The sequence below is a fragment of the Streptomyces luteogriseus genome (assembly GCF_014205055.1).
GTDB lineage: Bacteria > Actinomycetota > Actinomycetes > Streptomycetales > Streptomycetaceae > Streptomyces > Streptomyces luteogriseus.
The window spans coordinates 8301166-8415687 of sequence record NZ_JACHMS010000001.1 but is presented as its reverse complement, the minus strand read 5'-3'; the positions used below and the strand labels follow the sequence as shown (position 1 = coordinate 8415687).

General features: G+C 71.2%; 101 protein-coding genes and 6 pseudogenes (2 of these 107 cut by a window edge). 60 read left to right on the top strand and 47 right to left on the bottom strand.

The genetic code is table 11. The features are described 5' to 3' along the window. The 4 genes from BJ965_RS37415 to BJ965_RS37400 all read right to left on the bottom strand — a co-directional run. Positions 1-21: the beginning of a carbohydrate ABC transporter permease gene (locus BJ965_RS37415; protein WP_184916045.1), read on the bottom strand. The gene continues 804 nt to the left of window position 1, outside the view; only the first 21 of its 825 coding nucleotides appear in the window; its start codon is at positions 19-21; its stop codon lies off the left edge, out of view. After that, positions 18-1001, bottom strand: a complete 984-nt coding sequence (locus BJ965_RS37410; RefSeq protein ID WP_184916042.1) for a carbohydrate ABC transporter permease — start codon at positions 999-1001, stop codon at positions 18-20. Before BJ965_RS37410 ends, BJ965_RS37415 begins: the two co-directional genes overlap by 4 nt. Before the next feature lie 10 nt (positions 1002-1011). Next, positions 1012-2253, bottom strand: a complete 1242-nt coding sequence (locus BJ965_RS37405) for a sugar ABC transporter substrate-binding protein (RefSeq protein WP_184916039.1) — start codon at positions 2251-2253, stop codon at positions 1012-1014. Between the two features lie 135 nt (positions 2254-2388). Next, positions 2389-3417, bottom strand: a complete 1029-nt coding sequence (locus BJ965_RS37400) for a LacI family DNA-binding transcriptional regulator (protein ID WP_184916037.1) — start codon at positions 3415-3417, stop codon at positions 2389-2391. Between the two features lie 487 nt (positions 3418-3904). On the opposite strand from BJ965_RS37400, the gene BJ965_RS37395 reads away from it, so the two are divergent. Continuing rightward, complete coding sequence (locus tag BJ965_RS37395; RefSeq protein WP_184916034.1) at positions 3905-7558, top strand: LamG-like jellyroll fold domain-containing protein; 3654 nt, start codon at positions 3905-3907, stop codon at positions 7556-7558. A gap of 96 nt (positions 7559-7654) precedes the next feature. Here BJ965_RS37395 and BJ965_RS37390 read toward each other — a convergent pair whose 3' ends face one another. The 3 genes from BJ965_RS37390 to BJ965_RS37380 all read right to left on the bottom strand — a co-directional run bounded on the left by BJ965_RS37390 (position 7655) and on the right by BJ965_RS37380 (position 10118). Then, positions 7655-8434 (bottom strand): Type 1 glutamine amidotransferase-like domain-containing protein, encoded by a 780-nt coding sequence (locus BJ965_RS37390; RefSeq protein WP_184916032.1) that lies wholly within the window; start codon positions 8432-8434, stop codon positions 7655-7657. A 58-nt stretch (positions 8435-8492) separates the two neighbouring features. Then, positions 8493-8927: a VOC family protein gene (locus BJ965_RS37385; RefSeq protein WP_184916030.1), complete on the bottom strand. Its 435-nt coding sequence runs from the start codon at positions 8925-8927 to the stop codon at positions 8493-8495. Positions 8928-9020: 93 nt separating this feature from the next. After that, positions 9021-10118, bottom strand: a complete 1098-nt coding sequence (locus tag BJ965_RS37380; protein WP_184916028.1) for a barstar family protein — start codon at positions 10116-10118, stop codon at positions 9021-9023. A 234-nt stretch (positions 10119-10352) separates the two neighbouring features. Between BJ965_RS37380 and BJ965_RS37375 the strand changes: the two genes are divergently transcribed. After that, complete coding sequence (locus BJ965_RS37375; protein ID WP_184916026.1) at positions 10353-10928, top strand: dihydrofolate reductase family protein; 576 nt, start codon at positions 10353-10355, stop codon at positions 10926-10928. A gap of 97 nt (positions 10929-11025) precedes the next feature. Next, entirely contained in the window at positions 11026-11217 is a 192-nt protein-coding gene (locus BJ965_RS37370) for a hypothetical protein (protein ID WP_184916024.1), read from the top strand. 25 nt (positions 11218-11242) lie between these two features. Here BJ965_RS37370 and BJ965_RS37365 read toward each other — a convergent pair whose 3' ends face one another. Both BJ965_RS37365 and BJ965_RS37360 read right to left on the bottom strand, forming a co-directional pair. Then, positions 11243-11536, bottom strand: a complete 294-nt coding sequence (locus BJ965_RS37365) for a hypothetical protein (RefSeq protein ID WP_184916022.1) — start codon at positions 11534-11536, stop codon at positions 11243-11245. A gap of 454 nt (positions 11537-11990) precedes the next feature. Then, positions 11991-12287 (bottom strand): hypothetical protein, encoded by a 297-nt coding sequence (locus BJ965_RS37360; RefSeq protein WP_184916020.1) that lies wholly within the window; start codon positions 12285-12287, stop codon positions 11991-11993. 167 nt (positions 12288-12454) lie between these two features. Between BJ965_RS37360 and BJ965_RS37355 the strand changes: the two are divergent. Next, positions 12455-13270 (top strand): annotated as a pseudogene (locus tag BJ965_RS37355) (helix-turn-helix transcriptional regulator); the annotation flags it as partial. Positions 13271-13309: 39 nt separating this feature from the next. Here the strand turns inward: BJ965_RS37355 and BJ965_RS37350 are convergent. Then, entirely contained in the window at positions 13310-13867 is a 558-nt protein-coding gene (locus tag BJ965_RS37350) for a CGNR zinc finger domain-containing protein (protein WP_184916010.1), read from the bottom strand. Between the two features lie 103 nt (positions 13868-13970). Between BJ965_RS37350 and BJ965_RS37345 the strand changes: the two genes are divergently transcribed. From BJ965_RS37345 to BJ965_RS37330, 4 genes and pseudogenes are all read left to right on the top strand, one after another. After that, positions 13971-15137, top strand: coding sequence for an epoxide hydrolase family protein (locus BJ965_RS37345; RefSeq protein ID WP_184916007.1), 1167 nt, complete (start codon positions 13971-13973; stop codon positions 15135-15137). Between the two features lie 143 nt (positions 15138-15280). Further along, positions 15281-16323: pseudogene (locus tag BJ965_RS37340) on the top strand (hypothetical protein); the annotation flags it as partial. Between the two features lie 293 nt (positions 16324-16616). After that, positions 16617-17093, top strand: a complete 477-nt coding sequence (locus BJ965_RS37335) for a DUF4232 domain-containing protein (protein WP_313667634.1) — start codon at positions 16617-16619, stop codon at positions 17091-17093. A gap of 245 nt (positions 17094-17338) precedes the next feature. Continuing rightward, a complete protein-coding gene (locus BJ965_RS37330) occupies positions 17339-17971 on the top strand; it encodes a class I SAM-dependent methyltransferase (protein WP_184916001.1) in 633 nt (210 codons plus the stop codon). 42 nt (positions 17972-18013) lie between these two features. Here the strand turns inward: BJ965_RS37330 and BJ965_RS37325 are convergent, their stop codons facing one another. Beyond that, the gene (locus BJ965_RS37325) at positions 18014-18631 is read right to left on the bottom strand and encodes a TetR/AcrR family transcriptional regulator (protein WP_184915998.1); all 618 of its coding nucleotides are present in this window, start codon (positions 18629-18631) and stop codon (positions 18014-18016) included. Between the two features lie 131 nt (positions 18632-18762). Between BJ965_RS37325 and BJ965_RS37320 the strand changes: the two genes are divergently transcribed. After that, positions 18763-20034 (top strand): alpha/beta hydrolase, encoded by a 1272-nt coding sequence (locus BJ965_RS37320; RefSeq protein WP_313667808.1) that lies wholly within the window; start codon positions 18763-18765, stop codon positions 20032-20034. Positions 20035-20064: 30 nt separating this feature from the next. Here the strand turns inward: BJ965_RS37320 and BJ965_RS37315 are convergent, their stop codons facing one another. Continuing rightward, entirely contained in the window at positions 20065-20703 is a 639-nt protein-coding gene (locus tag BJ965_RS37315; protein WP_184915992.1) for a TetR/AcrR family transcriptional regulator, read from the bottom strand. Between the two features lie 67 nt (positions 20704-20770). Here BJ965_RS37315 and BJ965_RS37310 point away from each other — a divergent pair, with 67 nt between their 5' ends. Further along, positions 20771-22396, top strand: a complete 1626-nt coding sequence (locus BJ965_RS37310) for an FAD-binding oxidoreductase (RefSeq protein WP_184915988.1) — start codon at positions 20771-20773, stop codon at positions 22394-22396. Positions 22397-22417: 21 nt separating this feature from the next. Here the strand turns inward: BJ965_RS37310 and BJ965_RS37305 are convergent. After that, positions 22418-23054: pseudogene (locus tag BJ965_RS37305) on the bottom strand (HAD family hydrolase). Positions 23055-23678: 624 nt separating this feature from the next. Here BJ965_RS37305 and BJ965_RS37295 point away from each other — a divergent pair. The 4 genes and pseudogenes from BJ965_RS37295 to BJ965_RS37280 all read left to right on the top strand — a co-directional run. After that, positions 23679-24488, top strand: coding sequence for a restriction endonuclease (locus tag BJ965_RS37295; RefSeq protein WP_184915985.1), 810 nt, complete (start codon positions 23679-23681; stop codon positions 24486-24488). A 69-nt stretch (positions 24489-24557) separates the two neighbouring features. Beyond that, positions 24558-25934, top strand: coding sequence for a Fic family protein (locus tag BJ965_RS37290; protein WP_184915982.1), 1377 nt, complete (start codon positions 24558-24560; stop codon positions 25932-25934). Between the two features lie 69 nt (positions 25935-26003). After that, entirely contained in the window at positions 26004-26429 is a 426-nt protein-coding gene (locus tag BJ965_RS37285; RefSeq protein ID WP_184915980.1) for a DUF6003 family protein, read from the top strand. A 264-nt stretch (positions 26430-26693) separates the two neighbouring features. Continuing rightward, a pseudogene (locus tag BJ965_RS37280) lies at positions 26694-26921 on the top strand (ABC transporter permease); the annotation flags it as partial. A gap of 34 nt (positions 26922-26955) precedes the next feature. Here BJ965_RS37280 and BJ965_RS37275 read toward each other — a convergent pair. The 3 genes from BJ965_RS37275 to BJ965_RS37265 form a co-directional block, all read right to left on the bottom strand. Further along, positions 26956-27627, bottom strand: a complete 672-nt coding sequence (locus BJ965_RS37275) for a hypothetical protein (RefSeq protein ID WP_184915978.1) — start codon at positions 27625-27627, stop codon at positions 26956-26958. A 270-nt stretch (positions 27628-27897) separates the two neighbouring features. After that, entirely contained in the window at positions 27898-29103 is a 1206-nt protein-coding gene (locus tag BJ965_RS37270) for a glycoside hydrolase family 64 protein (RefSeq protein ID WP_184915976.1), read from the bottom strand. A 94-nt stretch (positions 29104-29197) separates the two neighbouring features. Further along, positions 29198-29797, bottom strand: coding sequence for a DUF998 domain-containing protein (locus BJ965_RS37265; protein ID WP_184915973.1), 600 nt, complete (start codon positions 29795-29797; stop codon positions 29198-29200). A 138-nt stretch (positions 29798-29935) separates the two neighbouring features. Between BJ965_RS37265 and BJ965_RS37260 the strand changes: the two genes are divergently transcribed. The 5 genes from BJ965_RS37260 (at position 29936) to BJ965_RS37240 (ending at position 34414) form a co-directional block, all read left to right on the top strand. Beyond that, positions 29936-30934: an inorganic phosphate transporter gene (locus tag BJ965_RS37260; protein ID WP_184915971.1), complete on the top strand. Its 999-nt coding sequence runs from the start codon at positions 29936-29938 to the stop codon at positions 30932-30934. Between the two features lie 18 nt (positions 30935-30952). Then, positions 30953-31567: a hypothetical protein gene (locus BJ965_RS37255; RefSeq protein WP_184915968.1), complete on the top strand. Its 615-nt coding sequence runs from the start codon at positions 30953-30955 to the stop codon at positions 31565-31567. A gap of 27 nt (positions 31568-31594) precedes the next feature. Beyond that, positions 31595-32419, top strand: a complete 825-nt coding sequence (locus BJ965_RS37250; RefSeq protein WP_184915964.1) for a DUF817 domain-containing protein — start codon at positions 31595-31597, stop codon at positions 32417-32419. Positions 32420-32524: 105 nt separating this feature from the next. Then, positions 32525-33355: a PP2C family protein-serine/threonine phosphatase gene (locus tag BJ965_RS37245; RefSeq protein WP_184915960.1), complete on the top strand. Its 831-nt coding sequence runs from the start codon at positions 32525-32527 to the stop codon at positions 33353-33355. A gap of 51 nt (positions 33356-33406) precedes the next feature. Next, positions 33407-34414: an MASE1 domain-containing protein gene (locus tag BJ965_RS37240; RefSeq protein WP_184915959.1), complete on the top strand. Its 1008-nt coding sequence runs from the start codon at positions 33407-33409 to the stop codon at positions 34412-34414. Between the two features lie 80 nt (positions 34415-34494). On the opposite strand, the gene BJ965_RS37235 is transcribed toward BJ965_RS37240, so the two are convergent. The 3 genes from BJ965_RS37235 to BJ965_RS37225 all read right to left on the bottom strand — a co-directional run bounded on the left by BJ965_RS37235 (position 34495) and on the right by BJ965_RS37225 (position 37497). Next, positions 34495-35154: a YceI family protein gene (locus BJ965_RS37235; RefSeq protein WP_184915956.1), complete on the bottom strand. Its 660-nt coding sequence runs from the start codon at positions 35152-35154 to the stop codon at positions 34495-34497. A 190-nt stretch (positions 35155-35344) separates the two neighbouring features. After that, on the bottom strand, positions 35345-36235 hold the full coding sequence (locus BJ965_RS37230) for a transferase (protein ID WP_246546226.1): 891 nt from the start codon (positions 36233-36235) through the stop codon (positions 35345-35347). Further along, positions 36232-37497 (bottom strand): glycosyltransferase family 4 protein, encoded by a 1266-nt coding sequence (locus BJ965_RS37225; RefSeq protein WP_184915953.1) that lies wholly within the window; start codon positions 37495-37497, stop codon positions 36232-36234. The genes BJ965_RS37230 and BJ965_RS37225 overlap by 4 nt, the downstream gene beginning before the upstream one ends. 217 nt (positions 37498-37714) lie before the next feature. On the opposite strand from BJ965_RS37225, the gene BJ965_RS37220 reads away from it, so the two are divergent. Together BJ965_RS37220 and BJ965_RS37215 are read left to right on the top strand one after the other, a co-directional pair. Further along, complete coding sequence (locus tag BJ965_RS37220) at positions 37715-39433, top strand: VanW family protein (RefSeq protein ID WP_184915950.1); 1719 nt, start codon at positions 37715-37717, stop codon at positions 39431-39433. A 116-nt stretch (positions 39434-39549) separates the two neighbouring features. After that, the gene (locus BJ965_RS37215) at positions 39550-40941 is read left to right on the top strand and encodes a Tat pathway signal sequence domain protein (RefSeq protein ID WP_184915947.1); all 1392 of its coding nucleotides are present in this window, start codon (positions 39550-39552) and stop codon (positions 40939-40941) included. Positions 40942-40987: 46 nt separating this feature from the next. Here the strand turns inward: BJ965_RS37215 and BJ965_RS37210 are convergent, their stop codons facing one another. The 4 genes from BJ965_RS37210 to BJ965_RS37195 form a co-directional block, all read right to left on the bottom strand. After that, positions 40988-41773, bottom strand: a complete 786-nt coding sequence (locus BJ965_RS37210; RefSeq protein WP_184915944.1) for a carbonic anhydrase — start codon at positions 41771-41773, stop codon at positions 40988-40990. Positions 41774-41938: 165 nt separating this feature from the next. Then, positions 41939-44158: a catalase/peroxidase HPI gene (gene katG, locus BJ965_RS37205; protein ID WP_184915940.1), complete on the bottom strand. Its 2220-nt coding sequence runs from the start codon at positions 44156-44158 to the stop codon at positions 41939-41941. A 104-nt stretch (positions 44159-44262) separates the two neighbouring features. After that, positions 44263-44700, bottom strand: a complete 438-nt coding sequence (locus tag BJ965_RS37200) for a Fur family transcriptional regulator (protein ID WP_184915937.1) — start codon at positions 44698-44700, stop codon at positions 44263-44265. A gap of 177 nt (positions 44701-44877) precedes the next feature. Further along, positions 44878-45756, bottom strand: coding sequence for a hypothetical protein (locus BJ965_RS37195; protein ID WP_184915934.1), 879 nt, complete (start codon positions 45754-45756; stop codon positions 44878-44880). 159 nt (positions 45757-45915) lie between these two features. Between BJ965_RS37195 and BJ965_RS37190 the strand changes: the two genes are divergently transcribed. Next, a complete protein-coding gene (locus tag BJ965_RS37190; protein WP_184915931.1) occupies positions 45916-47361 on the top strand; it encodes a glyceraldehyde-3-phosphate dehydrogenase in 1446 nt (481 codons plus the stop codon). Between the two features lie 48 nt (positions 47362-47409). Here the strand turns inward: BJ965_RS37190 and BJ965_RS37185 are convergent, their stop codons facing one another. Continuing rightward, positions 47410-50586, bottom strand: coding sequence for an RICIN domain-containing protein (locus BJ965_RS37185; protein ID WP_184915927.1), 3177 nt, complete (start codon positions 50584-50586; stop codon positions 47410-47412). Between the two features lie 495 nt (positions 50587-51081). Next, positions 51082-51255 carry a CsbD family protein gene (locus BJ965_RS37180; protein WP_078615249.1) on the bottom strand — a complete coding sequence of 58 codons (174 nt, stop codon included), beginning with the start codon at positions 51253-51255 and terminating at the stop codon, positions 51082-51084. A gap of 145 nt (positions 51256-51400) precedes the next feature. On the opposite strand from BJ965_RS37180, the gene BJ965_RS37175 reads away from it, so the two are divergent. After that, complete coding sequence (locus BJ965_RS37175; protein ID WP_184915923.1) at positions 51401-52048, top strand: hypothetical protein; 648 nt, start codon at positions 51401-51403, stop codon at positions 52046-52048. A 10-nt stretch (positions 52049-52058) separates the two neighbouring features. On the opposite strand, the gene BJ965_RS37170 is transcribed toward BJ965_RS37175, so the two are convergent. Beyond that, complete coding sequence (locus BJ965_RS37170) at positions 52059-53744, bottom strand: hypothetical protein (protein ID WP_184915920.1); 1686 nt, start codon at positions 53742-53744, stop codon at positions 52059-52061. A 190-nt stretch (positions 53745-53934) separates the two neighbouring features. On the opposite strand from BJ965_RS37170, the gene BJ965_RS37165 reads away from it, so the two are divergent. After that, the gene (locus BJ965_RS37165; protein WP_184915917.1) at positions 53935-55314 is read left to right on the top strand and encodes a GH1 family beta-glucosidase; all 1380 of its coding nucleotides are present in this window, start codon (positions 53935-53937) and stop codon (positions 55312-55314) included. Between the two features lie 9 nt (positions 55315-55323). On the opposite strand, the gene BJ965_RS37160 is transcribed toward BJ965_RS37165, so the two are convergent. Both BJ965_RS37160 and BJ965_RS37155 read right to left on the bottom strand, forming a co-directional pair. Then, the gene (locus BJ965_RS37160; RefSeq protein WP_184915914.1) at positions 55324-55815 is read right to left on the bottom strand and encodes a hypothetical protein; all 492 of its coding nucleotides are present in this window, start codon (positions 55813-55815) and stop codon (positions 55324-55326) included. Next, positions 55812-58202 carry a molybdopterin oxidoreductase family protein gene (locus BJ965_RS37155; protein WP_184915911.1) on the bottom strand — a complete coding sequence of 797 codons (2391 nt, stop codon included), beginning with the start codon at positions 58200-58202 and terminating at the stop codon, positions 55812-55814. Before BJ965_RS37155 ends, BJ965_RS37160 begins: the two co-directional genes overlap by 4 nt. Before the next feature lie 232 nt (positions 58203-58434). Between BJ965_RS37155 and BJ965_RS37150 the strand changes: the two genes are divergently transcribed. Then, positions 58435-59262: an SAM-dependent methyltransferase gene (locus tag BJ965_RS37150; RefSeq protein ID WP_184915908.1), complete on the top strand. Its 828-nt coding sequence runs from the start codon at positions 58435-58437 to the stop codon at positions 59260-59262. Positions 59263-59316: 54 nt separating this feature from the next. Here BJ965_RS37150 and BJ965_RS37145 read toward each other — a convergent pair whose 3' ends face one another. After that, positions 59317-60231 carry a helix-turn-helix domain-containing protein gene (locus BJ965_RS37145; protein ID WP_184915905.1) on the bottom strand — a complete coding sequence of 305 codons (915 nt, stop codon included), beginning with the start codon at positions 60229-60231 and terminating at the stop codon, positions 59317-59319. Between the two features lie 153 nt (positions 60232-60384). Then, positions 60385-60615, bottom strand: a complete 231-nt coding sequence (locus BJ965_RS37140) for a DUF397 domain-containing protein (RefSeq protein WP_031108398.1) — start codon at positions 60613-60615, stop codon at positions 60385-60387. Positions 60616-60972: 357 nt separating this feature from the next. Between BJ965_RS37140 and BJ965_RS37135 the strand changes: the two genes are divergently transcribed. The 5 genes from BJ965_RS37135 (at position 60973) to BJ965_RS37115 (ending at position 67118) form a co-directional block, all read left to right on the top strand. Next, positions 60973-61428, top strand: coding sequence for an ATP-binding protein (locus tag BJ965_RS37135; RefSeq protein ID WP_313667625.1), 456 nt, complete (start codon positions 60973-60975; stop codon positions 61426-61428). A 28-nt stretch (positions 61429-61456) separates the two neighbouring features. After that, entirely contained in the window at positions 61457-62002 is a 546-nt protein-coding gene (locus BJ965_RS37130; RefSeq protein WP_184915902.1) for a hypothetical protein, read from the top strand. Positions 62003-62251: 249 nt separating this feature from the next. Next, positions 62252-64987, top strand: coding sequence for a SpoIIE family protein phosphatase/ATP-binding protein (locus BJ965_RS37125; protein ID WP_184915899.1), 2736 nt, complete (start codon positions 62252-62254; stop codon positions 64985-64987). Positions 64988-65115: 128 nt separating this feature from the next. Then, on the top strand, positions 65116-66480 hold the full coding sequence (locus BJ965_RS37120) for an FAD-dependent oxidoreductase (protein ID WP_030847259.1): 1365 nt from the start codon (positions 65116-65118) through the stop codon (positions 66478-66480). Between the two features lie 143 nt (positions 66481-66623). Then, positions 66624-67118, top strand: a complete 495-nt coding sequence (locus tag BJ965_RS37115; RefSeq protein WP_184915896.1) for a lamin tail domain-containing protein — start codon at positions 66624-66626, stop codon at positions 67116-67118. Positions 67119-67150: 32 nt separating this feature from the next. On the opposite strand, the gene BJ965_RS37110 is transcribed toward BJ965_RS37115, so the two are convergent. The 5 genes from BJ965_RS37110 to BJ965_RS37090 all read right to left on the bottom strand — a co-directional run bounded on the left by BJ965_RS37110 (position 67151) and on the right by BJ965_RS37090 (position 71038). Then, positions 67151-68671 carry an FAD-dependent monooxygenase gene (locus BJ965_RS37110; RefSeq protein WP_184915893.1) on the bottom strand — a complete coding sequence of 507 codons (1521 nt, stop codon included), beginning with the start codon at positions 68669-68671 and terminating at the stop codon, positions 67151-67153. A 108-nt stretch (positions 68672-68779) separates the two neighbouring features. Further along, complete coding sequence (locus tag BJ965_RS37105) at positions 68780-69154, bottom strand: roadblock/LC7 domain-containing protein (RefSeq protein WP_030847269.1); 375 nt, start codon at positions 69152-69154, stop codon at positions 68780-68782. 56 nt (positions 69155-69210) lie between these two features. Next, complete coding sequence (locus BJ965_RS37100) at positions 69211-69732, bottom strand: roadblock/LC7 domain-containing protein (RefSeq protein WP_030847272.1); 522 nt, start codon at positions 69730-69732, stop codon at positions 69211-69213. Between the two features lie 38 nt (positions 69733-69770). After that, positions 69771-70607, bottom strand: coding sequence for a hypothetical protein (locus tag BJ965_RS37095; protein WP_184915890.1), 837 nt, complete (start codon positions 70605-70607; stop codon positions 69771-69773). Next, on the bottom strand, positions 70604-71038 hold the full coding sequence (locus tag BJ965_RS37090) for a hypothetical protein (protein WP_030847277.1): 435 nt from the start codon (positions 71036-71038) through the stop codon (positions 70604-70606). Before BJ965_RS37090 ends, BJ965_RS37095 begins: the two co-directional genes overlap by 4 nt. 265 nt (positions 71039-71303) lie before the next feature. Between BJ965_RS37090 and BJ965_RS37085 the strand changes: the two genes are divergently transcribed. After that, positions 71304-71744, top strand: coding sequence for a VOC family protein (locus BJ965_RS37085; RefSeq protein ID WP_184915885.1), 441 nt, complete (start codon positions 71304-71306; stop codon positions 71742-71744). Between the two features lie 51 nt (positions 71745-71795). On the opposite strand, the gene BJ965_RS37080 is transcribed toward BJ965_RS37085, so the two are convergent. Beyond that, positions 71796-74210: a SpoIIE family protein phosphatase gene (locus BJ965_RS37080; protein ID WP_184915881.1), complete on the bottom strand. Its 2415-nt coding sequence runs from the start codon at positions 74208-74210 to the stop codon at positions 71796-71798. A 151-nt stretch (positions 74211-74361) separates the two neighbouring features. Here BJ965_RS37080 and BJ965_RS37075 point away from each other — a divergent pair, with 151 nt between their 5' ends. Both BJ965_RS37075 and BJ965_RS37070 read left to right on the top strand, forming a co-directional pair. Continuing rightward, positions 74362-75825: an aldehyde dehydrogenase family protein gene (locus BJ965_RS37075; RefSeq protein ID WP_184915877.1), complete on the top strand. Its 1464-nt coding sequence runs from the start codon at positions 74362-74364 to the stop codon at positions 75823-75825. Positions 75826-75852: 27 nt separating this feature from the next. Next, positions 75853-76069 (top strand): annotated as a pseudogene (locus tag BJ965_RS37070) (non-reducing end alpha-L-arabinofuranosidase family hydrolase); the annotation flags it as partial. A gap of 26 nt (positions 76070-76095) precedes the next feature. Here BJ965_RS37070 and BJ965_RS37065 read toward each other — a convergent pair. Together BJ965_RS37065 and sigJ are read right to left on the bottom strand one after the other, a co-directional pair. Further along, positions 76096-76485 carry a hypothetical protein gene (locus tag BJ965_RS37065; protein WP_184915874.1) on the bottom strand — a complete coding sequence of 130 codons (390 nt, stop codon included), beginning with the start codon at positions 76483-76485 and terminating at the stop codon, positions 76096-76098. Between the two features lie 132 nt (positions 76486-76617). Continuing rightward, a complete protein-coding gene (gene sigJ, locus BJ965_RS37060; protein ID WP_184915871.1) occupies positions 76618-77550 on the bottom strand; it encodes an RNA polymerase sigma factor SigJ in 933 nt (310 codons plus the stop codon). 101 nt (positions 77551-77651) lie between these two features. On the opposite strand from sigJ, the gene BJ965_RS37055 reads away from it, so the two are divergent. From BJ965_RS37055 to BJ965_RS37040, 4 genes are all read left to right on the top strand, one after another. Next, positions 77652-78020, top strand: a complete 369-nt coding sequence (locus BJ965_RS37055; protein WP_184915868.1) for a hypothetical protein — start codon at positions 77652-77654, stop codon at positions 78018-78020. 51 nt (positions 78021-78071) lie between these two features. Then, positions 78072-78620 carry a GNAT family N-acetyltransferase gene (locus BJ965_RS37050; protein ID WP_184915865.1) on the top strand — a complete coding sequence of 183 codons (549 nt, stop codon included), beginning with the start codon at positions 78072-78074 and terminating at the stop codon, positions 78618-78620. Between the two features lie 59 nt (positions 78621-78679). Continuing rightward, positions 78680-80632, top strand: a complete 1953-nt coding sequence (locus tag BJ965_RS37045; RefSeq protein ID WP_184915861.1) for an SMI1/KNR4 family protein — start codon at positions 78680-78682, stop codon at positions 80630-80632. Between the two features lie 132 nt (positions 80633-80764). After that, positions 80765-81400 (top strand): acetoacetate decarboxylase family protein, encoded by a 636-nt coding sequence (locus tag BJ965_RS37040; RefSeq protein ID WP_184915857.1) that lies wholly within the window; start codon positions 80765-80767, stop codon positions 81398-81400. Between the two features lie 42 nt (positions 81401-81442). Here the strand turns inward: BJ965_RS37040 and BJ965_RS37035 are convergent, their stop codons facing one another. After that, on the bottom strand, positions 81443-81634 hold the full coding sequence (locus BJ965_RS37035; protein ID WP_184915854.1) for a YbdD/YjiX family protein: 192 nt from the start codon (positions 81632-81634) through the stop codon (positions 81443-81445). Then, positions 81631-83757, bottom strand: coding sequence for a carbon starvation CstA family protein (locus BJ965_RS37030; protein WP_246546222.1), 2127 nt, complete (start codon positions 83755-83757; stop codon positions 81631-81633). Before BJ965_RS37030 ends, BJ965_RS37035 begins: the two co-directional genes overlap by 4 nt. Positions 83758-83983: 226 nt before the next feature. Between BJ965_RS37030 and BJ965_RS37025 the strand changes: the two genes are divergently transcribed. The 5 genes from BJ965_RS37025 to BJ965_RS37005 all read left to right on the top strand — a co-directional run bounded on the left by BJ965_RS37025 (position 83984) and on the right by BJ965_RS37005 (position 87768). Continuing rightward, on the top strand, positions 83984-85525 hold the full coding sequence (locus tag BJ965_RS37025) for a sodium:solute symporter family protein (protein WP_184915851.1): 1542 nt from the start codon (positions 83984-83986) through the stop codon (positions 85523-85525). A 14-nt stretch (positions 85526-85539) separates the two neighbouring features. Continuing rightward, positions 85540-86088, top strand: a complete 549-nt coding sequence (locus BJ965_RS37020; RefSeq protein ID WP_184917944.1) for a SigE family RNA polymerase sigma factor — start codon at positions 85540-85542, stop codon at positions 86086-86088. After that, positions 86085-86357, top strand: coding sequence for a hypothetical protein (locus tag BJ965_RS37015; protein WP_184915848.1), 273 nt, complete (start codon positions 86085-86087; stop codon positions 86355-86357). Before BJ965_RS37020 ends, BJ965_RS37015 begins: the two co-directional genes overlap by 4 nt. Before the next feature lie 700 nt (positions 86358-87057). Beyond that, a complete protein-coding gene (locus tag BJ965_RS37010) occupies positions 87058-87312 on the top strand; it encodes a hypothetical protein (protein WP_184915845.1) in 255 nt (84 codons plus the stop codon). A gap of 66 nt (positions 87313-87378) precedes the next feature. Further along, positions 87379-87768, top strand: a complete 390-nt coding sequence (locus BJ965_RS37005; RefSeq protein WP_184915842.1) for a hypothetical protein — start codon at positions 87379-87381, stop codon at positions 87766-87768. Positions 87769-87802: 34 nt separating this feature from the next. Here BJ965_RS37005 and BJ965_RS37000 read toward each other — a convergent pair whose 3' ends face one another. Continuing rightward, positions 87803-88747 (bottom strand): helix-turn-helix domain-containing protein, encoded by a 945-nt coding sequence (locus tag BJ965_RS37000; RefSeq protein ID WP_184915839.1) that lies wholly within the window; start codon positions 88745-88747, stop codon positions 87803-87805. A 101-nt stretch (positions 88748-88848) separates the two neighbouring features. On the opposite strand from BJ965_RS37000, the gene BJ965_RS36995 reads away from it, so the two are divergent. The 3 genes from BJ965_RS36995 (at position 88849) to BJ965_RS36985 (ending at position 94456) form a co-directional block, all read left to right on the top strand. Further along, positions 88849-89880 (top strand): saccharopine dehydrogenase family protein, encoded by a 1032-nt coding sequence (locus tag BJ965_RS36995; RefSeq protein ID WP_184915836.1) that lies wholly within the window; start codon positions 88849-88851, stop codon positions 89878-89880. A gap of 595 nt (positions 89881-90475) precedes the next feature. Further along, complete coding sequence (locus BJ965_RS36990; protein WP_184915832.1) at positions 90476-91564, top strand: ABC transporter substrate-binding protein; 1089 nt, start codon at positions 90476-90478, stop codon at positions 91562-91564. A gap of 54 nt (positions 91565-91618) precedes the next feature. Continuing rightward, positions 91619-94456, top strand: coding sequence for a SpoIIE family protein phosphatase (locus BJ965_RS36985; RefSeq protein WP_184915829.1), 2838 nt, complete (start codon positions 91619-91621; stop codon positions 94454-94456). Positions 94457-94465: 9 nt separating this feature from the next. On the opposite strand, the gene BJ965_RS36980 is transcribed toward BJ965_RS36985, so the two are convergent. From BJ965_RS36980 to BJ965_RS36970, 3 genes are all read right to left on the bottom strand, one after another. Then, on the bottom strand, positions 94466-94816 hold the full coding sequence (locus BJ965_RS36980) for a cupin domain-containing protein (RefSeq protein WP_184915826.1): 351 nt from the start codon (positions 94814-94816) through the stop codon (positions 94466-94468). 159 nt (positions 94817-94975) lie between these two features. Further along, on the bottom strand, positions 94976-95683 hold the full coding sequence (locus BJ965_RS36975; protein ID WP_184915823.1) for a GNAT family N-acetyltransferase: 708 nt from the start codon (positions 95681-95683) through the stop codon (positions 94976-94978). A 125-nt stretch (positions 95684-95808) separates the two neighbouring features. Then, entirely contained in the window at positions 95809-96675 is an 867-nt protein-coding gene (locus BJ965_RS36970; protein WP_184915820.1) for a carbohydrate esterase, read from the bottom strand. Between the two features lie 555 nt (positions 96676-97230). Between BJ965_RS36970 and BJ965_RS36965 the strand changes: the two genes are divergently transcribed. From BJ965_RS36965 to ppk2, 9 genes and pseudogenes are all read left to right on the top strand, one after another. Beyond that, positions 97231-99171 (top strand): rhamnogalacturonan lyase, encoded by a 1941-nt coding sequence (locus BJ965_RS36965; protein WP_246546212.1) that lies wholly within the window; start codon positions 97231-97233, stop codon positions 99169-99171. A gap of 145 nt (positions 99172-99316) precedes the next feature. Further along, positions 99317-99586, top strand: a pseudogene (locus tag BJ965_RS40240) (MMPL family transporter); the annotation flags it as partial. Between the two features lie 481 nt (positions 99587-100067). Then, on the top strand, positions 100068-100550 hold the full coding sequence (locus BJ965_RS39700; protein ID WP_246546209.1) for a hypothetical protein: 483 nt from the start codon (positions 100068-100070) through the stop codon (positions 100548-100550). A gap of 276 nt (positions 100551-100826) precedes the next feature. Further along, positions 100827-101771, top strand: coding sequence for an MIP/aquaporin family protein (locus BJ965_RS36955; RefSeq protein ID WP_184915814.1), 945 nt, complete (start codon positions 100827-100829; stop codon positions 101769-101771). 135 nt (positions 101772-101906) lie between these two features. After that, positions 101907-102305, top strand: coding sequence for a hypothetical protein (locus tag BJ965_RS36950; protein ID WP_184915811.1), 399 nt, complete (start codon positions 101907-101909; stop codon positions 102303-102305). A 652-nt stretch (positions 102306-102957) separates the two neighbouring features. Continuing rightward, positions 102958-104334, top strand: a complete 1377-nt coding sequence (locus tag BJ965_RS36945; protein WP_184915808.1) for a glycoside hydrolase family 43 protein — start codon at positions 102958-102960, stop codon at positions 104332-104334. Between the two features lie 169 nt (positions 104335-104503). Further along, positions 104504-104887 (top strand): hypothetical protein, encoded by a 384-nt coding sequence (locus BJ965_RS36940; RefSeq protein WP_030847361.1) that lies wholly within the window; start codon positions 104504-104506, stop codon positions 104885-104887. A gap of 59 nt (positions 104888-104946) precedes the next feature. Beyond that, positions 104947-105675, top strand: a complete 729-nt coding sequence (locus BJ965_RS36935) for an SDR family NAD(P)-dependent oxidoreductase (RefSeq protein WP_184917938.1) — start codon at positions 104947-104949, stop codon at positions 105673-105675. Between the two features lie 109 nt (positions 105676-105784). Further along, a complete protein-coding gene (gene ppk2 / locus BJ965_RS36930; RefSeq protein WP_184915805.1) occupies positions 105785-106741 on the top strand; it encodes a polyphosphate kinase 2 in 957 nt (318 codons plus the stop codon). Positions 106742-106788: 47 nt separating this feature from the next. Here ppk2 and BJ965_RS36925 read toward each other — a convergent pair whose 3' ends face one another. Both BJ965_RS36925 and BJ965_RS36920 read right to left on the bottom strand, forming a co-directional pair. Further along, complete coding sequence (locus BJ965_RS36925) at positions 106789-107154, bottom strand: hypothetical protein (RefSeq protein WP_184915802.1); 366 nt, start codon at positions 107152-107154, stop codon at positions 106789-106791. A gap of 42 nt (positions 107155-107196) precedes the next feature. Continuing rightward, positions 107197-107640, bottom strand: a complete 444-nt coding sequence (locus BJ965_RS36920; protein WP_184915799.1) for an ATP-binding protein — start codon at positions 107638-107640, stop codon at positions 107197-107199. Positions 107641-107882: 242 nt separating this feature from the next. On the opposite strand from BJ965_RS36920, the gene BJ965_RS36915 reads away from it, so the two are divergent. The 6 genes from BJ965_RS36915 to BJ965_RS36890 all read left to right on the top strand — a co-directional run bounded on the left by BJ965_RS36915 (position 107883) and on the right by BJ965_RS36890 (position 114127). Further along, positions 107883-108158, top strand: coding sequence for a hypothetical protein (locus BJ965_RS36915; protein WP_184915796.1), 276 nt, complete (start codon positions 107883-107885; stop codon positions 108156-108158). A gap of 92 nt (positions 108159-108250) precedes the next feature. Next, on the top strand, positions 108251-108568 hold the full coding sequence (locus tag BJ965_RS36910; protein WP_246546202.1) for a hypothetical protein: 318 nt from the start codon (positions 108251-108253) through the stop codon (positions 108566-108568). Positions 108569-109185: 617 nt separating this feature from the next. Next, complete coding sequence (locus tag BJ965_RS36905; protein ID WP_221513301.1) at positions 109186-110385, top strand: hypothetical protein; 1200 nt, start codon at positions 109186-109188, stop codon at positions 110383-110385. 90 nt (positions 110386-110475) lie between these two features. Further along, positions 110476-111006: a (2Fe-2S)-binding protein gene (locus tag BJ965_RS36900; RefSeq protein WP_184915794.1), complete on the top strand. Its 531-nt coding sequence runs from the start codon at positions 110476-110478 to the stop codon at positions 111004-111006. Next, the gene (locus tag BJ965_RS36895) at positions 111003-112007 is read left to right on the top strand and encodes an FAD binding domain-containing protein (protein ID WP_184915790.1); all 1005 of its coding nucleotides are present in this window, start codon (positions 111003-111005) and stop codon (positions 112005-112007) included. Before BJ965_RS36900 ends, BJ965_RS36895 begins: the two co-directional genes overlap by 4 nt. Next, positions 112004-114127, top strand: coding sequence for a xanthine dehydrogenase family protein molybdopterin-binding subunit (locus tag BJ965_RS36890; RefSeq protein WP_184915787.1), 2124 nt, complete (start codon positions 112004-112006; stop codon positions 114125-114127). The genes BJ965_RS36895 and BJ965_RS36890 overlap by 4 nt, the downstream gene beginning before the upstream one ends. A gap of 89 nt (positions 114128-114216) precedes the next feature. Here the strand turns inward: BJ965_RS36890 and BJ965_RS40025 are convergent, their stop codons facing one another. Beyond that, on the bottom strand, positions 114217-114522 hold the end of the coding sequence (locus tag BJ965_RS40025) for a hypothetical protein (RefSeq protein WP_184915784.1). The gene runs 1353 nt beyond the window's last position; only the last 306 of its 1659 coding nucleotides appear in the window; its start codon lies off the right edge, out of view — the gene reads right to left on this strand; it ends in the stop codon at positions 114217-114219.

Below are 114522 nucleotides of genomic sequence, written 5' to 3'. Positions count from 1 at the left end.
GCGGCCGGTGCGTCGGTTCATGACAGCGCCTGCTTTCGCTGGACCTTGACGTAGATCAGGCCGAACACCAGGGCGGCGACGACCAGCAGGTTGCCGACGGCCGCGCCGGGTCCGAAGGCGGGCAGGAGATTGCCGAAGCCGAGCTGGTAGGACCAGGTGGCGAAGGTGGTCGACGAGTCCGCCGGGCCGCCCTTGGTCATGATCCAGATGATGTCGAAGACCTTGAGCGTGTAAATCAGGCCGAGGAGGAGGGTGATCGCGGACACCGGGCGCAGCAGCGGGAACGTGATGCGCCAGAAGCGCTGCCAGGCACCCGCGCCGTCGAGGGCGGCGGCTTCGTGGAGGCTCGCGGGGATGGACTGCAGGCCGCTGTGGAGGACGACCAGGTTGAAGGGGACGCCGATCCAGATGTTGGCGATGATCACCGAGGTCAGCGACCAGGACGGTGAGGTCAGCCAGTTCACCGGGGCGATGCCGAGGGCGTGCAGGGCGGCGTTGACGATGCCGGAGTCGCTGTTGAGCATCCACGACCAGGTGGAAGCCGACACGATCAGCGGCAGCAGCCACGGCACGAGGAACAGCGCGCGCAGGGTCGCCGACAGCCGGAAGTGCTGGGTGAAGAAGACCGCGAGGGCGAGGCCGATGGCGTACTGGAAGACCAGGCAGACGGCGGTGAAGAGCGCGGTGTGGAGCAGGGCGGGCGCGAAGGTCGGGTCGTCGAAGACCGTCCGGTAGTTCTCGATGCCGGTGAAGGGCGCGTTGCCCTGGACGAAGGAGCGGACGGTGTAGTTGCGCAGGCTGAGATCGAGGTTGCGGTAGAGCGGATAGGCGTAGAAGAGGACCAGGTAGAGGGTCACCGGGGCGAGGAACGCCCAGGCCGCCCACTGCGGGGAGGTCGGACGGCGCCGGGCGCGCGCGGGGGCCGGGGGCGGGGCGGTGGTGGCCGCCCCGCTCCGGACGTGCGCGGAGAGGCCGTCCGGCGGATGGGTCGTCTGCTTCATCGGGCCCTCGTCACTTCACCGCGGCCTGCGCCGAAGTGAGGGCGTCCTCGGGCGACTTGGCCCCGCTGAGGGCGGACTGGACGGCCTTCCACAGCTGCTCGGAGATCTTCGGGTACGTGGTGCCCAAGTCGTCGCTGGTGCGCCCCTTGGCCGCCTTGACCGCCTCGACCCAGGGCTTCAGCTCGGCGTTCGCCGCGACCTGCTTCGTCTGGACCTCGCTGGTGGGGGCCACGTAGGACAGGGTGGTGTCGGTGTCGTACAGGTTCTGGGTGCTGGTCAGGCAGGTCGCGAGCTTCCGGGAGGTGGCGTAGCGGCCGGTGTCGCCCTGGGTGGGGATGGTGACGAACTCGCCGCCGGTGGGGGCGGCGGCGCTGCCTCCGCCGGCTCCCGGCACCGGCAGGACGCCGTACTCGAAGCCGGCCTTCTTCGCGTTGGCGAGCTGCCACGTTCCGTTCTCGGCGAAGGCGTAGTCACCGCCGGCGAACTCCTGCCAGCTGGTGGTCTGCGTGTTGTTGATGACGGAGTTGGGGGCGTAGCCCTGCTTCAGCCAGTCCTTCCACAGGGACAGGGCCGATACGGCCTGTGCGGAGTCCAGTTCGGTCAGCTTGGCTCCCGCGCCCCAGAACCACGGCAGGAACTGGAAGCTGCCCTCCTCCGTGCCGATCGCGGAGAAGGTGATGCCCTTCTTGCCCGCCGCCTTCACCTTCGCCAGCGCCGCCGTCAGCGACTTCCAGTCCTTGACCGAGGTGATGTCCACCCCGGCCTCCTTCAGGACCTTCTTGTTGTAGTAGAGGGCGAGGGTGTTGGCGCCGATCGGGGTGCCGTAGGTCTTGCCGTCCGACTGGCCTGCGGCGAGCAGGTTGGGGTCGACCTTCGAGGTGTCCAGCTTGTTGTCCTCGGTGCTGGTGAGCACGCCCGCCTCGGCCAGGGTCGACACCACGGGGTTGTCGACGACGAGGAGGTCGGCGGAGTTGTCCTGCTGGGCGGCCAGCAGTGCCTTGTTCGCCAGGTCGCTGGTGTCGTAGCCGGTCCTCTTGATCTTCACACCGGCCTTGGCGCCGCACGCGTCCAGCAGCTTCACCCAGTCCGAACCCTTGGCGAACTGGGGGTACGGGTCCCAGACGGTGTACGTGCCGCTGTCCGAGCCCTTCGCGTCGGTGCTGCCCGACCCGGAAGAACAGGCGGCACCGGTGACGGCGACGACGGTCGACAGGGCCACCGCGCCGAGCCGGCGCCTTGAGGAGCTGTGCATGGCGGGTCCTTCGGTCTTGGCACACGTGTGCCGTGGGAGGGGTGACGGGGGGGAAGCGGGCACTCCGGACCGGCGAGGGTGAGGGGGGCGGGTGCTCGGTGGGGAGGGAGAGGAGTGGAAGGGCGTGTTGTGCGGTCAGGCTTCGGGGAAGGAGGTGCCGGTCGCGGGTCCGGTGCTGGCCCGCAGCGAGATCGGCGGTACGAGCAGATGGTGCGGCCCCGGCGCGGCGGGGTGCTCGATCCGCTCGACGAGCAGGTCGACCGCGCGACGGCCCATTTCCTCGGCCGGTACGTCCGCCGCGGTGAGCTGCGGGGTGACCGTCTCCGCCCACCGGCTCGCGACGACTCCGGTGACGGAGAAGTCACGCGGTACGTGGCGGCCCGCCTGTGCGAGCCCCCGGTACAGGCCGCCCAGAGCGGCCTCGTTCAGGGTGACCAGGGCGGTGGTGGCGGGGTCGTCGTGCAGGATCCGCTCCAGGCACACCTGGCCGGACGCCGCGTCGTCCCCGCAGCAGTACGTCCGTACCGTGAGCCCCCGTTCGGCGGCGGCCTTGGTGAAGCCGTCCAGGCCTCGGTGGGCGGACTCGTACCCGGCGCGCAGCAGTTGTTCGGGCCGGTTGACGAAGGCGACCCGGCGGTGGCCGAGGTCGGCGAGATGGTGGACACAGGCCGCGGCGAGCGCGGTGTGGTCCAGGCTCACCCACCAGCCGTTCTCCGGACGGGCGGTGCGGCCGATGGCGACGGCGGGGAAATCCAGCTCGGCCAGGTGGTCGACCCGGTCGTCCTCCAACCTGATCTCCATCAGGATCGCCCCGTCGACCCTCCGCTCCCCCAGCAGCCGCTGGAACGACCGGTCGCTGTCGACACCGCTGGGCGACAGCAGCACGTCGTAGTCGTGCACCGCCGCCGCCTCCACCACGCTGCCGATGAAGTCCAGCTGCATCCCGGTGTAGTGGTTGCCCGCGGGCGGGAAGACGAGGCCGATCGTGCTGGTGCGCCCGTTGGCCAGGGCTCGCGCGCTGGCGTTGGGCCGGTACCCCAGCTCGTCGATGACCTGCTGGATCTTGCGACGGGTCTCCTCCGACACCGAACGCTTGCCGCTCAGCGCGTAGGACACGGTGCTCCGCGAGACACCGGCCCGCTGGGCGATCTCACCGATGTTCACGGCGGCTCCTTGCTCGAACCGGTTCGACACCTCGTGGGAGGGAGCGCTCGCCGGTCGTGAGGGTGAGGGGTGGACGGGGTCGCGAGGGCCGGCAGTCGAACCGGTTCGCGTGAAGCGAAGGTAGAAATTGCCCGGATGCCTGTCAACACTCTGGACCACACTTTCTCCATCCGCCCGAGGACGGGGAACTTCCTTCTGCCGGAGGGATTGCTGGGCCGGTGTCCCGGTGCTAGCTTCGCGAACCGGTTCGACGAAGTGATCCTTCCGGCAAACCCGGGCTGCTCCCGTACCCCCCAGGAGGCGAGCTGCCGCCGCCACCGTCCGCAGATGTGCCCGCGGCCCGGATCATCGAACCGATTCGACCGATCTCGACCTCCCCACGCACTCTCCTCGCCGGGACATCCCGCGTACGAGCGGCCGACCGGCTCCGGCCGGCCGGAGCCGCCCACTCCCGGAACCGCCCACTCAAGGATTGAGGACGCCATCCATGCCATCCGCTGACAGATCCGCCCGGCGACGGGCATCCGCCGCCGTGACGCTCGCGCTCGGCGCGGGCCTGCTGGCCGCCCCGGCCGCCCCCGCGCAGGCGGCGGAGGCGCCCCGGCCCGCCGCCCGTTACACCTTCGACCAGGACGACATGGCCTCCGGGAAGATCACCGACAGTTCCGGCAACGGCCTGACAGCGGACCTGGTCAACGGCTCCACCGCCCGTTCCGTCGAGGGCACCGGCGGAGGCAAGGCCCTCGCCCTGCCCGGCGGCGCGTCCGACTCCGGCGGCGCGTACGTCCGGCTGCCGCGTGCCGTGGTCGGCGACACGGCCGACCTGACGGTCTCCGCGCGCGTGAAGTGGAGCGGCGACAAGTCGCCCTGGCAGCGGATCTTCGACCTGGGCACGAACACCACGAAGTACCTCTTCAGCACGCCCTACAACGGCGGCGGGCTGTTCCAGACCTCCGTGACCACCGGCGGTGGGGGCGCCGAGGCCCAGGTCCGCGGTTACGCGCCGCTCCCCGCGGACGAGTGGCGGACCGTCACCGTCACCCTCGACACCTCCGCCGGCCGGCTCACCACCTACCTCGACGGCGTGGCGGTCTCCTCCGCCGAGACCGGCATCAAGGCCAAAGACCTGCTGGACGCCTCGGCCACCGCCGCCGGGTACATAGGCAGGTCCCTCTACCCGGACCCGCTGCTCAAGGGCGCGATCGACGACTTCACCGTGTGGCACGCCGCCCTGAGCCCCGAGCAGGTGGCCGGTACGGTCGGGTCCGTGCCTACCCTCCAGCAGCTCTCGAAGACCTCCTTCGAGGCACGCACCACGACCGGGACCGCCCCGCCGCTCCCCGCCGCAGTCCGCGCCTCCTTCTCCGACGGCTACGACCGAGACACGCCCGTCACGTGGGACGCCGTCCCCGCCGAGAAGTACGCGGCGCCGGGCACCTTCACGGTCGCCGGAACCGCGGCCGGACGCGCGGTGAAGGCCACCGTCACCGTGGTCCGCGAGGGACAGCTCACCGTCGACCTCGGCTCCAACACCGGCGCGTTCCACGGCGGCGCCTCCGGCACCCTCTACGGCGTGTACGGGCCGGACGTCCCGACCAACAACCTCATGGAGGGCATGGGCCTGCGCACGGTCTCCACCAAGGCGCAGGACGGCCCGCAGCACCCCGGTGCCGACGCCCTGGAGGTGGTCAAGCCGCTGGCCGACTCCACCGACGGTGACGTGTACATCTACATGACCGACATCTACCGCGGCTTCCCCTACCAGTGGCCGGGCGACACCCCCGCGGAGAAGCTCAAGGGTTACGAGGAGAAGATCGCCAAGCAGGTCGACCAGGTCCTCGCGCTGCCGAAGCAGTACCAGGACAACATCGTCTTCGTGCCGTTCAACGAGCCCGAGGGCAACATGTTCGGCACCGGCGAGTGGAGCTACGACAAGGTCAGCTGGCTCAACGACCCGGACGCCTACTTCGCCGCCTGGGACCAGGTCCACAAGCTCATCAAGGGCAAGATGCCGAACGCCCGCATCGCCGGACCCAACACCAGCGTCCTGTACGACCAGGTGAAGGGCTTCCTCACCCACGCCCTGGCCGCCGGCACCCTCCCGGACGTCATCACCTGGCACGAGCTGAGCCACCCGGAGGCGGTGCGCCAGAGCGTCGCCAAGTACCGGGCGTGGGAGAAAGACCTGTTCAAGGGCACGGACAGGGAAGGCACCCAACTCCCCGTCAACATCAACGAGTACGCGTTCAACTACCACACCTCGGTGCCCGGCCAGATGATCCAGTGGGTGTCCGCGATCGAGGAGTCCAAGGTCGACGCCGACATCGCGTACTGGAACATCGACGGCAACCTCTCCGACTCCGCCGTGCAGTCCAACCGCGGCAACGGCCAGTGGTGGCTGCTGCATTCGTACGCCTCGATGAGCGGGCACACGGTGAAGGTGACTCCGCCGTTCCCCGGCGAGAACTACACCATGCAGGGCGTCGCCACGCTCGACGAGAAGAAGAAGCAGTCCCGGCTGGTCTTCGGCGGCTCCTCCGGCAAGGGCCACATCACCTTCGCCGGAGTACCGGAGAAGGTCTTCGGCAAGCGTGTGCACGCCTGGGTGCGGGAGATCGAGTGGAGCGGGCAGGTCGGCGACTCGTCCGGCCCGAAGCTGCTCACCGAGACGTACCTGAAGGTCGCTGACGACGGCACCGTCACCCTCGACTTCGGCGACGGCGCCCTGCCGAAGCTGAAGGAGTCCTCGGCCTACGAGGTCGTCCTCAGTCCGGCCGGCGAGGCGAAGGGCACGCAGGCCCCGCCCGTGCGCTGGCAGTCCTCGTACGAGGCGGAGGACGCCGCGCACACCGGCTCCGGCTGGTCGAAGAACGGACCGGAGGGCTCGCCGCGTGACGTGTCGAAGTTCTACACCTCCGGCGGCTACGACGTCGGCGGCCTGCGCACCGGCTCGGACGTCACACTCGACTTCACCGTGGACGTGCCCGAGGACGGCACCTACGACCTGAGCCTCTTCGCCAACTCCCTCAACACCTTCGACAAGGTCGAGGAACAGGGCCCGACCAACGTCTTCCTGCGGGTCGACGGCAAGGCCGGCAGCGAGCAGGAACTGCACCTGCCGCTCGGCTACAAGTGGGTCGTCTGGGACCACACCGACACCAAGGTGAAGCTCAGCAAGGGCAAGCACACCCTGACGCTCGCCGCGACGAGCGCCGACGGCAAGCGCGCCACCAAGGGTGACGCCATCGTCGACCGCCTCGCCCTCTCCCTCCCCCGCGCCTCGGCGGACACGCAGGTCTACGAGGGTGAACTGGCCTGGCCGGCCGGCGGCGCACGTCCCGTCTACGACCTTCCCACGCCGGCGGCGACCGGCTCGGGCGCGGTCCGCCTCGCGAAGGGCCAGAGCGCCACGTTCTGGGTCTACTCGCCGGCCGACCGCGAGGCCACGCTCAAGGTCGACACCCTCGGCGGAACGGGCGCCCGGCTCTCCGTCAACGGACATGACGTCCTGCGCCTGGCCAAGGGCGGCGGCGGTGCGGCGGTCTCCCTCTCGGGTGGCGTCAACAAGGTTACTCTGACCGGGGGTTCGGTCACGACGCTCGTCGACCGCCTCACGGTCACCCCGACCGAGGGCGCGCTGCCGGCGCGCACCTACGAGGCCGGGGACGCCCGGCTCGCGGGCTCGGCCACGCTCACCCCGCTCTCCCTCGCCACCGGCGGCACGGCGATCACGGGCATCGGCGGCGCCCCCGGCAACGGCAACACCGCGACGTTCACCGTCACGGCCGACCGGGCCGGCCTGTACGCGCTGCGCATCCGCTACTCCAATCCGGAGCAGTCCGAGGCCACCCACTACAACCCCGACCCGCTCGCCCGCCACGCCGACATCAGCGTCAACGGCAACGCCGCGCGGCGCGTCGGCTTCCCGCACAGCTTCCACCGGAACAACTTCTGGGAGCTGACCGTCCCGGTACAGCTGAAGAAGGGGAAGAACACGGTCGGCTTCCGCTCCGAGGAACTGCCGAACTTCGACGGCACGACCTACGCCTCGGACACGTTCCCGGGCGTGCTGCTCCGCTCCCGTTACGCGCCGCTGATCGACCGGATCACCGTTGCGCCGTATGCGCGGGAGGTGCGCTGAGGCCACTCGTCCGCTGAGGCCACTCGCCCGCTGAGGTCGTCGCCTCATGGAGGGTTGTGAGGCGCACGGGTTCCGTGCAGCGGGGCGCCCGGTCCGTCAGGAGCGACGGACCGGGCGCCCGTCTGCGTCCTGCCCGGGCTTCGGCTCGCCCGCCGTTGAGCGAGGCGGGTACAGCTGCCTCAGGCGCAGCGCTCGCTCCACTGCTCCATGATCTTCATCTGCCTGAACCCGGTACAGGTGCGCTGCCGGCCTCCGGCTGACCGCTTCCTCGAGGCGTCCGTCCACGAAGAGAGCCCCCACACCGTCCTCGACCGCCCAGCCTGGGGGCAACATGCCCGTCGCCACCGATTCTCGGTACGACGCGCGGCGCCCTGGTTCGCTGTCGTAGTGCGGGCACACCGAACCCGGCAGGAGGCCCAGTCTGTCCCGCAGGAACGTCAGCGGGCCGAAGGAGTCCGTATGCGAGCCCTGGGCCCAGCAGTCGGCGCCGGCGCTGATTCCGCACAGCAGCGTCCCGCGGTCGTAGGCCTCGCGCAGCACCTGGTCGACGCCGTGTGCGCGCCAGACCGCGAGGAGGTTCGCGGTGTTGCCACCGCCGACGTAGACGACGTCCTGGTTCAGCAGAAACGTCCGCAGGGCCTCGTCGTCCAGCCGGCGCCGGAACAGCGGCAACACGGACGGCGCGCAGTCGCGCGACTCGAACGCGCTCAGGAACTGATCGACGTAGGCAGGTGGGTCGCCACCGGCTGTGGGAACGAAGCACACTGCGGGGTGGCTGTTTCTCGCACGGCTGAGCAGCCAGTCGTCCAGCAGTCCGTCCTCGTCCGTCGAGAAGCCTCCGTCGAGGAGAGCCACGCTACGAGCCGGACCGCTCATCACCCATGCCTCCGCAACCGCCCGGCGGGCCCTCGTTGTTCGAGATGGCCGCGTGTGCTCAGTCGAGACAGAACTCGTTGCCCTCGATGTCCTGCATCACGATGCACGACTCGTTTTCCTCGTCGGCGGGCAGCAGTCGCTCGCGTACCGCACCGAGGGCCACCAGTCGCGCGCATTCGGCCTCCAGCGTGGCCAGGCGCTCTTCACCCACGAGTCCGGTGCCGGCCCGCACATCGAGGTGCACCCGGTTCTTGGCGACCTTGCCTTCGGGAACCCGCTGGAAATACAGTCGCGGGCCCGCGCCCGTGGGATCTTGGGCTACGAACCATGAATCCCGCTCCTCGGGCGGCAGCGAGTGGTTGAAATCGTCCCAAGTGGCGAACCCCTCCGGTGGCGGCGGTACGACGTACCCCAGCACCTCGCACCAGAAGCGAGCGACTCGCTCGGGTTCTGCGCAGTCGAAGGTGACTTGGATCTGCTTGACCGATGGCATCGGCTCACCATAGCAAGCGATTCTGGAGCTCAACTCGGCTTTTTGATCAGCATGTTGATGCGAAGACGGCCCTGGTCTCGCCGGGAGCGCCTGTCACGCGAAGGTGACTCGCATATGGCCCTCGGCGAGGACTTCGAGCACCAGGGCGATCAGGTCGTACGGTTCGCCCTCGGGTGTCAGGACGTGGGACAGGTGCTCGCGCGCGGGCGCGATGTCCCGCCAGAGCATGGTCGCGGGGGCGGTGTACCCGAAGGTGCCGCGCAGACAGTCCGCCAGGGCGTCCACGCAGCCGCCGAAGTAGCCGCCCGGCCCGTTGACGGCTTCGCCGAGGGCCAGGAAGAGGCTCGGCTCGTCGGTGATGTGCCGGCCGTCCAGCTCGTACGCGCTTCCGGCGGGTCGGCCCTGGTGCCGCAGCCGGCAGCCCCGTTCGCGGACGAGATCGAGCCACGCCTCGCGCTGCCGGGTGTCCAGGCAGGCCCAGACGCCGGGGGTCTGCGGTGGTCCGGCGAGCCAGCGGTCCCAGATGGGGAGGGCGTGTCCCGGGAGGGGCTCGTCGAGCGCTGCGTCCAGTTCCAGGTCGATCAGGTCCGGCCCGTGGGCGGACGGGCGCCACGCCCTGATCTTCGGCCGCAGCAGCCGGTCGGCGAGCGGCCGGCCGTTGTCGTCGCGTATCCACAGGCGGGCCTCGTCCAGGTCCAGCGCGCGCCGGGTACCCGTCGCCAGTGCCCGCCGCAGCCGGCCGCTCGGTGAGAGGCCCCGCAGGACGAGGGAGGGAGCAGTCGTCTCGTGGGGCATGACACGCGTGAACTCCCGGCAGGAGCCCAGCCACCGGTACCGGTCGTGCAGACGGACCGGAGCCCGGTGTCCCTCCGGCGGGCCCATCCAGTCGTCCCTACCCGTGAGGACGAGAGCATCCGTCTGCCGCCGCCCCCCGATGCTTTCCGCGTCCTCCAGCAGCCAGGGGTCCAGCGTCCTGTCCTCCGGTACGAGCCACACCCGGTGTCCGACCCAGCCGCGCACCTCGGCGCCGTCCGGCACCCAGCCGAGGAGCTCGCAGATCGCGCGCCTGGGTTCATTGAAGAGTCCCTCCACCTCGGCGCAGACGCCCCAGACGCGCCCGTCCTCCGAGTCCGTCAGGGCGTACCGCCCCGGCTCGCGCTGCCCCCGGTCTCCACGCACGCGGTGAATCATGCCGGGATCATGGGGAGACGGCGAGGCATTTCACCGCGGGGGCGGGCCGCGCGGGTGCACCGTGTGCCCTCCGCCGTTCGGGCGATCGGGGGCGACGTGTGGTGTGCGCAGCGATGAGTTTCCCAAGCGGGCCGGGTCTATTGGTAGGGGGGTCGCCGCAGGCCGCCGCCGGAGAGGATCGCCGGTCTCGCCACTCGCCGTTCACACCGATCGACCCCGCGTGAGGAGCACGACATGACCGCCACCTACACCTTCGACGTCTTTTCCAGCCTCGACGGTTTCGGAGCCGTCGGCGGCGACTGGACCGGCTATTGGGGCAAGCAGGGGCCCGAGTTGCTCGACCACCGCCTCGCCCTTTACGAGGGGGAGCAGCGGATGGTCTTCGGGGCCAACACCTATCGGGCCTTCGCGCAGATGCTGGCCGCGAGCACGGAGGGGTCCGACGTGCGGGACCCCTGGGTGACGCGGATGAGGAGTCTGCCGACGACGGTGGTGTCGACGACGCTGGAAGGCCCCCTCGACTGGCCCGACGCGACCCTGGTGAGCGGTGACGCCATCGACGTCGTCAGCCGGCTCAAGGCGGAGTCGGAGGTGCCGTTGCGCTCACACGGCAGCCTGTCGCTGAACCGGGCGCTGATGGCCGCGGGCCTGGTCGACCGGTTGCAGGTGACGCTCTTCCCCGTCATCACCGGTCGGACGGGGCTGGACCCCGTCTTCCGGGATGCGGCCGACTTCGATCTGGAGCTGGTCGGGCATCGCACGCTCGACGGTCACATCCAGGAACTCGTCTACCGGCCGACCCTCCATTGACCGGGGCGCGGTTGAGGATGTCCGGCTCAGAGGGGGATGCTCGCCATGAGTGGACGACTCGCCTGATCCAGCCGGGTCCGCCCGGTAGCCTCACGCCATGGACGGACTGCCCGCGAGTGTGGACCACGACATCCTGGCGCACCGGAGCATCGCCGCGATCGCGACGATCCGCGAGATCCTGGGCTGCACGGTTCACCAGGCTGTCGATGTCTACGCGCAGCGGTACGAGGAACTCCGCCGCGACCGGCCGGACGACTTCCGGCCGGGCCCGGACGAACACGGCCGATGACGGCCCGCCGTCCGGGCTCCCACCATCAGGCGCTGGCGTGCCGCCGCCAGGCCGTCCTCCGGGGAGCGGCATGGTGCGCGGGCTCCTCCGCACGGTCGGCCTGTCGACGCCTCAGCCACAGGACCGTCATGCCCAGCAGAACGGCGAAGACCGCCAGGATCGCCACTGACACCCACATCGGCCGGCCCCCGGGGTCGTCCCATCCCGCCGATGCGGCCGAAGTCGCCCACAGGACGGCGCCCCCGGCGTAGAAGGTGCGCATCCGGCGCAGCTGACGCAGGGCTCGTACGGATTCAACGTGATCGGTTTCCGAAGCCATGCCGACGCAGGTACCCCGGAACGCGCTGTCTATCAGCGCTCGGCGATCCGCTCCTGTCGTCGGAGCCGGGTGCCGTGGCCGGGCACCGGCCGCGGGCCCTCCCACGGCTCCGCCCGCCCTGTCACGCCCGGCCGGACGGCGGACCGCGCGGACGGACGCCCGGAGTTGCGGCCGCCCCGTTCCGAGGGCCGGTCCAGACGGCCGAGGGGGTACTCTGCCCGGCTCTGCCAGTGCTCACCGTCCCACACGATGAGTTCGGCGGTGTCGACAACCGGAACGGCTCGCCGAAGGAGGCGAAGACGCCGCCCGGCTCGAGCAGCCGGCCATACGTGACCACCGGCCCTCAGGGTTGGTCCAGTGCAACGCTGCGGCCGCGTAGACCAGTGCTGTCGGGCCCGGCCGGAATCCGGCGGTCGACGTGCCGGGCGTTCGGACGGTCCCGCGTCTTCACCTCTCAGGGACTGTCCCCGCGGTAGTGGAAGCGGCACATCACCCCGGGGCCCGGCGTTCGGGGCTCGCCGGGGCAGGGATCGTACAGGGCGCGGCCGCCGGGGAACTGCCCCAGTTCGGTGGGCAGTGCGGCACCCGTACCGATCTCGTCCGGTGTCCAGCCTGTGACGTCCAGCAGCAACCCGTCCAGCGGCCCTCCGACGAGGTGGGCGTAGGTCTTCCCGGAGCGCGGGCCCGGGTCGGGGTCGTCGTGGTCGTGGCCGTAGACCCGGCCGCGCAGCAGTTGCTCGTCGCCGTTCATCCGTACAGCGTTGCAGCCACCACTGACAACGCGGGTCGGTCGAGAGCGGGGACAGTGGTCGGCGCGGGCGAGGGCGCCCTGGTGCCACCGCGTGCCGTCGTCCGAAATCGTGGGCATCGCGTGCGCCTGGGCCCATGACGAGGGCATGACCGACCGTGACGCCTTCCTTCGCGCTGTTGCCCGGCTTCCGGGCCGAACTCACGGGACTCGACCACGACGAGGCCCTCGCCTTGCTGACCGCCGGATCGGGGCGCGCCGAGCACGTGTTCGGCCTTGGCTCGGCACTCGCCTCGGCGATGCGCAAGGTGACCGACGCGCTGCCCGAAAGTCATCGCGCCACCGCGAACGACGCGGCCCGGCGTTTCCTCATCGAGCCGGAGACCGACCTGCTCTCACGCCGGCCGGTCCCGGAGGAAGTGGCCCGAGCGACGATGACCGAGATCCGGCGCGCGGTGCTCGCCGGACACCGACTACGCATCCGCTACGCGGCGACGGGGCGAGCGCCGCAGTGGCGCACGGCGGACCCGATCGGCCCGGTCACCGTGCGCGACCGGAGCTACTTGCTGGCCACGAGATCCGGCGCGGACCGCACGTACCGGATGTCGCGGGTCCTGGCCGCCGAGAAGCTTTCCGAACCGGCATGGCGACCGGACCAGGTCGATCTGGACCGGGTCTGGCGGGAACGCTGCGCGCAGTTCTTGTCCGGCGACCACATCGCCGTGCTGGTGCGGGTGGCCCCGCAGCGGCGGGAGGACCTGATGAGCAGCGCCGTCGCCGTCCGCGCCGCGGCACCCCACCCGGACGGCCGACTGCGACTGCGACTGCGACTGCGACTGCGACTGCAAGTGACGTACCAGGATCTGCGGCACGCCGAGTGGGCGTTGTGGCAACTCGGCACGGATGCGGAGGTCCTGGCCCCGGGGGCGTTGCGCACCGCCCTGCGCGACCGCGCCGCCGCGATGGCCTCACTCTACGGAGACGCTCTCCGAGCCCGTGGACCGTGCATGGCAGAAGCGGTGCCGTCAGGGGCGCTTGTTGGCGTTGAAGCGCGCCTTCTTCTGCCGATTTCCACACGTGTTCATGTCACACCATTTGCGAGTACGGCTCTGGCTGGTGTCGAAGAAGGCCGCTCGACAGGTTGGCGATGCGCACAAAGCCAATTTTCCGTCGCGTTCGCCCGCGATGATGCTGATCGCATCGGCGGCGATGACACCCAGGGCGTCCTCCACGCAGGAAGCCGAGCTGAGTCGCCATTGCCGATTTCCCTCGGGCGTGAGGATGGCCGCGGCCCGCCCCTGAGCACTGCGGTCGTTGATGACCCGCACAGCAGACGCAGGGAGATTTTCCTGGCCGGCGGCCGCCGTCAAGGCGGCGTGAATCGATTCCCTCAGTTCCCTGGCGAGTTCGAGCTGGGCAATGGTGCAGGACTCCACGGCGAGGCCGTTCACTGCCAGCCAGTCGGCGAGTCGCTGCGGCACGGGAATACGTTCCACCGCGTTTCCACGGCGCTCCGTCAGAGTCGCCGTGAAGCTGGTCGGCAGCACCTTGCCGAGACGGAAGTCAGGGAACTCATCACGCATGGAACCACCTTAGCCGGTTGCAGGCCGGCATCGGCCCATGCTAGAACCGCCTTAGCCGGTTCCCGGCAGGCCCGAGCCGGTTCCACGACGACCAGGAGGCCCCATGCCCGGCGACGTGCACGCCTTTGCAGCCCACGCGACTGACGCCGACCTCGACGATCTGCGCGCACGGCTGACCGCGGCGCGACTACCCGAGCCCGAGACGGTCCATCGTGCTGCGCCCGGCCCTCAGCGATGGGGTCAGGGCGTTCCACTTGCCGACCTCGTCGAGGTCGTGAACTACTGGCGCACCGGGTACAACTGGCGGTCGTTCGAGGACCGCCTCAACGAGATCGGCCAGTTCCGCACGACCATCGACGATCTGGGAATCCACTTCCTGCACCGCCGTTCCGCGCGCACGGATGCCACTCCTCTGATCTTGACGCACGGCTGGCCGGGCAGCATTGCCGAGTTCATCGATGTGGTGGACGAGCTGGCAGATCCGCAAGACGCGAACGCGCCGGCGTTCCACGTCGTGGCTCCCTCGCTGCCGGGCTTCGGTTACAGCGACAAGCCGGCCACCACCGGGTGGGGGACAGAAAAGATCGCGGCCGCATGGGTGGAACTCATGGGACGGCTCGGCTACAGCAAGTTCGCGGCCCACGGCGGCGACTGGGGAGGCAATATCACCACGGTTCTCGGCGGCAGGTTCCCGACGCACGTTCTCGGCATCCACACGACGTTCGCGGAAGGACCGCCCGGGCTGACAACGGATGGACTGACGGCGGTCGAGCGGACATGGGCCGAGGAGACCCGCGACTTCTGGCGCCACCGCGCGGCGTACGCGAAGCAGCAGGCGACCCGGCCACAGACCATCGGCTACTCGCTAGTCGACTCACCGGTCGGCCTTCTTGCCTGGATCCTCGACAAGTTCGCCGAGTGGTCAGACACGGAGGACAGCCCCTTCGAGAAGATCTCCAAGGACCGTGTTCTCGACGACGTCACCCTGTACTGGCTGACGCGGACCGGCGCGTCGTCGGCCCGCATCTACTACGAAAGCCACAACTCGCTCGATCCCGAGCTTCGGGTCGACGTCCCATCAGCCATCACCATGTATCCCCGCGACGTCGAGAAGTGTCCGCGCCCCTGGGCCCAGGAGCGGTACCGGCAGATCGTCCGGTGGGGGGCGCCCGAAACCGGGGGACATTTCCCGTCGCTGGAGGTTCCCGGGTACTTCGTCAAGGATCTGCAAGAAGGCCTCACGGCAGTGCTGGCCGCCGCCGGTCGGTGAATTCCTCCTGGCGCGACAGGGAGAGCGCCAGATGAGAGTGCCGCCGAGACCTTCCCGGACCAGACGCCTCAGGTCCGTGCTTCCCGCCGTCGCCTCCGCCGCCCTTGCCGTATCAGCACTTTCCGCGCCTGCCGCGGCTGCCCTATCGCCGCGGCGGCTACGGAACCAGGATGGCTGCGGCCGACACGGACAGCCTGCGCCGCCTCTTCGTCGAGAAGTTCCACAAGCCGAAGCGGACGTACATCCACGGCCAGTCGCCGCGAAGACCATCGAGATCTACGGCTCCGAGAAGCACGGCCCCTATGACGGCGCGCTGCTCACCAACGGCGTCCTCGGCGGCGGCTCCCGCGGCTACGACTATCGGGTGGACCTGCGCGTGGTCCATCAGTACTACTGCCGGAACCATCCCCGGCCGCCAGAGGCGCAGTATCCGTTGTGGGAGGGACTGCGCGCGGGGTCGACGATGACGACGACCGGCCTGCGCGCCCGGCTCCAGGAGTGCACCGGCTTCTCCTCGCTGCCCGAGGAGCGCACCGCCCTGCAGCAGCGCAACCTCGACGACATTCTCGCCGTCACCAAAATCCCGGAACGGACCCTTGAATCGCACCTCAGGTTCGCCACGTTCACGTTCCGCGACATCGTGCACAACCGGCTCGGCGGGCGGAACCCCTTCTCCGACAAGGGGGTCGTCTACTCCGGTTCCCATGACGACGCCGCCCTCAACGCGGGCGTCGAGCGCTTCTCCGCGGACCCCACAGCCATGCGGGACCTCTCCTACGACAGCGACATCACCGGGAGGGTCGCGGTCCCCGTCCTCACCCTCCACGCGATCGATGACCCGACGGCGTTCGTCGAGCACGAGGCCGCGTACCCGGCCGGCCTGCGCGGCGCCAAGCGCGACAAGCACCTCGTGCAGACCTTCACCGACGAGCACGAGCACAGCGGGCTGAGCACGTCCGAGTACGCCAACTCCATCTCGGCGCTGGACGCATGGGTCCGTAGCGGGAAGAAGCCCACCCCGGTCTCGATCGCGGCCTCCTGCCCCACGTTCGACGCCTCGTACGGCACGGGCTGCTTCTACAAGCCGGCTTTCACGCCCGCTCCGTACGCCACACGCGTGAACCCGCGCCCCGACGGTCTGAACTGGCCGGCCTTCTCCGCCCACCAGGAGAAGAAGTGGAGCCGGCAGCCCTCGGGGGCATCGCGCCCTGAGCCGGCGAACGGGCGCCGAGCCGACCCGTACACGCTCCGCATCCCGGCGCGGCGTTCCAGGCTGCCGGTGTCTGTGCTGGTCAGCGCCCGTTTCAGCGTTCCGGCGTCCCGAAGTGACCGCCTGGCGTGGCGAGTGGGACGGATCGCGGAACAGGCTGAGGTCGTCCAAGCAGCTCGCTGGACAGTCCACTTCGCACCTTGGAGATCTCGATGCGTTCGCGCTTTGCCGCCCCCTCCGCCCGTCTCGCCCTGGCCGCAGTCGCGGCGGTGGCCGTCACCGCCACCGCCGCCGGCACTGCCACGGCCACGGCCCCGGCCGACAGCCGAAGCAACACCGCGCGGGCCTGCGCAACCAAGGACCTGAGCTTCAAGGTCAGCCTGAAGACACAGGCGGGCGGCTACTACCTCGTCACGGCCAAGGCCAAGTCCGGCGTCACCTGCTACCTGGAGGGCGTCTACCCCTCCGCGTCCTTCGGCTCGTCCGCCGACACCGAGGTGGCGCCCGCCGAGCACGCGGTCAGCGAGAGGGTCACCCTGTCCGGCTCCACCGCCGCCTACGCCGGCGTCAACCCCAAGACCACGAACAACGATTTCGGCAAGGAGTTCGACTACCTCCACCTGTCCGTCGCGGGCGACGAGACCAACGCCGTCACTCTCGCCCTCCCCGAGACCGCCACGGTGGACCGGCCCGTCGCCACGAACTGGCACGCCGACCCCGCCGACGCCGTCCCCTTCGCGAACTGACGCCCCGCACCGGGCACTCGTACCGATCCCGATGACGGCGGCACCTCCGAGGGGTGGGGCGGCACCACGCCCGCTCCCCCGGTGACGAGCCGGCCGCCCAGCACGCCCCCGGCCGACGGACATCCCGTCGGCCGGGGCCGCAGCCGTTCCTCGACCGCGGAGGTCTGTTGCCGTAACCGCAACATTCCGTGCCGAGCCGGAGGGGGCCTGGCAAGACTGAGGGCACACCGACACATGGAGGCCTGATGAGCACCACCGATGCGGTCACCTTCTGGGACGACGTCTACGCGGGCCGCCCCGCAGCCGAGGGCCCCCGCCCCAACGCTCGCCTCACCGAGACGGTGACGGGCCTCGGCCTGCCGCCCGGCGAGGCTCTCGACCTCGGATGCGGCGAGGGCGGTGACGCGTTGTGGCTCGCCGGGCAGGGGTGGCGTGTCACGGCGGTGGACATCTCGGCCGTGGCGGTCGAGCGGCTCACCGCCCTCGCTCGGGCACACGCCCTGGGCGACCGCGTCCTCGCGGCGCGGCACGACCTGCAGGAGTCCTTCCCGTCCGGCGACTTCGACCTGGTCTGCGCCCACTACCTGCACACCCCCTTCGGGCTGGACCGGTCGACCGTCCTGCGATCGGCCGCTCATGCGCTGCGGCCCGGCGGACGGTTGCTGGTGGTCGACCACGGATCGACGGCGCCCTGGTCCTGGAACCAGGATCCCGGCCTTCGCCACCCGAGCCCGCGGGAGGTCGCCGACGGCATCGATCCGAACCCGGACACATGGACGGTCGAGCGGGCCGAGGCACCCCGCCGGAGCGCGACCGGCCCGGACGGAAGCACCGCCGAAGTCACCGACCACGTACTCCTGATCCGCCGCACCCCCTGACGGAACCGAGCATCGGGCACGGGCGCGTGAACATCCGCCGCCTCATGACGCGGCTTCGGCTCCGCGAAGGCCACTGAACACCGCGGGGGTCGTCCACCCGCGCAGGACGGCGTGCATCGTCGATCCGAACGCGGCCTCCGCGGTGGCCGCGTCGAGGGCCCCGGCCAGTTCCAGCGTCACGAGTCCGTGCATGGCCGCCCACATCGACAGGGCGATCGATGTCGCTTCACCGGCGAGGACGGACGCGGTCACGGCGCGGTCGATCGCCGTGAGGAGCGGGCGGATCGGGTCGTCGACTCCGACTTCCCCCGACGGGTCGAAGGACTGCACACCGCCGAACAGCACCGTGTACAGGTGGCTGTGACCTCGCCCCCAACGACGGTAGGCGACGGCCAGCGCGTAAAGATCGGCCAGCGGGTCCTCGGACGCCGGCACCGCCGACACGTCCTGGAACAGCCCGGCGACGGCTCTGTCCCGCACCGCGCCGATCAACCCGTCCTTGCCACCGAACAGGGAGTACACGGCCGTTGTCGACGTTTCGGCGGCTGCGGCCACGGCACGGACCGTCACCGACTCCCGCGGACGCGTCGCCAGCATCTCGGTCGCACACACCACGAGCCGCTCTTTGACGGCCTCGTCGTTCGTTCTCGGCCTACCCACGACCGACAGCCTACCTCCTCTGATAACGTCGTTTTGAAACAGCGTTATGAAACTGTCGGAGGTCTGCCGTGCCCACATCCGTCATACGTCTCGCCCGCGCCACCGGGCGCTTATCGTCGGCTTTGGCCGCCGTGGTGGCTCTGGTCGTCGCCTTCGTCGGGCTGCTCGCCCTCACCGACGGGGTGGGCTCAGGGCTTGCGGCATGGTCGACGACCGTCGCCGTCGGGGCCGCCCTCGCGATGTGGCGGGGGCGGCGCCGCTGTTGGCCGGCACGGCTCGTGCCGTTCGTGCCGGTGATCGTCGCGGCGGCACTGACGGCTACGGTCTGCGTCCCGACCGTGCCGACGGCCCGGCAGCGCCCCCCGGCCCTGCCGTTCGTGGAGACACAGCACTGGAGCCTGACGACAGGCAGCAGGGTCGCGGTGTACCACTACCCGCCCGCCGGCCGGGGCCCCCGGCATCCCGTCCCGTTCGTGTACCTCAACGGCGGGCCGGTCCGCGGCATCTCGGTGCTCGACCACCGGTTCCTGCGCCTCCTGGCACGCCGGGGCCACGACGTCTACGCCTACGAACCGGCCGGTGCCGGGCGAAGCGACCTGCTCCCCATGGACCAGTACACGATCTCCAGGTCGGTCCGTGACCTCGCCGCCTTCGTCGACCGCCTGGACCGGGGCAGGGCCGACGTCCTCGGCTTCTCCGCGGGCGGGGTCGTGCTCACCCGGGCCCTGGCCGATCCGGGCGTCGCCGCACGCCTGCACCGGGCTGTCATCGCCGATCCCGGCCCCATGGACGGCCCCACCGCGGACATGGCCGGGCCCAAGGGGCGGAAGTCCGCCCGGGGCCTCGCACCGGCCATGACCGGACCGCGGTCCACCCATGTCCCCCGGTACGCCGTGGCATTCGGCCTCATGCGACTCGGACTCCTCACCCCCGACACGGGGTTGCTCGGACAGGCCGAGGGCGACAACGCCTTCACCGCCGCCGATCTGGGCAGCGACACGGCCTCCGCCTACTGCGCGCGCGACGCACACCGAATCCCCGCCGAGGACACCGCACGCACCTTCTCCTTCAGCCCTGCCGCCAGCCTCCGCGTCCAACAGACGATCAGGGACTCGCCCTCCATCGCACGGCGGCTGGGGCAGTCCCGGATCCCCGCCATGCTGATGATCGCCGAGTGCTCCTCCCAGGTCCGCCGATGGGCGACCGAGATCCTCGCCCACGACCCCGCCGTTCAGCGGACGCAGTACATGCCGGGAGTGGGACACCACATGTGGAACGGCCTGGACGGCAACAACGAGCGTGCTGCCGCCGTCGTCACCGCGTTCCTCCAGGACAAGCCGGCACCCCTGCCGAACCGTCCGACCCGTGACGAGATCCCGGCCTTCCTTCGGGACCACACGTAGGCGCCCGCCTGCGGCGGTCCGGTCGACCGCTCAGGCGACCTCGTCGCCGACGGCGAGGATGGTGCGGCCGGCCGCGAAGAGCCGCGCGCAGCGTTGCGTCATGACTTCGGGCGACTGGTCGGGGTGGTCGACCCACCAGCGGACCAGTGCGGTGCACAGGCCGCGCCACGCGTAGGCGAGGGCGTCGGCGTCCAGCGGATCACCGGATCCGGTCGTCCGCAGGAGGTCGGCGGTGCCGGTCGCTGCGAGGTCGTCGACGGCGCGACGGTAGTACGCCGCGCGGCGGGCGGCGTCGCTGCCGGGCGGCAGCGTGGCGTCGTAGAGGACGAACCACGCCTCGCGCTGCCCGTCGAGCGCGGTGAACAGGGCGTGCAGTACACGCAGGGCGGTGGGTGGCGCGGCGGGGGCGGGTTCGGTCATGGCGGTGCGGATGGCGTGCAGGAGTCGGTCGCCCACGGGGTTCAGGCAGGCGAGGTAGAGGTCCTGTTTGCTGCCGAAGTAGTGGTGCAGCAAGGGCTTGGTGACGCCGACCCGGGCGGCGACGGCGGCCACGGTGGTGGCCTCGTAGCCGTGGCGGCCGAACTCCTCGGTGGCCGCCGCGAGGACCTGTCGTTCGCGGGTGGCCCTGGGGACTCCCTTGGTGCCGGCTTTCGAGGAGGGCGTTGTCATGGCACTCATATTACCCTACGGTAATTTTCCATAGGGTAAATTCATCGGACCTGCTGGGAGCACACGCATGCCCGCCTCACCCTCCGGTCACGGCACCTCCCGCACCCGCTCCTGGTGGGGCTGGGGCTACGCCGACTCCCACCCGGACGACGCCGAATGCGTCGCGATGGGCGCTCTGTTGCCGGGCACCCTGGCCCGCCCGTTGCCCATCCCCCGGGTCGCCGACCTGGCGATCGCCCGACCCGGAGTGACACCCCCGTCCTCGCTGGCGCATCTCGTCACCACCGATCCCGAGGCGCGCGCCGCCCACGCCATGGGCAAGGCCTACCGCGACATCATCCGGGCGCTGCGCGGCCGACCGGGCCGGGTCCCCGACCTGGTCGCCCGTCCGACCGACGACCGGGAGGTGGCCGACCTGCTGGACTGGGCCGGCGGGCAGGGTGTGGCCGTCATCCCCTTCGGCGGCGGCTCCTCGGTCGTCGGCGGTGTGGAATACCGCGGCGACACCCACCGTGCCGTGCTGTCGCTCGACCTGACGTCGATGGACCGGGTCCTGGAGATCGACACCGTCAGCCGCTCGGCCCGCGTCCAGGCCGGGGCGCTCGGTCCCGTGCTGGAGGAGCAGGTGCGTCCCCACGGCCTCACCCTGCGCCACTTCCCGCAGAGCTTCGAGTTCTCCACCCTCGGCGGCTGGCTGGCCACCCGGGCCGGAGGCCACTACGCCACCGGCCGCACCCACATCGACGACTTCGTACAGTCCCTGCGCGTGGTCACGCCCGCCGGATCGAGCACGTCCCTCCGGCTGCCCGCATCCGGTGCCGGGCCGTCGCCCGACCGCCTGTTCCTCGGCTCCGAGGGTGCGCTCGGGGTCATCACCGAGGCGTGGATGCGCTTGCAGGAACGTCCGCGGTACAAGGCATCGGCGTCGGTGGCGTTCGCCGACCTCCCCCGCGCGCTGGAGGCGGTGCGTGTCATCGCCCAGTCGGACCTCTCCCCCGCCAACTGCCGCCTGCTCGATCCCGGCGAGGCGCTGCTGTCCGGCGCCTCGCAGGACGGTTCCTCCGTCCTGGTGCTGGGTTTCGAGTCCGCCACCGGTCGCGTCGACGACCGCCTCGCGAACGCCCTGGAGCTGGCGCGGGCTCATGGCGGCCGGGGCGGAGCGCCGACGGCGAACGGGGGTGCAGACTCGGCAGACCACGACGCACCGGCCGACGCGGCGGTGAACGCCTGGCGTTCGGCCTTCCTGCGCATGCCGTATCTGCGCGACGGCTTGGCCCGTATGGGGGCCGTCGTCGACACCTTCGAGACCGCCGCCACCTGGGACAGGATCCCGGCCCTGATCGACGCCGTCCGCACCGAGGTCGGCTCCGCCGCCCTCAAGGCCACCGGACACCCCGCTACCGTCAACTGCCGTCTGACGCACGTCTATCCCGACGGCGCCGCGCCCTACTTCACGGTGGCCGCCGCCGGCCGCCCCGGCGAGGAGCTCGGCATCTGGGACGACATCAAGGCTGCCGCGAGCGACGTCCTGCACCGCCACCGCGCCACGATCACCCACCACCACGCCGTCGGCCGGGACCACCGCCCCGGCTACGACCTCCAGCGCCCCGAACCCTTCGCGCTGGCGCTGCGCGCCGCCAAAGACGCCCTGGACCCGCATCACATCCTCAACCCGGGCGTACTGATCGACTGACCGAACACCTGGGGGACCCGCTCAGACCGCGGCAGTCCCCTCAGGGTCGCTCACGCGGGCCAGGATGTGCGGGGCCGCCTCGCGCAGACTGGGGAAGTGGCGATGCACACCCTCCACCGGGTCAGGGGCGTTCACGCCCCACACCGTCATCCCGGCGCGCAGCCCCGACCGCACTCCGGAGGGTGCGTCCTCGATCACGAGGCAGTGTCCGGGCTCGGCGCCCAGCCGGGCGGCGGCCCGCAGATAGGGCATGGGAGAGGGCTTGCCCTCCTCCACAGCGGCCGCGTCCACGATCACGTCCGGTACCGGCAGGCCGGTCCAGGAAGCGGCCACGCACCCGGTGCTCGTAGTTCGACGTCACCAACGCCCAAGCGCCCCAGGGCAGATTGCGCAGCAGTTCCGAAGCGCCGTCGAAGGCCGTATAGACGCCGGACCGGACGTCCTCGTCCTCCAACTCGTGCAGTACGCCCAGGCATTCACGCGCATCACGCTCCGCGGCGACCTGAGCGAAAGTCTCCATCGGCCGCGTCCGCAGCGCCACCCGGTAGACCTCGTCCGGATCCAGCCCGTACCGCTGCGCCCATGTTCCCCAGACCCGACGCTGGTTGCTCACCGCGTCGATCAGCGTACCGTCGACGTCGAACAGGACGTACTTCATGCGGCCCGGCCGCTCGCCTCCACTGATCACGCATCGATCATGTCAGGCGTCCGGCGGGCGATTCGGGGCAGCTCACCGAGGCACCGGCGGTGTCGGAATGCCGACATGATTCTGATCCGAAAGGGCAATGCCGCGTAGGCGTCCGAAGGCCGTCCACGCCGAGCACCGGCGGCCGCCCAAGCGCCCGCCGGTTCGCCGGATTCCCTCCGTGTCGGCTCGAACTCGGACTGCGGTGAGGCGTGTTGAGGCCGAGCGTCTGTGGCCCGGCGCCGTCGCTGTCGCTCTCAGCCGCTTCGAGCGGGCCTTCAGGGAGCAGGGGCGCTCTCCGAGCGGCCCGTACGAGAGTCCCGGCATCGAGATCGAAGACGGTCGGGACGACCCGGACGAGGTCCTGCGTCATCTGCCCGGAGGGGCCCGCGTGGATCTCGGTCGCCTGGTGGCGCGTATCGGCGCGGAGTTCGAGCGCCGCACCCTCCCGGATCCGGGTTGGGCGAGCGAGTGGACCGCAGGGCGTCGGTGGTGGTGGCGCATCAGAGAACGGTGACGACGGCCCCAGCGGTGAAGGCGTTGATCTTGGGCACACGGTGGGAGTGATCTTGCTGTTGTCCCAAGAGGGGGGATGTCGTGACAGTGCCTGCGCCTCGTACGACGCTTGTGAAGCGCCGCCGATACCGGTTCGACCTTCGGTCGACTGCCCTGTTCTTCGTGTTCCTCGCAGTGGTCGTGAGCGTCCTGGGCCTCACCGCCCGCGTGGCGGCGGGCGCTCTCGAGCGGCGCCCGGCCTGGGTGTTCGTGCTGGTCCTGATAGGTGTCGCAGGCTGTCTGGGCCTGCGGCGCCGGTGGCGCGTGGCGGAAGTGGCTCGTCGGGCCGCGGCCGCGCTCGACGATGCGGCCAGGGAAGCGGCCGAGCAGTTGGAGGCTCCCGCGGTTCCCCCCGGGCGGTCGGCAGTCGAGGTCGTCGCGGTCGACTACGCCGCCCTGACGCCGGAGGAGGTCGACTACGCCGCCCTGACGCCGGAGGAGTTCGAGGAGGCGATCGCCGCACTCTGCGAACGCGACGGCTGCTCCGGCGTCGAGGTCGTGGGTGGCGCCGGAGACCTGGGCGCCGATGTCGTGGCGGTAACGCCCGATGGGCGCCGGATCGTCGTCCAGTGCAAGCACTACGACGAGTCCCACCGGGTCGGATCCCAGGACCTCCAGCGCTTCGGCGGCACATGCTTCACCGTGCACGAAGCCGATGTCGCCGTACTGGTCAGCACCAGTGACTTCACAGCGCCCGCGCTGGAGTACGCCCAGCAGTGCGGGATCCTGTGCGTGAACGGGGAGACCCTGGAGGCGTGGACGGGCGGCACCGGCCCCCGGCCCTGGGACGTCGCCCCGGAGGCCGGGACGGCCGGAGCGGCAGGCTCCGAGACAGCCGGCGCCGGGTCCTGAACGGTACGCGCGGCCCGGCTCGGTGGTAATTCGCTTGATCGGGCCGGGTCGGACGCGGAAGCTTGCGCGGTGATACCTGAGCTGGCCCCTGGGTTTCTGAGTTGGGACGAGGTGGATCCGGCCCGCCACCCCTTCGACGCCGCGTCGGCAGCGCGGGTGGTCCGCTCGCTCGGGCCGGCCCGATGCGTGCCGCGCAGGCCGGACGTCCCCTTCGCCGATCCGGCGATGTGCGCCTGGAGCTGGGGCGAGGCACGGTTGTGGGCCGACGCCATGTCGCAGGCGCTGGTGGAGCATTACGGCCGTTGGGCTGCGGGCTTCCGATGGTCGCACGACGAAGGGGACTTCGGCGGAGGGCCCGTCGGACACTGGTGCTGCCCGCGCGATTCGATCACCACTCCCGAGGAGACGCTCACCCGGGTGGTCGCTGCGCTGTGCGAATGGCGCGCGTGGCTGGAGAGTCTCGCCGGATGGATCGACGCGTACCCGCTGGATCTGGAGACCGTCGAGGACGACCGGCTGCTGTGGGACCGCGCGGCCCGCAACCTGATCCTCCAGGTGACCGACCGCACCGGGTGCGGCAGTGGCTGGCACGGGCACTGCCACCAGGTGCTCACCTGGTTCCTCGACCGCTGGGCCGTCGCACCCGACGTCGCGGAGAAACTGGTCGAACAGGCGATCGGCGGGCGGTTCCTGAGCTGGACCGGCCCCGACGCCGCGCTGGTCGACGATGTCGCGGAGCGGCTCGCGGGGTCCCTGCGGCCGGCGGACCGGGCGCGGTCCGCCGAGCCGCTCCCGGACCACCTCGAGCGCTGGCTCGCGGTGCGCGAGAGCGTGACGTGGCAACCGGCCCCGGACAGCGGCGCGGAGGGGCCGGTGACCCCGCGCCAGGACGGCGTGGCCGAGGACATCCGCGGCTTCGACGGCGCCCTGGACCCGGCCCGGGCCGGCGGTCTGCTCACCGCCCTGGAACTGCTGCGGGATGACGCCGGGCGCGACGCCCGCCTGGACTTCGAGTTGCTGCAGCGCTGGCAGCGGCACGTCCTGGGCACCTCAGAGTTGCCGGCCCTGCGCAGCCGGCCCGCCTTCGCGAAGGGCGGCCGGGAACGCTATGGCATCGCCCCGGACATCCGTGCCCGCCTGGATGCCTGCCTGGCCGAAAGCGCATACGACGCAGCACGGCCACTCCCCCTGACCGCTCGCGCCGCACGTGCCTACCTCGACGTCTGTTTCTTCCACCCGTTCGACGACGGCAACGCCAGGTCCGCCTTCCTCGCGCTGATCTTCGTGCTGGCCCGTGAGGGCATCGCCCTCGACGGGGTCATCCTGCTGCGCCGTGTCTCCTTCCAGGCCGACGAGCCCAAGGACGCACTCGCCCTCGCCTCGTACATCGACACGCACATCACCGAGACCCGGCGCCGTGCCGTCTCCCCCGATCGAGTGCCATGAGCCCGGCGCTAATCCGGGCGCTGCGGGGTAATGGATGTCGACCAGCACCCTGTTGCGAAGGAGCCGAGGATGACCGACGACGCCTATTTGTTCCTGCTCGACGACGCCTCCGCGCAGCTCGGCGTGCCGCCGTCCGCCGTCGGTGAACTCGCGTGCATGGAGACCCCCGCGGTGCGCGCCTGGCTCGATGCCCAGGGAAGCACGCCGGCCTCACCTCACCTGCGCCTGCTCCCGCCGGAGGAGACGGCGGCCGTGCCCGAGGGAGCGGAACGACTGCCCGTCCCGCTGAGCGAGGAGGAGCTGGCCCGCCTCCGCCACCACCTGGTGCCGGAGCCGCTGGCCCGGGTCGAGGAGGAACTGCTCGCCTACCGTGACTGCGCCGGCGGGCGGGACGGCCTGATCGGACGCGCACTGGCTGCCGGGGTGGCACCCCACCGCATCGTCGAACTGACCGGGGTGGATCCCGCCACGGTGACCGCCGCCGCGAGCGGGTGACGCCGCCGCGGCCCCCTGCCCCGCGACCGTTCCGCATTCGGCCCCGCCGGGCGAGCACCACCCGGCGGGGCCGATCAGCGTGCCCTCCCACCGCCATGTGGCACCACGTGGTGCCACATGGCACCATCTCACGCCCCCATGAGCGTCACCAGGACGACGACGCCACCTTGCCTCAGGATGCCACCATCACGTTTATCCAGGCAGGAGGGCTCATCGCGAGGTCACGACCCGCAGGAGAGCCAGAGCGCCTGTGATGCCGCTGAGATCCTGCCGCTGTTGTCCAGCGCCTTCGTGCCGGTCGACGCGATGCCGGGCTGGTTCCGGCCGATCGCCGAGTACCAGCCCTTCACCCCGGCCATCGAGACCCTGCGCGGCCTGCTGCTGGGCACCGGGATCGGTCACGACGGATGGCTCGCCGTGGCCTGGTGTGTGGGGCTGGCCGCGCTCGGCTACCTCTGGTCCAAGTCGCTCTTCGACCGCGACCCGAAGTAGCCACGGCCGGCCCCACCGCCAACGCGGGGCCGGCTCAGCGGCTGCGGGTGAAGACCTTGTTCTCCGTGGACCCGCCGTCGCACAGCTTCTTCTCGTCCGCCGTCATCTTGCGGGACTTGACCACGACCGCACTGTGCTTGCCGTCGGTGCCGTTCGGCGCCGGACCGGTGACGGTGTCGGGCACGAACCAGTAGTAGTGGCCCCACTTGGGGTCGTCGTAGTGGGTCTGCCACGTGCCGGATATCTGCCGCATCACCTGGGCACGGGAGATCCAGCCCACTTCTCCCGGCTTCACGGACACGGTGAAGGAACTGGTCTCCGTGTGCGAGCTCTGCCAAGTGTAGTTGTACGTCGCGGTCACACTGGCGGTGATGATGCCCTCGATGCCGCCTCCCACGGTGACCGAGCCGCCCACCGAATGGGAGGAGCCCACGGTGTCGGCCCATGACATCGACTGGGAGGCGGGTGAATCGGTGCAGTTGAAGAGCAGTTCGGAAACCTGACGGGGCTCACCGAGGTAGGCCTTGCCGAGCTCGGGGGAATTGAAACTGCACTTCCCTTCGCCGGAAGCGCAGTCGGCCATGATCTGCTCCGCGGTGGGCTGTTCCTCGGCCGCGGCCGGCACGGCCGTCGCGATCACCCCGAGTGCGGTCGCCGTCAACGCGAGGGTGCGGCTGCCGTACCGCAGGGCGTGGTTCATCGTCATCGTTGGTGCCTCTCACCGTTCCGTGGGGGGAAAGTGACCACAATGCCCCTTGTTCCGGCAGGGGTTGTGGTCACCGCGTGATGCCCACGAGGCTCACGTAATCGGCAGCCCAACTACACCAAGACTTCGCAAAGTTGTATTTGATTCCGAAACTGATGAATGGCCAACTTCCCGCCTCGCACATCGTTTTGGGAGCAGCGCGCAGGTCAGTACGACAAAGCCGTCGGCACCTCGATCCGGTCGAGGTGCCGACGGCGTGCGGAAGGCCGGTCAGTTGAGCGGTTCGAGCGTAAGGTAGGCCTGGCGGGGGTTTCCGTCGTGGACGAGTGATTCATGGTGGCCGACGTCGTCGAAGGCGAAGGCGTACGCCTTCCCGTCCGCCATCTGGGTGTGGATCTTGCGGGCGTAGTGGTTGGTGACGTCGTCCTTGTAGAAGTCGGTCGCACCGGCGTCGGGCTGGTTGGGGTTGACCAGCAGTGTGGACCGGTTGAAGCCGGCGCACAGGGTGCGCGAGATCGGGCCGCGCACCTGGTCGTTGGGGGCGTCGAGCCTCCCGTGGCAGCCGAAGACGGAGGAGGCGTCCGGCTTCTGGAAGCTGGTGACGACGGCCCCGGCACTGTTGGTGAAGTTCATGACGCCACCGGAGACCCGGCCGAAGTACTTGGTGCCGGGCTGGTCGGCGAACGGGGTGACCGTCAGGGTCGAGGTGGAGTACTTCTGCCAGACGCGGTTGATGTAGTCGTCCATGACGGTGCCCGGCAGGGCACCGGTCTCCAGGCCGTACAGCGGTGACAGCGCGCGCAGTACGGTGCCGTCGGATCGGGTCTGGATCAGGTTCGCCCAGCCGCCCGGCTGACCCCTGAGGGCGTTGAAGAAGCCGTTGTATCCGCCGGGCTTGAGCCGGCCGGTGCTCGCGGTGCTGCCGTCGGCCCGCTGCACTCCCACCGCGTAGGGAGCGGAGAACATGTCGACCTGGGTGCTGTTGATCCACAGGCCCGAGTCGTTGAGCGTGTACTCCGACCAGTTGAAGAGGATGTTGCGGTTGGGGTCGGTCGGGTTCTGCACGGCGGGCTGGACCAGGCCTCCGGTGGTCAGCTTGAAGACCAGCTTCTGACCGTAGGAGAAGTACACGCGGCCGGAGAACTTGGGCATGCGGATCGTGGTCGACTGCCCTGCCGCCGGGCCCGGGATCGAGGCGTCGGGGGCGGGAGTCGGCGGATTACCACCCGCCGGCCAGGGGTGGAACGCGCCGCCCGCGTCGGCCCAGCCCTGCCGTCCGGTCGAGAGTTCCGTGCCGAGGTTGTAGATGTACAGCTGCTCGCCGCGGGCCGAATTGTTGGTGATTTTCAGAGGGATCGTCGCCGGCACGGCGGCAGCGGCCGGCGCACCCGTTCCGGTCGCCAGCAGGGAGCCGGCGAGGACCGTGGCGAGGGACAGCCCCGCGGCCGTGGCCCGGCGCCTGAGAGTTCGCAACACGCTCTTGCCTCCGTTCGACAGTTGGCCGAAATTCTGAGAGCGCTCTCAGCGTCACGCCTTGGTCCGTACCTGTCAACAGACACGCAGCGTTCGGTCAGTTCGGACACCCGTCGCGCAGGGATCCGCCCAGACAGGAGAGGACGACCACGAAGGGCCAGACCGACTGGAGGGTCGTCACGGCGCGCTCGGCCACGCCGGCCGCGCCATGGAGGTGCAACTCGATCAGGAACCAGGCCGCGCCGACCGCCATGACCGACGTGGCCCCCAGGGACGGGAGGGGGCGCAGGGCCCAGGGCGCGGCGGTACCGGCCCTGGCCGCCAGGACGGGCCATGCCGTGAGGACGGCGAAGCCCACGGTGGTCACGGAACCGTGACTCGGCGAGCCGCCGCTGCTCGGGGCCGGGACCATGGCCACGGTGAGTGCCGCCACACCGCCGGCCGCCAGGGCCATCCGCCCCGCGGTGGCGGCCGGGCGCAGGCCCCAGGCGGTCAGCAGGTGACAGAGACCCAATGCGATGAACGCCGCCGTCATCACCCAGGACCCGGAGTTTCCGGGAGCCGCAAGGACGCTGATCGTCTGGGCGGCGGGGTCGTAGGGCGAGCCCTGCAGGGACGCCGCCACCAGCCAGCCCATGCTCAGGAAGACCGGCGCGCACCCGGATGACACCAGCGCCCAGAGAGGAACAGATCGCATCAGGACACCGTAGAACGGCATGTCCGCGTCTCAGGGGTTCCCTCGAACCACCCGCCCCACGTGGCGTGCCGCACGGCCCGCTCCTCTCGTTGAGCGCACGATGGAACCGAGCGGCCGCGCGTCGAAAGGTGATCAGGCATGGAGCTCACTCTCGTGGTGCTGATCATCATCGTGGGGCTCACCTTCGACTTCACCAACGGCTTCCACGACGCCGCGAACGCGATCGCCACCTCCATCTCCACCAGAGCCCTGACGCCACGCGTGGCACTGGCCATGGCGGCGGTGATGAACTTCTGCGGCGCCTTCCTGGGTACCGGCGTCGCCCAGACCGTCGGCAGCGGCATCATCGGGGCGCCCGAGGCGACCTCAGGGCTGTTGCTCGTCCTGTGCGCGCTCCTCGGCGCCATCGGGTGGAACGTCTTCACCTGGTGGCGGGGGCTGCCCACCTCGTCCTCGCACGCCCTGATCGGCGGGCTGGTCGGTGCCGCACTCGCCGCGTCCGCCACGGTGCACTGGTCGGGGATCCTGGACAAGGTCATCCTGCCGATGCTGCTGTCCCCGCTGGTGGGCATGGCCCTCGGGTACCTGTTGCACACGGGCATCCTGTGGGTGTTCCGCCGTTCGACACCCCGGCGCGTGGTGCGGCGCTTCCGTTTGGCGCAGACCGTCTCCGCCGCCGCCATGGCACTGGGGCACGGGTTGCAGGACGCGCAGAAGACCATGGGTGTCATCGTGCTGGCGCTGGTCACGGCCGGCTGGCAGGACGACTTCTCCGTGCCGGTGTGGGTGATCGCCGCCGTGGCGGCCGCCATGGCCGCCGGCACGTACACCGGCGGGCGGCGCATCATCACCACCTTGGGGCGGCGCATCGTGCACCTCGATCCGCCGCGCGGGTTCGCCGCCGAGACCGCTGCCGCGGCCGTCCTCTACACGACCGCGTTCCTGGTGAAGGCGCCGATCTCCACCACGCAGACAATCACCGCGGCCATTCTGGGCGCCGGTGCCACCCGGCGCTTCTCCGACGTACGCTGGCAGGTGGCTCGTTCGATCGGTACCGCCTGGATCCTCACGTTCCCCGGCGCGGGGATCCCGGCGGCGGCGCTCTATCTCCTGCTGCACGCCGCCACCGGTCTGTGATCACAGCCGGAGGCGTCCATGACCGCTCTTCCCGGCCGCGGGGCGTCCGTGGAGTCCCCCGCCGGAGTCCCGGACGGCCTTCCGGTGCCCGGGCGTTTCGCCCATCTGCACCCGGACGACGGCGCCTGTCTGATGGAGGCCGCCGCTCTGCTGTCCTGCGGCCGCTTCACCGACAGTCCGGCCGGCACGCATCCGGCGCTCGCGGCCTTGGCCCGGGTGGTCAACGACAGCGTCGGTGACGACGCCCGGCACGCCCTGTGGCCGCTGGCCGCCGACCTCGCCGACGCCCGCCCCGCGGGCCGTGACTCCGCGCCGCTGCTCGTCGGCGCGGTCGTGGACGCGGCACGCCTGGTGCGTCCCGCGTCACGGCGGCTGGCGCGGCACGGCCGTGCGTGCCGCGGGAGGGCGCAGAAACTCGCCCACACGCCCGCGGCCGGCCCGGCGGCCAGGATCACCGATCTGCTGTGGTGGCGTGGGCCGGGGCGCCGTCACCTCGAGCAGGCGCTCGGCGTGCTGTGCGGCGCCCCGGACGCCGATCAGCGGCTGTCGGGGTTGTTGCGGGAGGCCGTGGCCCAGGCGCGGGACGGGACGGACGGCGGGGCTCCGAGCAGGGAGTTTCGCTGCAACCGTTGAGCGGACGGGGTCGTCCTACAGGGCACCATGATCCCTGCCAGCCTCACCGGCCCCCTGGCCACACCGATTCGCCAGCTGCTCGCGTTCGCCTGGACACAGACGCGGGCCTGCGCCTTCGCCATCGCCCTGCTGTCCGGCGTGGCCGTCTCCACGCTGCTGCCCGACCTGCCCGTGGCGCGCTACGACCTGCTGGTCGTCTACGGTGTGCTGCTCACGCTGGTGTTCTGGGCCCGCGGCTGGGAGAACGGCCGGGACGTCGCCGTCATCGCGGTCTGCCATGCCATCGGCCTCGCCTTCGAGCTGGTGAAGGTGTCGCTCGGTTCCTGGAGCTATCCGGAGCCGGCCGTACTGAAGTTCGCGGGCGTCCCGTTGTACGGCGGGTTCCTGTACGCGGCCGTGGGCAGCTACGTCTGCCGGGCCTGGCACCTGTTCGATCTCGGGCTCGTGCGCTACCGGCCGCGCGCGACGGCTTTGGTCGCCGCCGCCATATACGTCAACTTCTTCAGCCACCACTGGCTGCCCGACGCGCGCTGGGTGCTGGCCGGGCTGCTCGGGGTCGTCACGCTCGGAACGTCGGTGCGGTTCACGGTGCGAGGGGTGCGCCGGCGGATGCCGCTGGCGCTGTCGTTCACGCTGATCGGGTTCTTCCTGTGGGTGGCGGAGAACCTGGCGACCCTGGCCGGCGCCTGGCGCTACCCGTATCAGGAGCACGGCTGGGAGCCGGTGGGCGTGGAGAAGTTCGGGGCCTGGGCACTGCTGATCAGCGTGACGTTCGTACTGGCGTCGGTGGGGCGTCGTACGGATTCCGCGGAGGAGCGTGAGGGCGGCGGCGAGAACCTCCGAGGAGCGTGAAGTCGTCGCGGATGCCTTCGCCTGAGTATCATCCTATGGACGTAAATCGGGTGATGTGACCTCGCGGGTCGTCACCTACCGTGGCCATCCTCGCCGGAGTGATCCATGTCCCGCACCGGCACGACGGACGACGGCGACGAGCTGCTGACCAGGCTCGGGGCCCTGACGGCTCAGGCGCGTGCGCAGGCCGAGATGCAGCGGTCCCGGGTCGAACTGGCGATCGCGCTGCAGCGCGGCATGCTGCCGCGTGACCTGCCCCTCGCCCGCCGTCTGCATCTGGCCGTGCGGTACACGCCCGCGTGCCACGGCCTCAACGTGGGCGGCGACTGGTACGACGCCTTCACGCTGGGCGACGGCCGGATCGGACTGTCCATCGGCGACGTCCAGGGCCACAACATCGAGGCCGCCGCCTTCATGGGGCAGGTGCGCGCCGCGATGCGGGCGCTGGCCTCGGTCACCAGCGAGCCGGGTGAAGTACTGGCCCGGACCAACGATCTGCTGCTGTCCCTCAGCTCCGACCTGTTCGCCACCTGCACGTTCATGCGGCTCGACCCGTGCGCCGGCGTACTGGAGAGCGCCCGGGCCGGGCATCTGCCCTGTGTCTGGGCCACGGCCGACGGGAAGTCCGGTCTCGCCGAGGACGAGGGCGGGCCGCCCCTCGGCGTACAGGCGGGTACGGCGTACCCGGTCACCCGCTACGAGCTCACCACGGGCAGCATGTTCGTGCTGCTCACGGACGGTGTGGTGGAGGGGCCGTCGATGCGGCTGGAGGAGGGCCTCGACCAGGTGGCGCGGCTCGCGGGCATCGCCGCGGTGGCGGGCATGGACGTCGACGCGCTCGCGGCCGCCGTGATCAAGGGGGCCGAGCGCGTGGGGCACGACGACGACGCGGCCGTCCTGGTGGTCGGCCTCGACGGGCCGGACGCTCAGCCATAGGGCCGCAGGACGCCCGCTCCCGCCTCGCCGACGCGGCGGCCCCGGTGTCTCATGGCTGCTGTGGTGGGTAGCCAGGATCCGCGTACGCCGGTCGTCGTCGCTCTGCAGACGCTGGCCGTCGCCGCCTGCTACTACGGCTCGGCCCAGCTGGGACTGCTGCGGGAGCTGGTCGTCGAGGGCGCGGTCGTCACCCCCATCTGGCCGCCGACCGGGGTCGCGGTCGCCTGCCTGCTGCTCTTCGGACTGCGCTGCTGGCCCGGGATCGCCCTGGGCGCCTTCTTCGTCATCCTGTCCCTCACCGCCCTGACGCCCTCGGCCCTGGCTGTCCTGGCTGGCAACACTGCCGCACCCGTCGCCGGATACCTGCTGCTGCGCCGAGCCGGCTTCCGGAACGATCTCGCGCGGCTGCGGGACGGTCTCGCCCTGGTGTTCCTGGGCGCGCTCACCGCCATGCTGATCAGCTCGACCACCGGCGCCGGCATCCTGATCGCCACGGACAGGCTCGAATGGCCCGGCTTCTGGGCGGTCTGGCTCGCCTGGTGGGTCGGTGACGCGATGGGCGTGCTCATCGTGACGCCGGTGCTGCTCCTGCTGGCCCGCGTGCGGCTGCCGCTGCCCGTGTCGCGCTGGAAGGAGGCCGCGGTGCTCGCGGTCATCGCCTGCTGCCTCGTGCCGCTGGCCGCGCGCAGCTCGGTCAGTCTGCTGTTCCTCGTCTACCCCCTGCTGATCTGGGCGGCTCTGCGGTTCCAGCTGGCCGGCAGCCTGACATGCGCCCTGTTCGCCTCGGTCATGACCACGGTGGCGGCGACCGACCGGGTGGGGCCGTTCGAACGGCTCAGCCGCGTCGAGGTGATGATGAAGCTGCAGGCCTTCAACGGGGCGATGGCGCTCACCGCCCTGATCCTGTCCGCCGTGATCACCGAGCAGGTCTACACACGGCGTTCCGTGGAGCGCGCCTGCCAGGAACTGGTCGAGGTCCTGGAGCACCTCACGGCGGGCGAGGCCGACGGCCGGGCACCCCTGGAGGACCGCGGGCTCGGTCGACGGCAGGAGGAGTGACGGCCCGGAGAAGGGTGCCCCGGCCACGTACAGGGTCGTGGCCGGGCCCGACGCCGGGGTCGTGAAACGCCCTGGGGCGGTCAGCCGCCCGACGGTGGCGTGCGGATGGCAGCGATGTCGAGCTGCAGGCGCACCTTCTCGCTGACCATCGCACCGCCCTCGGCGAGCCTGCTGTTGTACGTCAGGCCCCAGTCCGACCGGTTGATGGTGGTGGTGCCGTCGAAGCCGACCCGGTCATAGCCGAACGGGTCGGTGACATTACCGATGTAGGTCATGTCGAGTACCACGGGGCGGGAGACGCCTTTGATGGTCAGCTCGCCCGACATGCTGAACAGGTCGGCGCCCTTCTGCTCCACCGCCGTGCTCGTGAAGCGCATCCGCGGATAGGCGGCGGCGTCGAGGAAGTCACGGCCGACCAAGTGGGCGTCGCGTTGTTCCACCCCGGTGTCGACGCTGGCGGTGAACAGAGTGATGTCGGCCCGTGACCGTGCGGGGTCGTGCGCGTCGAAGTAGAGGCGGCTTTCGTACTCCAGGAAACAACCGCGCACGGTGGTCACCATGGCGTGCCGGACGGAGAAGCCGATCCTGCTGTGCGCGGGGTCGACGACCCATTCGCCGGACAGGTCGGCCAGGTTGGGGTCCGGCAGCACGGCAGTGGAGGATGCCGGTGCGCCGTGGGGGCGCTGTGGGGGGAGCGGTGCCTGCCGGCGGGACGGCACCACGCGGTTGAACAGGTTCATGATTCATCTAGGTACTTGAGTTTGGTTATAGCCGCAAGTCCCCTCCCGATTTGCGGCTGTTGAGAACGAGCCGGTGACCCTTTATGCCGCCGCTTTGCACAGAATCCACACATGGCTGTAGCGGCGCACCACCGGAACGACCATCCGAAACTCCCGGAATTTTCATTTCGGGCATTTCGGCGAATCGGTCTTACGTCACCTCAATCGCGAGGTCGTTGTCGACGGTGTAGTAGGGGCGGAATGTGGATCCGTCCGCCTCGATCGCCGGGTAGACGTGCACGTGCTTGCGGTCCGCCACGTCGTCGAGCAGCCGGGCGACCCTGATCGGCTGTGCCCCGGCGACGGGACGGACGAAGACGTCCCAGATCCGGCCCGCTCCCCCGCCGTCCGCCGTCAGGTCCCCGGGGCCGGCCGTGAAGGAGAAGCCCCTGCCGTCGTCGTCGGCCCGGGGGCGCAGGATTCGCACGGTGTCGGTGCCTCGCAGGCGCAGCCGCACGGTGGCGTCCTCGTCGAGCTCGGCGCCGTGCAGGCGTGCCGTGACCGTCAGGGCCCGGTCCTCGACGCCGATGGCGCGCGTCTCGGCGTGGGCGGTGCGCCGCCATGCCCTCAGGGCGAGGAAGCCGTCCCTGGTGGCGTACGGGATCCTGACCGCGACCGGCGAGGGGCGCTCGCGCAGGTGACCGTCGACGAGGGTGCGCAGGTCCCGCAGGCCGGGGCGCACCCGCAGACGTTCGGCTCCGGGTTCCGGCAGCAGGTACACGTCCCAGCGGCCCTCGTCGAGGACCGGGAGCGGTTCCAGGACAGCGTGCCGGTGGCCGTCGGCCCGGTCGGACTCCAGGTCGAGGACGTGCGGGGTCGTCTCGGGACGGCCCTTCTTGGGGCGCAGGCGCAGCAGCAGCCGAGGGTGGGGGGTGGTGGCGGGCGGGAGGCGGAAGGTGATCCGGCCGTCCGTGTCGATCGCGCAGTGGGCGCGCGGGTGGGTGTCGCGGGTGTCGTTCCGCGAGCTCGTCACCGTGCCCTTGGGCGTTCCGGCAGCCGTGCGCTCGTGTGTACTGGTCATCTCGTCCTCCGGCGTGCTCATCGGCGTCCCTTCCGTATCGATCGCAGTACGCCGGAGGCGGCGGCGTGGGCGGCGTCGCGGACGGCGTGGCCCCGGCCGGCCAGGGCGCTCCGGGTGCCGTGGCCCCGCGGGGTGGCGCGGCGGGGCGTGTCCCTGGCCGCGGCTGCCGTCTCCAGGAGACGTTCGGCCTGGGCGACCACGGGGCCGGGGGCGAAGCGGCGCGCGTTGTCCAGGGCGGCTCGGCTCATGCGGCGGCGGCGCTCGTCGTCGCCGACGAGTTCCAGCAGGGCGGCGGCGAGCGCGTCACGGTCCCCGACCGGTACGAGCCGGCCGTCGGTCCCGTCCTGGATGATCTCGCCGGGGCCGTAGGGGCAGTCGGTGCTGACGACGGGGAGTCCGCAGCGCATGGCCTCGACGATGGTCATGCCGAACGGTTCGAAGTTGGACGCGGCGGCACCGATCGAGCCCTTGGCCCATTCGGCCTCCATGGGGGTGGCGGCCCCCATCAGGAACACGTTGTTCCACAGCCCGAGCCGCTCGATGAGCTCCCGCAGCCTGGGCTGTTCCTCGCCCTTGCCGTAGATGCGCAGCTGCCAGTCCGGGTGCACGGCGGCGACCGGGGCGAACGCCTCGATCAGGAGGTCGTAGCGCTTGACCGGGACCAGCCGGCCCGCGGCGATCACCACCTTGGCGGTGCTGTCGGCGGGCGGCAGGGCGGGGTCGGGAACGCTGTTGGGGAGGGCCTCCACATGGACGCCGGGCAGCCACATCGTGCGCCGGTAGGCGGCGGCGTCCGCCTCCGTCACGGTGGTGATCACGTCGAGGCGGCGGTAGGCGCGGCGCAGGGCCGTGCGCAGCCGCGGCGAGTGGTTGTCGAGCGTGAGGTGCTCCTGGCCGACGCGCAGCACGTGCTGCGGGGCCTGGCGGGCGATGTGCACGTTGAGGCCCGGGCGGGTGCCGATGACGACGTCGGCGTCGAGCGCCGCGAGGCACTCCCCGATGCGCTGGTCGGTCAGCTCGCTGTACTGGTGGTGGCGGTACTCGGCGGGCGGGAACACCTTCGCCGGTCTCTGGTGCAGCGGATGATCCGCCTCTTTGCGCAGATCCACCAGGGCCCGCAGCCGCACCCGCGGATCGAGCACGAGGTTGGGGTGCTCGCGGTGCCGTAAGGCGGAGACGACCTCCACGTCGTGCCGCTCGGCCAGGGCTCCGGCCAGGTTGAACGTGGTGGTGATCGTGCCTCCGATCCCGTAGGCGTTGTGAATCAGGAAAGAGATCTTCATGGTGGCCTAGACCGTGTCAACGCCCCGTTCGTTGTTCGCCGTTACCACTCTGTGGCCGGGTCCGGCGGGAGGGCCGGTTTCGCCGATTCCGGAATGATCTCGGACATAAGTGGTCTGGGCCATATCGGTTTGCCCCCGATGTGTGGATAGCTGGATGTGTTTGCCCGCAGCAGCGTCGCGTCACGGGTGCACCCTCGTATCGATCCTCAGGAGACCCATGCGCCCCCGTACAGCCTCCGTCCCGCGCATCACCTCCCTCCCGCCCCTCGCCCTGGCCGGCGGCGCGCTGGCCGTGGGGGTGGGCGGTCTGTATCTCGCCGGGCTGGTCCTCACGGGCGGCCACATCGACTCCGGTACGACCGTGCGCGGGGTGGAGATCGGGGGGCTGAGCCGCGCGGAGGCGGTGCGGAAGCTGGAACGGGAGCTCGGGGCGGCCGGCGCCCGGGAGCTGCCCGTGAAGGTCGGTGACCGCACCGGCAGCGTCGATCCGCAGCGCGCGGGCCTCTCCTACGACGTCCAGGAGACCGTCGACCGCGCCGCGCGCACCGGCGCCGATCCGCTCAGCGTGTTCGGCGGACTCTTCCGCTCGGGCGGCGACATCGAACCCGTCGTCGACCTCGACGAGGGCAAGGCCCGCGCCGCCCTGGGAGAGCTGGCGAAAGGGCTCGACCAGAAGGTCAGGGACGGCGCCGTCGCGTTCGACGACGGGCATGTGAAGACCGTCGCACCGCGGACGGGGTACGCGCTGGACGTGAACGCCGCGGTCGGGCCCCTGCGCGACTCCTTCCTGCGCGGCCGCACCGGGACCGCCGCTCCCCTGCCCACCCGTCAGACCCGGCCGAAGGTCACCGCCGACCAGGTGCGGCAGGCGGTGCGCGGCTTCGCGGAGCCGGCCATGTCGGGCCCCGTCACGCTCACCGCCGCCGGCAAGCGGTTCACGGTCGGCCAGGAGGCCCTGGGCGATCATCTGACCATGCGGCCGGACGGCAGCGGCGCACTGAGACCGGAGCTCGACGCGAAGGGCCTGCGCACCGAAGCCGCCGTGGCCGGCCCGCTGGACGACATCACCACGACCGCCGAGAACGCGAAGCTGCGGCCGGAAGGCGACAAGGCCGTGGTGATCGAGGACGCCACGGTGGGACAGACGGTCAGTGACAAGGCGCTCCGCAAGGCCGTGCTGCCGCTGCTCACCAAGTCGGGCGCCGACCGCGGCGGCGAGGTGGAGGTGCGCCGGACCCAGCCGGAGGTGACCCGCGAGAACGCCGCGGAGCTGGGGCTGACGGAGAAGATGTCCTCCTTCACCGTCAACTTCGAACCGGCCGAGTACCGCACGAAGAACATCGGCCGGGCCGTGGAACTCATCAACGGCTCCGTCGTGGATCCGGGCGAGACCTGGAGCTTCAACCGGACCGTCGGTGAGCGCACCGAGGCCAACGGCTTCATGGACGGCATCATCATCCTCGACGACAAGTTCCAGAAGGCGTCCGGCGGTGGCGTCTCGTCCGTGGCGACGACCCTGTACAACGCGCTGTTCTTCGCCGGGGTCAAGCCCGTGGAGCACGGGGCGCACTCGTTCTACATCGAGCGCTACCCGGAGGGCCGCGAGGCGACGGTCGCCTGGGGCAGTCTGGACCTGCGGTTCACCAACGACTCCGGCAAGGCGATCTACATCCAGGCCGAGTCCACGGACACCTCCGTCACCGTCTCCTTCCTCGGCACCCGCAGGTACGACGAGATCAAGTCGGTCACGGGTCCGCGCGAGAACGTGACGAAGCCGGGGAAGAAGGTGAGCGACGACAAGGAGTGCGTGCCGCAGACGCCGCTCGAAGGGTTCGACGTCACCGTGGAGCGGGTGTTCTACGAGGACGGCCGGGAAGTGAAGCGGGAGCCGTACCGCACGCACTACACGCCGCGTGACGAGATCGTCTGCCAGTGATCCATTCCTCGTTCACCTTCCCCGGCAACTCTCCCTTTCGACCGGAGCGTTGACCCCACCCCGGAGCGCCAGCACAATGAGCGGCCACTGATTGAGAGCGCTCTCAAGGGAGATCCATGACTGGCAGACAAGGCCCGGCCCTCAGCCGGCGTTCGCTCATCGGTGCCGGACTCGGCATCAGTGCCGCGGCGCTCACCGCCGCAGGCACGGGCCAGGCCCTCGCAGCCGGCTCCGCCGGTGCGCGCCCCTCCTCGGGCCCGGCCCGGGGGCACGCCTTCCTCGCCGCCGCCATGGACGCCTACCCCGACCAGGGCCGCATCCGCCTGACACAGAGCTACACCGACCAGGCCGGACTGTTCAGCACCGCGTTCACCTATGACAACGCCCTCGCGATCCTGGCCCACCTCGCGGCCCGGACCCCGGCCGGTCTGGCCCGGGCCAAGGCCCTGGGCGACGCCCTGCTCTACGCCCAGGACCACGACCCCACCCACGACGACGGCAGGCTCCGGCAGGCCTACAACACCGGGCCGTACACCTTCTACGACGGCTCGCTCCAGCCCGACGGCTTCGTACGGGCGGACGGCACCGCCAACGTCGGGACCCAGTTCGGCTTCACCGGCACGGCCGTGGGCGACATGGCCTGGGCGGGCATCGCGCTCAGCGCCCTCGCCCGCCGCACCGGGGCGCGCCGCTTCCTCACCGGGGCTGTCCGGATCGGCGCGTGGATCGAGCGGACCGGCCGGACCGACGAGCCGCTCGGCGGCTACAAGTTCGGGGTCGACGGGGCGAACCAGAGGCTGCCGTTCACCTCGACCGAGCACAACACCGACCTGGTCTGTCTTTTCGGGCGGCTCGCCCTGCTCACCGGCGACCGGGTGTGGCGGGAGCGGCGAGCCCGGGCCGAGGCGTTCGTGAAGCGGATGTGGGAGCCGTCGGGGGGCTTCTTCCACACCGGCACGAACGACGGCGTGACGGTCAACAAGTCCCCGATTCCCGAAGACACGCAGACCTGGACGCACCTCGCGCTGGAGTCACGCCGCCACTCCCGCTCCCTGGACTGGGCGGTGACGGAGCTGGCCGTCCTGGATCACTCCGGGCGCACCAACAGTACGGTGCCCGCGGGGCAGTCGTACGAAGGCGTCACGTTCAGCTCGGTGAGCCTGCTCGCGAACGAGGACGCGCCGATCGCCGACGGCCAGCCCAAGCCCGACCGCAACGGCGTGTGGTTCGAGGGGACGGCACATCTCGCGCTCGCCCTGCGCGACCGCGGGGCCCGCGGTGACGAGACACGCGCACGGCGACTGCTCGCCTCGATCGAGCAGGCCCAGGCCCTGCTGGGCGGCACACAGACCGTCGGAGGCAAGGCACTGCCCGAGCGCAGCGGGGTGGTGTCCGCGAGCAGTCCGCTGGACACGGGGTTCGGCTTCGGCTATTACCCCTACCGGCACACCGGGGCGACCGCCTGGTACTTGATGGCCGCGGCCCGCTTCAATCCGCTCCGGGTGTGACGGGATGGCCCGGTCCGCTGCCGCGTGCGGCGGACCGGGCGGGGTCTCAGGCGAGGCGGTTCACGGCCTGGGTCGTCAGTTCGTAGCGGGCACCGACGATCGCCAGCCTGCCGGTGCCGATCCTGGCGGCGAGTTCGGGTTCCGCGGCCAGCCGGGAGCGTACGAGCCGGACGTTGGCGCTCACGGTCGCGTCGATCCTGGCGTCACCCTCCTGGCCGTGGTCTATGGCCGGGCCTATCTGGTCGACCAGGTACTGCATGTGGGCGGGCAGGCGCTCCCCCGACTGCTCCGCCGCCACGGCGGCCCGCACCGCGCCGCACGACTGGTGGCCGAGGACGACGACCAGCGGTATGGCGAGTTCCAGGACGCCGTAGGCGACGCTGCCGAGCACGGCTTCGTCCAGCACCTCACCGGCGGTGCGCACGGTCATCAGGTCCCCCAGGCCCTGGTCGAAGACCAGCTCCGGGGGCACGCGCGAGTCGATGCAGCCGAGCACGAGCGCGAAGGGGTGCTGGGAGGTGGCCAGCGTCCGCCGGACGGCGGGGTTCTCGTGCGGGTGGCGTTCCCGGTAGGTGCGCCAGCGGCGGTTGCCCGCGGCCAGCTCCCTCAGGGCCTCGTCCGGGGTGCCGGGTCGCGGCGCCGCGGGGCCGGGAGTGGTGGGGGCGGCGGTGGCCGTGCCGGTGGCACCGAGGCCCGCGCCGAGGGTCGCGGCCCCGGTCAGCGCGGTGCGCAGCAGGGTGCGGCGGGCGGTGCCGTCGGTGGTCGGCCGTGCACCGGCGAAGGGGTGCGGTTCGGGGCCGGTGCCTCTGTGGGAGGTGGCATGTGAGTTCACGGCCAGAACGTATGCCCGAATGCGCGGCCGTCCGGGATCCTTGCCGTTTCATGGCGAGAGTTGGGTAAGTGATGTTCTTACCTTGAACGGTCCTTGACGGTCCCTCAGGCAACCAGCGGGAACGCCCGGGCCTGCCGGCCCGGGCGTCCTGTCATGCGGGGGTGATCAGACCAGGTCGAACCGGTCCAGGTTCATGACCTTGACCCACGCCGCGACGAAGTCGTTGACGAACTTCTCCTTCGCGTCGTCGCTCGCGTAGACCTCGGCGAGGGCGCGCAGCTCGGAGTTCGAGCCGAAGACCAGGTCGGCACGGGAGCCGGCCCACTTGACCTCGCCCGTGGCGGCGTCACGGCCCTCGAACGTGGTCTGGTCCTCGGACGTCGACTTCCACTCGATGCCCAGGTCGAGCAGGTTGACGAAGAAGTCGTTGGTCAGCGAGCCGGGCGTCTTGGTGAGGGCGCCGAGCTGGGACTGCTGGTGGTTGGCGCCCAGTACGCGCAGGCCACCGACCAGGACGGTCATCTCGGGGGCGCTCAGGGTGAGCAGGTTCGCGCGGTCCAGGAGCAGGAACTCGGCCGGCAGGCGGTTGCCCTTGCCGTGGTAGTTGCGGAACCCGTCGGCGGTCGGCTCGAGCGCCTCGAACGACTCGGCGTCGGTGTGCTCCTCCGTCGCGTCCACACGGCCCGCGGTGAAGGGGACCTCCACCTGGAAGCCGGCTTCCTTGGCGGCCTTCTCGACGGCGGCGGTGCCGCCGAGGACGATCAGGTCGGCCAGGGAGACCTTCTTGGCGCCGGAGTTGAACTCCTGCTGGATGCCTTCCAGGACCCGCAGGACCTGCGCCAGCTCGTCGGGCTCGTTGACCTCCCAGCCGCGCTGCGGCTCGAGGCGGATACGGGCGCCGTTGGCACCGCCGCGCTTGTCGCTGCCGCGGAAGGTGGACGCCGAGGCCCACGCCGTGGACACCAGCTGCGAGACGGACAGGCCCGACTCGAGGAGCTTGGTCTTGAGGGTCGCGATGTCGCCGTCGTCGATGGCCTCGCCCTGGGCCTCGGGCAGCGGGTCCTGCCACACCAGGGTCTCGGCCGGGACCTCCGGGCCGAGGTACAGCGACTTCGGGCCCATGTCACGGTGGGTCAGCTTGAACCAGGCGCGGGCGAAGGCGTCCGCGAACTCCTGCGGGTTCTCGTAGAACCGGCGGGAGATGGGCTCGTAGATCGGGTCGAAGCGCAGCGCCAGGTCCGTGGTGAGCATCTTCGGACGGTGCTTCTTCGAGGAGTCGTGCGCGTCCGGGACGATCTCCGGGGCGTCCTTGGCCACCCACTGGTTGGCGCCGGCCGGGCTCTGCTCGAGCTCGTACTCGAACTCGAAGAGGTTCTTGAAGAAGCCGTTGCTCCACTGGGTGGGCGTGCTGGTCCAGGTGACCTCGAGGCCGGAGGTGATGGCGTCGCCGCCCTTGCCCGTGCCGTAGGTGCTGCGCCAGCCCAGGCCCTGCTCCTCCATGGAGGCGGCCTCGGGGTCGGCGCCGACGTTGTCGGCCGGGCCCGCTCCGTGGGTCTTGCCGAAGGTGTGGCCGCCGGCGATCAGCGCGACGGTCTCCTCGTCGTTCATCGCCATGCGGCGGAACGTCTCGCGGATGTCGCGGGCCGCGGCGAGCGGGTCCGGGTTGCCGTTGGGGCCCTCGGGGTTGACGTAGATGAGGCCCATCTGGACGGCGCCGAGCGGGTTCTCCAGCTCACGGTCACCCGTGTAGCGCTTGTCGTCGAGCCAGGTGGTCTCGGGGCCCCAGTACACGTCCTCCTCGGGCTCCCAGACGTCCGCGCGGCCGCCGGCGAAGCCGAAGGTCTCGAAGCCCATCTGCTCCAGGGCGACGTTGCCGGTGAGGATCATGAGGTCGGCCCAGGAGATGCTCTGGCCGTACTTCTTCTTCACGGGCCACAGCAGGCGGCGGGCCTTGTCGAGGTTGCCGTTGTCCGGCCAGCTGTTGAGCGGGGCGAAGCGCTGCTGGCCGGCACCGGCGCCGCCGCGGCCGTCGCTGATGCGGTAGGTGCCCGCGCTGTGCCAGGCCATACGGACCATCAGCGGGCCGTAGTTGCCGAAGTCGGCCGGCCACCAGTCCTGCGAGGTGGTGAGCACCTCGGCGATGTCGCGTTTCACGGCCGCCAGGTCGAGGGCCTGGAACGCGGCGGCGTAGTCGAAGTCCTCACCGAGGGGGTTGGCCACCTCGGGGTTCTTGGCGAGGATCTTCAGGTTGAGCCGCTCGGGCCACCACTGGCGGTTGCCACCGCCCTGGGTCGGGTGCAGGGCGCGGCCGTGGGCCACGGGGCAACCGCCTCCCGTCTCCTCCGACTTGGAGTCGGTGACGATCGCGTCGTGGTTCTCAGTCATGGAAATCCTTCCGGACGGGGTGGATCACGGTGCTCGGGTGGATCACGTGCTCGGGAACGCTCGGGTGGATCGGGTACGCGGGAACGCTCGGGTGGATCACGTGCTCAGGTACTGCCGGCGGTGGAGCAGGCGGGGCACAGACCCCAGTAGATGACCTCGGCCTCGTCGACGGCGAAGCCGCGGTCGTCGGACGCGGTCAGGCAGGGGGCGTGACCGACCGCGCAGTCGACGTCGGCGACGGCTCCGCACGACCGGCACACGAGGTGGTGGTGGTTGTCGCCGACCCGCCCCTCGTAGAGGGCCGGGCTGCCGGGTGGGTCGAGGCGGCGTATGAGTCCCGCCGCGGTGAGTGCGTGCAGCCCCTCGTAGACGGCCTGGACGGAGATGTGGCCCACACGGCCGCGCACCTCGGAGGCGATCGACTCGGCGCCGAGGTGGTCACCGTCCCGCACGGCCTCGAGCAGCGCGACGCGGGCGGCCGTCACCCTCAGGCCGGCGCCGCGCAGCTCCTCGGCTGTGGTCGGGTTCCCGGATGCGGTCATGCGCCCAACCTAGCCACACAAACACGAGCGATTCAAGAAAACGAACGGTTCAATTTTGGTGTCGCGCATGGAGGCTTTGCAGGGCAGCCCACTTACGGGGTGTGAACTCCGTCACAGTGGCCATGATGACGCTCCGCCGGACCCCGGGGGCCGCGCACCGCCGTGCCGGACGGACGGTCACGCGTCCGACGAGGGCGAGGTCAGGCGTTCGAGCCGGGCGGCGGCGGTCGCGGCCCTGCGGCCGGCCTCGCGGGCCCGGCGGTCGGCCGTGCGCGCCCGCTCCCGGGCCGCCCGTTCGGCGAAGCGGGCCTGCTCGTGTTCGCCCCTCACCTGTTCCAGTTCGCCGGTGAGCTCCTCGACGCGCCGCTGGAGGCCGTCCACCCGCTGCTTCGCCTCCGTCGCCTCCTGGCCCGCGGCGGCCGCCCCGTCCCGCAGCCCCCTCAGCTCGCGTTCGGCTGCTTCGGCGTCCTCCCGGGCCTTGGCGAGCTTGCGTCGCTGCTGCTCACTCCCCTTCTTGCCCGGCCGGGAGGGGGCCGGTGCGGGACGGGCCACCGGGTGCTGCGGCCGGACGCCCTCGGCGGTGGCGGGGAAGCCGACGGCGGCGCTGAGCGGCTTGGCGAGGCGACCCCCTGCCCAGGCCTCGGCGGCCTCGGGGTCGGCCAGGACGGCGTGCAGCGTGTTCTCGACCTCGCGCTGCACGCTCTCCCCGATCGGATGGCCGGCCTCCTTGGCGAGCTGCCGGGCCTGGAGGGACAGGGCGCGGATCAGCGCGTGCTGCCGGCGGCTCAGCTCGCGCAGCTGCGTGCCGTCCAGGTCCTGGTGGGCCTGGCGCAGCCCCTCCCCCAGGCGCAGCAGCGGCTCGACCTCCCCGGGGCTGCTGCGGACCAGGAGATTGCTGACCCAGGCGGCGAGGCTGGGCTTGCGCAAGGTGCGGATCCGCTCGGCGAGTTCCCGGTCGCCGGCGGTGCGGGCGGAGGCCATGGCGGAGGCACGGGCGGCGGTGAACTCCTCCGGGCGCAGGGCGTACAGCTCGTCAGCGACGGAGTCGTAGTCCATGGTCCCTCCTTCGCGCGGAAGATCCGCTTTCGATCCTCTCAAGTCCTGCCCTCAGGGGCGCGCGGAGTGCCCGCAGAACGGGGGTCGGGGGCACCCCCTTCAAGATCGGGAAATCGACGGTTTAACATATGAGCGCCGCCTAGCTCGAAAGATGGACTCGTGACTGTCAACGACGACTCGTTCACCAACTGGAAGATCCGCGAGGAGATCGCGGAGTCGATGATCCCGATCATCGGGAAGCTGCACCGTGAGCAGGACGTGACGGTCCTGCTGCACAGCCGCTCCCTGGTGAACAAGTCGGTGGTGAGCATCCTCAAGACCCACCGTTTCGCCCGGCAGATCGCCGGTGCGGAGCTCTCGGTCACCGAGACGCTGCCGTTCCTGCAGACCCTCGCCGAACTCGACCTGGGTCCGTCCCAGATCGACATCGGCATGCTCGCCGCGACGTACCGTGAGGACGACCGCGGGCTGTCGGTCGCGGAGTTCACCGCCGAGGCCGTCGCCGGTGCCACGGGCGCCAACAAGATCGAGCGCCGTGAGGGCCGGGACGTCGTCCTCTACGGCTTCGGCCGCATCGGCCGGCTCGTGGCCCGTCTGCTCATCGAGAAGTCCGGCTCGGGCAACGGCCTGCGGCTGCGGGCCATCGTCGTGCGCGGGGGTGGCGAGCAGGACATCGTCAAGCGCGCCTCGCTGCTGCGCCGCGACTCGATCCACGGCCAGTTCCAAGGCACGATCACCGTCGACGAGGCGAACAGCACGATCGTCGCCAACGGCAACGCCATCAAGGTGATCTACGCCAACGACCCGTCCGAGGTCGACTACACGGCGTACGGCATCAAGGACGCCATCCTCATCGACAACACCGGCAAGTGGCGCGACCGCGAGGGCCTGTCCCAGCACCTGCGCCCCGGTATCGACAAGGTCGTGCTGACCGCGCCCGGCAAGGGCGACGTCCCCAACATCGTGCACGGCGTCAACCACGACACGATCAAGCCGGACGAGCAGATCCTGTCCTGCGCGTCCTGCACCACGAACGCGATCGTGCCGCCGCTGAAGGCGATGGACGACGAGTTCGGGGTCCAGCGCGGCCACGTCGAGACGGTTCACTCGTTCACGAACGACCAGAACCTGCTGGACAACTACCACAAGGCCGACCGCCGCGGCCGGTCCGCGCCGCTCAACATGGTCATCACCGAGACCGGTGCCGCCTCCGCCGTCGCCAAGGCGCTGCCCGACCTCAAGGCGCCGATCACCGGCAGCTCGATCCGCGTCCCGGTCCCGGACGTCTCGATCGCGATCCTCAGCCTGCGGCTCGGCCGCGAGACCACCCGCGAGGAGGTCCTCGACCACCTCCGCGATGTCTCCCTGACCTCGCCGCTCAAGCGCCAGATCGACTTCACCACGGCTCCCGACGCGGTCTCCAGCGACTTCATCGGCTCGCGACACGCCTCGATCGTCGACGCCGGCGCCACCAAGGTCGACGGCGACAACGCGATCCTCTACCTGTGGTACGACAACGAGTTCGGCTACTCGTGCCAGGTCATCCGCGTCGTGCAGCACGTCTCCGGCGTGGAGTACCCGACGTACCCGGCCCCGGCGGTCTGACCCCGGAAGACGAAAGCGCGGGGCGTGCGGGCCCCGCGCTTTCGTGTGTCACCGGCGGGTCAGCTCGACCCTGTACTCCCGTGCCTGTGCGCCGTCTTCGCTGGTCACGGAGACGATGTGGGCCTTCTTGCCCTCGGTCGTGTCCCGCCGGACCGTCACCTTCGCGTAGGGGTCGCGCGCTGTGGCGGTGATCTCGGCACGGTCCGGGCGGTCGACCGCCACCCGGTAGTCCGTCCGGTCCGGCTCGAAGCCGCTCAGGGGCGTGCCGTCCACCGCGATCGACGCGGCCGCCGCGTCGGCGGAAGCGCCCGGCGCCTTGGCGAAGACCTCGATCTCCCCGAGGGTGATGTAGCCGCCCGGGCGGGCCGTCATCGCCACGCGCACCCCCGTCACCGGACCGGTCGCACGCACCGGGACGTCGGTCACGGGCGTTCCCTCGGTGCCGACGGCGACCTGGTCGCTCGCGTCGGACCAGGTGCCGTCGGTGCCACGCACCTGCACCTTGAGGGACTCCGCGAAGCTGACGTTGGTCCCGTCACGGTGGAAGTGGGTCACGACCCGGGTCAGATCGCGTGCCTCCGGCAGTGTGAGGGTGATGGTGTCGGACGGGTTCTTCGTGCCGGACTTCCAGTTCGACCAGGCCTTCTCGGACGTGGTGCCGTTGCGCAGGCCCTCGGCGGAGTAGCCGCTCTCGGTGTAGGTCGCGCCGACCGTGACGCCCTCGTCGCGCGCCGAGTTGGTCTCCTTCGGCGCGGTGACCTGGACGCGTACGGTCGCCGCGGCCGTTGCTCCGCCGGGCACCCGGGCCGTTCCGCGCAGGATCACCACGCCGGCGTCGCCGAACGCGCCTTCGGGTACGGAGTCCCAGGTGACCGGGAGGTCGGCCGCCCCGCCCTGCCGTCCCACGCCGGTGACCGTGGCGGGCAGGTCGGGCCGTCCGCCGGTGTAGGTCTTGGCGCGGGCCGGGAGGGTCGAGGCGATGGTGTCCACGGTGACGACCGCCTCGGCCGGGACGGTCCGGCCGAGGGCGTCGGTGGCCCTGCCCTGCACACGAACCGTACCGGGCTTGCGCCAGCGCGACTCGGGGGGCAGCGCCCACTCGACCGGGAGCGCGCCCCGGGCGCCGTCACGGAAGACGGGCGTCACGGTGCCGGGCAGGTCGGGGACGCGCCCGGGGACGGTGAACGCTGCCGCGGGTCGTGTCCGCAGGACCGTCTCGTCGGTCACTCCCCAGCGCTGGTTCGCGTTGGAGGTCGGGAGGAAGGCCGACACGCGGGCGCCGTCCGCCGTCGACTGGTTGACGACGTCGAGGAGGCGGCCCGTCGCGGCGTTGACGAAGGTCCAGGTGCCGTCGCCGGTGGTGGACATGATCCACTGTGCGGCCGGTGTGTCCCCGTCCTCGAGTACGGCCTCGTTGTCGCGTACGGCCAGGCGCCTGCCGTCGGCCGCGTTGACGAGGGCGTAACGCTCGCGGTTGCCCTTGCCGCGGGTCAGCTGCTTCACGCTCCACAGCTGGGACTTGGCGGAAGGATCGGACGTACGGACGACGACGCCGTCGGCCTCGGCGGCCGGGGCCAGGGACTTGCCGCTCTGGGCGCCCTGGAGACGGTAGATGTGACCGGGCTGGACGAGCGCGGCGTCCTTCGCGGTGCCGGAGACGCCGTCGACGAGGAGCGTGGTGACCGACTTCGCCGGGACGGTCACGGTGGCCGAGCCGTCCTCGACCCTGACGGGCGCTGTGCGGACGAGTGCGCCGGAGGCGCTGGTCACGACGGGGGTCACGGTGGCGCCGGGGGCGACCCGGCGGAACTTCGAGAGGTCCAGGGTCACCGCGCGCGGGGTCGTGCCGTTGTTGACGTGCACCACCGTCGCACCGCGGCCGGACTTGCGCACGGCGGCGACACTGGAAGGGTCGTCGGCCTTGACGAAGTGGTCGCCGGGGCGGATGTGGTGGGTGAAGTTGCGCAGGGTGTCGAACTTGGTGTTGGCCTTGACCGGGCAGGTCTCCAGGGTGTCCTTCGCCGTGCAGTTGAACGGGATGTGGATGCCGCCCCAGTTCTTGCCGGCCTGCGCCTGGGGGATGGAGTCCTCGACCGGCTGCCACAACACCCAGGCGGACGGCTCCAGTTCACGCATGTCCTCGACGACCCGGGTGGCGATGCCGAGCCCCGGTTCCATGCCGGTGAAGTCGGTGCCGGTCCCCCAGGTGCCCTCGACCTCGCTCATCCAGAACGGCTTGTCCGCCGCCTTGGCGCTGTCGCGGGCGCTGGTGCGCATGCCGGTGCCGTAGGTGTGCACGTTGAGCTGGTCGACGGCGGCCCGGGCGGAACTGTCGTAGGCGTTCCAGTTGCGGACGAAGGTGCTGGGGTTGGTCTCGTCCATCGCGGAGATGGTGGCGCCGGTCCGTGCCTTCTTCAGTGCGCGGTGCAGGGCCAGGACGACCTTCTGCTGAAGTTCGGGTCCGGCGTGCGCACCCTCCTGGCGGCCGCCGGTGGGCTGTCCGTCGGGGCCGATCTGGGTGCCCCAGTAGTTGGTGTTGGGCTCGTTGAGCGGGGCGATGGTGTCGAACCTGATGCGGTGCTTCTTCTCCAGCCGGTCGGTGACCTTGACCAGGTAGGTGGCGAAGTCGTCGACGCGGTCCGCCCGTATCTGGTCCGTGTTGGCGTCGAAGCCACCGGAGACGTAGCCGCTGACGGTCTGGAACCAGGGCGGCGAGTTGCTGAACGCCTCCCAGCGGGTCACCTTGTCCTTGACACGGTCCACCCACCAGCGCTGGCCGGCGTCGGCGGACCAGTCCCAGTGCCCGGGGTCGTCCGGGTTCCACCAGTCGGTGTCCTCCCTGGTGGTGCCCGCGGGCGCCTTCCAGAAGCCGTCCATCGTCGCGCCGGTCTTCATGTAGTCCTTGCGGACGTCGGGGGCGTTGCCGCCGCCGATGTTGTAGCGCGCGATGTTGAGGCGGAGCCCGTCCTCGCCGAAGAGCATGTCGGCGAGCTTCTGCCGGATGGGTTCGGGGTAGCGGCCGGTGATGTTGGCGAACCAGACCAGGCTGGTCCCCCACCCTTCGAACTCCTGCTGCCGGTAGGACGGGTCGATCCGTACCGTCACCGCACTCGCGGGCGGATCTGCGGCAGCGGCGGCGGGAGGCACGGTCACGAGACCCGCGCCGAGTGCCAGGGGGACGGTGATCGCCAGTGCCGTCCGGGCGAGGCGATGTCTGCTGGACATGGATTCCCTTCGGGAGCGAACAGAACCGCGCAGAATCAATCGAGCATCCCGAATGTTTTAGGACGGCAATCAACACGTCAAGAGGTGGGGCGAGTTGGAACCGGCACGCCTGCTGCGGGCGCGCATCGCCGGCACGTTCCAGAGGCCGACGCGCAGTGACCCCACCGCGCGGAGGGCACAGCGGGGTCATCAGGACGAGGACCGGCTGCCTGACGCCTGGTCCTGCGCTGTCCGGGGAGAGGTGCGGCGCGGGGCGGCCGAAGCCGGCGGGCGTCGCTGATTCCGCCGTACCAACGGGTCGCGGCCCTGGTGGGCGAGGCGGTATCCGTGTCGGCGGTGGAGCGGACCTGCTGCCCGCTCGGCATGCCCTGGTCCTGAGCGGCCACCGTGAGGCCGACCGGGACTCACGGGACGCGGGGCCGATCTCCTACGACCGGTTGACCGCATGGTGGTGTGCCGCGCCCCGCCACGGGGACGCGGCACCACCACGTGACCTCAGTGCTTGAAGACGTCCTTGGTCTTCTCCTTGGCCTGCCGGGCGTCGCCCTTCGACTGCTCGGCCCGGCCCTCGGCCGTCAGGCGCTCGTTGCCCACCGCGCGGCCGATCGTCTCCTTGGCCTTGCCCTTGGCCTGCTCGGCCTTGGCCTTGCCCTTCTGGTCTCCAGCCACGGTTCGTTCACTCCAAGTCGTGTCCGACTACGGGATCACCACACGAGTGACCGTGCAGGGGCAGCTCAAACGTGCCGCACGGTGGTCCGGTCCGTGAGAGCCTTGCCCCGATCATGATCAACGCGACGAGCCCGGAGGACGGGGCATGACGACCATCAACCGGCCGGGGCTGCCCGGGGACCTCCCCTCGGCCGAGGTGCTGTGGGCACGCTGGGCGCTCATCGCCGTACTGGAGGCCACCACGGAGGGCGAGCAGGAGCGGCACCACCGCACGGGCACCTGGGTGGACGGCGAGGGCCTCCATCTGGACGACTCCGGCTGCACGTGGTGGGGCTTCGCGCCCCGGGGCGAGGGGCGGTACGTGCTCTTCGGCGAGGACGAGTCGAGCGGCGTCAAGTGGCACGAGCCGCCGGTCGACATGCTGGCCGGAGCTCCGGACTGGCTCCCCCACGAGCAGCTGAAGGATCTGGCGAGCGGGTACGAACTGGGCTGCGTCTACTGGTGGGAGGACGGAGCGTGGGCCCGGTCCTCCTACCCCGGCACCCTGGGCGACGACGGCCTCGACTGCGGGATGAGCCGTTTCACCGACCGGGCCGACGTGCTGCGCACGATCGCCGACGAGGATCACGGCGCGACGTCGGCCCGGCACGCGGAGTCCCTGCTGACCCACGCGGAGAACCGGCGCCTGACACCGGAGCTCCTGATGTCCCTGACCGCCGATCCCGGCCGGCGGCAGCGGGACCGGCCGGCCATGACCAGGGCGCTGGAGCGCGCGGGCCTGAACCGGCCGTGACCGGCCGGCGTCAGTGGCAGCACCCGTCGGCCTGCTGCGGCGGCCCGGGCGTGGTGTCCAGGCGGCAGTAGCAGGACGCGTGGATCGGTACGTCCGCCAGCGCGGTCGCGAGCTTGAGCTGGTGGGCCACGAGGGCCGCCTCGCCGGTCTTGCCCGTCCGGAGCAGGCACTCGTGGAAGCCGTGCAGCGCCCAGACGTTGCCGGGGTGCTGGAGGGGGCGGGGCAGGGTGTCGTCGAGGCCGAGGTCGGCACGGTAGACGGCCTCCGCCTCCGCCACACGGCCCTGTTCCAGCAGCAGTGCGCCGTAGGCGTGACGGGTGGGCTGCATCCAGCCCCAGGGTTCGTCGTAGGGGAGGTTGTCGTCGAGCTCGATCGAGCGTTCCAGGGCGGCGAAAGCGAGGTCGTGCCGGCCCCTGCGGTATTCGAGTTCGCCGTCCAGCATGGCGGAGGCGATGGCGAGGATGTCCTCGCAGGTGTTGTTGAACAGCATCCGTGTCCCGGGCACCCGGCCCACCGCCGCGCGGAACAGCTCGCGTTCGGCCTCCGCCCGGTCGACCTCGCCGGTCGCGGAGAGGGCGACGCCCCGGGCGTAGTGCCGCATGGCGGCGGTCGTCGCGTAGAGCTCCGGGTCGGCGGGGGCGGGCAGTTCGAGGATCTCGGCCCAGCGCCCGAAGCGGATCAGGACGTGGACGCGCATGGCCAGGAAGGCCTCCAGCCAGTCGGCCATCGGAGGGCTCTGAACGCGGAGCAGGTCCTCGTGGATGGCGGCTTCCAGCTGGGCGGCGGTGTCGAGGGCGACCTGCGACTGGCCGAGGAACAGGGCGCCGTAGATCTTGAAGTGGTGGTTGTGCGCCCGGTACAGGGTGTAGAAGTTCATCGCGCCGGACCGGCGGTGGTACTTCTCGTCGGCGGCGATCGCGTCGCTGTTGGCCGAGACCACCTGGCGGTAGTCGCCGCACAGGACGTCCAGGTGTGAGGGCATGTGCAGCAGGTGCCCGGCGTCGGGCACGAGGCGGCGCAGGCGGTCGGCGACGGTGAGGGCCTGCTCCGGTGTCGGGGACATCTCCATCAGATGGATGTACAGGTGCAGGATCCCGGGGTGGCGCACGCCGGCCTCGGTGGCGAGGGCCCGCTCCAGCACGGCCCTGGCCTCCGTGGTCCGGGCGCCCTCGGCCGGCTGCCCGGTCTTGAGATCCCACAGCTGCCAGGGGGTGAGGTTCATCGCGGCGTCGGCATGGAGGGTGGCGATGTCCTGGTCGCCGGGCGCCAGTTCGTAGACGACGCGCATCGCGTCGGCGTAGGGCTCGTTCCACACCGAGCAGTCCTCGACGGCCTGCGACTGCGGATAGCGGGCCCGCAGCGCGCCGATGAGGGCCTGTTCGACCGGGGTGGCGCGGGCGGCCTTCTCATGGGCCCGCTCCACCGCGCTGTGCGTGCGTTCGACCGTTCGGACCAGTTCCTCGCCGTCGAAGAATTCCCAGGGCTTGTTGTAGTTCGGACCGAGCGCGTAGGCGATTCCCCAATAGGCCATCGCGCACTCAGGATCGGCCTCGGCCGCCTTTTCGAAGCAGGCGACCGCTTCCTCGTGATGGAAGGCATACGTCCAGATCAGGCCGCGATCGAACCAGAGTTGAGCATCGGCGGAGGACGTGGTGACGGGACGGCTGTGCGAGCCGAGATCGTAATAGTCGCCCATGATTCTCTCCTGGGAAATCGGCCGGATCCGTGAGAATAGCGGTTACGGACACTCCCTCGACTTCCGTGCAATTCTCATTTTTCCAGATCAGCGGTCCGTGCGGCGGTCAAGGGCGCCGGCCTCAGCTTCCCGCGCGCCGCTCTCGATCAACGCGGGCTCCCCATGACCGCCACCGGGCATGGTTGAAGGCATGACTGACTTCCCCAGTTTTCCTCCCGGCTTCGTGTTCGGGGCCGCGACCGCCTCCTACCAGATCGAGGGCGCTGTGCAGGAGGACGGACGTGGGCCGTCCATCTGGGACACCTACAGCCACACCCCCGGGCTGGTGGCGAACGGGGACACCGGTGATGTCGCCTGTGACCACTACCACCGGTATCCGCAGGACGTGGCCCTGCTGCGGGAGCTGGGCGTGGGCTCCTACCGGTTCTCGATCGCCTGGCCGCGGATCGTGCCGGACGGGTCCGGCCCGGTGAACGCCAAGGGGCTGGACTTCTACTCGCGGTTGGCCGACGAGCTCCTCGCGGCGGGGATCGAGCCCGCCGTCACGCTCTACCACTGGGATCTTCCGCAGGCCCTGGAGGACGACGGCGGCTGGCGGGTGCGGGCGACCGCGGAGCGGTTCGGCGAGTACGCGGCCGTCGTCGCGGAGCACCTGGGCGGCCGGGTGCCGCGCTGGATCACCCTCAACGAGCCGTGGTGCAGTGCCTTCCTGGGCTACTCCGTCGGCCGGCACGCCCCCGGCGCCCGCGAGGGCCACGGCGCGCTGGCCGCCGCCCACCACCTGCTGGTCGGGCACGGACTGGCCGTACAGGCACTGAGAGCGGCCGGAGTGCGCGAGGCGGGGATCACCCTCAACCTCGACCACCACCTCCCCGCGACCCGCTCCCCCGCCGACGAAGCGGCCGTGACCCGGGCCGACACCCTGCACAACCACGTGTGGGCCGAGCCGATCCTCAGGGGCCGCTACCCGGCCACCGAGGAGGACACCTGGGGCGCGTTGATCACCGCTCAGAACTTCCGCCGGGACGGCGACCTGGAACTGATCTCCCAGCCGCTCGACTTCCTCGGCATCAACTACTACCGGCCGATCGTCGTGGCCGACGCCCCCCACCGCGAGAGCGACCCGGCGCGGCGCGTCGCGACGGACAACCGCTACGAGGAGGTGCCCATGCCCGACGTGCGGCGCACCGCCATGGGCTGGGCCGTCGCGCCCCACACCTTCACCGACCTGCTCGTGGAGCTCAAGGAGCAGTACGGCGATGTCCTGCCGCCCGTCCACATCACCGAGAACGGCTCCGCGGAGGACGACGAGACGAGTCCCGACGGGGCCGTCCACGACCATGACCGGGTCGCCTACCTGCGCGACCATCTCACCGCGCTGCGGGCCGCGATGGACGCCGGGGTGGACGTGCGCGGCTACTACGTGTGGTCGCTCCTGGACAACTTCGAGTGGGCCTTCGGCTACGACAAGCGCTTCGGGATCGTCCACGTCGACTACGCCACGCAGCGGCGGACGCCCAAGGACAGCTACCACTGGTACCGGTCCCTGATCGCCGCCCAGCGGAGGTGACCGGCCCGGTCAGACGCTGGTCAGGAGCTGCGGCGCCAGGATCTTGACCATGGTGTTGGTCCAGCGGAGCTGGCGGAGGGTCTGCGGGTGGCAGCCGCCGGTCAGCGTCAGGAGCCGCTCGTCCCGGGTGGCCTGCGCCGCTTGGGCGAGCATCTCCCAGTGGAGCGAGTTGCGCGCGGCCGCCAGATGCAGGTCCCGCAGGTCGTGCAGCAGGAGCAGTCCGTTCTCGGGGCGCCGGCCGAGGGCCTCGGAGGCCTTCGCCCGGAGCGCGGCGAGGCCTCCGGGCGACGGGTGGTCGCGCGGGCCGGACAGGGCGAGGCCGTGGTCGCGGCCCGCGTCGGCGAGGCGGGTGGCGTGTTCGCGGGACCAGCGGGCGACGTCGAGAGCGACATGGTGGAACTCGTGGTCGGTGCGGTGTCGTGCGGCGGCGGCCAGCAGGTCCTGCTCCAGGTCGCGTTCGCCGTCGTGCAGGAGTCGCAGGGTGATGCCGATGCCGCTCATGATCCGCTCCCCGTCGTGTCGGTCCGCGCCGCGGTGTCGGTCGGGCGCCGGCTCACGAGGGTGACGCGCGCCGCGCCGGTCTTGAACAGGGGCTGCTTGGAGGCGGGGTCCCAGTCGGTGACGGTGGTCTCGTTGGCGGCGCGGCCCGGGCGGTCGTCCGGCGGGTGGTGGCCCGCCGGGGTGTCCCAGTAGCCGTAGTGGAAGGGCAGGAACACCATGCCGTCGCGGATCGCGGTGGTGCGCAGCCGGGCCCGGACCGCCCCGCGCGGGGTCGTGATCTGCACCAGATCGCCGTCGGCGAGGCCTTGGGCCGAGGCCTCGGCAGGCGACATCTCCGCCCAGACGTCCGGCGCGGCGGCGTTCAGCTCGGGGGCGCGGGCGGTCTTCGTCCGGGTGTGGAAGTGGTACACCGTGCGGCCGGTGATGAGCTGGAGGGGGTGGTCGGAGGAGGTGTCCTCGTGGGGCGGCAGGTACTCGGCGGCCTTGAGAACCGCCTTGCCGTCCGGGTTGAGGGCCCAATACTCGACTGGCTCCACACTCGCGCCGGTCACCAGGTCCCGGCCGTAGCTCTCGCAGACGTCGGGGTGGGCGAAATCGATCCCGTCGGTGTAGAGGCGCGCGGTACCGTCGGGGGCCTCGTCGGTGCAGGGCCACTGGATGCCGCTGCCGCCGCGCAGCCGGTCGTAGCTGAGGCCGGAGTAGTCGCAGGGGCGGCCCGCGCTGCACCGCTGCCACGCGGCGAACGCCGACTCGGGGTCGTGCCAGGTGATCAGCGGCCCGCCGTCCTTGTCGCGGAAGTCCATCCGGGCGGCGAAGTCGAGGAGGATGTCCAGGTCGGGGCGGGCCTCTCCGGGCGGGTCGACGGCCTTCTCCGCGAGGTGCACGGTGCGGTCGGCGTTGGTGAGCGTGCCCGTCTTCTCACCCCAGGTCGCGGCGGGCAGCACCACGTCGGCGAGTTGGGCGGTCTCGGTGAGGAACAGGTCCTGGACGATCACAAACAGGTGTTCCTGGGCGAGGATCGAGCGGACGCGGGACAGCTCGGGCAGGGACACGGCCGGGTTGGTGCCGGTAATCCACAGCATGCCGATCGAGCCCTGCTCGGCGTACCGGAAGATCTGCATCGCGTGGGTGGGCGGGGCGTAGTGCGCAATGGTCTGCGGCGTCACGTTCCACACGGCGGCCAGTTCGGCCACGTGCTCCTCGTTCTGCCAGTTGCGGAAGCCCGGCAGGTCGCCGTCCGCTCCGCACTCGCGGGTGTTCTCGGCGCTGGGCTGGCCGTTCATCTGGAGCAGTCCGCAGCCGGGGCGGCCCAGCATGCCGCGGATCAGGTGCAGGTTGTTGACCTGGACGGCGGCCGCGGTGGCCTGGTGGGACTGGTAGACGCCCTGGAGGACGGTGGACAGCAGCCGCTCGGCGCCGCCGAGGATCTCCGCCGCCCGCTCGATCTGCGCGGTCGGCACGTCGCAGATACCGGCCGCCCATCCGGGTGTGCACTCCGCCACGATGGCCGCGAGTTCGTCGAAGCCGACGGTGTGCGCGTCGAGGTAGGCCCGGTCGACGCGGCCGGTGCGGATGATCTCGTGCAGCAGTGCGTTGAGCAGCGCGACGTTCGTGCCCGCGCGCGGCGCCAGGTGCACATCGGCCCGCCGGGCGACCGGGGTGTGGCGCGGGTCCACGCACACCAGCCTGGGCGGGTCGGCGCCCTCCATGCGGTCCAGCAGGCGCATCCACAGGACCGTCTGCGTCTCGGCCATGTTGTGCCCGAACAGGGCGACGGTGTCGGCGTGGTCGATGTCCTCGTAGGAGCCGGGCTGTCCGTCGCAGCCGAACGTCTCCTTCAGGGCCTCGGCGGCCGTCGCCGTGCACAGCCGGGTGTTGCCGTCCAGGTGGTTGGTGCCGAGGCCGGCACGGGCGAGTACGGCCAGGGTGTAGTACTCCTCGAGGAACAGCTGACCGCTGGTGTGGAAGCCGATCGAGCCCGGGCCCTTGTCGTCCAGCAGCCGTCTTGTCCGGCTCGTGATCCGGTCCATGGCCGTGTCCCAGTCGCACTCCACCAGCCGGCCGTCCTCGCGGACGAGGGGCCGGGTGAGCCGGTCCGGGGAGGCGTTGGCCTGCCAGCCGTACAGGTCCTTGGGTCCCAGGCGCCCGCGGTTCACCCGGTCGGCGGCCCGGCCCCGCACCCCCACCATGCGGCCCTCGCGCACCGCGATGTCCATCGCGTCGCCGTTGGAGTGCAGCAGGGAGGCGGCCTGCACCCACCGCTCCACGTCCTGCTCGCCGAGCCCCGCCGCGAGGTGCGTGTCGGTCCGGGACGGCCAGGGCGTGCCGGGCTCGTACGGCGTACGCGAGCCCCAGACGTCCGCGATCCGGTCTGCCGAGGTGTCCACGGCCGCACCTCCCACAGAAGACAACACCTTGGGCCATGGGTACCCACGCGACCACATATGACACAAAGCGCATGAACGGTGACGCATGGCACATAGGCGGCGGGCGCGGCGATCATCTTGTCGTTCGATCGTGGGGACCTTCGCCGACGGGCTGGCACCGCCCAACTCCCGCTCCCTAGGATGTACTTCCTGTCCAGCCAGTCCGTTGGCGCGGCACCTTGCAGGGGGAACGATGCACTCCGAGAAGCAGCTGTCCACCGAGATCGACGCGAACGTGCCGACGGCAGCGCGCATGTACGACCACTACCTGGGCGGCAAGGACAACTACGCGGCCGACCGCGCCGCCTGCGAGGAACTCGACAAGGTCGTCCCCAGCACACGCCGCCTGGCCCTCAACAACCGGCGCTTCCTCCAGCGGGTCGTGAAGACCCTCTCCGAGGAGTACGGCATCCGTCAGTACCTGGACCACGGATCCGGCCTGCCGACGCAGGACAACGTGCACCAGGTCGCGCAGCGCATCGACCCCACGACCCACGTGGTCTACGTCGACAACGACCCGATGGTGCTGGTGCACGGTCGTGCGCTGCTGGAGCAGGACGAGCGGACGACGGTCATCCACGCGGACATGCGTGAGACCGACCAGATCTTCGGCCATGCCGACACCAAACGGCTGATCGACTTCTCCCAGCCGGTCTGCGTGCTCTTCAACTCGGTCTTCCACTGCGTCCCGGACAGCGACACGGACGGACCGCTCGCGGTGGCCCGCCGCGTGCGGGAACGACTCGCGCCCGGCAGCTTCATGGTGATGTGCCAGCTGGTCAGCGAGGACCCGGAGGTCCGCGCGTTCGTCACGAACTTCATGGACCAGGCGACCCAGGGCAACTGGGGCCGCGTGCGCGAACCGAAGGACGTGGAGACGTACTTCGAGGGCCTGGAGATCCTGGAACCGGGGCTCGTGGAGGTGTCCACCTGGCGCCCGGACACCGAGGTGGCACCCCGTCAGCTCACCCACGAGTGGATCGAGTTCGGCGGCGTGGGCCGCATCCCCCTGGAGAAGTGACCAGAGCGATGCCTCGCGTGGGACGCTCGTCGTCCCGCGCGAGGCATCAGTGCGTCACGGGTAGCGCTGCTCCATCGTCTGCCGCAGCAGCTCGAGCGAGTCACGGGGCTTGAGCGCCTCGTCCGCGAGCCGGTCCAGCGCGATCCGGTACTCCTCGGTCTCGTCGCGGTCCTCGAGGAAGTTCGCGCTCTTGATGTGCTCCAGGTAGACCACATCGGGAAGATCGAGCCCGCCGAAGCGCAGATACGTGATCGGAATGGCCGGTGCCGAGGCGTTGGTGACGCTCAACGGCACGATCTGCAACGTCACGTTGGAACGCTGGGCCATCTCGACGAGGTGCGCGAGTTGCTCCCGCATCACCTCGGGACTTCCGAGGACGCGCAGCAGCACGGACTCGTCGATGATCGCCCACAGCTGCGGGGCGTCGTCCCGCGACAACAACCGGGCACGGTGCCTGCGCAGTTCGACTCGCCGCTCCACCTCACCGGCCGGCGCGTTCGGCAGGCCGCGCTCCACCACGGCCCTGGTGTAGGCGGGTGTCTGCAACAGGCCGGGCACGTACTGGATCTCGAAGGTACGGATGGTGGCTGCGGCCTCCTGCAGGCCGACCAGCCGGTCGAACCACTCGGGCATCAGCCGCTTGTCGTACCGCTGCCACCAGCCCGGCTCCCCGGCCCGGTGCAGCAGCTTGAGCAGCACGGAGGCCTCGTAGTCATCGGTGCCGTACAGCTCCAGCAACGCGCGGACGTCGTTCTCCGTCGGCGGGCGGCGGCCCTTGCCCGACTCGATGCGGGACAACTTCGCGGCGCTGAACCCGACAGCGCGCGCCGCCTGGTCCTGGGCGAGCCGGGCGTCCTCGCGGAAACCGGCGAGCTGTACGCCGACCAGCATCTTCAGCAGAGTCGGCGCGGGCTCGGGCCTGTCCAGGTAGGGTTCCAGGCGGGAGATGCGATGCGACGCGGCGGACATCCTGACTCCCAGCAGACCGGCACAAGGGCGATTTACACTATCGCACTTCACCGGGCCTTCACGCATCCGCCCGCAGCACCCCCGCAGAAGTGGGGAGTTGGGCTCCGCTTCGACCCGGGGGCATCGCGGCGCCGGCGTGACGCCACCGCGTCCTCACAGCAGATGGTCGAACTCGCCGTCCTTCGCACCGGCCAGGAAGGCGGCGACCTCCGCCGACGTGTAGACGAGGGCGGGTCCGTCGGGGTCGCGGGAGTTGCGCATCGCGATCCCGCCGTCGACGAGCGGGGCGACTTCGACGCAGTTGCCCTCGGCGTTGCTGTGCCGGCTCTTCATCCAGCAGGCTTCCAACGAGCTTGCCTGCACTCCGTTCTGCACTGGTGGCACCGCAGTCTCCTTGCTGTTCTCGTCCCCGCCGCGCACGGCGTGCCCGGCCGTTCACCGGAGGCGGCCGCAGCCTTTCGACCGCTCTCGTCCCGGCTTGCGTACCCACAACGGCTTGATTCTCACGCAATTTCTCGTGCAATTGCACGCGAGCGCCTTCAGCGTGGATAATAGCTGCGGCGTCAACCCCCGGGCTGGCGCCGCGTCCTGACGTCGCATCGGGGAGATGCCGTGTCATCACCTGCGCAGCACGTGCTCCGGCCGCCGAGTGGGGCTGCGGCACACGCAGGCGCTCTCGGGACGGACCACTCCGTGCCGGCCGGCCCGCACACGGTCCCGTCGTACGGGAGTCCGCCCTCGGTGCCGAAGACCCTGCCGCAGTTCTCGGGTGACCTGTCCGCCTCGGCCGCCCTGCGTCTCGAGTGCGGACGGGAAGGTTTCGCACGAGCCCGGTCCTTCACTCGAGACACCCTGCACGGCTGGTCCCTCGACCACTGCTGCGACGACGTGACCCTCGTCATCACCGAGCTGGCCGCCAACGCCGCGACGCACGGGGCGCGAAGATCCCCGGGTGTGCCGGAGATCCGCCTCGCCTTCCTCCTGGACCCCACCCACCTGCTGGTCAGCGTCGCCGACACCGACGACGACCCGCCCGTGTACGCGCCGGCCGGCACCTCGCTGGACGAGCACGGCCGGGGGCTCTGCATCGTCGACGCCCTGTCCGAGGAGTGGGGCTGGGCCCCCACTCCCCCCGTGGGCAAGACGGTCTGGGCCAGGTTGTCGACCCGGCCGGCCACACCCTGTCCCCCCATCTGACACGACTGCCGCGGAAAGGCCCCTCGCCATGCGCAGCGCTTCGACGGAACACCCGAGCAGCGAGCGCCCCCAGCGCCCCGACGCCCCGACCGGGGTGGCCCGGAAGACGCCGCTCACGGCACTGGACCGCGTGCCGTGGGGCGACATCCAGGACTCCACCGGCTCGGCGGCGGCCATTCCCCTCCTGCTCGACGGCATCGCCAGGGGGGATGCCGACACCGCCCGCTCCGCCCTCGACGACCTGCGGAAACGGATCTGCCAGTTCGGTTTCGTCGTCGAACAGGCGACCGCCGCCACGGTTCCGTTCCTGTGGGAGCTGGCGAAGCTGCCGCAGGTCACCTGCCGGGCCCAGATCATCCGGTTGCTCAAGAACATCGCCGACGCCCGGCAGTGGGAGAGCACCGCAGCCGTCTACCCGAAGCTGCTCAACCACCGGGAGAATCCGGTGGTGTGGGAGCGTGCGGCGCGCCAGGCGGTGCGGGCCCGGCGCGACGAGCTCGGCCGGCTGATGGCCGACGAGGACGGCGAGATCGCCCGGGCCACGACCGAACTGGCCCGCTCGCTGGGCGCCTGAGGCCGTCGAGACGGTCGCCGGGCAAGTGATGCCCCCCTCGTCGGGCCCGCCGGGTGGGCGCGAGCCGTTGAAGCCCGCCGCCGGGCCCGTAGTGACCCCGGCCCGCTCGCTGGGCGCCTGCGGCTGCCGTACCTTTTCGGTGGGCAGGGACCCCGCGCACGCCCGCAGACGTGACGAAACGGTGAGGACCCCCTGCCACCATGGGTGATGCCCCTCGCCTCCCGGGGCCGGGCAGTGTAGACATGGCACATGGTCCGACTCTTGGGTCGATCCGGGACTCGATCGCCCCTGCGGCCCGGCGCTGCGCCGTCGACACGGCAGCGGCGGGAGGCGGGCTCGTCGCGGTGGCAACCGGTGGCGGTGCTGCGGTCGGTGCTGGGCGGACGCAGCGTCGCCGGACAGGTGTTCCTGCTCGTCGTGGTGATCGTGCTGTTGCTGGTCGTGGCGGCCGTGGTGGCGTTGGTGCTGCAGGTACGGCACGACACGACGCAGGAGGCTCGCAACCGCTCGCTCGCCGTGGCGGAGACGTTCGCGAACGCGCCGGGCACCGTCGAGGCCCTGCGGAGCCCTGATCCCAGCGCCGTGCTCCAGCCACGGGCCGAGGCCGCCCGCGTGGCGTCGAAGGTCGACTTCATCGTCGTGCTGAACACCGACGGAATCCGGTACACCCACCCCAAGCCCGACCGCATCGGCAAGAAGTTCGTCGGGACGATCGCCCCGGCGCTGGCCGGGAAGTCGTTCACCGAGGAGATCGACGGCACCATCGGCCGGCTCGTCCAGGCCGTGGTACCGGTGAAGGACCCGGACGGCCGGGTCGTGGGCCTGGTCTCGGCGGGGATCACGACCAAGAACGTCGGCGGGACCGCCGACCGCCAGCTGCCCCTCGTGCTCGCGGCCGCCGCGATCGCGCTCGCCCTGGCGACGGCGGGTGCCGCGCTGGTGAGCCGGCGGCTGCTGCGCCAGACCCACGGGCTCGGGCCGCACGAGATGACCCGGATGTACGAACATCACGACGCCGTGCTGCACGCCGTCCGCGAGGGCGTGCTCATCGTCGACGACGGGGGCACCCTGGTGCTCGCCAACGACGAGGCACACCGCCTGCTCGGACTGCCCGCCGACGCCGAGGGCCGGCACGTCCTCAGCCTCGGTCTCGACCCGGGCACCGCCGACCTGCTGGCCTCCGGACGCGTCGCCACGGACGAAGTGCACCTGGTCGGGGACCGGCTCCTCGCCGTCAACCAGCGGACCACGGACCGTGCGGGCGTCCCGCCCGGCAGCGTCGCCACCCTGCGCGACTCCACGGAACTGCGGGCCCTGTCCGGGCGGGCCGAGACCGCTCGGGAGCGGCTCAACATGCTCTACGACGCCGGAGTGGGCATCGGGACCAGCCTCGACGTGACCCGCACGGCCGAGGAACTCACCGAGCTGGCCGTGCCCCGGTTCGCCGACTTCGTCACCGTGGACCTGTTCGACGCGGTGCTGGGCGGCGGGCAGCCGAACGCCGTGGCGGCGCTCAGCCGTACGGCGATGAGCGGGATCCGCAAGGACGCCCCGCTCTACCCGGTCGGGGAGCGCATCAGGTTCGTCGAGTCCTCCCCGCAGGGCCGCAGCCTCGCCACGGGCAGCCCGGTCCTGGAGCCCCGGCTGAGCCAGGCCACGGGCTGGCAGGCCCAGGACCTGGAGCGCTCCGCGCAGATCGTCACATACGGCATCCACTCACTGATCACCGTGCCGCTGCGGGCCGGCACCCTGGTGCTCGGGGTGGTGAGCTTCTGGCGCTACGAGAAGCAGGTGCCGTTCGACACCGACGAGCTGGCCCTGGCCGAGGAGCTGGTCACCCGGGCCGCCGTCTCCATCGACAACGCGCGCCGCTACACCCGCGAGCACAGCATGGCCGTGACCCTCCAGCGCAGCCTGCTCCCCCGCAACCTGCCCGAGCAGGGCGCCCTGGAGATCGCCTACCGCTATCTGCCCGCGCAGGCCGGGGTCGGCGGTGACTGGTTCGACGTGCTGCCGTTGTCGGGGGCCAGGGTCGCGCTCGTGGTCGGGGACGTCGTCGGACACGGGCTGCATGCCGCGGCCACGATGGGGCGGCTGCGCACCGCGGTGCACAACTTCTCCGCCCTGGACCTGCCGCCCGAGGAACTCATCGCCCTGCTGGACGAGTTGGTCGGCCGCATCGACCAGGACGAGACGGAGGACGAGGGCAGCGCCCCGGTCACCGGTGCGACCTGTCTGTACGCCGTCTACGACCCGGTCTCCCGGCGCTGCACCGTCGCGCGGGCCGGGCATCCCCCGCCGGCGCTGATCCACCCGGACGGCAGTGTGGAGTTCCCCGACGTGCCCGCCGGTCCCCCGCTGGGGCTCGGTGGTCTGCCGTTCGAGACGGCGGAGCTCGACCTGGCGGAGGGCAGCCGGCTCGTGCTCTACACCGACGGGCTGATCGAGGACCGGGAACGGGACATCGACGTCGGCCTGGAGATGCTGCGCGAGGCGCTGGGCAGGGCCGACGAGTCACCGGAGGACACCTGCCGGGTCGTGCTCGACTCGCAGCTCACGGCCCGTTCCAGCGACGACATCGCGCTGATCGTCGCGCGCACCAGAGCACTGTCCGCCGACCAGGTCGCCGAGTGGCCGGTGCCGGCCGATCCGGCGGCCGTGGGCGAGGTGCGGGCGGCGGTCAGCCGGCAGCTGGCGGAGTGGGGTCTGGACGAGCTGACGTTCAGCACGGAGCTGATCCTGAGCGAGCTGGTCACCAACGCGCTCCGGTACGGCGGCGGCCCCATTCGTGTGCGGGTGCTGCGGGACCGCAACCTGATCTGCGAGGTGTTCGACAGCAGCAGCACCTCGCCCCACCTGCGGTACGCGACCATGACGGACGAGGGCGGACGGGGCCTCTTCCTCGTCGCGCAGCTCGCGGAACGCTGGGGGACGCGATATCTGCCCGCGGGGAAGGTGATCTGGGCGGAGCAGCCCCTGCCATAAGCACCACTGGGGACTCCCCATAAAGTAGCCTTATGAGCTCATAGACCGGACCCTCGTACCGACTTAGGCATGCCTTAGTTTAGGCTTCCCGTCGAGATCGCTTGTCGCCGCTCGAAGGGAACCTGACCATGCCCCGCCCCCTGCGGGTAGCCATCGTCGGATCCGGCCCCGCCGGGATCTACGCCGCCGACGCCCTGCTCAAGTCCGAGGTGGCCGCCGACCCCGGTGTGTCCATCGACATCTTCGAGCGCATGCCGGCGCCGTTCGGACTGATCCGCTACGGCGTCGCCCCCGATCACCCGCGGATCAAGGGCATCATCACCGCCCTGCACCAGGTGCTCGACAAACCGCAGATCCGGCTCTTCGGCAACGTGGACTACGGCACCGACATCGGCCTGGACGACCTGCGCGCGTTCTACGACGGCGTGATCTTCGCCACCGGCGCGACGGCCGACCGGGCGCTCTCCCTGCCGGGGATCGACCTCGACGGCTCGTACGGCGCCGCCGACTTCGTGTCCTGGTACGACGGCCACCCGGACGTGCCGCGCACCTGGCCGCTGGAGGCCGAGAAGGTCGCCGTGCTCGGGGTCGGCAACGTCGCGCTGGACGTCGCGCGCATCCTGGCCAAGACGGCGGACGAGCTGCTGCCGACGGAGATCCCGGCCAACGTCCACGAGGGTCTCAAGGCCAACCGGGCCAAGGAGATCCACGTGTTCGGCCGCCGCGGCCCGGCGCAGGCGAAGTTCAGCCCCATGGAGCTGCGGGAGCTGGACCACTCCCCCACCATCGAGGTCATCGTCGACCCCGAGGACATCGACTACGACGAGGGCTCGATCACCACCCGGCGCGGCAACAAGCAGGCCGACATGGTGGCGAAGACCCTGGAGAACTGGGCGATCCGCGACGTCGGCGACCGACCCCACAAGCTCTTCCTGCACTTCTTCGAGTCGCCGGTGGAGGTGCTCGGCGAGGACGGCAAGGTCGTCGGCCTGCGCACGGAGCGCACGGAACTCGACGGCACGGGGAACGTCAAGGGCACCGGCACCTTCCACACCTGGGATGTGGGCGCGGTGTACCGCGCGGTGGGCTACCTGTCCGACAAACTCCCCAAGCTGCCCTGGGACATCGACTCGGGCACCGTTCCGGACGAGGGCGGCCGGGTCATGCAGGAGACGGGCGAGCACCTGCAGTCCACGTACGTCACCGGCTGGATCCGGCGTGGCCCCATCGGCCTCATCGGGCACACCAAGGGTGACGCCAACGAGACCGTGGCGAACCTGCTGGACGACTACCGCAACGAGCGGCTGCACACGCCGGCGACCCCCGCCCCCGAGGCCGTGGACGCGTTCCTCGCCGAGCGCGACATCCGCTTCACCACCTGGGACGGCTGGTACAAGCTGGACGCCGCGGAGAAGGCTCTGGGTGAGCCCGAGGGCCGCGAGCGCGTGAAGATCGTCGAGCGTGAGGACATGCTGCGGGCCAGCGGCGCCTGACGACATATACACCCGCGGGGCGGGTTCGGTGGCAAGGTCACCGGACCCGCCCTTCTGCGTACTTGAACCGTGTACGATCCGGATGCTTCACCGAACCATCACATCGCCTTCACTTGAAGGCCATGCAGGGGGGACGAACGTCCATGCGTATACGCCTTGTCGCCACCACGGCCGTCGCTGCCGGAGCCCTGACCGCCCTTTCGGCGGTCCCGGCCCAGGCCGCGGAGTACAGCTCCGCTCTGAAGATCCGGGGCATCCAGTACGACGCTCCCGGGAGCGACTCCAACCGCTGCTCGGGCGGGAACACCGCCCAGGAGTACCTGACCATCAAGAACTACTCGCGCTCCACGACGGTGAACCTCAAGGGGTACGTCGTGAAGGACGCCGCGGGGAACAAGTTCACCTTCACCGCGAGCCACACCCTTCAGCCGGGTGACTATGTGAAGCTGCGCGGCGGCAACGGGTCGGACTCCGACACGAACAACGTCGTCTACCGCGACAACTGCAACTTCATGTGGAACAACGACAAGGACACGATCTACGTGTACAAGCCGTCCGGCAGCCGTGCCGACGTGCACTCGTACACCAGGAGCGGCTCCGACGCGGACCGCAACGGGTACATCACGTACCACGGCTGATCCCTTCGCCGGACCGGCGCCGGCCCCTCGGTCTAAGGGGCCGGCAGCCAGTGGTCCAGGTAGGCGCGCAGGCCCGTGAGGTCGGTGCCGCGTGTCAGGTACCCCACGTAGCCGTCGGGTCGTACGAGCGCGTGGGCGATGCCCGGCCACGGGCTCTGCGCTCCCAGGCGGTGCACCCTCACCAGGTCGCCGCGTCCGTCCAGGGGCGGGTCCTCGGGCCAGGCGCGGTCGGGGCCGGTGAGCAGGAGGTGGTAGTCCGGTCCGGCGACGCGGCGTTGGAGTCCGGCCGGGGTGTCGGGCAGGCGGTCCCCGGCACGTGGGCCCTGCCGCGGTCGCCGCGGTCCGGTGACGGAGGCGGGGCCGCGGCGGTAGTGGATGCCGAGTTCGGACACCGTACGGAACAGGCGTGCTCGGGCACCGGTCGCGCGCAGGAGCAGCGGAGCCACGTGCGGGGCCAGACGCGTCCGTGCCAGTCGCAGGGCCGGGTGGCTGCTCGTACCGACGGTGAACGCGCGGTCGGTGAGGCGGCGGACGCCGTCGCCGACCGGGGCGCGTTCCGCCTCGTAGGTCTCCAGCAACTCCTCGGGCGCGGCGCCGCGGCAGACGTGGGCGAGTTTCCAGCCCAGGTTGAGCGCGTCCTGGATGCCGGTGTTCATGCCCTGGCCTCCGGCCGGGCTGTGGATGTGCGCGGCGTCCCCGGCGAGGAAGAACGGACCTTTGCGGTAGTGGGCGGCGCCGCGGTTGTGGATACGGAAGCTCGTCATCCAGACCGGATCGCGCAGGGTCGGTCTGTCCGGCGTCCAGTCGTCGGCGATCCGCTGGAGGAGGTCCAGGGTCACGTCGTCGCCGGAGCCGGGAGCGCCCGGCGGGTGCATCGCGATCATCCGCCAGGTGGCCGGAGTGCCGAGCGGGAAGAAGAACAGCAGTCCGGCCGCGGTCATGTACGTGTGCACGGCGCCCGGTTCCAGTCCGTCGGCCTCCAGATCCGCCAGCAGGAACGTCTGCGGATAGGCGTACCCCTCGAAGGCGATGCCCGCGCGGGCCCGCACGGTGCTGTGTGCGCCGTCGCAGCCGACGACATAGCGGGCGCGCACCGTCTCCTCGGTCCCGTCCCGGTGCCGCAGGAGGCAGGTGACGTACTCGCCCTCGGGTTCGGCGGTCAGCAACTCCGTGCCCCGCTCCACCGTCACGTCCCGCGCGGTCAGGTGCGCCGACAGCACGGCTTCCGTCTCCGACTGCGGGAGGAACAGCAGGAAGGGGTACGGCGTGTCGTCGCAGCCGACATCGAACACCGGCACGCGCAGTTCCCGCCGGGGCAGATGCAGGTGCAGTCCGACCGTCGCGTTGCCCCGTTCGACGAGGCCGTCCGTCACGCCGAACGGGGCCAGCATCTCGAGGGTGCGGGGCTGGATCGCCGGGGCGCGGGATTCCCGGGCCCGGTCCAGTGAGCGGTCCACGATCCGGAACGGGGTCGCGTAGGACCGCAGTTGGGTCGCGAGTGCGAGTCCGGTGGGGCCAGCGCCCACCACGAGCACGTCCAGGGGTGCCGTCATGACACACACCGTAGACGTGGCCGGTCGCGCCGTATGTCCTCGCCGTGCGGCATGCCGGGGCCCTCCGCGACGCGTGCGTGGCGGAGGGCTCCCGTCCGGTGTGCTGGTTCAGACCTCCAGGTCGGCCTCGATGCGGCGCAGTTGATGGCGGGCCATCGCGAGGTTGGCCCGGCTCCCGTCGAGCACGAGGTAGAGGAAGAGTCCGCTGCCCCCGCGGCCCTTCAGCAGACGGATGAGGTGGTACTGGGTGTTCAGGGTGATCAGGATGTCCTCGATCTCCTCCTTCAGGCCCAGGTGCTCCATGGTGCGCAGCTTGGACCGCACGACGTCGGTGTTGCCCGCGGCGGCGACTTCGAGGTTGAAGTCCTTGCTGCCGCCGAGGGTGCCGAGGGCCATGCCGCTGGTGTAGTCGACGAGTGCGACGGCCGTCGCTCCGTCGATGGAGCTCAGGCATTCCTTCAGCGCGGTCTCCGTGTTGGCCATGCGCTCGGTTCCTTTCCTTGGGTCTTCTACTTCGATGGGTCAGGAAGTTCGGTGGCTCAGCTGCCGGTCTGCGGGCGCGGCCGGTGCGTGGGCCGCTGCGGGGTGCGTACCGGGAGGGTGCCGATGGGGCGGTCCGTGGCCGGGGACACCGTGGCGAGGTGTTCTTCGGGCACCGGCCGGTCGGCGTGGCGGCCGGTGCCCGGGCCGACGCGGGTGGCCAGCAGGTCGGCGATCCGGGCTCCGCTGCGCCGGCCTTCGAGATGGAGGCGGCCGACGTTGACGCGGTCCTCGGCGAGGAGGGTGAGGACGGCGGTGGTTCCGGCGGCGTAGGTCGCGACGTAGCCTCCGGAGCCCCGCACCAGCAGTTCGCGGAAGTCGCCGCGGGCGGCGGCGTCGGTCATGCGGTAGGCGACGCCGAGGGCGGCTGCGGTGAGCGCCGCGAGTCCCTCGGGCTCGGTGTCCGGCACGTCGTGGGCGAGGACGAGTCCGTCGACGGTGGCCGCGAGGGAGCCCGTCAGCCGGGGTATGCGGGTGCGGAGCCGACGCAGTTCGTCCAGGACGTCGGTCTCGACGGCCATGAGCAGTCTCCTTTCGGCACGCTGTCTTCGCGCGCGGATCACAGTGCCTCCAAGGCGTGCAGGAGCCGTCGCAGCAGTGCGGTGTCGGGCTCGACCGATGCCATGGGACGAGGGGCGGGGCCCGGCTCGGCGGACACGGTGGCGGGGGCGGACGCTGGGGCGGGGGACGGGTCTGAGGAGGGGCCGGGGATGAGCGGGGCCACGGGAGCCACCAGCCCGGCGGCGGCGAGGCGGCGGAGTTCGACGAGGGTGTGGAAGGTGCGGCAGGCGAGGGCCGTCGCGATCTGGGCGGCGGTGCGGACGCCGTCGACCTGAGCGAGGGTCCGGCCGCGGCGGGCCGGCAGGTCCGCGGCGTCCGATCCGGGCATCCGGGCAAGGGGCGCCCGGTCGACGGCGGGTTCGGGCCATATGCGGTGCAGCAGTTCGCGGCGGCGTCTGGACTCACGCAGGACGGTGTCGACCGGCACGGACCGGACCGCGCCGAGCCAGTGTGCGGCTCCGGGGCGGAACCGGAGCGCCGGTCCGTCATGGGCGAGGACGAAGTACGCCGCGTCGAAGAGGGCGCCCAGGTGGCACAGCTCCAGTGCACCGGCGGCGAGGTGGCCGCTGTCCACCAACTGCCGTCCGACGCGGCAGCGGCGGCCGGCCTGGTCGATCGCCTCCCACCAGCCGTCCGGGGCGAGCGCACCGCTGTGGGTGAGCAGATCGCCGAGGTCGGGTGTGACGGCGGATTCCACGTGGACGACGTGTCCCGCCGCGAGGTACACGATTCCCGACTCGGTGGACAGGGCGCCGGTCGCGCCCTGCGCGGCGAGTGTGCCGAGCTGGGCCGAGGCGGGTTCGTCCGTGCGCAGGGCCCGGGTCGATGTGGTCATCCGAGCACCAGCCGGTCCGCCATCTCGGCCAGCCGGATGCGGGCCAGGGCCAGGTTCCCTTCGCCGCGGTCGAGCCATAAGTGCACGAACACGGTGCTGTCGAAGGTCGTGGTGACGAACCTGAGCAGGTGGTACGAGTCGGCGTTCGTGATGATCAGGTCCTGTACGGGCGGTTCCTTGCCGGACGGTCCGCCAGGGCCGTCGCCGGTGGTTTCACCCGTGTCGTCATCGCCACCGGTGAGGGCGAGAACGCCGCTCTCGGTGGCGAGCCGGGCGAGTTCGGCGGTTTCCGCAGCCGTCGCCTCCGCATCACCACCGGGTGCGTCACCCACCGCGCCCAGCGCAAGACCACTGATCCAGTCGACTACCGACGCCCCTCGAGCACCAGGCAACCGCATGGCCTCCAGCAGACTCTCGTCGATTCCGGGCACGCCGAACCCCCTCCCCCTGCACGGCCGTTCCCGCGAACGTGAGCACGACACTACGGTGTGTGCTCGGCGCAGATGGACGCTTTGGCATTTTCCAAAGGAATGTGCAGGGAAGCGATCGAGGGGTGAGCGGGGCCGGACCGAACCGGGCAAGATGGGTCGCGCACACCCCAGTGATGTTGACCGCCCGCCTTGACCAGCCACTTCCCGGGGCTTCCTCGGGAGGCAGAGCGCCTACCGTGGCGGTCCCCCACGAAGGAGGCCCGGCATGGCGGTCCAGCGGATGGACAACGTCCTCATCGTCGTCGACGACCTGGAGGCCGTCATCGCGTTCTTCGTCGAACTCGGCTTGGAGCTCGAGGGCAAGGGGCCACTCGAATGGCGCGGCGCGGAGCGTGTCATCGGGCTCGACGACGTCCGGCAGGACGTCGCCATGCTGCGGGTCCCGGACGGCCCCGGACGAGTGGAGCTGGCGAAGTTCCACAGGCCGGCGGCCATCGCCCCCGAGCCGAAGGACGCTCCGGCGAACACGCTCGGCCTCCGTCGCGTCATGTTCGCCGTCGACGACATCGAGGACGTCGTCGCCCGCCTGCGCGCCCATGGTGCCGAAGTGGTCGGCGAGATCGTGCAGTTCGAGAACATCTATCGGCTCTGCTACGTCCGCGGGCCCGAGGGGATCGTCGTAGGACTCGCGGAGCAGCTCGGCTGACTTGCGGTTTGCGGAGGCGGCGCGGTTCGCCAAGGAAAGACGGGCCGTCGCTCAGACATCGGGGAGTGTCTGCTCCGCCCAGATGACCTTGCCGTTGGTCGTGTGCCTGGCGCCCCAGCCCTGGCACGTCTGGGCCACCAGGAGCAGCCCCCGGCCGCCCTCGTCGTAGGTGCGGGCCCGCCGCATGTGCGGGGCGGTGGTACTGCCGTCCGACACCTCGCAGATGAGGGTCCGGTCGTAGATCAGCCTCAGCTGGATGGGGGGCTCGGCATGCCGGATGGCGTTGGTGACCAGCTCGCTGGCCACCAGCTCGGTGACGAACGCGCACGCGTCGAGGCCCCACTCGGCCAGTTGCCGGCACGCGTTCTTGCGTGCCACGGCGACGGCGGCGGTGTCGGCCGGCACGTCCCAGGACGCCACGTGGGAGGTGTCGAGAGCGCGGGTGCGGGCCACGAGCAGGGCCACGTCGTCGGCCGGCCGTTCCGGAAGCATGGCTCGCAGGACCGCGTCGCAGGTGTCCTCGAGTGCGGGGTCGGAGGTCCGCAGAATCCGGAGGAACGTGTCCATGCCGTCGTCGATGTCACGGGACCCGGCCTCGAGGAGACCGTCGGTGTACAGCGCGAGGACGCTGCCTACGGGCAGCTCCCGTTCGAGGGCCTCGAAGGGCAGACCGCCGAGCCCCAGGGGAAGTCCCGAGGGAACGTCGAGGAACTCCGCTTGTCCGTCCGGCGTCACCAGCGCCGGGACGGGATGCCCGGCCCGTGCCAGGGAGCAGTGGCGGGAGACCGGGTCGTAGACGGCGTACAGGCAGGTGGCGCCGATGTCGCCGGTGCTGTCGGCGCCCGCGGCCAGGTGGCTGACGAGGTCGTCCAGGTGGGTGAGCAGCTCGTCGGGAGGGAGGTCGACGTCGGCGAGGGTCCGCACGGCGGTCCGCAGCCGCCCCATGGTCGCCGAGGCCTGGATGCCGTGGCCGACCACATCGCCGACGACCAGCGCGACGCGGGCCCCGGACAGCGGGATGACGTCGAACCAGTCGCCGCCCACCCCTGCCTGTGCGGTGGCGGGCAGGTAGCGGGAGGCGACGTCGAGGGCCGACTGTTCGGGCAGTCGTTGCGGCAGGAGGCTGCTCTGCAGGGTGAGCGAGGTGGCGCGCTCCCGGGTGAACCGGCGGGCGTTGTCGATGCAGAGGCCGGCTCTGTCGGTGATCTCCTGGCCGAGCAGCAGGTCGTCCTGTTCGAAGGGTTCCGGGTTCCGGTGACGGGAGAAGGTGGCCACTCCCAGGGTGAGGCCGCGCGCTCTCATGGGCACGGCCAGGACCGAGTGGAACCCGAACCGCCGCATCCGTTCCCCTCGCTCGGGGGTCTGGCGCAGCACGTCCGCCATGGCCTCGCCGGTGATCCGCTGGATCAGCGGCCGGCCGGCGGCCAGGCACTCGGCCGCCGCCGACTTGTCCGGGTAGACGGCCACGGTCCCGTTCGGGACGACGGCCTCGGGACAGCCTTCGAGGACCGACTGGTGGGCGACGCGGCGCAGCCGCACGGGACCGTGCGGGGAGCCGGCGGGCGGGTCGTCGCCGTCGTCGATGGACGGCAGCAGGTCGACGGTGACGAAGTCGGCGAGCCGGGGTACGGCCACGTCGGCGAGTTCCTGCGCGGTGCGGACGAGGTCGAGCGTGCTGCCGATGCGCAGGCTGGCCTCGTTCAGCAGGACCAGCCGCTGCCGGGCCACGTGCTGCTCGGTCATGTCGTGCGCCGAGAGCAGCACCCCTTCGATCCGGCCGTCGCCGTCCCGTACCGGGGCGAGGGACTCGCTCCACACACTGGGGCGTTCATGGCCCGCGAGCTGCAGCGAGACCTGGAGATCCTGCCGCTCACCAGTGTCCAGGGCTCGCCGCATGGCCTCTTCGGTGCGGTCGGCCTGCGGGTGGTGCACGATCTCCGAGACCCGTAGTCCGCGCATCGCCTCCTCGGACAGGCCGATCACCCGTTCCATGTCCGCGTTGGCCCTGACCAGCCGCAAGCCGGTGTCGTACAGCGCCGTCGTGCAGGTGGACTGGGTGAAGCTCCGTCTGAGGAACGCGTCGCCGTCGGGGCTCACCCCGGGGCGGCCGACCGCCGTGAGCAGCAGCCACTCTCCGTGGCTCTCTCCGTCCTGGCGGAGGTGAGCCAGGAGGTTCACGGTGAGGGCTTGTCCCTCGCGGTGCAGCAGCGTCGCCCGTCCGCTCCACCTGGGGGGCGTGAGCAGGGATCTCAGGGTTTCCGGCGGGGGCCCGTCGGCGAGCAGTGCCGAACCGGGCCGGCCGATCACCTCCGAGGCCCGGTAGCCGAGCAACCGGCGCGCTCCCTCGCTCCATCCCGTGACGATGCCGTGCCTGTCCACGACAGCCGTCGCGGTGGCGACCTCGTGGACGAGGCCCTCGGGCGGTGCCCCGCTGCCCTCGCCCGGGACGGACGCAGATATCGCCATGGAGCCTCAACCCGCCTCACCCATTCGGCATTCTTGCTACTTCGATCAGATATGTCCCAAGAATGACAGATAGCTCCGTCCCGGGTTGAATGGTCAGGGACTCTGATGGGCCGCGTGGGAGCATCCGACGACCACGGCGGAGGTCGTGATCATGCCTGTCGACGGCGAACGGACCTGGCCGGACGCGGCCGAGTGGACCGGGAAGATCTACAGCGAGGGCTGGCGGACCGCCGAGGGCGGCACCAGCCCGGTGATCGAACCGGCCACCGGCGAGCCACTGGCGCGGGTGGGCATGGCTTCTCCCGCCGATGTCGAACGGGCGGGCGCCCGCGCCGCCCGGGCCGCGCCGGAATGGGCGGCTGCCGCGGCGTCCGAACGGGTCGACGTTCTGATGCGTGCCGGTCACGCCCTGCGGGAGCGCAGCGGGGTGGTCCGCGCATGGATCGTCCGGGAGTCGGGGGGCGTCCCGGCAAAGGGTGACTACGAGATCACGGCCGGCCTCGACCAGCTCCAGCACGCGATCGGGCTCGCGTCGCAGCCCCTGGGCGAGGTCCTCGCGCCACGGGTGCCCGGCGGGACGAGTCTGGCGTGGCGGGTACCGCTGGGCGTCGTCGGAGTGATCACCCCGTGGAACGCGCCGCTGCTGTTCGCGATGCGGGCACTGGCGCCGGCTCTGGCCCTCGGCAACGCGGCACTGCTCAAGCCCGACCCCCTGACTCCGGTGTCCGGCGGTGTCCTGGTCGCGGAGCTGTTCCGGGAGGCCGGGCTGCCCGAGGGCGTGCTGCATGTCCTTCCCGGTGACGCGGCGACCGGGCGTGCGGTCGCCGCCGACCGGCATGTCGCGATGGTCTCGTTCACCGGCTCCACCGCGGTGGGGCGTGAGGTGGCCCGGATCGCCGGCGAAGGGCTCAAGCGCGTGTCACTGGAGCTCGGCGGCAAGAACTCGATCGTCGTGCTGGAGGACGCTGACGTGGAGGCGGCCGCCACGGCGGGTGCCATGAGTTCGTTCGGCTACCAGGGCCAGGCCTGCGTCGCCGCGGGACGTCACCTGGTCCACGCGGATGTCGTCGAGGCGTACACCGAGGCGCTCGTCCGGCAGGCGCGGGCGCTTCCGGTCGGCGATCCCCGGGTCGAGGGTATGGCGCTCGGTCCGGTGATCAGCGAGCGGCAGGCAGCCCGGATCGAACGGATCGTGGGCGAGAGCGTGGCCGCCGGAGCACGCGCACTGACGGGCGGCAGCCGCGAGGGGCTCTTCTACCCGCCCACCGTGCTGGACCGCGTCGACCGGTCCATGCCGGCCTTCCACGAGGAGATATTCGGACCTGTCGCTCCCGTCATCCCGTTCCGCGGCGAGGACGAGGCCGTGGAGATCGCCAATGACACGGCGTACGGCTTGACCGCCGCCGTTCACTCGCGGTCCGTTCCCCGGGCGACCGCCCTCGCGCAGCGGTTGCGCACGGGCATGGTCCACATCAACGACGTGTCCGCGAAGGACGCCGCGAACGCGCCCTTCGGCGGCATGGGCGTCTCGGGCAACGCCTCCCGCATCGGCGGCACCGCCAGCCTGGAGCAGTTCACTCAGTGGCGCTGGATGACGGCGCCAGGGCGGTTGTGACCCGCACAAGCCGGAGCGGCAGCTCGGGTGCTCTGCGACAGCGCTCACTACTATCTGTGCTCGTCCGGCGACAACGGGCGCCTCTACCGTTCCCGGACGACCGTCGGCCAGTTCCCGAACGGCTTCATGGTCATCGCCTTGAAGGACTTCGACAAGTACGCCCTGTTCGAGGCGAGCAACGTCTACAAGGTGCAAGGCAGTAACCGGTACCGGTTGCTCGTCGAGGCGAGGGTCGGACGGGCGGCCCCGGCATGCTCCTGCGGGCGGCCGCTACGCGAGCCACAGCGAGCCGTGACGATGGCGTGCCGGCGGTATCTCCACCGTGTCCGCGGCGTCGAGTGCGAGTACGCCGGCGGAGGTGTTCACCAGCCCCAGAAGAGTCCCCACCTGGGTGCGCAGCCGCTGTCGTGCCCGGCGTTCCTCGATCGCCGACCACTGGGCCACGGAGTCGTCCCGCTGGTATCGAGCGAACGAGTAGACGTCCACGGCGCGGCGGACCGCGCGAGGTCGGGGCCTTCTGGACTCGCGTGTCGCGTCAGTGAGGCTGCGGGCGCTGTACCTGAGGTCGTGGAGGACGACGGAACGCCAGGGCTTGCCTGGTGAGCGGTCGTACGCACTCCGGCTGTGCGGAGGGCGGACGTGGTGGGCGGTGCGTGTCACGGGGCTCCGTTCGCAGCCACCGCCAGGGATCTCCTGGCGGGCTACCTGAAGCCCGTGGGTCCCGTCGAACGTGTGCTCTTCATGCGCGCGACCCTATCTCGCTGTTTCCGTTGGGCGGCTCGGTTACAGGTCTCAGGACTCGCGAGCCCACGGACGCAGTTTCTCCGGGTTGCGGACCGCCCAGATGCGGGTGACACGGCCGTCGCAGACGTCGAACGCGGCCACGGTCATGACGACTCCGGCACGCTGGGCCACCAGGCCGGGCATCCCGTTGACCGACCGTTGCAGGAGTTCGAGCCCCGGGGCCTTGTCGGCGATGGCGACCATGTACCGCGCGATGCGCGTGCCGCCCTCGACCGGGCGCAGGACGGCACCGATGTTGCCGCCGCCGTCGGCGGTCATCACGGCGGCCGGGTCGAGGAGGCGGACGAGGGCCGCGATGTCCTTGCTCTCCCACGCTTCCTTGACGTGCCGCACCACCTCGGCCTGGCCGGTCACCGCCGCCGCCGTCGTCGCCGCCCGAGGGTGCGCGGCGCTCACCCGCCGCCGGGCCGAGGCGGCAAGTTGCTTGCAGGCGCCGGGCGTTCGGCCGAGGACATCCGCGATCTCGGCGAACGAGTACCGGAAGACGTCGTGCAGGACGAACGCCACCCGCTCGGCGGGTGTCATCGACTCCAGGACGACGAGGAAGGCCACGGACACCGACTCGTCCAGGACGATCTGGTCCGCGGGGTCCGAAGGGCCGGCGGGGCCGGTGCCGCCGGTGTGCCCCCACTCGGTGCGGTCGGGCAGTGGCTCGGGCAGCCACGCACCGACGTAGCGTTCACGGCGGGCCCGGGCCGAGCCGAGCAGGTCCAGGCAGATGCGGCTGGTCACCGTCGTCAGCCAGGCCCCGGGCGAAAGGATCTCCTCCTGCCGGCTTCGCGGCAGCGCGTACCAGCGTGTGTAGGCGTCCTGCACGGCGTCCTCGGCCTCGGTCACCGAACCGAGCAACCGGTATGCCACGTTGATCAGTTGGCGTTGCTCGCCCACTGTCTCGCCCGCGCCGGTCCCGACCGTCCCCATGCTTGCGGCGTCCCCCTCGCCTTACCTTTCGCAGCCTCGTGTCGTCGGGCTGGTGAGACCTTATCGATCTACCGCCCGACGGCGGAAGAGAGGACTGCGACATGGCCACTCAGGTGACAGTGACGGCACAGCGCGGCTCCACGTTCCTTCGGATCGCGATCGCCCTGCAGACGTTGACCATCTTCCTCCAGGCGGTCTCCGCCGGACTGCTGCTGACCGCGTCCTACGGAGAGGTGCTGCACAGTGCCGGAGCCCGGGTGATGTACGGGGCGTCGATGCTGTATCTGCTCGCCGCGGTGCTGGCGTGGAAGCCGGGCGGCGGCTCGCCCCGGCCTGTCCGGCACGCCACTGGTTTCCTCGTACTCGCCTCGGTCCAGGTCGTACTCGGCATCGCACACGTCCCGTCGCTCCATCTCCCCCTGGGCGTATTGATGTTCGGCCTGAGTGTGCTGGCGTTGGCGCGGCGCTGACGTCCGGTGCACCTGCCGACGGGCACGGGGGATTGCTCTAGGTTCCCCGCTATGGCCGAACTCGGAACCCCCGCCTGGCCACCTGCCCCGTTGAGGACCGAGCGGCTCGTGCTTCGCGCGTCCGAGTCCCGCGACCGTGCCGCGTTCATCGAGCTGTTCGCATCGCCCGAGGTGGGTACCCACGTCGGTGGCTCCCGGCCGCGTGACGAGCTCGAGCGCGCCGTGCCCGAGGTACCCGGGCGACGCCCCGGCGTTTTCGTGATCGATCTGGACGGGGTGATGATCGGCATGGTCACGCTCGATCGGCGCGACGCCGTGCGTCCGGGGCATGTACGTCCGGACCCCCAGGAGGCCGAGCTCGGCTACATGTTCCTGCCGAAGGCGTGGGGGCGCGGGTATGCCGCCGAGGCGTGCGTCGCCGTACTCGGCTGGTTCACCGACGCGTTCCCCGGCGAGCCGGTGGTGCTCTGCACCCGGGTCGCCAACGACCGCGCGCTGCGCCTCGCCGTGAAGCTGGGATTCGCCGAGGTGGAACGGTTCGAGGAGTACGGCGCCGAGCAGTGGTTCGGCGTGTGGCACCCGGTCCCCGCGTCCGGCTGAGTCCGGTGGCCCCGCCGAGCGGTGAAGCTCTGTCAGTGGTGGGTGGCAGCATCGGTCCCATGACGGATACGACGGCATTCGACTGGCGGTCATTCCTGCTCAGATGGAGCGAGGAGTGGGCGGACTCCTTGTCCGACGACGACACGCGGAGCGAGGACGACGAGGCGGCGCGGCAGGCACGCCGGCTGGGGTTCCCGCCCGCGGCCGAGGAGCGGATCGCCGCCATGGAGCAGCGCCTCGGCCGGCGGATGCCCCCGTCGTACCGGGAGTTCCTGAAGATCAGTGACGGGTGGCGGCACGCGGGCGGATTCGTGTGGCTGCTGGCGGGGACCGCGGACGCGCGCTGGCACAACGACGAGTCCGGGCTCGGCGACATGTTCGAGGAGTACCTGGACGAGGACGCCGGGCCCGAGGAACGGCAGGAGGCGGACCTCTGGCGACGCGGGTTACAGCTCGACGTCGAATCCGACGCCACCTACGTCCTCATGGATCCCGACGACGTGGACGAGAACGGCGAGTGGGCCGTCTACACGTGGGCGAGCTGGCGCGCGGCGCCTCCCGAGCGGCACGCGAACTTCCGTACCTTCATGAGGGACATGCACCGGGAGTTCCACTGCCTGCGGGCGAACCCGGGCGACGGGGAGCCGGCGTTCGTCAACGACACGACGCGCAGACTGGACGCCCAGGTGGAGGAGGCCCGGCTGGAGGCGCTGCGCGGCGGCTGGGAGCAGGCCGGGAAGGCGCTGGACGAGGCCAAGGAGTACGGCCGGCCGCGGGCAGCCGGACTGCACGACCAGATACGGCGCCTGCTCGGAGAGACCTACCTGGTGTCCTTCGGGCATGTGGCGGCGGATCCGCGGTACGCGCGCGAACTGCTGCCCCCGCTGGTCGCCGAGCACGCGGCGCACTCGTACCGGGACGACTCCACACTGAGGTTCGATCTGCGGGGCGCTGACGACGATCAGGTGTCCATGGCTCACGCGCTGCTGGATCAGATGAGGAACGGCACGTACCGGTACACGGCGGACGGTCCGTTCGGGGAGGCGGTCGGCAGGGCCCGGGAGCTGGCCCGGTGGGGGGACACCGACGGGGCTTGGCGGACACTCGTCGATGCCCTGCCCCTGTGGGAACCGCTGGGGCCGGACCACTTGGCGCCGCTGGGATGGGTGGCCGATCCCGTGCTCGGGCCGCTGCTGACCCCGGAGCGGGGCCGCGAGCTGCTGTCCACGCCCAGGGGCGGGCAGGCCGGCGAGACACCGGGTCCGACGGCCGGACTCGACCCGGACGGCCTGGCGTGGCTCGCGGAGCCCGACCCGGGCAACAACCGCACCTCCTACCGGTTCGTCCTGGTGGAGGGAGTCGGGCCGGAGGAGCTGCCGGGGCGTCTCACGGACGGGGTCGCCCCGGCGCTGAACCATCCCATGACCTCCTGGGACGCGCACCGCGGCTCGCTGCGCGACACGAGGGAGTTCTCGTCCTACGACGACAGGGCTCTCATGGCGGTCGGCCGGGCGGGCACCGGCTGGAGCTTCGCGTTCGACGGGCATCCGGCGCCGTTCGACCGTCGGCGGTTCGTCTCCCCTGCCGCGGGCGCGAGCGGGGGCACCCGCGCGGTGGTGGTGTGGAGTGCCCTGAGAGGCGGGCACCGGGAACGGTCGTTCCACCTCTCGGTGGCGAGCGGCGGTGTCGAACAGTACGCGTTCACCTACGCGGACGGGGAGATCGGCCGGAGCGGTGAGATACCGCGGACGCTGGACCCGAGCCTGTTCTTCGGTGAGCGGGCCGACGGTGCCGAGGCGGAGCGGTCACTGCTGGACGCGGTGGCGACCGAGTTCGGTGTCCGTCTGCCGCGTCACGCGATCGTGAACGGGCGGCTGCACACGTTCGTGACCCGCTCCTGGACACGGCCGCCGAGGGACGGGGAGGCGTTCATGGTGATCCGCGTCCACGGAACGGACCCGTCGTCGGCGGGCGGCGAACCGTCACCGGAGGAAGGCCCGGAGCGCAGCTAGGCAACCGCTTCGGGGACACGGCGCGCTTTCGTCGACGGCGGGCCCGCGGCACCGCGCCGAAAGCCCGCCCAGCCCTCCCGGGTGGAACAATCGGCCGTACGAGTCCGAGCCGAGGAAGTCGGTCATCACACCGTGGAGCGACCAGCCGTCCCCTTTCCTCCCTCTCCGTGGCGTCTCACCGGCGACATGGTCGTCTCCCTGTGGCGCATCCCCATGGACGATCTGCCGTCCTGGCCCCTTCCGGCCGGGGTGCGCCCCTGGGTCGTGCGGCGCCGCGCCACCCTGGTCACCTTCTGGGTCGGCTACCGTCCCGGCGGCGTCCTCGTCTACCGCGAGTTCCTCATCGCCCTGGCGGTACGTCACGGACACCGTCTCGCGGGCAGCACCGTCGCCGCCTGGGTCGACGACGACCGGGCCCTGTCCGGGGGACGCGCCCTGTGGGGCATCCCCAAGGAGCAGGGCTCGATCACGCTCCGCACGGACAGCCGGAGCGTCCGGGCCGAGCTGATCACGGCCGGCACTCCGCCTGTCCGCGTCACGTACCGGGACGTGCTGCGGCTGCCCTTCCGGCTGCCCGCACGCGCCCATCTGATCCAACAGCTGTCCGACGGTGCGGAGTGCCGCGTCCCCATGCGGATCAGCGGCCGGCCGGCGCTCGGCCGCGGCAGCGTCTCGACCGGGCCGGAAGCACCGTTGTCCGTGCTGGCCCGGCACCAGCCGGTGCTGTCCCTCGCCCTCCGCGACTTCCGCAGCACCGTGGGCGGCTGAACGGCACCGCCGTCGGACCTGTGGGCGGCTCGCGCGAGTCGCTCAGCAGCAGCGGCTCTGGGCGCGGGCCTCCTGGTGCCGGGCGCGCAGGAGTTGGTACTCACGGCGGGTGGGGAGGGGGGCGTGGGGGTGGTGGCGCCGTCGGTGGAGGCAGTAGCGGTCGTACTCCGACTCGCCGGTCAGCTCGCGCAGGTACCAGCGCACCGCCCTCGCCCAGCGGGCGGCCCGCCTCATCCGCGGGCCTCCTCCAGGATGCGGGACTCGACGAAGGGGGCCTCGGTGGTGGGCAGAGTGCCCGGGGAGCGGACGGCACGGGCGCAGACCACCGCCGCATTGACCAGGACCACCGCCACCAGGAACAGGAACAGGGCGATCAGGACGCCGTCGACCGTGGAGTTGGTGACGACGGTGTGCATGTCGTCGAGGGACTTGGCCGGCGGGAGGACCTGGCCCGCGTCGATCGCGTCGGCGTACTTCGTCCGCTGGGCGAAGAAGCCGATCTTGGGGTCGTCGGAGAAGATCTTCTGCCAGCCGGCGGTGAAGGTGATCGCGACGACCCAGGCCAGTGGGACAGCCGTGACCCAGGCCCAGCGCAGACGGCCGGACTTGACCAGGATCGTCGTGCAGACGGCGAGGGCGATGGCGGCGAGGAGCTGGTTGGCGATGCCGAAGAGCGGGAAGAGCTGGTTGATTCCGCCGAGCGGGTCGGTGGCGCCGGTGTGGAGGAAGTAGCCCCAGGCGGCGACGACCAGACCGCTGCACAGCCAGATGCCGGGCTTCCAGTTGACCCGGCCGATGGGCTTCCAGACGTTGCCGAGCATGTCCTGCAGCATGAAGCGGCCGACCCGGGTGCCCGCGTCCACCGTGGTCAGGATGAACAGCGCCTCGAACATGATCGCGAAGTGGTACCAGAAGGCCTTCATCGCCGAGCCGCCGAAGACACCGGAGAAGATCTCCGACATGCCCACCGCCAGGGTCGGGGCGCCTCCGGAGCGGGCGATCAGGGTCTGTTCCTCGACCGCCTTCGCGGCCTGGGTGAGCTGGTCCGGAGTGATGGCGAAGCCGAGACCCGCCACCGCGTGGGACGCGGATTCAGCCGTCGCGCCGAGCAGGCCCGCCGGTGCGTTCATCGCGTAGTACAGGCCCGGCTCCAGCGTCGCGGCGGCGATCAGCGCCATGATCGCGACGAACGACTCCATCAGCATGGCGCCGTAGCCGATCAGCCGGACCTGCGACTCCTTCTGGATCAGCTTCGGGGTGGTGCCGGAGGACACCAGGGCGTGGAAGCCGGACAGCGCGCCGCAGGCGATGGTGATGAAGAGGAAGGGGAACAGCGAACCGGCGAACACCGGGCCCGCGCCCGAGGTCGCGAAGTCGGTCACCGCGTCCGCCCTGAGCACCGGCGCGGCCACGATCACACCGACCGCGAGCAGCGCGATCGTGCCGATCTTCATGAAGGTGGAGAGGTAGTCGCGCGGCGCGAGCAGCATCCACACCGGAAGGACGGAGGCGACGAAGCCGTAGCCGACCAGGCAGAAGACGAGGGTGGTGGGGCTGAGGGTGAAGGTGCCGGCCAGGGAGGAGTTCTGCACCCAGCCGCCGCCGACGATGGCGAGGAGGAGCAGGGTGACGCCGATGAGGCTGGTCTCGACGACCCGGCCGGGGCGGACGCGGTGCATCCAGAAGCCCATGAAGAGGGCGATCGGGATCGTCATCGCGACGGAGAACGTGCCCCACGGGGAGTGGGCCAGCGCGTTCACCACCACCAGCGCGAGCACCCCCAACAGGATGATCATGATGGCGAAGACCGCGATCAGGGCCGCCGCACCGCCCGCCCGGCCGATCTCGTCGCGGGCCATCTGCCCGAGCGACGTGCCGTCCCGCCGCATCGACAGGAACAGCACGACCATGTCCTGGACCGCCCCCGCGAAGATCACTCCTGCGACGATCCACAGGGTCCCGGGCAGGTAGCCCATCTGAGCCGCGAGCACCGGGCCGACGAGGGGGCCGGCGCCGGCGATGGCGGCGAAGTGGTGGCCGAGGAGGACCCGGCGGTCGGTGGGGTGGAAGTCGACGCCGTCCTCGAGGCGTTCGGCGGGGGTCGCCCTGCGATCGTCCGGCCGCAGCACGCGGCGGGCGATGAAGCGGGAGTAGAAGCGGTAGGCGATGGCGTAGGAGCCGAGTGCGGCGATCACCAGCCAGACCGCGGAGATCCTCTCGCCCCGGGCCAGCGCGAGGACGCCCCAGGCGACGGCGCCCAGGAGGGCGACGATGGTCCACAGCAGGACGGATCGCGGTGGTATACGCGACTTTTCGGGCGCTGGCAGACCGTTTTCGGGCAGGGTGGACGTGGGCATGGCGGCTCCTCACCAGGGCGGTGCGGGACACCTCGTCACACGAGGCGCCCGGGGGTCGGCGAAACGGCGGCTCTCCCGCTCGCTGTCGGTCTGTGCAAGAGTTGCCCACCCCCCGGAACCGGTTGACAGCGAATTTCCAGAGGATTTCCCGCCGATTCCGTGTCCTCCGATCGGGACCGCCGCGCAACTCCCCCGTGAGGATCAGGCACACCAAGGACGGTGACCCATGGCCGACGGCACCATGACCGCGACGTTCCTCGCCGTGATCGGCGGAGCGTCGCTGCTCTCGGTCACCGCGCGTCGCCTGCACCCCAGCGACCGGCTGCCGTCCCTCGAGGGCTGGGCGCTGGCCGACCGAAGCCTCGGCCCGGTGTGGACCTGGTTCCTGCTGGGCGGCACGATCTTCACCGCGTACACCTTCACCGCCGTGCCGGGCCTGGCGTACGGCAACGGCGCGGCGGCCTTCTTCGCGGTGCCGTACACGGTGATCCTCTGCCCCCTCGCCTTCGTGCTGCTCGGCCGCCTGTGGACCGTGGCCCGTGCGCACGGCTACGTCACCGTCGCCGACTTCGTGCGCGGACGGTACGGGTCACCTCCCCTCGCCCTGGTCGTCGCGTTGACCGGGATCCTCGCGACGATGCCGTACCTGGCGCTCCAACTGCTCGGCATACGGGCCGTGCTGACGGCCGGCGGGGTGTACCCGCGCGGTGCGGCCGGGGACCTGGTGATGGTGGCGCTGTTCGCGGGCCTCGCCGTGGCCACGTACCGGCACGGGCTGCGGGCGCCCACGGTCATCTCGGCGCTCAAGGGCGTGGCCGTCTTCGTGTCGCTCACCGCGGTGACCTGGCTGGTCCTGGTGCGGCTCGGCGGGCCGGGTGCCGTCTTCGAGGGAGCGGCCGGTCGGCTCGGCGGCCAAGCGCTGGTCCTGACCCCGGCCCAGCAGCCCGCCTACGCCACCCTCGCGCTCGGCTCCGCGCTCGCGCTGCTGATGTACCCGCACGTGCTGACCGCGGGGTTCGCCGCCGACGGACCGCGCACCCTGCGCAAGGTCTCGGTGGCGCTGCCCGCCTGGACGGGACTGCTCGCGCTCTTCGGCGTCCTCGGCTTCGCCGCGCTCGCGGCCGGGGTGCGGGCGCCGGAGGGCGGGGCGGAGGCGGCTGTGCCGATGCTCGTCGACCGGCTGATGCCGGCGCCGCTGGCCGGGCTGGTGTTCGGCGCGATCACCGTGGGGGCGCTGGTTCCGGCGGCGGTGATGTCGATCGCGGCCGCCACCAGTTTCGTACGCAACGTGTACGTCGAGTACGTGCATCCGACGGCCACGCCCAAGCGGCAGGTCCGCATCGCCAAGGCCGTCTCGCTCATCGCGAAGGCCGGGGCGGTCGCGTTCGTCTTCGGGCTGCGCGACCAGGACGCGATCAACCTCCAACTGCTCGGCGGGGTCTGGATCCTGCAGATCTTCCCGGCCGTCGCCGTAGGGCTGTTCACCGCGCGGCTGCACCCGCGGGCGCTGCTCGCCGGGTGGGGCGTGGGCATGGCGGCCGGGACGTACCTGGTCGTCCGCGAAGGGTTCTCGTCCATCGTGGGCCTGGGTTCCGGGCCGCTGGAGATCTACGCCGGCCTCGCCGCGCTCGTGCTCAACCTGATCGTCGCGGTGGCCGGCACCGCCGTACTCGAACGTCTCGGCGTCCCGCGCGGCGCCGATCTGACCGACCTGCCGTCCCGCCTGACCGTCAGGCGGCGTCCGGAGACGGGAGCGAAGAAGCAGTGAGACCCAGACACCCGATACCCGTGCCGGAACCCGGCGTCGAGGCGCTGACGCCCGCACCGGCCGACCCGGCGGAACTGGAGCGCGACGCCGGACTCGCGGGGCTCTTCGAGCTGCACTACTCCTCGATGCTGCGCCTGGCCGTGCTGCTGGGCGCGGACGACCCGGAGAACGTGGTGGCCGAGGCGTACTACCAGATCTACCGGAAGTGGCGCCGGCTGAGGGACACCGAGGCGGCGGAGGCGTATCTGCGCTCCACGGTGTGCAATCTGACCCGGATGCGGATCCGCCATCTCCAGGTCGCCCGCAAGCACGTGGAGAACCCGCCCGACGAGACCGTCGTCTCCGCCGAGAGCGCCGCGCTGCTCCGCGACGACCAGCGCGTCCTGATCGACGCGCTGCAACAACTGCCGGCCCGGCAGCGCGAGGCGCTCGTCCTGCGGCACTGGCTCGGACTGAAGGAGGGCGAGATCGCCGCCGCGATGGGCATCTCCTCCGGTTCGGTGAAGACGCACACCGCGCGCGGCCTCGCCGCACTGACCCAGGCGATGGAGGCCCGGCGATGAACCACACCGACCCGGACCGCACGGAGCGGGAGCTCACCGAGGCCTTGGCCGCGCTCGCCGGCGGGGTGCAGGCCGCGCCGGACGCCTACCGCACGGCACGCGGCGAGTGGCTGCGCCGCGAACGCCGCCGCCGGCTGGTCCTCGCCGTGCTCATCACCGCCGTGTTCGCACTGGCCACGCTGATCGGGCTGTGGGTGCTGAACGAGGCGCCGTCCCATCCGGGGGTGATCTTCTCCGGCCTCCCGAGCGCTCAGGTCGACACACGGTAGGTCACATGCGTCACCCGGCTCGCGGCCCGTGACCTCAGCTGCTCGAGTTCCAGCGCGGGGACGCCCTCGAACAGCTTCGGCGACGTGACGATCCGTCTGGCCAGTCTTGCGGGGGGGGCAGCTGCTTGCGCGGCTCGGGCCAGACGGACTCCATGGCCGCTTTCACCGTCCGAAAGCCCACCCCCGCGCTTGCGCTGCAAGGCCCGGTTCGACATCCCCGCCCGGGCATCGCGGCGTATCGCCGCGTACAGATCGACCTTGGACTGCGGTGGCACCGGCGCCCCCTCACCACGCAGAGCACCCCTACTTCCGGATCGGGCAGGAAGACCCGGCACCCGGCCGCGGACCCGGTCAGTTAGGGAAGGAGAAGTAGAGCGTGCTCGGATATGCATCGGATCCGCTTGGGGATCTCCGCCTCGTTCGGCGTCGAGTCCGCAGAGTAGAGGTAGGAACGGTTCGCCATGGATGGCGACGCTAGCACCGGGGGCCGACAACGCAGGCGCCGTCGGAATCGTCCAGAGCCGGTCGGAGCGCGCGGGTCGCGGCCCGGGTTCGCCCCAGGTCCGGGCGTAGTTCAACAGGTTATAGGAGCGGTCCAAGCTGCTCTGCTGCATCCGGGTGGACCCTCGCGCCGGCCGCAACCGGCTTCCCTCCACGCGAAGTCCCCCTCCACAACCCAAGCGTTGAAAGGACCCTGCCCATGACCCACACCACCGCGCCTGACCGACCGTCCTGGGCACACGACGACTTCCTGCTGCCACCGCCCAACCCCGCTCAGCGCCTCAACCTCACCCTCGCCCCGCGGGATGCGCACCGCCTGGAACTCCACGCGGCACTGACCACCGCCGGCGTCGCCCCCATGCCCGGCGACCGCGAGGCCATCGACCACCTCAGCACCCTGCCCGACCACATCCACACCGCACTGCACCGCTGGCTCACCCACACCACCCAATAGCCAGCCCCCACTCCGGTTCCGGGCGGCGCGCCGCTCGACGGGGCGGAGCACGCCCTCGTCGGCACGATGGAGCACGGCGTGCTGGGGCGGCGCTGGGCCTACGACGGTTGCCACGACCCGGTGCCGGTCGCCCGGTTGGCAGCCCTGATCGAGGGGCGGGCGCAGGCCCAGGACCAGGACGTCAGTGATACGCCCGCGGGTGATGTCATCGCCTCTTACACGGGGGAGAGTCCCCTCTCCACGGACTTCACCGTGACCGACGACCGGGATGGCACCGCACTGACCACGCCCCACGGCACGACCCTCCGCCTGCACCGAGCCCTGCAAGCGGCTCCGGACGGCCGGTTCCTCCCTCCGCAGGGAGCCGTCGGTCACGTCGGCGGCTCCTGGGAGACACCGGAGGGCACCCGCGCCGCAGGGGTGTTCGCCGTCCTGTGCGGCGCCGGCCGGGCGTAGCGTTTCCCTCTCGGCGACTGCGGGGCGGCTCCGGTCAGCGTGTCCGTGAGCGGAACGTCCTGCGGTAGGCGTCCGGGGGCACGCCGACCGTGCGGTTGAAGTGGCGGCGCAGTGTCGTGGCGGTCCCCATGCCGGTGGCCGCCGCGATGGTGTCGATACCGTCGTCGGTCTTCTCCAGCAGTTCCTGGGCGTGCCGGATGCGCTGGGTCAGCAGCCATTGCAGAGGGGTGGTGCCCGTCACCGCCCTGAAGTGGCGGCCCAGGTGACGGGAGCTCATCCCCGCCCGGCGGGCCAGGTCCTCCACGGTCAGCGGCTGGTCGAGCCGTTCGATGGCCCAGGGGAACAGGGCGGCGAGCGGGTGGTCGTCCTGCTCGGGCACCGGGGTGGTGACGAACTGGGCCTGGCCGCCCGCCCGGTGCGGGGGCACGACCAGGCGGCGGGCGACGGCGTTGGCGACCGACGAGCCCAGGTCGAGACGGACGAGGTGCAGGCACAGGTCCAGCGCGGCGGCCTTGCCGGCGGAGGTGAGCACGCTGCCGTCGTCCACGTAGAGCACGTCCGGGTCCACCTCTACCCGCGGGTGGAGGGCGGCCAGCGCATCGGTGTGCGCCCAGTGCGTGGTGGCGCGCCGTCCGTCGAGAAGCCCTGCCGCTGCCAGTACGAACGCGCCCGTGCACAGGGAGGCCACGCGTGCGCCCGCCTCATGGGCCTCGCGCACCGCGTCGACCAACTGAGCGGGCGGCTCCTCGTCGATGTCCGCCCAGCCGGGGACGATCACGGTGTCGGCCCGCCGGAGCTGGTCCAGCCCGGCGTCGGGCTCCAGCCTGAACCGGCCGATTCGTACGGCGGCCGGTCCGCAGACGGCGAAGTCGTACCAGGGGACCGTCACCCCGGCCGGGGCGGCGGCGAACACCTCGTGTGCCAGGGACAGTTCGAAGTGCAGCATGCCGTCGGTGGCGGCCATCGCGACAGTGGTCATGTCCGTAATTGTATGGGGCGTGTCGTTCCAGACACTCACGGTCGGGGGCTCAGCGCCGTCAGGATGGCCGTAGTTGATCGTTCGAGCACAGGGGAGAGCTCATGGGAGCGGGTCAGGCAGTGACGGTGTTCGGTGCGTACGGGCACACCGGGCAGTTCGTGGTGGCGGAGCTGCGCAGGCGGGGGTTCGTTCCGGTTCTCGCCGGCCGCGACGAGGTCAAACTCAAGGCGCTGGCGGCCTCCCACCCCGGGCTGGAAGTGCGGCCGGCGTCGGTGGACGATCCGGAATCGCTCGACCGTGCGCTGGCCGGGGCGGCGGCCGTGGTCAACAGCGCGGGGCCGTTCGCCACGACGGCCGCCCCCGTGATCGAGGCGGCCCTGCGCGCCGGCATCCCGTATGTCGACGTGGCGGCCGAGATCGAGGCGAACGCGGACACCTTCGCGCACTTCGCGGACCGCGTCCGCGACGCCGGGGCGGTGGTCGTCCCGGCGATGGCGTTCTTCGGCGGCCTCGGCGACCTGCTGGCCACCGCGGCGATGGGTGACTGGACCGCGGCCGACGAGGCGCACGTCGCCTACGCGCTGAGCGGCTGGCAGCCCACGGACGGGACGCGGGCCGCGGGCGCGGTCTCCCGGCAGCGGCGGGGCGGTGCGCGGGTCGTGTACCGGAACGGGCGGCTGGACTACCGCAACGACGAGGCCACGATGCTCCAGTGGCCCTTCCCCGAGCCGCTGGGCTCACGGACGGTCATCGGGGAGTTCACGATGGCCGACGTCGTCACCATCCCCAGCCACCTGCGCATCCCCGACGTGCGCACCCACATGACGGCGGAGGCGGCCCGGGACGTGACGGCCCCGGACACGTCGACGCCGGCGGCGGTCGACGAGCACGGGCGGTCCGCACAGACCTTCCTCGTCGACGTCGTCGTGCGCTCCGGCGGCGCCGAACGGCGCGCCGTGGCGCGGGGGCAGGACATCTACGCGATCACGGCGCCGCTGGCGGTGGAGGCGGTGCACCGCATCCTCACCGGGCAGACCCGGACGGTCGGTGTCGTCTCCGCGGGCGAGATCTTCGACGCAGCCGACTTCCTCCGCGCGCTGTCCTCGCACCTCTCGGTGGAACTGCCTCTGTAGGGGGCGGCCGGACGGGTCGGGGCCGGGCCGGCGCCGCTGAGCCGGTACGGGTCAGTCCTGCTCGCCCCACCGAGTCTCTCCACGTCGACCAATACTTCCTGTACGGCACGCCACCCCGTTGGGTGATCGGCGCCCGCGTCACGGGAGGATCCCGAGCAGGGCCGCGTTGGCATCGCTGTCGAGAACCACGGGGCGTCGACCAGGTCCTCGACGGCCCGGTGGAGGCCGGAGCCCTCGTCCGGGTCAACGTCATAGCACCCGGTCCGACCGCGACGCCCGTCATCGAGGCGCCGTTCCAGCGGCGGCCCGACCCCGCCGCCTACCGGCGCACCAGGGAGGAGTCCATCCCGATCGGCCGGCTCGCCGCCCCCGAAGAGGTCGCCGACGCGATTCGGTCCTCGCCTGCAAGGAGTCGGCGTACATCACCGGCGCCGTCCTTCCGGTGGACGGCGGCTACACGGCGTTCTGAACCGAGCCCGGGACCGCCGACAGCTCGGCGCTGCCGGACCGATGCCATCCGTGAATCAGCATTTAAGCTGAAAGAGGCAGCCGTCTTCCGTTGCGGATCATCCGGAAGAAACTCTGGAGGCAGTCCGTGAGAGACGTCGGGATCGACCGCAGAGCCTTCCTGAGCGGGGTCGGCTCGATCGCGGTCGGCACAGCCGCCACCTCGCTCACCGCGTGCGAGAGCCGCGACGACCGACGGACCGCCAGGAGCAGCAAGACACTCGTCGTCCGCAATTTCGGTGGCGCCTACGGCGAGGCGAACCGCGAAGCCGTCTACGACCCTTTCAGCAAGGAAACAGGCATCCGGGTCGAGGTCGTGAACTTCGAGCGCGATCAGATGCTCGCCCAGATCAAGGAGGGTCGTCCACGGTTCGACGTCATGGACATCGACATGTCCAACCTGGTGCTCTTCGAGCACGAGGACGCCTCCGAGCCACTGGACTACGGACGGTTGAAGAACACCAGGAACGCGGGCATCGCCCAGTCCCTCCTCACCCCCAACGGCGTGGGCAAGAGCTACTGGGCCAGCGTGCTCGCCCACCGGACCGACGCCTTCGCCGGGAGGAAGCCCGCCTCGTGGGCGGACTTCTGGAACCTCGCGGCCTTCCCGGGCCGCCGCGCGCTGCAGGGTGAGGTGGACTGGCCCGAGCTGGAGTCCGCCCTGCTGGCCGACGGTGTGCCGCTCGACCGGCTCTACCCCCTCGACGTGGACCGCGCCTTCAAGGTCCTCGACGAGATCAAGGGCTCCGTGCGGAGGTACTGGGAGTACGGTGCCGAACCGGGCGAGCTGCTGTCCCGCAGCCAGGTCGTGGCGTCCAGCACCTGGGCCGGCCGCCTCCAGCACCTGATCGAACGCGGCGCTCCGCTGGCGTACGAGTGGAACGGCGCCCGCAGGCAGAGCAACGGCTACGGGATCCCCAAGGGCTCCGCGAACCCGGACGCCGCCTATTTGCTCATCGACTTCGCGCTGCGGCCCGAGGTGCAGGCCCACATGGCGCGCCTCTACCCCGACGGCCCCGTGGTGCCCGCCGCCTATGGGTATCTCAGCGAGTCCACCGCAAGGAATCTGGCGAGCACTCCCGGCAACCTGCTGTCCGGGTTCGACCTGGACATCGGGTGGTGGCTCGAGAACCGGGATGCCGTGACCAGGCGCTGGCAGGAGTGGGCTCGCACCTGACCGACCGAATGCGGCCATATGGCTGAATATGAAGGTGCATGGTAAAGAGTCCGTATGGCCCGGCACCCCGGTCGATTCTCGGCCTTCCGCTCCCCCGCGCACCGTGGCGGGGGTACGCGGTCGGCCACGCGACGGGGCAGGGAGCGCGGAGCCGGTCACGAGCCCGGCGCCCCGGCGCCGGGCTCGCCTCGGAGGGGCCTGCCGAGGGTGCGCAGCGTCGCCGGCCAGGTGTTCCTGTTCCAGTTGATGATCATGGTGCTGTTCGCCGCCGCCGCGGGAGGCGCCCTCGTGGTGCAGGCCCGGGACTCGAGCACCCAGGAGGCCAGGCAGCTGTCGAAAGGCGTCGCCCAGTCCTTCGCGCGGGCCCCGGGAACGCTGGCCGCCATGAAGTCCGGCCGGCCCACCGAGCTGCTGCAGCCGCGCGCGGAGGACACGCGCAGGAACACGGGGGTCGACTACGTGGTGACCTTCGATCCCCAGGGCTTTCGCTGGACCCACCCCGATCCGAAGCTGATCGGCAAGCACATCTACGCCCTGCGCGAGGGCGGCGCCGCCGACCGGCCGTTCACCAAGACGTTCGAGGGCAGTCTGGGCCTTGCCGTGGACACGACGGTTCCGGTCTACGACACCGACGGGGTCACCATCGTCGGCTTCGTGTCGGTCGGGGTCACCGTGGCCAGCGTGGACGACGTCGTGATGGACCAGCTGCCCCAGCTGCTCGGCTTCGCCGGTGGCGCGCTCGCGGTGGCCGCGGGCGGGACGGCGCTGGTCTCCTGGCGGCTGCGGCGGCAGACCCGCGGACTGGATCCGTCCGAGATGACCCGGATGTACGAGCATCACGACGCCGTACTGCACGCGGTGCGGGAGGGTGTACTGATCATCGGGAGCGACGGGCGGCTGCTGCTCGCGAACGACGAGGCACGGCGGCTGCTGGACCTGCCCGCGGACGCCGAGGAACGCCGGGTCGCCGATCTCGGCCTGGAGCCGGGCACCGCCGAGCTGCTGGGCTCGGGCCGGCCGGTCACGGACGTGGTGCACCTGGCCGGCGACCGATTGCTGGCGGTCAACGTACGGCCGGTCGATCCCGACGACCGTCCCGCGGGCAGTGTGGCCACGCTGCGTGACACGACGGAGCTGCGTGCCCTGGCGGGCCGGGCGGAGGGGGCCCGGAAGCGGCTGGGACTGCTGTACGAGGCGGGGGTGCGCATCGGGACCACGCTGGACGTGGTGCGTACCGCGGAGGAACTGGCCGAGGTGGCGGTCCCCCGGTTCGCCGATGCCGCGACCGTCGATCTGCTGGATCCGATCCTGAGCGGTGCGGTGTCGGCGGGGCCCGGTCCGGAGATGCGCCGGGTCGCGGTGCACGGCGTCGACGGCGCCCGCTCCCTCTACCCGGTGGGTGAGCTGATCCGTTTCGTCCCCACGTCGCCGGTGGCCATGAGTGCCGAGCGCGGCCGTGCGGTTCTGGACGCCGACCTGACGGCCTCCGGTGGCTGGATGGGCGCCCAGGATCCCGATCGGGCCCGGCGGTTGCTGGACCTCGGTTTCCACTCCCTGATCACGGTGCCGCTCCAGGCCCGCGGGGTGGTGCTGGGCATGGCGAGCTTCTGGCGTTCGGACGGGGTTCCCTTCGGCGGGGAGGACCTGGCCTTCGCCGAGGAGCTGGCCGCCCGGGCCGCGGTCGCCGTCGACAACGCCCGCCGCTACACCCGTGAGCACGGCCTGGCCGAGACACTGCAGCGCAGTCTGCTGCCGAGCTCCCTGCCCGACCACTCGGCCGTGGAGGTCGCCCACCGCTATCTGCCGGCCCTGGAGGGCGTGGGCGGCGACTGGTTCGACGTGATTCCCCTGCCCGGTGCGCGGGTGGCCCTGGTGGTCGGCGACGTGGTGGGGCACGGCCTGCACGCGGCGGCCACGATGGGCCGGCTACGCACCGCGGTGCACAACTTCTCCGCCCTGGACCTCCCCCCGGACGAGCTCCTCGGGCACCTGGACGAGCTGGTCGCGCGAATCGACAGCGACGAGGAGGGTGAGCGGGACGACGAGAGCGTCTCGGGCGCCACCTGCCTCTACGCCATCTACGACCCGGCCTCCGGGCTGTGCTCCCTGTCCCGGTCCGGGCATCCGGAGCCGGCCCTGGTGCATCCCGACGGAACCGTCGAGTTCGTGCGGGTGCCGGGTTCGCCACCGCTCGGGCTGGGCGGCGGCGAACCCTTCGAGACCGCCGAGGTCACCCTTCCCGAGGGTTCCCGGCTGGTCCTCTTCACGGACGGCCTGGTCGAGGACCGGGAGCGGGGCTTCGACACCGGTCTCCAGGCGCTCCGCCACGCTCTGGCCCATCCGGGCCGGACCCCCGAGGAGACCTGCCGCGACGTCCTCGACGCGCTGCTGCCCACCCGGTCGAGCGACGACATCGCCCTGCTCGTCGCCCGCACCAGGCTGCTGGACCGCTCCCAGGTGGCCGAGTGGGACGTGCCCGGCGATCCGGCCGTCGTCGCGGGCATCCGGGCGGAGGTCACCGGCCGGCTGAGGACCTGGGGACTGGAGGAGATGGCCTTCACGACCGAGTTGGTCGTCAGCGAGTTGGTCACCAACGCCATCCGCTACGGAATCGAACCGATCCGCCTGCGGGTGCTGCACGACCGCGACAGTCTGATCTGCGAGGTCGCCGACGGCAGCAGCACCTCGCCCCACCTGCGCCGGGCCGCGATCACCGACGAGGGCGGGCGGGGACTGTTCCTCGTCGCCCGCTTCGCCCAGCGGTGGGGCACGCGCTACCTGGCCCGCGGCAAGGTGATCTGGACCGAGCAGTCCACTCGCAGCCCGGCCGGCGAACCCGAGGAGGTGTCGGCCGAGACCCTGCTGGACCAGTGGGAGGACGCGTCCTGGTGAGTCATCCCGTCACATCCCGATGCTGTACACCTTGCGGATCGTCTCCTCGACGTCCCACCGGCCGGACCAGCCCTTGGGCTGGACGATGACGTCGCCGGCGGAGATCTCGAAGGTCTCTCCCGTGGCGGCGTCGGTGATGAGCGCCCGGCCGCTCAGGATGTAGCAGGTCTCGGTGTCCTCACGCTCCACGACGGGCCACCCGCCGGGCCGGGACTCCCAGACACCCGCACGGACCGTCTCGTCCGTGTCGAAACGGAGCAGACCCAGCTGCGGGTCTCCGGCGTCAGCACCCGGGCGCCGGCCGATCGCCTCGAGATCTCCGGTGATCCTCGTCGCGGGGACGTGGACGAACGTGGCCATCGATGACTCCTGGGTGGGCTCGGCTTTGCGGGGTGTCGACGAGAAATCCTGTCCGCACCGCGGCTTGCCCTCGATGAGCGATCTGTCAGGAACTCCACTGCGTTTCTGACACGCCGCATGAGCATTCGAAGACGGCGACCTGCCGGGCATCCCTCCAGATCACGGCGTGCGGAATCCGCGGAACGTCACGTGCTTCCGGGTCTCGAAGCCAAGCCGTTCGTAGAGCGCGAGCGCGCCGGTGTTGGCCTCGGCCACGTGCAGGAAAGGGCGGTCGCCCCGGGCGACGACGCGTGCGACGAGCGCGCGAATCAGGCGGACCGCATGGCCCTGCCCGCGCGCCTCGGGCGCGGTGCAGACGGCGCTGATCTCGGTCCATCCCGGAGGCCTCAGCCGCTCCCCCACCATCGCCACCAGTGCACCGCCGTCGCGGATGCCGAGGTAGGTGCCGAGCTCGTGCGTCCGGGGCCAGAAGGGTCCCGGACGGGTCCGCTCGACGAGTTCCAGCATCTCGGGCACGCTCTCAGCCCCGAGCTCGACCACGCCGGAGTCGGACGCGGCGCGAGACAGGTCCGGTTCGCCGTCACCGGCCCAGATCAGCTGGCGGCCCTCCATGACGAAGACCGGCTCCCAGTCGGACGGCGGCGTCGCCGGGCAGCTGAACATGTCCGCGAACTCGCCCGGGCCCAGGAGCTTCGCAAGGTCGGCCCATGCCTCCGCGTCCGGTTCGGCCGGTACCGCGGAGAAGGTCGCGACTCCGGGTAGGTAGCTGACGGCTCCGCCCAACCGCCGGGCGAGATGTGCGTGGTGCCCGCGGAGCGATTCGCCCACCGGGTCGTCGAGTGCGACGGCGTCGCTGAGCCGCGTCATCGTGCTGCGCCTTCCTGCCCTCTGCCGGCGCCGTGCCGGCCACGTGGCCGGCACGGCGTCTTCGGATGCCGACAGCCATGCTAGTGCCGCGACCATGGCCGGCCCCTCCCGGCCGGGTCGCGGCGCTACCGGAGAGAGCCGGCGAGCGGGAGGTTCTGCCTGCGCACGTCTCCTGCGACGAGCCCGGCGATCCGCTGTGCGCCGTACGTCTCGAAGTGGGTGTGGTCGTTGCAGAAGAAGGCGCCCACGGGTCCCGATCCGTAGTCGCCGTTGTGCGGGCAGAATCGCAGGCTGTTGTAGAGCGAGACGCTGAGCGACTGCAGGTCGACGACCGGTGCCCTGGTGGAGGATCCGACGGCGAAGGTCTCGTTCACGAAGCCGCGGTTCTTCGTCGCCGTGCCTCCGGAGCAGGTGAGGGCGGCCACCGGGGTGAGCAGCACCGGGTGCGCTCCCCGGGCGAGGGCGGCCTGCACCATCGTGGTCATCAACTGCCGGTAGCGGGCGGGGCCGACATGCCGGGGGCAGGTCGAGGAGGAGTCGTTGATGCCGAACTGGATGAAGAGGTAGTCGCCCGCCTTCATCCCGGTGCCGGCGTTCAGCATCGCCTGCCAGCGTGCGGAGTAGGCGGTGGAGGTGAGACGGCATTCGCCGTCCGAACCCTTGGTGCTGCTGACGTTCCCCTCGTACAGCCAGGTCTGGATGCTCCGGCCGCCCACGGCCCGGTTCCTGACGGTGACGTCCGCGTTGAACAGGGCGTCGAACTGGCTGCCCCAGCCGACGGGGCAGCGGGCGGAGCCCGGATCGGCCATGGTCCAATCGCCGGCCAGCCATACGGTGACCGGCTGGGCGGCCGCTCGCGTCGCGGATGCCGCGGTGCCGGATGTTCCGGTGCAGGGCTTCGCGGCGCTGCCGGCCGCCGAGGCGGCGCCGAGTCCGAGGCTCGACAGGGCGATCACCAGCGCGGCGATGATGACGGTCCGTAAGTTCCTCATGCGTTCTCTCCCGGGTGCGGGGACGGGCGCCGTCGTGCGCGGTCAGCGCAGATGGGCGGCGAGGGGAAGGTTCTGCTCCCGGATGCTCCGCAGCAGCAGGCCGCCCACCTGGGTCGCCCCCTACTGCGCCCCGTTGGCCGGGTCGTCGCCGGACGGGTTGACGAACGTGCGGAGCCGGACCGCCGTGATGCCGTATCCCTTGAGAAGTGGTCAGCAGGTCCTGCGTCCGGCCACTCGCGTTTTGGGGAGGCACGGGCGGGTGGGAGCGTTCACAACCTGTCAGGTGGACACGAGGCGCTCCATCCTCGAAACGGGAGGGTTGCAGGTGCCGGAATCCACGAACTGCCGTGCTCAGCGCCTGACTTCACGGCTGATCGGCCAATTCGACTGCCTTCGAACACAGTTACCCCGTGCGGCGCATCACGCAGTGTTCAAGGCCTTCCACCTCACTGTCAATCCATAGATACGGAGAAACTCACGGATCCGCACAGGGGCGAACAGCTGACTGGACAGAATCCTTGACGAGGCATCAGCTCGTTCTTACGCTCCCTTCACATGGGAGCGTTCCCACACCCCCACGCCCCGGAGGCCCCCGTGACCGACTCGCACCGGCGTCCCCGTACCGCGCCACGACCATGGCGGACACCCCACCGGACAGGCAGCCGGTTCCTCGGCTGTGTCTCCGCCGCCGCACTGGCCGTCTCCGCCCTCGTCGCACTGCCCCAGAGCGCGCACGCGGCGACCGCCCGGCAGGTCGAGAAGCTCGACCGCGGACTGACCAGCGTGCACACCAGCAGCGGAAACCTGGTGTCCTGGCGGTGGCTGGCTACGGACCCGAACGACGTGTCGTTCAACGTCTACCGCGGCGGCACGAGAATCAACTCCTCGCCTGTCACCTCCTCGACGAACTACTTCGACCCGGGCGGCGCCGACTCGGCCGACTACACGGTGCGCGCGGTGGTCGACGGCGGCGAGCAGGCCGCGTCCAAGCCCGCGGTCCAGTTCCGCACGGGCCACAAGGACGTGCCGATCTCCCCGCCCGCGGGCGGCACCGCTCCGGGCAACTCGGCCTACACCTACGACGCCAACGACGCCTCGGTCGGCGACCTCGACGGCGACGGCGCCCTGGACCTCGTCCTGAAATGGCAGCCCACCAACGCCAAGGACAACTCCCAGTCCGGCTACACCGGCAACACCATCGTCGACGGCATCAAGCTCGACGGCACCCGGCTGTGGCGCATCGACCTGGGCCGCAACATCCGCTCAGGCGCCCACTACACGCAGTTCCAGGTCTACGACTACGACGGCGACGGCAAGGCCGAGGTCGCCATGAAGACCGCCGACGGCACCCGTGACGGCACCGGCGCGGTCATCGGCAGTTCCTCCGCCGACCACCGCAACTCCAGCGGCTACGTCCTGTCCGGGCCCGAGTACCTGACGATGTTCAACGGCCAGACGGGCAAGGCGATGCAGAGCATCGACTACGTCCCGGGCCGCGGCACCGTCTCCTCCTGGGGCGACAGCTACGGCAACCGCGTCGACCGGTTCCTCGCCGGCACCGCCTATCTGGACGGCGCCCGCCCGTCGCTGATCATGGCGCGCGGCTACTACACCCGCACGGTGATAGCGGCCTGGGACTGGCGGGGCGGCGCCTTCACCCGCCGCTGGACCTTCGACACCACCTCCTCCACCAACAGCGGCAAGGGCTATGACGGCCAGGGCAACCACAGCCTGTCCGTCGCCGACGTCGACGCCGACGGCAAGGACGAGATCGTCTACGGTGCGATGACCGTCGACGACAACGGCAGCGGCCTGTGGACCACCAGGCTCGGCCACGGCGACGCCGGCCACGTCGGCGACCTCAACCCGTCGCGTCCGGGCCTGGAGTACTTCAAGGTCTCGGAGGACTCCGGCAAACCCGGCTCCTGGATGGCCGACGCCCGCACGGGGGCGCAGTTGTGGCAGACGGCGTCGGGTTCCGACAACGGCCGCGGCGTCGCCGCCGACATCTACGCCGGCAGCGCGGGCGCGGAGGCCTGGTCCGCGTCCGACACCACCCTGCGCTCCGTCACCGGTGCCTCTCTGGGCCGGGAACCCTCCAGCATCAACTTCCTGTCCTGGTGGGACGGCGACCCCGTCCGCGAACTCCTCGACGGCACCCGCATCGACAAGTACGGCACCTCCGGTGACACCCGGCTGCTCACCGGCTCCGGAGTCGCCTCCAACAACGGCACCAAGTCCACGCCGGTCCTGTCCGGCGACCTCCTCGGCGACTGGCGCGAAGAGGTCGTCTGGCGCACGAGCGACAACAAGGCGCTCAGGATCTACTCCACCCCCAGCCAGACCAATACGAAGATCACCACCCTGCTCCACGACACCCAGTACCGCACGGCTCTGGCCTGGCAGAACACCGCCTACAACCAACCCCCGCACCCGAGCTTCTTCATCGGCAACGCCATGCCGACGGCACCCCGGCCGACGGTCTACACACCCTGACCCGCCCCGGCCCGCGGACACGTGCCCCTACTGCGATCGCAGTAGGGGCACGTGTCTGCGCTAGGCCAACGACGAGAGACCAGCGGACCGCCAGCGTTGCGGTGTGCCGGGATTCCGGCCCGTGTTCCTCTGGAAAGGCTCGTCGATGTCCCCTCTCGCCCGCTGGTGCCACCGGCACCGGCTCGCCGTCGTCCTGGCCTGGGTGGGCCTGCTGATCGCCCTCGGCGGGGCGGTCGGCGCGGCGATCACGGTCGTCCTGACGGTGCTGGCCGCCATCACCCTGCTGCCGGCGCTGCTCGGCATGATCGGGCCGAGGATCCTCGGCCGCGCCGAGCGTCGCGCCCTCGCCGGACTCGGAGGGGTCCCGTCGGGCGGCACCGGACGGTGGGGCCGCCTGGCCGAGCGCGTCCAGGCGCGGCCCAAGGTGCTGGGTCTGGTCGGTCTCGTGGTGCTCGTGGCGCTCGCGCTGCCGACGCTCTCGCTGCGCCTGGGTGCGTCCGACGACGGCAACCTGCCCGCGTCCTCGACGAACCGTCAGGCGTACGACATGATCGCCGACGGGTTCGGACCGGGCTTCAACGGCCCGCTCGTCCTGGCGGTCCAGGCGCCCGACACCGACGGCAAGGCCGCCGCGGCGAGGCTCGTGACCGCTCTCGAGCAGGTGGACGGTGTCGCCGGTGCAGGCGCCCAGCCCCTGAGTCATCCGGCGTGCCCGCCGCGCCGTCACCCGGGACGAGGCCGCCGCCAGCGTCGGCATCTCCCGGAAACTCGCCGCCTTCCACCTCGACAAGCTGGTCGACGCCGGCCTGCTGCGCGCCCGCTACGAAACGCCGGGCGGCACCCGCAAGGTCGGCAGGCAGCCGAAGGTCTACGAGCCCACGGACGCCCAGATCACCGTGAGCATCCCCGACCGGCGTCACGAGCTGCTGGCGGACCTGCTCCTGGACGCCGTCCTGACCGAGCGGGCCGACGAGAACGCCGCAGAGGCTGCGCTGCGCACCGCGCGGCGGCGCAGCCGGCAGGCAGGTGAGGCAGCGCGGAACGAGTCCCGGCCTGGCCGGCTGGGCCCCGAGCGCGGACTCACCGCCTGCGAACGCCTGCTGGACCAGTACGGCTACGAGCCCGTCCGGGAGACCCCGGCCCGGCTCCGGCTGCGCAACTGTCCTTTCCATCCGCTGGCCGCGAGGGCTCCGGACCTGGTGTGCGGCATGAACCAGGCGTTCCTCAGCGGCTACCTCGACGGCCTCGAGGTCAACGGCGTCCGCGCGGTGTCCGCGCCCGAGCCCGGGGAATGCTGCGTCCGGCTGGGGTCCGGCGACAGCGAGTCCGGCGACGAGACGCCGCGGGGCGCTGACGACGAGACTTCACAGGGGCGCTGACGACGAGACTCCGCAGGGCGCTGCGATCTTCGTCGGGCCGCGCGCCCTGCCGTACGCGCGCCCACGTCCGCGTGTCCTGCCACGAGCTCACCCGAGGCCACGCGCTCACCCGAGGCCACGCGCTCACCCAAGGCCGCGCACCGGCGCCCGCTCGTCCGGCGGCCGCGCCGAGCGAGCCGTCCGAGGGGCTTCTGCGGTTGCCGGGGCCGTCGCGCCGGGTTACCACGTCATTACCGCGCGTCAGACGAGACCGCAGCGACCCCAGGGAGAAATCACATGGCAGTGGAGATCAAGCCTCTGGTGAAACCCTCGAGGCTCAGACGTCGCGCAGGTCTGGCGGGCGAGTGCCTGGCGGAGTTCCTCGGGACGTTCGTCCTCATCGCATTCGGGTGCGGCGTCGTGGCGATGACGGTGGCGGCGCTACCCGGCTCGGGCCGCACCGAGGGGCCCACGATCTTCTTCCTCAGCGCCGGGGACTGGCTCCTCATCACCTGGGGCTGGGCCATGGCCGTGATCCTCGGCATCTACGTGGCCGGTGGTGTCAGCGGAGCGCACATCAACCCGGCGGTCACCCTGGCCTTCGCCGTCCGCCGCAAGTTCCCCTGGGTCAAGGTCCTGCCCTACTGGGCCTCCCAGGTGCTCGGCGCCCTGGCCGGGGCCGCCCTGGTCTACGCCGTCTACCACGACGCCATCAACGCTTTCGACGACGCTTTCAAGGGGCCCAAGACGAACGGGAAGACCCTCGCCTCGTTCTCGATCTTCGCCACCTTCCCGGCACCGTACTTCAACGGCGGCATCTGGGGACCACTGATCGACCAGATCGTCGGCACCGCTTTCCTGGTCATGCTGGTGGTGGCGATCATCGACCTGCGCAACACGGCCGTGAAGGCGAACCTCGGTCCGCTGGTGATCGGCTTCGTCGTGGCGGCCATCGGCATGTCCTACGGCGCGAACGCGGGATACGCCATCAACCCGGCCCGCGACTTCGGGCCGCGCCTGTTCACCTGGATGGCGGGATGGGACGGACTGGCGTTTCCGGGCAGCCTGGCCGGGGCGTTCAGCGGCTACTGGTGGATCCCGATCGTCGGGCCGCTCGTCGGCGGTGTGATCGGCGTGCTGGTCTACGACCTGTTCATCGGCGACGTGCTGCACGCCCGCGCGCAGGAGGGCGAGGCGCCGGAGCCCGGCCGGACGCGCCCCACCACGTCCGAGGAGGAGTGAGCGGGATCGGCCTCGGGCGAGGCGACGGCCGATGCTAGATTCCTCTGGGCGTCCGCCCGTTGTGAACGGTGCGGACCGCCTGCCGAACAGGTGAACCGGCCCAGGGCAGGCCCGTACCGGATGGTGGCGCGATCCATGACTGACCCGGAGCAGATCCCCGGCGAGGCCGACGCTCCCCTGCCCCGGATCCTGGGCAACACCGGGTCGCTCGTCGCGAGCGGGCAGGAATCGTCCGGCGCCCTGTGGCGACTGGCCGAACCCGGCCGGCAACTGGACGCCAACCTCGTCCGCATCCCGCCCCAGGGGGCCGTCGACGCCCACGCCGAACCCGACCTCGACGTCCTCCTGCTCGTCGTCGACGGCGACGGCGTGCTCGGCTCGGCCGCCGGGCCGTGCCCGCTGGAGCCCGGCAGCCTGGTCTGGCTGCCGCACGGCAGCGTCCGCAGCGTGAGGGCCGGCGAGAGCGGCCTGTCGTACGTGACGGTTCACCGCCGCCGCCCCGGCATGCGGATTCAGAGCCGGCCCGGCGTGTGACATCCGTACCGGGCAGGAGTCACGCGGTCGGTTGACCTGCCGCGGCGTCATCCGGAAGTCCGGGGTGCCCGCGTGCCGATGGGTTCGGGGCTGCCGGGGGCCGGGCACACCAGGAACGGCATGACGTGGGCGGCGCGACGGGGCGGGCAGGCCCTCCCCGGATCCATCGCGCCGCCCTCCTGCACCCGACGACGCCCGCGGGCCCGGGCGACTCCTCTCGCCTCGCGGGCACGATGGCGCAACCCTCTTTGACACGCTGCCGATCCCCGGCATGTTCGCGGTGGGGCGAGCACAAGTATTGACGGTGGTACCGCGCGGCCCCTACGGTCCCATCCGGCACTACGAACATCGTGCGATATATCGACCGAGCGTGGTGAAGGACAGCTCACTCCCGACGCCGAGAAGGACGAGCCGCCCATGCCTTTCCTGCCTGCTTCACCCGCCCCGCGCGGCGTATGCCCGGACATCCGGTGACTGAGGTGACCGCGTACGTCGTCGGCGTGCCGGACGGTCAACGCGGTGGCTGCTTCCTTGAGTTGGGGACCGGCGGTCGATTCGGGCGACGGTGGGCCTCCGACCGCCTCCGGACCGCCACGCCGGCCGGCGAGGTCGACCGCCCCATACGCCCCCCGTATGCCCCTTGGAGAACATGATGAGCGCGAACCCCCACCTCTCCCGCCGTGGCCTCCTCGGCATGACCGCCGCCGTGCCGCTCGCCCTGGCCCTCGGCGGCGGCACCGCGCACGCGGCCGACTCGGCGTACGCCATGGTCTACTTCACCGAGTCGACCAAGCTCGGCGACGGCACCGACTACGGCCTGCACCTGGCCGTCAGCCCCGACGGGCTCGACTGGACGCCGCTCAACCAGAACAACCCCCTGGTCACCCCGACCGCGGGTGCACTCGGGCTGCGCGACCCGTTCCTGATGCGCAAGCAGGACGGAACGTTCGTCGTGCTCGCCACCGACCTCAAGGGCACCGACTGGAACTACAACAGCCAGTACATCCACGTCTGGGACTCGGCCGACCTGCGTACCTTCACCGGCTACCGGCGCCTGAAGCTGCACGACATGGCCACCCACAGCTGGGCCCCCGAGGCCTTCTGGGACGCGGGCCGGCGGCAGTACGCGGTGATCTACTCCTCGGTCAACTCCAGCGGCCACAACGTGATCATGGTCAACTACACGACCGACTTCGTGACCGCCTCCGCCCCGCAGGTGTTCTTCGACCCCGGCTACGACGTCATCGACGGCGACATGGCCGTCGGCGTGAACGGCTACAACTACCTCTACTTCAAGAAGAACCAGACACTGGTGGGCGCCAGATCCACCACCCTGAACCCGGGCAGCTTCACCGAGTTCAGCACCGGCGTGGCGCACGGCGGCACCGAGGCACCGACCCTGGTCAAGTCGCTGACGTCCGGCACCTGGTGGCTGTGGGGCGACACCTACACGCCCAACGGCGTCTTCTGCGCCTGGCAGTCCACCGGCCTCGCCTCCGGCACCTGGACGGCCCTCGACCAGAGGACCTACACCCAGCCGGTCAACTCCAAGCACTGCGGCATCGCGGCGATCACCGCGGCCGAGTACGACAACCTGCTCGCGAAGTGGGGCGCACCGGCCTGGAACAGGCTCAAGTCCTACAACCACCCGTCCCGATACGTCCGCCACTCCAACTATCTGGGCCGTATCGACGCGTACCCCGTCGAGCCGTACAAGGACTCCCTGTGGACCCTGGTCCCGGGGCTCGCCGACAGCTCCGGGGTCTCCTTCCGGTCCGTCAACTACCCGACGCGCTACCTGCGGCACTACGACTACGCCCTGCGCCTCGACGCCAACGACGGCACGTCGGTCTTCGCCGCGGACGCGACCTTCCACCGCACGGCGGGCCTGGCGGACGCCAGCTGGTCCTCGTTCCGCTCGCACAACCACCCGACCCGCTACATCCGCCACGCCGACTACGCCCTGCGCATCGACCCGGTCTCCACGACGACCGAGCGGCAGGACGCGACCTTCCGCGTCGGCTACTGAGCCCTGGCCCGGCGTACACAGGGTCCCCCGGCCCAGCATGGCGCCTCCTTCGCGGCTCCGGTCCTGACAGATGTCAGGCACCGCGGCGCCCCGGACCTGCCTAGGGTGCGGGGCGTTGAGACGGCCACCGTCGCGTGAGCCGGCCCGCCACGGCACCGAAAGGAACGTCATGCGCAAGACGAGCGCGGCACTCGCCGTCGCAGGAGCACTCGCCCTCGTGATCACCACCTCCCAGAGCGCCGCGGCCGACGGGCACGGCAAGGGCTGGTACGGCGTGTGGGCGGACGGCGTCAACGTCCGCGACATCAACGAGGGCAACTGCATCCACGCACCGAGCACGTCGAACTGCCCCACGGTGCTCGGCCAGATCAACTCCTGGGACGAGGTGCTGGTGTACTGCCAGATCCCGGGCCAGTCGGTCGGCGGCAACCCCTACTGGCTGATGGTCCAGCCCCGGGGCTGGACCAAATACGGGATCATCTCCAGCTACTACGTCGAGAACAGCACCAACTGGATCGACGGGGTACCCGGGCTGAACGGCTGTGTGATCTAGGGCGGGCCCCGTCGCGGGACGCGCATCCTGGAGGAGGAGGCAGGTCCATGGGAAGTGCGGTGAACCGGATCCTGGTGACCGGATCCGCGGAAGGGCTGGGGCGGGCCGCTGCGGAGGCACTGCTGGTCGCGGGGCACGACGTGGTGGTGCACGCCCGGAACCAGGAGCGGGCGGCGGTGCTCGGCGAGCTGGCCGACCGTGGGGCTCACCTCGTGGTGGGCGACTTCGCCGAGCGGGACGCCGTGCGGCGGGTCGCCGAGGAGCTGAACGCGTCGAGACCGCTCGACGCCGTCATCCACAATGCCGGGGTGTGGAGCGGACCCGCGGTCATGCCGGTCAACGTCGTCGCGCCCTATCTGCTGACCGCGCTGCTGCGCGGGCCTCGCCGACTGGTGTACCTGAGCAGCAACTCCCATCTCGGCGGACGGCCGGCGTCACTGGACGGGGCCGACTGGCAGGGCCGGAGCGCGGGGTCCTACGCCGACAGCAAGCTCTTCGTGACGACGCTGGCGGCCGCGGTGGCCCGGCTGCGCCCCGGCGTGCTGAGCAACGCCGTGGATCCCGGCTGGGTGCCGACGAGGATGGGCGGGCCGAGCGCGCCGGACGACCTGGAGCTCGGCCACCAGACACAGGAATGGCTGGCGGCGAGCGACGCCCCGGAAGCCCTGACCGCGGGCGGGTACTGGTATCACGGCCGCCGGTTGCAGCCGCACCGCGCCGTCCATGACGAGGCGTTCCAGGACCGTCTGGTGCGGGCCCTGGCAGAGGAGACGGGCACCGCGCTCTGAGCGGCCGGCGTGGAGGTCCGTGCCGGTCGGGTCCTCGCACCTCACATGGGTGGGCCCGGGCGGGGCACTCGTGCCTGCGTTCACCAGGTGAGGGACGGGGAGTCGAGTGATGAGCGGCGAAGACACGGACAAGCTGCTGGACGGGCTGACCGTGGACACCAGCCGGCGGGAGCAGCCGATCGTGCTGGACGGGGACGGGCGACCCGTCCGGACCTGGCGGGAGAACCATCCCTACGAGCGCAAGGTGGGCCGCAAGGAGTACGAGCGGTCCAAGCGCATCCTGCAGATAGAGCTGCTCAAGCTCCAGCGGTGGGTCAAGGACACCGGCGCTCGCCTGGTCGTCGTGTGCGAGGGGCGTGACGCGGCGGGCAAGGGCGGCACGATCCAGCGGCTGACCGAGCGGCTCAACCCGCGCGGCGCGCGCGTGGTCGCCCTGGACAAGCCCACCGAGCGCGAGGTGGGCCAGTGGTACTTCCAGCGGTACATCGCGCATCTGCCGACGGCCGGGGAGATCGTCTTCTTCGACCGTTCCTGGTACAACCGGGCCGGCGTGGAACGCGTGATGGGCTACTGCTCCAAGGACGAGTACGAGCTGTTCCTCGACCAGTGCCCGGCCTTCGAACGGATGCTGGTGGACGACGGGGTCCTGCTGGTGAAGTTCTGGTTCTCCGTGTCCCGCTCCGAGCAGCGCACGCGCTTCGCGATCCGGCAGGTCGACCCGGTGCGCCAGTGGAAGCTGTCCCCGACCGACCTGGCCTCGCTGGACCTCTGGGACGACTACACCGAGGCCAAGGTGGACATGTTCCGCGCCACCGACGCCGTCCACGCCCCCTGGACGGTCGTCAAGAGCAACGACAAGCGGCGGGCCCGGCTGGAGACCATGCGCAGTCTGCTGTCGCGCATCGACTACGCCAGCAAGGACGAGGAGGCGGTCGGCACACCCGATCCCCTCATCGTGGGCGCAGCCGACACCCTTCTGGAGCCGGGTGAGGAGGACACCACGCTGTCCCCGACTCCGCTGTCCCCCGGAGCCGGCGGGCCAGGCAAGCACCCCGAGAGCCTCTGACGCCCCGGGGGTCTCTCCCACGCGCGGGAGGGACCCCGGGGGCTGTGTCATCGCCGGGCGGAAGCGCGCGTCTCCGTGCGGTGGTCGTAGTACGCCCAGACGGTCACGGCCACCACGGCGGTGATCCCGACCGTCAGGACCCGCAGGGCGCCGCTGGTCAGGTAGGCGGCCAGACCGGTGAGCCCCGCTCCGCACAGCATGATCAGGCGGCTGACGAAGCGGTTCCCGGGCGGCTGGGGGTCCTCCCGGTCCTTGAGATCGTGCAGGGCGTCTTGGGCCGGGTGGGCGGAACCGCGGCGGGCGCGGGCGCGGTACTGCAGTCCGTAGCTGATCAGTGCGTACAGGGCGAGGGCGCCCAGGACCCAGAGCCAGACGTAGGGGTCGTCATCACTCGATCCTCTTGCCAGGTGCACGACATTTCTCCTTCGGGAGCGGGCCTCGACGGGGAGCGGAACTCAGCTGCTGCCGCCCGGGCGGCCCATGTCCGCTTCGGCGTCCGCCGCGGGATCGGCGGGACGGAAGCATGCCGTCACCGTCTTGCCGTGCCGCTGGCACCTCATCCCCCACTCGTCTGCGAGCTTGCGCACGATCGCCACTCCGCGGCCGGAGACCTCGCCCGGTTCCGGGTCGCGCTGGCGCGGCAGCGTCGGGTCCTCGTCATGGACGCTGACGTGAAGGCAGTCGCCGTCCCAGGTGAGGACCAGGTGCGCGTCGCTGTGCGCATGGATGTGCGCGTTGGTGATCAGTTCGGACACCGCCAGTACGATCGTGTCCACCGTGTCCGGCTCGGCAGCCGCCCAGGGCAGGGTCTCGAGACGCCCACGGGTCCACTCCCGTCCTGCTCGTACTCCTTCGGACATACGGAAGGAGTGCGCCCACCCCATCGCCTTCACCGCCACGGCCCCCGGTCCCCTCTCCTGCCCGCACACACGAACTCGTGCACCGCCGGGTACCCCGGCACCGCCTCGACATCCATGGGTCGCACGGCGCCGCCGTCACCGCATGTCCGCGGGCGTCTCGACGGGAACCTTTGGATGCGCTGGCACATCGTCGCTGCCGGAGGCGCGGATGAGTCTCGCGATGCACGCCGTCTCCCTGCACCTGCGGATCACCGCCGAGCCCCGCTCCTCGACGGCGGCAGGTGCACAGAACAGGATGCGCGGCCCGAACCGGACAGCACTGGGCCCTGGTCGGGGCGCTGGCCGACCGGGGCGTCCGGGTCGAGGTGCCGCTCCACGGCCTCACTCCGCGGCACACCCACCACGAGGCGTATCCGTTGGTGACCGAGGTGTACCGGGAACTGCTTGACCACGTGCCCGCCGCGGCGGTGACCCTCGCCGGCGACTCGGCCGACGCCGGACTGTCGCCCGGGAACTTCCGGCCGCGGGCCTGCCGCAGCCCCGCCGGATCGCTCTGATCTCCCCCTGGCTCGACCTCACGCTCAGCCATCCCGCGGTGCGGGCCGTCGCACCGCACGAACCATGGCCGGCACCGGAAGGCCTCGTCGAGATGGGCCGTGCCCGGGCGGGCGGCGACGATCCGGCGGACGCGGGACCGGACGCCGATGTGATGGTGATCGACGTGACGGTCATGGACGGCGACTGGCGCCGGGAGGTCCGCAAGGAGGTCATCGAGCGCGTCCTGGCCGCGCTCGCCGACGCCTGCGGTCTGCCGGAGCCGTCGCCGGCCTGGTGGGTGACCTTCCGCGTGATCGACGAGGGCAGCTGGGGCTCGCGCGGCACCGTGCTCTCCGTACTCTCCCTGCTCGAGACCGGGGTGTTCACCGGGGAGAAGGCCGACGCCGTGCGGACCGCACTCCGCGCATGAGAACGCGCGGCAGGCACCACGCCGGCCCGAGCCCGAGTCGACGCACCCCATCCCACCCCGGCCGCGGCACGCGGCCATGCCACGAGAAGCGGCGGACCGCCCCCGGTCACCCGTGCAGCGAGCAGGACCCGCCCCGATGCGGATGGTGGGCGGGCCCTGCTCGTGCGCACCATTGTCGGGATCACTGAGTGTGCGGGCCACGCGTGAGATCCGTGGATGTGCGCGCGGCGCACACACCCCGCGTGCGTGGCGCACACCCCCGCGTGCGTGGCGCACATCCCGTACCTCGCCCCGGCACCCGCCCCAGGTCACCGCCGGATGCCGCATCACGCCGCCCCGTCGTCACACACCACCCCCCTCACGCCACATGACACGGCCTCGCACGGGTAGGCGCTGCGCATGAGTGACGGCGGGACGGAAGAGGAGACGGGCGTGCGCGACACGAGGAGCGACGGTCGGGGTGGCCGGAGCACGCCGCGGGCCGGCGGCCGGGGTGGTGAAGGATCGTAGACACGTTCGTCACCGGCGCCCCGAACCGGGTGCGACCCCGGGTAGCACCCGTCGGCCTGCGGCGACGATACTGGCAGGCGCACGTACCCCCGCTTACAGATGGACCCATGCAGACCTCCCTCACGGTTCGCCCCATGACTCCCGCCACGGTGTGGCCGGCGCGCGGCCGCCACACCCCGGGATCCGCGGAAGACGTACTCCGGCGCTCGCTCCAGCAGCGCAAGGACAGCCGGGCCATCGACGACTTCCTGGAATTGCCCGAAGACGAAACCGCCCCGGCGGAACGGGTCTTCGAGGCCCGTTGGCGGGTCGACGGCGACGTGACCGTGCGCGCCCGGCTGAGCCTGAAGCCCGGCCCGGACGAGGGGGACGGGCAGGAGTGGCTGCTGGTCGCGGAGGCCGAGCAGCCGTGGGACCACGCCTGGCCCTCCCCCGCCGGTCTGTTCTGGCCGGAGGGCCCCGACACCGCCTGGGACCAGGACGCCGCCTCGCGTCTGACGCTGGGTGAGATCAACCCCCTGCCCCAGGACGACAGGGAGATCCGCCGCCTGCTGAGGAACGCCGTGCGCGGAGGGTGGCACATCCACGTGGTCGTCCACGAGGCGATGACCACCGACGACCGGGGACGTACGCCGGTGGCCCGGTGGCTGCCGCCGGGCCTGCGTCACCGTGTGGTGGAGCACCACGCAGCCCCGCAGCAGCTGCGCGGCCTGAACTGGGCCCTGCGGGACTCCGGGGTCGAGGTGCCGCGCGGTGGCGCGGTGGTCCTGCCGGGCGTTCCGGCGCCGGAGGGCTACGACGCCCGGGACTTCTCGGTCCGCGCCGTCTTCCTCGACGGCTCCGAGCCCGTCGACCTCGTCGACGCGGTGACGCGGTTCGCCGCGCTCCCGCGCCCCCTGCCCGACGGCGCCGAGGAGGCCCTCACCGCGCTGCGGGAGGACTGGCACCTGCTGACGCTGCAGGAGGAGCTGGACCGCCAGCGCGGTCTGGTGGCGATGTACGCCGAAGCGCTGGAGGCCATGACGAAGTCCCGTGACCTGTACCGGGAGGCGGCCGAGAGCGCCCACGAGGCACTGGCCGTCTACCAGGAGGCCGCCCAGGCCGCTCCCGCCCGGCCCCAACCGTCCGGTCCGCCCGCCGTGTCCCCACTCCAGCAGCTCACACGGACGTTCGAACGCTTCAAGGTCAAGCGTCCCTCGGCTCCGGCCGGTGACCGGAAGAAGGGTGACGGGGAGAGCGGCGACACGAGCGACGAGCAGAGCGAGGGGAAGGACACCGCCGACCAGCGCGTGACGTCGGAGCACTGACCCCCCTCGTGGGAGGCACGTGTCAGTCGTGCCGTCCTGGATACGCGGTCCGTACGGCATCACGGCCCGCCCGGGAAGGTCCTCCACAACATGGGCAACCACCTGCACCACTCGCGGACCACGCTCCGCGTCAACGGCAAACCCCACACGCTCACCGTCGACCACCGGCGGGTCCTGCTGGACCTCCTGCGGGAGGATCTCGAGCTCACGGGCGCCAAGAAGGGCTGCGACCACGGCCAGTGCGGCGCCTGCACCGTGCTGGTGGACGGGCGGCGCGTCAACAGCTGCCTGCTGTTCGCGGTCGCCCTCGACGGCTGTGAGGTCACCACCGTCGAGGGACTGTCCGGCGACGGTGAGGAGCCGCATCCGCTGCAGCGGGCCTTCCTGGAGCGCGACGCGTTCCAGTGCGGCTACTGCACGCCGGGCCAGATCTGCTCCGCGGCCGGCGCGCTCGCCGAGGCCGCGGCAGGCCACCCCTCGCACGTCACCGACCCGGCGGCGCCCTCGGGCGAGCCGGTGCCGCTGGACCGGGAGGAGATCCGGGAGCGGCTGAGCGGCAACCTGTGCCGGTGCGGTGCGTATCCGCGGATCGCCGAGGCCGTGGAGGACGTGATCCCGTGAAGGAGTTCGCCTATGTCCGCGCCGGCAGCGTCGAGGAGGCGACCTCCGCCTACGCCTCCCACTCCGGCGCCCGCTACCTCGGGGGCGGCACCAACCTCGTCGACCTCATGAAGCTCGGCGTCGAGGCGCCGAGCGCCCTCATCGACGTCACCCGGCTCCCGCTGGACACGATCGAGGAACTGCCCGACGGTGCGCTGCGCGTCGGGGCGATGGTCCGTAACAGCGACCTCGCCGCGCACCCCCTCGTCCGCGACCGGTATCCGGCGCTTTCGCAGGCGGTTCTCGCGGGTGCCTCCGGGCAGCTGCGCAACGCGGCGACGACCGGCGGGAACCTGCTCCAGCGCACCCGGTGCCCGTACTTCCAGGACCTGTCGAAGCCGTGCAACAAGCGCGAGCCGGGCAGCGGATGCGGCGCGCGCGAGGGTGTCCACCGTGATCACGCGGTGCTCGGTCACTCGGCGCACTGCATCGCCACCCACCCGTCGGACATGGCGGTGGCGCTCGCCGCTCTCGACGGGCGTGTCGAACTGGACGGGCCCGAGGGAGCCCGGAGTGTCGCCGCGGCGGAGTTCCACCGGCTGCCCGGGGACCGGCCCGAGCGGGACACCGAGATCCGCCCCGGCGAACTGGTCACCGGTGTGGTGCTGCCGGCCGCCACGGCCGGGCTGCCGTCGGCGTACCGCAAGGCCCGCGACCGGGCCTCGTACGCCTTCGCGCTCGCGTCCGTCGCGGTCGTGCTGCGTCTGGAGGACGGAGTCGTCGGTCATGCGGGGCTCGCCTTCGGGGCGCTGGCACACCGGCCGTGGCGCGCTCGGCGCGCGGAGGAGGCGCTGTTGGGCGCGGCGCCGACCCGTGCGGCGTTCGAGCACGCCGTCGACCTGGAGCTGTCCGCCGCGCAGCCGTTGCGGGACAACGCCTACAAGGTGCCGCTCGCCCGCAGTCTCACCGTGGACGTGCTGTCCCGGCTCACGGACACCGCGCTCACCGGGAGGGCCTCATGACGGGCAGTGTGGGTGCCCCCGCCGAGCGACGCGAGGGCCTCGAGAAGGTCGACGGCAGCGCCCGCTACGCCGCCGAGTTCCACCTTCCCGGCCGGGCGCAGGCCTGGCCGGTGCCGGCGAGTGTGGCCCGGGGCCGGGTGACCGGTGTCGACACGGGGGCCGCCCTGGCCGTGCCCGGTGTCCTCTGTGTCCTCACCCACGAGAACGCGCCGCGTTTGACGGAACCGGACGATCCCACGCTCGCGGTCCTGCAGAGTCCCCGGGTGCCGCACCGCGGCTGGTTCGTGGCCCTGGTGGTGGCCGAGACCCTGGAGGCGGCGCGCGCCGGTGCGGCCGCCGTCCGCGTCACCTACGACGCCGAGGAGCACGACGCGGCCCTCACCGTCTCGCACCCGGGTGTGTACGTGCCCGAGGAGGCCAACGGAGGTCACCCGGCCGTCCGCGAACAGGGTGACGCCGACGGGGCGTTCGATTCCTCGGCGCACCGGGTGGACGTCGCGTACCGGGTGCCGCCGCTGCACAACCACCCCATGGAGCCGCACACCAGCACCGCCCGGTGGGAGGACGGCCGGCTCACCGTGCACACCTCCAGCCAGGGCACCGGCGCCGTGCGGGCCGTGCTCGCCGGGTTGTTCGGCCTGCCCGAGGAGCGGATCGCCGTCGCCGCCGAGCACGTCGGCGGCGGCTTCGGGTCCAAGGGCACGCCGCGGCCCGACGTGGTGCTCGCCGCCATGGCGGCACGTCACACCGGGCGGCCGGTGACGGTGGCGCTGCCGCGCCGCTACCTGCCCGCCGTCGTCGGACATCGCGCCCCGACCCTCCACCGGCTGCGGCTCGGGGCCGACGCGGACGGCCGGCTCACCTCCCTCGTGCACGAGGTCACCACGCACACCTCCCGCATCAAGGAGTTCGTGGAGCAGGCGGCGGTGCCCGCGCGGGTGATGTACGCCGCGCCGCACAGCCGTACGGTGCACCGGGTCGCGGCGCTGGACGTTCCGTCGCCGTCCTGGATGCGCGCTCCGGGCGAGGCCCCCGGCATGTACGCGCTGGAGTCCGCCATGGACGAGCTCGCCTCCGAACTCGGCCTGGACCCGATCGAGCTGCGCGTCCGCAATGAGCCCGACGTCGAGCCCGACAGCGGCAGGCCGTTCAGCAGCAGGCATCTGATCGAGTGTCTGCGCGAAGGCTCCCGGCGCTTCGGGTGGGACGGGCGCGATCCCCGCCCGGGCACCCGCCGGGACGGCCCCCTGCTGCTGGGGACCGGCGTGGCGGCGGCGACCTACCCCGTCATGGTGGGCCCCTCCACCGCGGAGGCCCGTGCGCTGCCCGACGGGACGTTCCTGGTGCGGATCAACGCCACCGACATCGGGACGGGTGCCCGGACCGTGCTCGCGCAGGTCGGGGCCGACGCCCTGGGGGTGCCGCTGGAGCGGGTGCGGATCGAGGTCGGCAGCACCGAACTCCCGTCGGCACCGCTGGCCGGCGGCTCGTCCGGCACCGCCTCCTGGGGCTGGGCCGTGCACGACGCCTGCGCCCGGCTGGCCGTGCGCCTGGCCGAGCACGCCGGGCCGCTGCCCGGGCAGGGCCTCGACGTCCGCGCCGACACGGAGGGCGTCGCGGACGCCGAGAGCGACTTCGCCCGGCACGCCTTCGGGGCGCACTTCGCCGAGGTCACCGTGGACACGGTCACCGGCGAGGTCCGGGTCGGCCGGCTCCTGGGGGTATACGCGGCGGGCCGCATCCTCAATGCCCGTACGGCGCGCTCCCAGTTCGTGGGCGGCATGACGATGGGCCTGGGCATGGCGCTGACCGAGGGCAGCACCATGGACGCCGCGTTCGGTGACTTCACCGAGTCGGACCTGGCCTCGTACCACGTGCCCGTGCACGCCGACGTAGCCGAGATCGAGGCGCACTGGGTCGACGAGGAGGACTCCCACCTCAACCCCATGGGCAGCAAGGGCATCGGGGAGATCGGCATCGTCGGGACGGCCGCGGCGATCGGCAACGCCGTGCACCACGCCACGGGCGTGCGCTTCCGTGAACTCCCGCTCACCCCGGACCGGGTGCTGACCGGGTTGCTCGATTCCCCCTCCCCCGCGTGGGGTCGTTCACCAGAGTGACGCTGTTCGGCCTGCTCCGGCCGTGAGTGGACCGGACCGGCCGACGACAGCGGCTCGATCCGGTCCACCCGGAGGGACTGCTCCGCACCTCACTCCGCCACGCCGTGCGCCTCGGACGCCGGGGCGGCCTCCCACTGCCTCGCGGCGATGGGCGCCAGCACCCGGAAGACCAGGGCGACGAGGGCCAGCAGAGCCGCGCACCCGGCGACTCCGGCGGCCAGCCACGGCGGGGCGAGCGCCAGGTCGACGGCCCGGGACAGGGACGCCGACGGGAAGGAACTGCCGTACGCCTGGGCCCCGGCCAGCACCGTGGGCACCAGCACTGCGCCGGCCAGCACCAGCGCCACGGGGCGCAGCGCCAGCAGCAGCGCCAGCACCGTGCACAGCACCGACAG

Bases quoted from the DNA above. Each gene is read 5' to 3' on its own strand.
- BJ965_RS36890 (WP_184915787.1), top strand. From the start codon at position 112,004: ATGACGGGCAGTGTGGGTGCCCCCGCCGAGCGACGCGAGGGCCTCGAG.
- BJ965_RS37395 (WP_184916034.1), top strand. From the start codon at position 3,905: ATGCCATCCGCTGACAGATCCGCCCGGCGACGGGCATCCGCCGCCGTG.
- BJ965_RS37165 (WP_184915917.1), top strand. From the start codon at position 53,935: ATGACTGACTTCCCCAGTTTTCCTCCCGGCTTCGTGTTCGGGGCCGCG.
- BJ965_RS37185 (WP_184915927.1), bottom strand. From the start codon at position 50,586: ATGTCCAGCAGACATCGCCTCGCCCGGACGGCACTGGCGATCACCGTC.
- BJ965_RS37125 (WP_184915899.1), top strand. From the start codon at position 62,252: ATGGTCCGACTCTTGGGTCGATCCGGGACTCGATCGCCCCTGCGGCCC.
- BJ965_RS37175 (WP_184915923.1), top strand. From the start codon at position 51,401: ATGACGACCATCAACCGGCCGGGGCTGCCCGGGGACCTCCCCTCGGCC.
- BJ965_RS37375 (WP_184916026.1), top strand. From the start codon at position 10,353: ATGACCGCCACCTACACCTTCGACGTCTTTTCCAGCCTCGACGGTTTC.
- BJ965_RS37050 (WP_184915865.1), top strand. From the start codon at position 78,072: ATGGCCGAACTCGGAACCCCCGCCTGGCCACCTGCCCCGTTGAGGACC.
- BJ965_RS37365 (WP_184916022.1), bottom strand. From the start codon at position 11,536: ATGGCTTCGGAAACCGATCACGTTGAATCCGTACGAGCCCTGCGTCAG.
- BJ965_RS37245 (WP_184915960.1), top strand. From the start codon at position 32,525: ATGTCCCGCACCGGCACGACGGACGACGGCGACGAGCTGCTGACCAGG.
- BJ965_RS37025 (WP_184915851.1), top strand. From the start codon at position 83,984: ATGGCCGACGGCACCATGACCGCGACGTTCCTCGCCGTGATCGGCGGA.
- BJ965_RS37095 (WP_184915890.1), bottom strand. From the start codon at position 70,607: ATGACCACATCGACCCGGGCCCTGCGCACGGACGAACCCGCCTCGGCC.
- BJ965_RS36900 (WP_184915794.1), top strand. From the start codon at position 110,476: ATGGGCAACCACCTGCACCACTCGCGGACCACGCTCCGCGTCAACGGC.
- BJ965_RS37240 (WP_184915959.1), top strand. From the start codon at position 33,407: ATGGCTGCTGTGGTGGGTAGCCAGGATCCGCGTACGCCGGTCGTCGTC.
- BJ965_RS37220 (WP_184915950.1), top strand. From the start codon at position 37,715: ATGCGCCCCCGTACAGCCTCCGTCCCGCGCATCACCTCCCTCCCGCCC.
- BJ965_RS37055 (WP_184915868.1), top strand. From the start codon at position 77,652: ATGGCCACTCAGGTGACAGTGACGGCACAGCGCGGCTCCACGTTCCTT.
- BJ965_RS37045 (WP_184915861.1), top strand. From the start codon at position 78,680: ATGACGGATACGACGGCATTCGACTGGCGGTCATTCCTGCTCAGATGG.
- BJ965_RS37145 (WP_184915905.1), bottom strand. From the start codon at position 60,231: ATGTCCGCCGCGTCGCATCGCATCTCCCGCCTGGAACCCTACCTGGAC.
- BJ965_RS37035 (WP_184915854.1), bottom strand. From the start codon at position 81,634: ATGAGGCGGGCCGCCCGCTGGGCGAGGGCGGTGCGCTGGTACCTGCGC.
- BJ965_RS37150 (WP_184915908.1), top strand. From the start codon at position 58,435: ATGCACTCCGAGAAGCAGCTGTCCACCGAGATCGACGCGAACGTGCCG.
- BJ965_RS36985 (WP_184915829.1), top strand. From the start codon at position 91,619: ATGGCCCGGCACCCCGGTCGATTCTCGGCCTTCCGCTCCCCCGCGCAC.
- katG (WP_184915940.1), bottom strand. From the start codon at position 44,158: ATGACTGAGAACCACGACGCGATCGTCACCGACTCCAAGTCGGAGGAG.
- BJ965_RS37010 (WP_184915845.1), top strand. From the start codon at position 87,058: ATGACCCACACCACCGCGCCTGACCGACCGTCCTGGGCACACGACGAC.
- BJ965_RS37195 (WP_184915934.1), bottom strand. From the start codon at position 45,756: ATGGACTACGACTCCGTCGCTGACGAGCTGTACGCCCTGCGCCCGGAG.
- BJ965_RS37000 (WP_184915839.1), bottom strand. From the start codon at position 88,747: ATGACCACTGTCGCGATGGCCGCCACCGACGGCATGCTGCACTTCGAA.
- ppk2 (WP_184915805.1), top strand. From the start codon at position 105,785: ATGAGCGGCGAAGACACGGACAAGCTGCTGGACGGGCTGACCGTGGAC.
- BJ965_RS37310 (WP_184915988.1), top strand. From the start codon at position 20,771: ATGCCCGCCTCACCCTCCGGTCACGGCACCTCCCGCACCCGCTCCTGG.
- BJ965_RS36975 (WP_184915823.1), bottom strand. From the start codon at position 95,683: ATGACGCGGCTCAGCGACGCCGTCGCACTCGACGACCCGGTGGGCGAA.
- BJ965_RS37115 (WP_184915896.1), top strand. From the start codon at position 66,624: ATGCGTATACGCCTTGTCGCCACCACGGCCGTCGCTGCCGGAGCCCTG.
- BJ965_RS37215 (WP_184915947.1), top strand. From the start codon at position 39,550: ATGACTGGCAGACAAGGCCCGGCCCTCAGCCGGCGTTCGCTCATCGGT.
- sigJ (WP_184915871.1), bottom strand. From the start codon at position 77,550: ATGGGGACGGTCGGGACCGGCGCGGGCGAGACAGTGGGCGAGCAACGC.
- BJ965_RS36910 (WP_246546202.1), top strand. From the start codon at position 108,251: ATGGGCCGTGCCCGGGCGGGCGGCGACGATCCGGCGGACGCGGGACCG.
- BJ965_RS37370 (WP_184916024.1), top strand. From the start codon at position 11,026: ATGGACGGACTGCCCGCGAGTGTGGACCACGACATCCTGGCGCACCGG.
- BJ965_RS37160 (WP_184915914.1), bottom strand. From the start codon at position 55,815: ATGAGCGGCATCGGCATCACCCTGCGACTCCTGCACGACGGCGAACGC.
- BJ965_RS37250 (WP_184915964.1), top strand. From the start codon at position 31,595: ATGATCCCTGCCAGCCTCACCGGCCCCCTGGCCACACCGATTCGCCAG.
- BJ965_RS37405 (WP_184916039.1), bottom strand. From the start codon at position 2,253: ATGCACAGCTCCTCAAGGCGCCGGCTCGGCGCGGTGGCCCTGTCGACC.
- BJ965_RS37225 (WP_184915953.1), bottom strand. From the start codon at position 37,497: ATGAAGATCTCTTTCCTGATTCACAACGCCTACGGGATCGGAGGCACG.
- BJ965_RS37285 (WP_184915980.1), top strand. From the start codon at position 26,004: ATGACCGACGACGCCTATTTGTTCCTGCTCGACGACGCCTCCGCGCAG.
- BJ965_RS36905 (WP_221513301.1), top strand. From the start codon at position 109,186: ATGCAGACCTCCCTCACGGTTCGCCCCATGACTCCCGCCACGGTGTGG.
- BJ965_RS37235 (WP_184915956.1), bottom strand. From the start codon at position 35,154: ATGAACCTGTTCAACCGCGTGGTGCCGTCCCGCCGGCAGGCACCGCTC.
- BJ965_RS37260 (WP_184915971.1), top strand. From the start codon at position 29,936: ATGGAGCTCACTCTCGTGGTGCTGATCATCATCGTGGGGCTCACCTTC.
- BJ965_RS36995 (WP_184915836.1), top strand. From the start codon at position 88,849: ATGGGAGCGGGTCAGGCAGTGACGGTGTTCGGTGCGTACGGGCACACC.
- BJ965_RS37120 (WP_030847259.1), top strand. From the start codon at position 65,116: ATGCCCCGCCCCCTGCGGGTAGCCATCGTCGGATCCGGCCCCGCCGGG.
- BJ965_RS37075 (WP_184915877.1), top strand. From the start codon at position 74,362: ATGCCTGTCGACGGCGAACGGACCTGGCCGGACGCGGCCGAGTGGACC.
- BJ965_RS37315 (WP_184915992.1), bottom strand. From the start codon at position 20,703: ATGACAACGCCCTCCTCGAAAGCCGGCACCAAGGGAGTCCCCAGGGCC.
- BJ965_RS37105 (WP_030847269.1), bottom strand. From the start codon at position 69,154: ATGGCCAACACGGAGACCGCGCTGAAGGAATGCCTGAGCTCCATCGAC.
- BJ965_RS37265 (WP_184915973.1), bottom strand. From the start codon at position 29,797: ATGCGATCTGTTCCTCTCTGGGCGCTGGTGTCATCCGGGTGCGCGCCG.
- BJ965_RS37330 (WP_184916001.1), top strand. From the start codon at position 17,339: ATGAGCACCACCGATGCGGTCACCTTCTGGGACGACGTCTACGCGGGC.
- BJ965_RS36965 (WP_246546212.1), top strand. From the start codon at position 97,231: ATGGGAGCGTTCCCACACCCCCACGCCCCGGAGGCCCCCGTGACCGAC.
- BJ965_RS37360 (WP_184916020.1), bottom strand. From the start codon at position 12,287: ATGAACGGCGACGAGCAACTGCTGCGCGGCCGGGTCTACGGCCACGAC.
- BJ965_RS37080 (WP_184915881.1), bottom strand. From the start codon at position 74,210: ATGGCGATATCTGCGTCCGTCCCGGGCGAGGGCAGCGGGGCACCGCCC.
- BJ965_RS36945 (WP_184915808.1), top strand. From the start codon at position 102,958: ATGAGCGCGAACCCCCACCTCTCCCGCCGTGGCCTCCTCGGCATGACC.
- BJ965_RS36955 (WP_184915814.1), top strand. From the start codon at position 100,827: ATGGCAGTGGAGATCAAGCCTCTGGTGAAACCCTCGAGGCTCAGACGT.
- BJ965_RS37390 (WP_184916032.1), bottom strand. From the start codon at position 8,434: ATGAGCGGTCCGGCTCGTAGCGTGGCTCTCCTCGACGGAGGCTTCTCG.
- BJ965_RS37100 (WP_030847272.1), bottom strand. From the start codon at position 69,732: ATGGCCGTCGAGACCGACGTCCTGGACGAACTGCGTCGGCTCCGCACC.
- BJ965_RS37130 (WP_184915902.1), top strand. From the start codon at position 61,457: ATGCGCAGCGCTTCGACGGAACACCCGAGCAGCGAGCGCCCCCAGCGC.
- BJ965_RS36940 (WP_030847361.1), top strand. From the start codon at position 104,504: ATGCGCAAGACGAGCGCGGCACTCGCCGTCGCAGGAGCACTCGCCCTC.
- BJ965_RS37085 (WP_184915885.1), top strand. From the start codon at position 71,304: ATGGCGGTCCAGCGGATGGACAACGTCCTCATCGTCGTCGACGACCTG.
- BJ965_RS36980 (WP_184915826.1), bottom strand. From the start codon at position 94,816: ATGGCCACGTTCGTCCACGTCCCCGCGACGAGGATCACCGGAGATCTC.
- BJ965_RS37230 (WP_246546226.1), bottom strand. From the start codon at position 36,235: ATGAGCACGCCGGAGGACGAGATGACCAGTACACACGAGCGCACGGCT.
- BJ965_RS37385 (WP_184916030.1), bottom strand. From the start codon at position 8,927: ATGCCATCGGTCAAGCAGATCCAAGTCACCTTCGACTGCGCAGAACCC.
- BJ965_RS37380 (WP_184916028.1), bottom strand. From the start codon at position 10,118: ATGATTCACCGCGTGCGTGGAGACCGGGGGCAGCGCGAGCCGGGGCGG.
- BJ965_RS36950 (WP_184915811.1), top strand. From the start codon at position 101,907: ATGACTGACCCGGAGCAGATCCCCGGCGAGGCCGACGCTCCCCTGCCC.
- BJ965_RS37410 (WP_184916042.1), bottom strand. From the start codon at position 1,001: ATGAAGCAGACGACCCATCCGCCGGACGGCCTCTCCGCGCACGTCCGG.
- BJ965_RS37015 (WP_184915848.1), top strand. From the start codon at position 86,085: ATGAACCACACCGACCCGGACCGCACGGAGCGGGAGCTCACCGAGGCC.
- BJ965_RS37170 (WP_184915920.1), bottom strand. From the start codon at position 53,744: ATGGGCGACTATTACGATCTCGGCTCGCACAGCCGTCCCGTCACCACG.
- BJ965_RS37110 (WP_184915893.1), bottom strand. From the start codon at position 68,671: ATGACGGCACCCCTGGACGTGCTCGTGGTGGGCGCTGGCCCCACCGGA.
- BJ965_RS37350 (WP_184916010.1), bottom strand. From the start codon at position 13,867: ATGCGTGATGAGTTCCCTGACTTCCGTCTCGGCAAGGTGCTGCCGACC.
- BJ965_RS37275 (WP_184915978.1), bottom strand. From the start codon at position 27,627: ATGACGATGAACCACGCCCTGCGGTACGGCAGCCGCACCCTCGCGTTG.
- BJ965_RS37345 (WP_184916007.1), top strand. From the start codon at position 13,971: ATGCCCGGCGACGTGCACGCCTTTGCAGCCCACGCGACTGACGCCGAC.
- BJ965_RS37005 (WP_184915842.1), top strand. From the start codon at position 87,379: ATGGAGCACGGCGTGCTGGGGCGGCGCTGGGCCTACGACGGTTGCCAC.
- BJ965_RS36970 (WP_184915820.1), bottom strand. From the start codon at position 96,675: ATGAGGAACTTACGGACCGTCATCATCGCCGCGCTGGTGATCGCCCTG.
- BJ965_RS37030 (WP_246546222.1), bottom strand. From the start codon at position 83,757: ATGCCCACGTCCACCCTGCCCGAAAACGGTCTGCCAGCGCCCGAAAAG.
- BJ965_RS37200 (WP_184915937.1), bottom strand. From the start codon at position 44,700: ATGACCGCATCCGGGAACCCGACCACAGCCGAGGAGCTGCGCGGCGCC.
- BJ965_RS37255 (WP_184915968.1), top strand. From the start codon at position 30,953: ATGACCGCTCTTCCCGGCCGCGGGGCGTCCGTGGAGTCCCCCGCCGGA.